At 64.3% G+C, this 110,623-nt stretch carries 95 protein-coding genes and 20 pseudogenes; 71 read left to right on the top strand and 44 right to left on the bottom strand.

Features of this window, described 5'->3' with window-relative positions; genetic code table 11:
* Positions 1–56 precede the first annotated feature (56 nt).
* A complete protein-coding gene (locus ACFJGX_RS00575) occupies positions 57–410 on the bottom strand; it encodes a TfoX/Sxy family protein (RefSeq protein WP_382323067.1) in 354 nt (117 codons plus the stop codon).
* Between the two features lie 37 nt (positions 411–447).
* Between ACFJGX_RS00575 and ACFJGX_RS00570 the strand changes: the two genes are divergently transcribed.
* Both ACFJGX_RS00570 and ACFJGX_RS00565 read left to right on the top strand, forming a co-directional pair.
* Positions 448–1,065 (top strand): TetR/AcrR family transcriptional regulator, encoded by a 618-nt coding sequence (locus ACFJGX_RS00570; RefSeq protein ID WP_382323068.1) that lies wholly within the window; start codon positions 448–450, stop codon positions 1,063–1,065.
* Between the two features lie 62 nt (positions 1,066–1,127).
* Positions 1,128–2,108 (top strand): MBL fold metallo-hydrolase, encoded by a 981-nt coding sequence (locus ACFJGX_RS00565; RefSeq protein ID WP_382323069.1) that lies wholly within the window; start codon positions 1,128–1,130, stop codon positions 2,106–2,108.
* 60 nt (positions 2,109–2,168) lie between these two features.
* Here ACFJGX_RS00565 and ACFJGX_RS00560 read toward each other — a convergent pair whose 3' ends face one another.
* Complete coding sequence (locus ACFJGX_RS00560) at positions 2,169–3,032, bottom strand: LysR family transcriptional regulator (protein ID WP_382323070.1); 864 nt, start codon at positions 3,030–3,032, stop codon at positions 2,169–2,171.
* A 73-nt stretch (positions 3,033–3,105) separates the two neighbouring features.
* Here ACFJGX_RS00560 and ACFJGX_RS00555 point away from each other — a divergent pair, with 73 nt between their 5' ends.
* The 6 genes and pseudogenes from ACFJGX_RS00555 to ACFJGX_RS00530 all read left to right on the top strand — a co-directional run bounded on the left by ACFJGX_RS00555 (position 3,106) and on the right by ACFJGX_RS00530 (position 6,758).
* On the top strand, positions 3,106–3,765 hold the full coding sequence (locus tag ACFJGX_RS00555; RefSeq protein WP_382323071.1) for an ankyrin repeat domain-containing protein: 660 nt from the start codon (positions 3,106–3,108) through the stop codon (positions 3,763–3,765).
* A gap of 6 nt (positions 3,766–3,771) precedes the next feature.
* Positions 3,772–3,990 (top strand): hypothetical protein, encoded by a 219-nt coding sequence (locus ACFJGX_RS00550; protein WP_382327532.1) that lies wholly within the window; start codon positions 3,772–3,774, stop codon positions 3,988–3,990.
* Positions 3,942–4,253, top strand: coding sequence for a hypothetical protein (locus tag ACFJGX_RS00545; RefSeq protein WP_382323073.1), 312 nt, complete (start codon positions 3,942–3,944; stop codon positions 4,251–4,253). The genes ACFJGX_RS00550 and ACFJGX_RS00545 overlap by 49 nt, the downstream gene beginning before the upstream one ends.
* A 4-nt stretch (positions 4,254–4,257) precedes the next feature.
* Positions 4,258–5,443, top strand: a pseudogene (locus tag ACFJGX_RS00540) (cyanate transporter).
* Positions 5,444–5,476: 33 nt separating this feature from the next.
* Positions 5,477–6,028 (top strand): annotated as a pseudogene (locus ACFJGX_RS00535) (SLC13 family permease); the annotation flags it as partial.
* Positions 6,029–6,212: 184 nt separating this feature from the next.
* Positions 6,213–6,758 (top strand): SLC13 family permease, encoded by a 546-nt coding sequence (locus ACFJGX_RS00530; RefSeq protein ID WP_382328835.1) that lies wholly within the window; start codon positions 6,213–6,215, stop codon positions 6,756–6,758.
* Between the two features lie 6 nt (positions 6,759–6,764).
* Here the strand turns inward: ACFJGX_RS00530 and ACFJGX_RS00525 are convergent, their stop codons facing one another.
* Positions 6,765–7,547, bottom strand: a complete 783-nt coding sequence (locus tag ACFJGX_RS00525; RefSeq protein ID WP_382327530.1) for a DUF6279 family lipoprotein — start codon at positions 7,545–7,547, stop codon at positions 6,765–6,767.
* A 136-nt stretch (positions 7,548–7,683) separates the two neighbouring features.
* Between ACFJGX_RS00525 and glmU the strand changes: the two genes are divergently transcribed.
* A complete protein-coding gene (gene glmU / locus ACFJGX_RS00520; protein WP_382162214.1) occupies positions 7,684–9,105 on the top strand; it encodes a bifunctional UDP-N-acetylglucosamine diphosphorylase/glucosamine-1-phosphate N-acetyltransferase GlmU in 1,422 nt (473 codons plus the stop codon).
* 104 nt (positions 9,106–9,209) lie between these two features.
* Here glmU and ACFJGX_RS00515 read toward each other — a convergent pair whose 3' ends face one another.
* Together ACFJGX_RS00515 and ACFJGX_RS00510 are read right to left on the bottom strand one after the other, a co-directional pair.
* The gene (locus tag ACFJGX_RS00515; RefSeq protein WP_382323076.1) at positions 9,210–9,968 is read right to left on the bottom strand and encodes a DUF2726 domain-containing protein; all 759 of its coding nucleotides are present in this window, start codon (positions 9,966–9,968) and stop codon (positions 9,210–9,212) included.
* A gap of 149 nt (positions 9,969–10,117) precedes the next feature.
* Positions 10,118–10,624: an Lrp/AsnC family transcriptional regulator gene (locus ACFJGX_RS00510; RefSeq protein WP_382323077.1), complete on the bottom strand. Its 507-nt coding sequence runs from the start codon at positions 10,622–10,624 to the stop codon at positions 10,118–10,120.
* 133 nt (positions 10,625–10,757) lie between these two features.
* On the opposite strand from ACFJGX_RS00510, the pseudogene glmS reads away from it, so the two are divergent.
* Positions 10,758–12,615: pseudogene (gene glmS, locus ACFJGX_RS00505) on the top strand (glutamine--fructose-6-phosphate transaminase (isomerizing)).
* A gap of 584 nt (positions 12,616–13,199) precedes the next feature.
* Here glmS and ACFJGX_RS00500 read toward each other — a convergent pair.
* A complete protein-coding gene (locus ACFJGX_RS00500) occupies positions 13,200–14,129 on the bottom strand; it encodes a LysR family transcriptional regulator (protein ID WP_382323078.1) in 930 nt (309 codons plus the stop codon).
* A 96-nt stretch (positions 14,130–14,225) separates the two neighbouring features.
* Here ACFJGX_RS00500 and ACFJGX_RS00495 point away from each other — a divergent pair, with 96 nt between their 5' ends.
* From ACFJGX_RS00495 to ACFJGX_RS00460, 8 genes and pseudogenes are all read left to right on the top strand, one after another.
* On the top strand, positions 14,226–15,392 hold the full coding sequence (locus ACFJGX_RS00495; protein ID WP_382327528.1) for a mandelate racemase/muconate lactonizing enzyme family protein: 1,167 nt from the start codon (positions 14,226–14,228) through the stop codon (positions 15,390–15,392).
* On the top strand, positions 15,389–15,805 hold the full coding sequence (locus tag ACFJGX_RS00490; RefSeq protein ID WP_382323079.1) for an ankyrin repeat domain-containing protein: 417 nt from the start codon (positions 15,389–15,391) through the stop codon (positions 15,803–15,805). Before ACFJGX_RS00495 ends, ACFJGX_RS00490 begins: the two co-directional genes overlap by 4 nt.
* Positions 15,802–16,767, top strand: a complete 966-nt coding sequence (locus ACFJGX_RS00485; protein ID WP_382323080.1) for a Bug family tripartite tricarboxylate transporter substrate binding protein — start codon at positions 15,802–15,804, stop codon at positions 16,765–16,767. Before ACFJGX_RS00490 ends, ACFJGX_RS00485 begins: the two co-directional genes overlap by 4 nt.
* Complete coding sequence (locus tag ACFJGX_RS00480) at positions 16,767–17,546, top strand: MBL fold metallo-hydrolase (protein ID WP_382323081.1); 780 nt, start codon at positions 16,767–16,769, stop codon at positions 17,544–17,546. The genes ACFJGX_RS00485 and ACFJGX_RS00480 overlap by 1 nt, the downstream gene beginning before the upstream one ends.
* 50 nt (positions 17,547–17,596) lie before the next feature.
* Positions 17,597–18,574 (top strand): tripartite tricarboxylate transporter substrate-binding protein, encoded by a 978-nt coding sequence (locus ACFJGX_RS00475; RefSeq protein ID WP_382323082.1) that lies wholly within the window; start codon positions 17,597–17,599, stop codon positions 18,572–18,574.
* A 102-nt stretch (positions 18,575–18,676) separates the two neighbouring features.
* A pseudogene (locus ACFJGX_RS00470) lies at positions 18,677–21,008 on the top strand (NADP-dependent malic enzyme).
* A gap of 185 nt (positions 21,009–21,193) precedes the next feature.
* Entirely contained in the window at positions 21,194–22,087 is an 894-nt protein-coding gene (locus ACFJGX_RS00465; RefSeq protein ID WP_382323084.1) for a LysR substrate-binding domain-containing protein, read from the top strand.
* Positions 22,088–22,416: 329 nt separating this feature from the next.
* Positions 22,417–24,147, top strand: coding sequence for an alpha/beta hydrolase family esterase (locus ACFJGX_RS00460; protein ID WP_382327526.1), 1,731 nt, complete (start codon positions 22,417–22,419; stop codon positions 24,145–24,147).
* A gap of 632 nt (positions 24,148–24,779) precedes the next feature.
* On the opposite strand, the pseudogene ACFJGX_RS00455 reads toward ACFJGX_RS00460, so the two are convergent.
* Positions 24,780–25,037: pseudogene (locus ACFJGX_RS00455) on the bottom strand (IS21 family transposase); the annotation flags it as partial.
* A gap of 123 nt (positions 25,038–25,160) precedes the next feature.
* Between ACFJGX_RS00455 and ACFJGX_RS00450 the strand changes: the two are divergent.
* From ACFJGX_RS00450 to ACFJGX_RS00435, 4 genes are all read left to right on the top strand, one after another.
* Positions 25,161–26,027 (top strand): FAD-dependent monooxygenase, encoded by an 867-nt coding sequence (locus ACFJGX_RS00450; protein ID WP_382327524.1) that lies wholly within the window; start codon positions 25,161–25,163, stop codon positions 26,025–26,027.
* A gap of 153 nt (positions 26,028–26,180) precedes the next feature.
* The gene (locus tag ACFJGX_RS00445; RefSeq protein WP_382327522.1) at positions 26,181–26,747 is read left to right on the top strand and encodes an isochorismatase family protein; all 567 of its coding nucleotides are present in this window, start codon (positions 26,181–26,183) and stop codon (positions 26,745–26,747) included.
* 466 nt (positions 26,748–27,213) lie between these two features.
* Entirely contained in the window at positions 27,214–28,044 is an 831-nt protein-coding gene (locus ACFJGX_RS00440; RefSeq protein ID WP_382323087.1) for an alpha/beta fold hydrolase, read from the top strand.
* Positions 28,045–28,176: 132 nt separating this feature from the next.
* The gene (locus tag ACFJGX_RS00435) at positions 28,177–29,208 is read left to right on the top strand and encodes an XdhC family protein (protein ID WP_382323088.1); all 1,032 of its coding nucleotides are present in this window, start codon (positions 28,177–28,179) and stop codon (positions 29,206–29,208) included.
* 72 nt (positions 29,209–29,280) lie between these two features.
* On the opposite strand, the gene ACFJGX_RS00430 is transcribed toward ACFJGX_RS00435, so the two are convergent.
* From ACFJGX_RS00430 to ACFJGX_RS00420, 3 genes are read right to left on the bottom strand one after another with little or no spacing between them, the layout of a single operon-like run.
* Positions 29,281–30,264 (bottom strand): efflux RND transporter periplasmic adaptor subunit, encoded by a 984-nt coding sequence (locus tag ACFJGX_RS00430; RefSeq protein WP_382323089.1) that lies wholly within the window; start codon positions 30,262–30,264, stop codon positions 29,281–29,283.
* Between the two features lie 28 nt (positions 30,265–30,292).
* On the bottom strand, positions 30,293–30,496 hold the full coding sequence (locus tag ACFJGX_RS00425; RefSeq protein ID WP_382323090.1) for a DUF1656 domain-containing protein: 204 nt from the start codon (positions 30,494–30,496) through the stop codon (positions 30,293–30,295).
* Positions 30,493–32,571 carry an FUSC family protein gene (locus tag ACFJGX_RS00420; protein ID WP_382327520.1) on the bottom strand — a complete coding sequence of 693 codons (2,079 nt, stop codon included), beginning with the start codon at positions 32,569–32,571 and terminating at the stop codon, positions 30,493–30,495. The genes ACFJGX_RS00425 and ACFJGX_RS00420 overlap by 4 nt, the downstream gene beginning before the upstream one ends.
* A gap of 138 nt (positions 32,572–32,709) precedes the next feature.
* Here ACFJGX_RS00420 and ACFJGX_RS00415 point away from each other — a divergent pair, with 138 nt between their 5' ends.
* Entirely contained in the window at positions 32,710–33,456 is a 747-nt protein-coding gene (locus tag ACFJGX_RS00415) for an AraC family transcriptional regulator (protein ID WP_382323092.1), read from the top strand.
* Between the two features lie 64 nt (positions 33,457–33,520).
* Here ACFJGX_RS00415 and ACFJGX_RS00410 read toward each other — a convergent pair whose 3' ends face one another.
* From ACFJGX_RS00410 to ACFJGX_RS00400, 3 genes are all read right to left on the bottom strand, one after another.
* Positions 33,521–34,300, bottom strand: a complete 780-nt coding sequence (locus ACFJGX_RS00410) for an SDR family oxidoreductase (protein WP_382323093.1) — start codon at positions 34,298–34,300, stop codon at positions 33,521–33,523.
* 70 nt (positions 34,301–34,370) lie between these two features.
* Positions 34,371–35,534 (bottom strand): PrpF domain-containing protein, encoded by a 1,164-nt coding sequence (locus ACFJGX_RS00405; protein ID WP_382327518.1) that lies wholly within the window; start codon positions 35,532–35,534, stop codon positions 34,371–34,373.
* Between the two features lie 35 nt (positions 35,535–35,569).
* Positions 35,570–35,923, bottom strand: a complete 354-nt coding sequence (locus tag ACFJGX_RS00400; RefSeq protein WP_382327516.1) for a hypothetical protein — start codon at positions 35,921–35,923, stop codon at positions 35,570–35,572.
* Between ACFJGX_RS00400 and ACFJGX_RS00395 the strand changes: the two genes are divergently transcribed.
* From ACFJGX_RS00395 to ACFJGX_RS00350, 10 genes are all read left to right on the top strand, one after another.
* On the top strand, positions 35,922–36,059 hold the full coding sequence (locus ACFJGX_RS00395) for a hypothetical protein (protein ID WP_382327514.1): 138 nt from the start codon (positions 35,922–35,924) through the stop codon (positions 36,057–36,059). The two genes, ACFJGX_RS00400 and ACFJGX_RS00395, sit on opposite strands and share 2 nt — an antisense overlap.
* A gap of 4 nt (positions 36,060–36,063) precedes the next feature.
* Positions 36,064–37,200, top strand: coding sequence for a thiolase family protein (locus ACFJGX_RS00390; RefSeq protein ID WP_382323096.1), 1,137 nt, complete (start codon positions 36,064–36,066; stop codon positions 37,198–37,200).
* An 11-nt stretch (positions 37,201–37,211) separates the two neighbouring features.
* A complete protein-coding gene (locus tag ACFJGX_RS00385) occupies positions 37,212–37,991 on the top strand; it encodes an SDR family NAD(P)-dependent oxidoreductase (RefSeq protein WP_382323097.1) in 780 nt (259 codons plus the stop codon).
* Between the two features lie 45 nt (positions 37,992–38,036).
* Entirely contained in the window at positions 38,037–39,227 is a 1,191-nt protein-coding gene (locus ACFJGX_RS00380) for a CaiB/BaiF CoA transferase family protein (protein ID WP_382323098.1), read from the top strand.
* 9 nt (positions 39,228–39,236) lie between these two features.
* A complete protein-coding gene (locus ACFJGX_RS00375; protein WP_382323099.1) occupies positions 39,237–40,013 on the top strand; it encodes an enoyl-CoA hydratase/isomerase family protein in 777 nt (258 codons plus the stop codon).
* A 271-nt stretch (positions 40,014–40,284) separates the two neighbouring features.
* Complete coding sequence (locus ACFJGX_RS00370) at positions 40,285–40,800, top strand: tripartite tricarboxylate transporter substrate-binding protein (protein WP_382327512.1); 516 nt, start codon at positions 40,285–40,287, stop codon at positions 40,798–40,800.
* A gap of 49 nt (positions 40,801–40,849) precedes the next feature.
* Positions 40,850–41,089 carry a tripartite tricarboxylate transporter substrate-binding protein gene (locus ACFJGX_RS00365; RefSeq protein ID WP_382327510.1) on the top strand — a complete coding sequence of 80 codons (240 nt, stop codon included), beginning with the start codon at positions 40,850–40,852 and terminating at the stop codon, positions 41,087–41,089.
* Between the two features lie 9 nt (positions 41,090–41,098).
* Positions 41,099–42,115, top strand: coding sequence for a Bug family tripartite tricarboxylate transporter substrate binding protein (locus ACFJGX_RS00360; RefSeq protein WP_382327508.1), 1,017 nt, complete (start codon positions 41,099–41,101; stop codon positions 42,113–42,115).
* Positions 42,116–42,149: 34 nt separating this feature from the next.
* Entirely contained in the window at positions 42,150–42,677 is a 528-nt protein-coding gene (locus ACFJGX_RS00355) for a carboxymuconolactone decarboxylase family protein (protein WP_382323102.1), read from the top strand.
* Between the two features lie 104 nt (positions 42,678–42,781).
* Positions 42,782–43,588 carry an MBL fold metallo-hydrolase gene (locus tag ACFJGX_RS00350; RefSeq protein ID WP_382327504.1) on the top strand — a complete coding sequence of 269 codons (807 nt, stop codon included), beginning with the start codon at positions 42,782–42,784 and terminating at the stop codon, positions 43,586–43,588.
* A 105-nt stretch (positions 43,589–43,693) separates the two neighbouring features.
* Here the strand turns inward: ACFJGX_RS00350 and ACFJGX_RS00345 are convergent, their stop codons facing one another.
* Complete coding sequence (locus ACFJGX_RS00345; RefSeq protein ID WP_382323104.1) at positions 43,694–44,416, bottom strand: sulfite exporter TauE/SafE family protein; 723 nt, start codon at positions 44,414–44,416, stop codon at positions 43,694–43,696.
* A gap of 11 nt (positions 44,417–44,427) precedes the next feature.
* Positions 44,428–45,324, bottom strand: a complete 897-nt coding sequence (locus ACFJGX_RS00340; RefSeq protein WP_382323105.1) for an oxidoreductase — start codon at positions 45,322–45,324, stop codon at positions 44,428–44,430.
* A 76-nt stretch (positions 45,325–45,400) separates the two neighbouring features.
* On the opposite strand from ACFJGX_RS00340, the gene ACFJGX_RS00335 reads away from it, so the two are divergent.
* Both ACFJGX_RS00335 and ACFJGX_RS00330 read left to right on the top strand, forming a co-directional pair.
* A complete protein-coding gene (locus tag ACFJGX_RS00335) occupies positions 45,401–46,285 on the top strand; it encodes a MurR/RpiR family transcriptional regulator (RefSeq protein ID WP_382327502.1) in 885 nt (294 codons plus the stop codon).
* Positions 46,285–47,145 (top strand): EamA family transporter, encoded by an 861-nt coding sequence (locus ACFJGX_RS00330; RefSeq protein WP_382323107.1) that lies wholly within the window; start codon positions 46,285–46,287, stop codon positions 47,143–47,145. Before ACFJGX_RS00335 ends, ACFJGX_RS00330 begins: the two co-directional genes overlap by 1 nt.
* 185 nt (positions 47,146–47,330) lie before the next feature.
* Here the strand turns inward: ACFJGX_RS00330 and ACFJGX_RS00325 are convergent, their stop codons facing one another.
* The 15 genes and pseudogenes from ACFJGX_RS00325 to ACFJGX_RS00255 form a co-directional block, all read right to left on the bottom strand.
* Positions 47,331–47,717, bottom strand: coding sequence for a LysR substrate-binding domain-containing protein (locus tag ACFJGX_RS00325; protein ID WP_382327500.1), 387 nt, complete (start codon positions 47,715–47,717; stop codon positions 47,331–47,333).
* A pseudogene (locus tag ACFJGX_RS00320) lies at positions 47,695–48,204 on the bottom strand (LysR family transcriptional regulator); the annotation flags it as partial. The pseudogene ACFJGX_RS00320 and the gene ACFJGX_RS00325, both read right to left, overlap by 23 nt.
* A gap of 101 nt (positions 48,205–48,305) precedes the next feature.
* On the bottom strand, positions 48,306–49,601 hold the full coding sequence (locus tag ACFJGX_RS00315; RefSeq protein WP_382327498.1) for an iron-containing alcohol dehydrogenase: 1,296 nt from the start codon (positions 49,599–49,601) through the stop codon (positions 48,306–48,308).
* Positions 49,602–49,688: 87 nt separating this feature from the next.
* On the bottom strand, positions 49,689–50,411 hold the full coding sequence (locus ACFJGX_RS00310) for an ABC transporter ATP-binding protein (RefSeq protein ID WP_382323110.1): 723 nt from the start codon (positions 50,409–50,411) through the stop codon (positions 49,689–49,691).
* Entirely contained in the window at positions 50,404–51,156 is a 753-nt protein-coding gene (locus ACFJGX_RS00305) for an ABC transporter ATP-binding protein (protein WP_382323111.1), read from the bottom strand. Before ACFJGX_RS00305 ends, ACFJGX_RS00310 begins: the two co-directional genes overlap by 8 nt.
* Entirely contained in the window at positions 51,153–52,169 is a 1,017-nt protein-coding gene (locus ACFJGX_RS00300) for a branched-chain amino acid ABC transporter permease (RefSeq protein ID WP_382327496.1), read from the bottom strand. The genes ACFJGX_RS00305 and ACFJGX_RS00300 overlap by 4 nt, the downstream gene beginning before the upstream one ends.
* Positions 52,166–53,035 (bottom strand): branched-chain amino acid ABC transporter permease, encoded by an 870-nt coding sequence (locus tag ACFJGX_RS00295; RefSeq protein ID WP_382323113.1) that lies wholly within the window; start codon positions 53,033–53,035, stop codon positions 52,166–52,168. Before ACFJGX_RS00295 ends, ACFJGX_RS00300 begins: the two co-directional genes overlap by 4 nt.
* Before the next feature lie 15 nt (positions 53,036–53,050).
* Positions 53,051–54,229, bottom strand: coding sequence for an ABC transporter substrate-binding protein (locus tag ACFJGX_RS00290; RefSeq protein ID WP_382323114.1), 1,179 nt, complete (start codon positions 54,227–54,229; stop codon positions 53,051–53,053).
* 102 nt (positions 54,230–54,331) lie between these two features.
* A complete protein-coding gene (locus tag ACFJGX_RS00285) occupies positions 54,332–54,952 on the bottom strand; it encodes an isochorismatase family protein (protein WP_382323115.1) in 621 nt (206 codons plus the stop codon).
* Positions 54,949–55,992 carry a 2,5-dihydroxypyridine 5,6-dioxygenase gene (locus ACFJGX_RS00280; RefSeq protein ID WP_382323116.1) on the bottom strand — a complete coding sequence of 348 codons (1,044 nt, stop codon included), beginning with the start codon at positions 55,990–55,992 and terminating at the stop codon, positions 54,949–54,951. Before ACFJGX_RS00280 ends, ACFJGX_RS00285 begins: the two co-directional genes overlap by 4 nt.
* Before the next feature lie 23 nt (positions 55,993–56,015).
* The gene (locus tag ACFJGX_RS00275; protein WP_382323117.1) at positions 56,016–57,011 is read right to left on the bottom strand and encodes an amidohydrolase family protein; all 996 of its coding nucleotides are present in this window, start codon (positions 57,009–57,011) and stop codon (positions 56,016–56,018) included.
* Positions 57,012–57,028: 17 nt separating this feature from the next.
* Complete coding sequence (locus ACFJGX_RS00270; protein ID WP_382327494.1) at positions 57,029–57,544, bottom strand: aromatic-ring-hydroxylating dioxygenase subunit beta; 516 nt, start codon at positions 57,542–57,544, stop codon at positions 57,029–57,031.
* Entirely contained in the window at positions 57,541–58,851 is a 1,311-nt protein-coding gene (locus ACFJGX_RS00265) for a Rieske 2Fe-2S domain-containing protein (protein WP_382327492.1), read from the bottom strand. The genes ACFJGX_RS00270 and ACFJGX_RS00265 overlap by 4 nt, the downstream gene beginning before the upstream one ends.
* 27 nt (positions 58,852–58,878) lie before the next feature.
* Positions 58,879–60,132, bottom strand: a complete 1,254-nt coding sequence (locus ACFJGX_RS00260) for an NAD(P)/FAD-dependent oxidoreductase (protein WP_382323119.1) — start codon at positions 60,130–60,132, stop codon at positions 58,879–58,881.
* On the bottom strand, positions 60,129–60,446 hold the full coding sequence (locus ACFJGX_RS00255; RefSeq protein WP_382323120.1) for a non-heme iron oxygenase ferredoxin subunit: 318 nt from the start codon (positions 60,444–60,446) through the stop codon (positions 60,129–60,131). The genes ACFJGX_RS00260 and ACFJGX_RS00255 overlap by 4 nt, the downstream gene beginning before the upstream one ends.
* A 464-nt stretch (positions 60,447–60,910) precedes the next feature.
* Between ACFJGX_RS00255 and ACFJGX_RS00250 the strand changes: the two genes are divergently transcribed.
* The 8 genes and pseudogenes from ACFJGX_RS00250 to ACFJGX_RS00215 all read left to right on the top strand — a co-directional run.
* The gene (locus tag ACFJGX_RS00250) at positions 60,911–63,292 is read left to right on the top strand and encodes a xanthine dehydrogenase family protein molybdopterin-binding subunit (RefSeq protein WP_382323121.1); all 2,382 of its coding nucleotides are present in this window, start codon (positions 60,911–60,913) and stop codon (positions 63,290–63,292) included.
* Positions 63,289–64,140 carry an FAD binding domain-containing protein gene (locus ACFJGX_RS00245; RefSeq protein WP_382323122.1) on the top strand — a complete coding sequence of 284 codons (852 nt, stop codon included), beginning with the start codon at positions 63,289–63,291 and terminating at the stop codon, positions 64,138–64,140. Before ACFJGX_RS00250 ends, ACFJGX_RS00245 begins: the two co-directional genes overlap by 4 nt.
* 65 nt (positions 64,141–64,205) lie before the next feature.
* Positions 64,206–65,363, top strand: coding sequence for a 2Fe-2S iron-sulfur cluster-binding protein (locus ACFJGX_RS00240; protein WP_382325861.1), 1,158 nt, complete (start codon positions 64,206–64,208; stop codon positions 65,361–65,363).
* Between the two features lie 99 nt (positions 65,364–65,462).
* Positions 65,463–66,272, top strand: a complete 810-nt coding sequence (locus ACFJGX_RS00235) for an alpha/beta fold hydrolase (protein ID WP_382327491.1) — start codon at positions 65,463–65,465, stop codon at positions 66,270–66,272.
* Between the two features lie 83 nt (positions 66,273–66,355).
* Complete coding sequence (locus tag ACFJGX_RS00230) at positions 66,356–66,883, top strand: MarR family winged helix-turn-helix transcriptional regulator (RefSeq protein ID WP_382323124.1); 528 nt, start codon at positions 66,356–66,358, stop codon at positions 66,881–66,883.
* 91 nt (positions 66,884–66,974) lie between these two features.
* The gene (locus tag ACFJGX_RS00225; protein ID WP_382327489.1) at positions 66,975–68,765 is read left to right on the top strand and encodes an acyl-CoA dehydrogenase; all 1,791 of its coding nucleotides are present in this window, start codon (positions 66,975–66,977) and stop codon (positions 68,763–68,765) included.
* Between the two features lie 398 nt (positions 68,766–69,163).
* A pseudogene (locus ACFJGX_RS00220) lies at positions 69,164–69,268 on the top strand (Asp/Glu racemase); the annotation flags it as partial.
* A gap of 71 nt (positions 69,269–69,339) precedes the next feature.
* Positions 69,340–69,549, top strand: a pseudogene (locus tag ACFJGX_RS00215) (N-carbamoylsarcosine amidase); the annotation flags it as partial.
* A 289-nt stretch (positions 69,550–69,838) separates the two neighbouring features.
* Here the strand turns inward: ACFJGX_RS00215 and ACFJGX_RS00210 are convergent.
* Positions 69,839–70,888, bottom strand: a complete 1,050-nt coding sequence (locus ACFJGX_RS00210) for a LysR family transcriptional regulator (RefSeq protein WP_382323126.1) — start codon at positions 70,886–70,888, stop codon at positions 69,839–69,841.
* 2 nt (positions 70,889–70,890) lie between these two features.
* Here ACFJGX_RS00210 and ACFJGX_RS00205 point away from each other — a divergent pair, with 2 nt between their 5' ends.
* The 5 genes and pseudogenes from ACFJGX_RS00205 (at position 70,891) to ACFJGX_RS00185 (ending at position 76,199) form a co-directional block, all read left to right on the top strand.
* Positions 70,891–72,105, top strand: coding sequence for a CaiB/BaiF CoA transferase family protein (locus ACFJGX_RS00205; RefSeq protein ID WP_382327487.1), 1,215 nt, complete (start codon positions 70,891–70,893; stop codon positions 72,103–72,105).
* A pseudogene (locus ACFJGX_RS00200) lies at positions 72,102–73,091 on the top strand (DUF1254 domain-containing protein); the annotation flags it as partial. The gene ACFJGX_RS00205 and the pseudogene ACFJGX_RS00200, both read left to right, overlap by 4 nt.
* Entirely contained in the window at positions 73,069–73,389 is a 321-nt protein-coding gene (locus tag ACFJGX_RS00195) for a DUF1214 domain-containing protein (protein WP_382328833.1), read from the top strand. The pseudogene ACFJGX_RS00200 and the gene ACFJGX_RS00195, both read left to right, overlap by 23 nt.
* A 40-nt stretch (positions 73,390–73,429) precedes the next feature.
* Entirely contained in the window at positions 73,430–74,449 is a 1,020-nt protein-coding gene (locus ACFJGX_RS00190) for a Bug family tripartite tricarboxylate transporter substrate binding protein (RefSeq protein WP_382323129.1), read from the top strand.
* Positions 74,450–74,456: 7 nt separating this feature from the next.
* Positions 74,457–76,199 (top strand): carboxylesterase/lipase family protein, encoded by a 1,743-nt coding sequence (locus tag ACFJGX_RS00185; RefSeq protein ID WP_382323130.1) that lies wholly within the window; start codon positions 74,457–74,459, stop codon positions 76,197–76,199.
* 22 nt (positions 76,200–76,221) lie between these two features.
* Here the strand turns inward: ACFJGX_RS00185 and ACFJGX_RS00180 are convergent, their stop codons facing one another.
* A complete protein-coding gene (locus ACFJGX_RS00180) occupies positions 76,222–78,159 on the bottom strand; it encodes a helix-turn-helix domain-containing protein (RefSeq protein ID WP_382327485.1) in 1,938 nt (645 codons plus the stop codon).
* 173 nt (positions 78,160–78,332) lie between these two features.
* Here ACFJGX_RS00180 and ACFJGX_RS00175 point away from each other — a divergent pair, with 173 nt between their 5' ends.
* Genes ACFJGX_RS00175 through ACFJGX_RS00130 form a run of 10 tightly spaced genes read left to right on the top strand, consistent with a single transcriptional unit; the run spans position 78,333 to position 86,640 of the window.
* Positions 78,333–79,124, top strand: a complete 792-nt coding sequence (locus ACFJGX_RS00175) for an SDR family oxidoreductase (protein ID WP_382323132.1) — start codon at positions 78,333–78,335, stop codon at positions 79,122–79,124.
* 26 nt (positions 79,125–79,150) lie between these two features.
* On the top strand, positions 79,151–80,386 hold the full coding sequence (locus ACFJGX_RS00170; RefSeq protein ID WP_382323133.1) for a branched-chain amino acid ABC transporter substrate-binding protein: 1,236 nt from the start codon (positions 79,151–79,153) through the stop codon (positions 80,384–80,386).
* A gap of 3 nt (positions 80,387–80,389) precedes the next feature.
* Positions 80,390–81,331 (top strand): branched-chain amino acid ABC transporter permease, encoded by a 942-nt coding sequence (locus ACFJGX_RS00165; protein ID WP_382323134.1) that lies wholly within the window; start codon positions 80,390–80,392, stop codon positions 81,329–81,331.
* Between the two features lie 8 nt (positions 81,332–81,339).
* The gene (locus ACFJGX_RS00160; RefSeq protein ID WP_382327483.1) at positions 81,340–82,566 is read left to right on the top strand and encodes a branched-chain amino acid ABC transporter permease; all 1,227 of its coding nucleotides are present in this window, start codon (positions 81,340–81,342) and stop codon (positions 82,564–82,566) included.
* Entirely contained in the window at positions 82,563–83,318 is a 756-nt protein-coding gene (locus tag ACFJGX_RS00155; RefSeq protein WP_382325863.1) for an ABC transporter ATP-binding protein, read from the top strand. Before ACFJGX_RS00160 ends, ACFJGX_RS00155 begins: the two co-directional genes overlap by 4 nt.
* On the top strand, positions 83,315–84,025 hold the full coding sequence (locus ACFJGX_RS00150) for an ABC transporter ATP-binding protein (RefSeq protein ID WP_382323135.1): 711 nt from the start codon (positions 83,315–83,317) through the stop codon (positions 84,023–84,025). Before ACFJGX_RS00155 ends, ACFJGX_RS00150 begins: the two co-directional genes overlap by 4 nt.
* Before the next feature lie 11 nt (positions 84,026–84,036).
* Positions 84,037–84,969 carry a 3-keto-5-aminohexanoate cleavage protein gene (locus ACFJGX_RS00145; RefSeq protein WP_382327481.1) on the top strand — a complete coding sequence of 311 codons (933 nt, stop codon included), beginning with the start codon at positions 84,037–84,039 and terminating at the stop codon, positions 84,967–84,969.
* A gap of 15 nt (positions 84,970–84,984) precedes the next feature.
* Positions 84,985–85,887, top strand: a complete 903-nt coding sequence (locus ACFJGX_RS00140) for an SDR family NAD(P)-dependent oxidoreductase (RefSeq protein ID WP_382323137.1) — start codon at positions 84,985–84,987, stop codon at positions 85,885–85,887.
* On the top strand, positions 85,884–86,531 hold the full coding sequence (locus ACFJGX_RS00135) for an SDR family oxidoreductase (protein WP_382323138.1): 648 nt from the start codon (positions 85,884–85,886) through the stop codon (positions 86,529–86,531). Before ACFJGX_RS00140 ends, ACFJGX_RS00135 begins: the two co-directional genes overlap by 4 nt.
* Positions 86,518–86,640 (top strand): hypothetical protein, encoded by a 123-nt coding sequence (locus ACFJGX_RS00130; protein ID WP_382323139.1) that lies wholly within the window; start codon positions 86,518–86,520, stop codon positions 86,638–86,640. The genes ACFJGX_RS00135 and ACFJGX_RS00130 overlap by 14 nt, the downstream gene beginning before the upstream one ends.
* A gap of 116 nt (positions 86,641–86,756) precedes the next feature.
* On the opposite strand, the pseudogene ACFJGX_RS00125 reads toward ACFJGX_RS00130, so the two are convergent.
* A pseudogene (locus ACFJGX_RS00125) lies at positions 86,757–87,536 on the bottom strand (transposase); the annotation flags it as partial.
* Between ACFJGX_RS00125 and ACFJGX_RS00120 the strand changes: the two are divergent.
* Positions 87,525–88,295 (top strand): annotated as a pseudogene (locus ACFJGX_RS00120) (phenylacetate--CoA ligase family protein); the annotation flags it as partial. The pseudogenes ACFJGX_RS00125 and ACFJGX_RS00120 sit on opposite strands and share 12 nt — an antisense overlap.
* A gap of 29 nt (positions 88,296–88,324) precedes the next feature.
* Here ACFJGX_RS00120 and ACFJGX_RS00115 read toward each other — a convergent pair.
* Positions 88,325–89,406, bottom strand: a pseudogene (locus ACFJGX_RS00115) (AraC family transcriptional regulator).
* Between the two features lie 77 nt (positions 89,407–89,483).
* Between ACFJGX_RS00115 and ACFJGX_RS00110 the strand changes: the two are divergent.
* A pseudogene (locus tag ACFJGX_RS00110) lies at positions 89,484–90,741 on the top strand (MFS transporter).
* A gap of 9 nt (positions 90,742–90,750) precedes the next feature.
* Here the strand turns inward: ACFJGX_RS00110 and ACFJGX_RS00105 are convergent.
* Complete coding sequence (locus ACFJGX_RS00105; protein WP_382323141.1) at positions 90,751–91,710, bottom strand: LysR family transcriptional regulator; 960 nt, start codon at positions 91,708–91,710, stop codon at positions 90,751–90,753.
* Positions 91,711–91,811: 101 nt separating this feature from the next.
* On the opposite strand from ACFJGX_RS00105, the pseudogene wrbA reads away from it, so the two are divergent.
* The 3 genes and pseudogenes from wrbA (at position 91,812) to ACFJGX_RS00090 (ending at position 94,108) form a co-directional block, all read left to right on the top strand.
* Positions 91,812–92,439, top strand: a pseudogene (gene wrbA, locus ACFJGX_RS00100) (NAD(P)H:quinone oxidoreductase).
* On the top strand, positions 92,436–93,608 hold the full coding sequence (locus tag ACFJGX_RS00095) for a CynX/NimT family MFS transporter (protein WP_382323143.1): 1,173 nt from the start codon (positions 92,436–92,438) through the stop codon (positions 93,606–93,608). Before wrbA ends, ACFJGX_RS00095 begins: the two are co-directional and overlap by 4 nt.
* Before the next feature lie 38 nt (positions 93,609–93,646).
* Positions 93,647–94,108 (top strand): carboxymuconolactone decarboxylase family protein, encoded by a 462-nt coding sequence (locus ACFJGX_RS00090; RefSeq protein WP_382162147.1) that lies wholly within the window; start codon positions 93,647–93,649, stop codon positions 94,106–94,108.
* 12 nt (positions 94,109–94,120) lie between these two features.
* Here ACFJGX_RS00090 and fdhD read toward each other — a convergent pair whose 3' ends face one another.
* Complete coding sequence (fdhD, locus tag ACFJGX_RS00085; RefSeq protein WP_382328831.1) at positions 94,121–95,038, bottom strand: formate dehydrogenase accessory sulfurtransferase FdhD; 918 nt, start codon at positions 95,036–95,038, stop codon at positions 94,121–94,123.
* A gap of 143 nt (positions 95,039–95,181) precedes the next feature.
* Positions 95,182–97,486: pseudogene (locus ACFJGX_RS00080) on the bottom strand (FdhF/YdeP family oxidoreductase).
* A gap of 132 nt (positions 97,487–97,618) precedes the next feature.
* Between ACFJGX_RS00080 and ACFJGX_RS00075 the strand changes: the two are divergent.
* The 4 genes from ACFJGX_RS00075 to ACFJGX_RS00060 all read left to right on the top strand — a co-directional run bounded on the left by ACFJGX_RS00075 (position 97,619) and on the right by ACFJGX_RS00060 (position 100,473).
* The gene (locus ACFJGX_RS00075; protein ID WP_382323144.1) at positions 97,619–98,701 is read left to right on the top strand and encodes a substrate-binding domain-containing protein; all 1,083 of its coding nucleotides are present in this window, start codon (positions 97,619–97,621) and stop codon (positions 98,699–98,701) included.
* A gap of 86 nt (positions 98,702–98,787) precedes the next feature.
* Positions 98,788–99,339, top strand: a complete 552-nt coding sequence (locus ACFJGX_RS00070) for a cytochrome b (protein ID WP_382323145.1) — start codon at positions 98,788–98,790, stop codon at positions 99,337–99,339.
* The gene (locus tag ACFJGX_RS00065) at positions 99,336–99,899 is read left to right on the top strand and encodes a YceI family protein (protein WP_382327479.1); all 564 of its coding nucleotides are present in this window, start codon (positions 99,336–99,338) and stop codon (positions 99,897–99,899) included. Before ACFJGX_RS00070 ends, ACFJGX_RS00065 begins: the two co-directional genes overlap by 4 nt.
* A gap of 16 nt (positions 99,900–99,915) precedes the next feature.
* Positions 99,916–100,473 (top strand): YceI family protein, encoded by a 558-nt coding sequence (locus tag ACFJGX_RS00060; protein ID WP_382323147.1) that lies wholly within the window; start codon positions 99,916–99,918, stop codon positions 100,471–100,473.
* Between the two features lie 95 nt (positions 100,474–100,568).
* Here the strand turns inward: ACFJGX_RS00060 and ACFJGX_RS00055 are convergent, their stop codons facing one another.
* From ACFJGX_RS00055 to ACFJGX_RS00045, 3 genes and pseudogenes are all read right to left on the bottom strand, one after another.
* Positions 100,569–101,153: a fumarylacetoacetate hydrolase family protein gene (locus ACFJGX_RS00055; protein ID WP_382323148.1), complete on the bottom strand. Its 585-nt coding sequence runs from the start codon at positions 101,151–101,153 to the stop codon at positions 100,569–100,571.
* Positions 101,154–101,388: 235 nt separating this feature from the next.
* A pseudogene (locus tag ACFJGX_RS00050) lies at positions 101,389–101,517 on the bottom strand (FAA hydrolase family protein); the annotation flags it as partial.
* An 85-nt stretch (positions 101,518–101,602) separates the two neighbouring features.
* On the bottom strand, positions 101,603–102,253 hold the full coding sequence (locus ACFJGX_RS00045) for an NUDIX domain-containing protein (RefSeq protein WP_382323150.1): 651 nt from the start codon (positions 102,251–102,253) through the stop codon (positions 101,603–101,605).
* Between the two features lie 1,005 nt (positions 102,254–103,258).
* Between ACFJGX_RS00045 and pncB the strand changes: the two are divergent.
* The 4 genes and pseudogenes from pncB to ACFJGX_RS00025 all read left to right on the top strand — a co-directional run bounded on the left by pncB (position 103,259) and on the right by ACFJGX_RS00025 (position 106,549).
* A pseudogene (gene pncB / locus ACFJGX_RS00040) lies at positions 103,259–104,454 on the top strand (nicotinate phosphoribosyltransferase).
* Between the two features lie 116 nt (positions 104,455–104,570).
* Positions 104,571–104,966, top strand: a pseudogene (locus ACFJGX_RS00035) (Bug family tripartite tricarboxylate transporter substrate binding protein); the annotation flags it as partial.
* Between the two features lie 25 nt (positions 104,967–104,991).
* On the top strand, positions 104,992–105,567 hold the full coding sequence (locus ACFJGX_RS00030; RefSeq protein WP_382328829.1) for a Bug family tripartite tricarboxylate transporter substrate binding protein: 576 nt from the start codon (positions 104,992–104,994) through the stop codon (positions 105,565–105,567).
* A gap of 4 nt (positions 105,568–105,571) precedes the next feature.
* On the top strand, positions 105,572–106,549 hold the full coding sequence (locus ACFJGX_RS00025) for a D-2-hydroxyacid dehydrogenase family protein (RefSeq protein WP_382323153.1): 978 nt from the start codon (positions 105,572–105,574) through the stop codon (positions 106,547–106,549).
* On the opposite strand, the gene ACFJGX_RS00020 is transcribed toward ACFJGX_RS00025, so the two are convergent.
* From ACFJGX_RS00020 to ACFJGX_RS00005, 4 genes and pseudogenes are all read right to left on the bottom strand, one after another.
* Positions 106,515–107,351, bottom strand: coding sequence for an alpha/beta fold hydrolase (locus ACFJGX_RS00020; RefSeq protein WP_382323154.1), 837 nt, complete (start codon positions 107,349–107,351; stop codon positions 106,515–106,517). The two genes, ACFJGX_RS00025 and ACFJGX_RS00020, sit on opposite strands and share 35 nt — an antisense overlap.
* Positions 107,341–109,441 (bottom strand): annotated as a pseudogene (locus ACFJGX_RS00015) (acetate--CoA ligase family protein). The gene ACFJGX_RS00020 and the pseudogene ACFJGX_RS00015 overlap by 11 nt, the downstream one beginning before the upstream one ends.
* Positions 109,438–110,232 carry an enoyl-CoA hydratase/isomerase family protein gene (locus ACFJGX_RS00010; RefSeq protein ID WP_382323155.1) on the bottom strand — a complete coding sequence of 265 codons (795 nt, stop codon included), beginning with the start codon at positions 110,230–110,232 and terminating at the stop codon, positions 109,438–109,440. Before ACFJGX_RS00010 ends, ACFJGX_RS00015 begins: the two are co-directional and overlap by 4 nt.
* Before the next feature lie 24 nt (positions 110,233–110,256).
* Positions 110,257–110,623, bottom strand: a pseudogene (locus tag ACFJGX_RS00005) (Bug family tripartite tricarboxylate transporter substrate binding protein); the annotation flags it as partial.

Genomic DNA, 110,623 nt, shown 5'->3' with positions numbered 1-110,623 from the left:
GGTCGCTGCCCTCCGAGGGGGCTGGCCTTGCTTGGGGCGGCCCTGCGCTGCGGCCGTCAGCGGGGCTTGCGTTTCGGCTTGCGCGCGGCCACCGCCGCCTCCAGCGCGAGCCGTGCCCAGGGCAGCATGAGCGCGGGTGACTCCAGCGCCTCGTCCGGGGGCGTGTGGTAGTGCAGCCGCCCGGACTTGCCCTTGAATTCGTACACGAAGGGGCGGCCGCCGGCGGCCAGCCAGCGCGGCTCGGTCTCGGCGTTGGTCTTGAGGAACAGCGTGTCCCACGCAATGATCGCGATGTTCATGCCGTCGGTGGAAATGCCCCAGCCGCCGAACATGCGCTTGGGCACGCACGGCCCCACGCCCGAGAGCAGTTCGCAGGCGTGTCGGGCGAAGGGATCGACGGGTTTGACCATGGCCGGATCTTAGGGCGCCATCCGGCAGAATGCGCCGATGGCCCGACCAAAATCCGCATCCCACGAGCTCAAGCGCGACGAAATCCAGAACGTCGCGGCGCGCTGCTTCGCCGCGCAGAGTTTTCCCGCCACAAGCATGAACGAGGTCGCCGCCGCCTGCGGCACCAGCAAGGCGCGGCTCTACCACTACTACGAGAGCAAGGAAGCGATCCTGTTCGACCTGCTCGACCGCTACACCCAGCGCCTGCTCGCCCTCATCGGCGAGGCCGAGGCGCGCGCGCAACGCAAGAACCTGAGCGAGCGCGACGCCCTGAGCGAGCTGGTGCGGGCCTTCCTGGCCGAGTACGAGACTTCGGCCACGCGCCACATCGCCCTGGTGTCCGACACCAAGTTCCTCGGCCCCGTGCAACGCATGCTGATCGTCAACCGCCAGCGCGATGTGGTGGCGGCGTTCACCCGTTTCATCATCCGCGCCTACCCCGAGCGCGTGACACCGGCCAACCAGACCGCGTTGACCATGATGCTGTTCGGCATGATCAACTGGACCTTCACCTGGCTGCGCCCGGGCGGCCCCATGAGCTACAGCGCCTTCGCCGAGGAGGTGGTGCAGATGCTGGAACGCGGTTTGTCCGGTGGCCCCACGGGGGCATCATGATTTACGTATGCGTAATTGATTTCGTTTAGGTAAAATTTGTGCTTCCCCACAGGAGACCCCCCATGAGCAAAGCCTTCGCCTCCCAGGCCGACCTGGACGACAAGAAAACCACTTTCGAACAGCTCAGCAAACATTGCTGGGCCTACACCGCCGAAGGCGACCCGAACTCGGGCGTGATCATTGGCGAGAAGTTCATCATGGTGAGCGACGCCACGGCCACGCCGGCCATGGCGCAGGACCTGATCAGGCAGATCCGAACCGTCTCCGACAAGCCCATCAAGTACGTGCTGCTGACCCACTACCACGCGGTGCGCGTGCTGGGTGCGAGCGCCTACGTGGCCGAGGGCGCGACCGAAGTGATCGCCAGCCGCGGCACCTACGAACTCATCGTGGAGCGCGGCGCCGAGGACATGCAGAGCGAGATGGAGCGCTTCCCGCGCCTGTTCCGGGGCTCCGAGAGCGTGCCCGGCCTGACCTGGCCGACGCTGGTGGTGGGCGATGGCCAGCCCGGCCGCCAGGGCTCGTTGACCGTGGACCTGGGTGGCGTGAAGGTCGAGATCTGGCACCCGGGCCAGGGCCACACGCGCGGTGACACCATCGCCTGGGTGGAAGAAGAGAAGGTGCTGTTCAGCGGCGACCTGGTGGAATACGAAGCCGGCGTGTACACCGGCGACGCGCAGCTGGAAGAATGGCCCGCCACGCTCGAAGCCCTGCGCGCACTCCAGGCCGAGGCCATCGTGCCCGGCCGTGGCGAAGCCATGAAGGGCCGCGCCGATGTGGACAAGGCGCTGGACTACACCAAGCGCTGGGTGACCACGCTGTTCCAGGCCGGCAAGGAAGCCGCCGCCGCCGGCATGGACCTCAAGGCCGCCATGGCCCACACCCGCAAGAGCATGGACCCGGTGTTCGGCCACGTGTTCATCTACGAACACTGCCTGCCGTTCGACGTGAGCCGCGCCTACGACGAAGCCAAGGGCATCAAGAACCCCCGCATCTGGACGGCCGAGCGCGACAAGGACATGTGGGCGGCCTTGCAGGGCTGACCGCGAAGCGGGCGGACCTACAAGCGCACAGCGCGCCGCAGGGCTGACCGCAGGCCTGGCTCAGGCGGGCTGCTGCCCGCTTCGGGCGGCCAGCACGGCCGCCATCTGCGCCACCAGTTCGGCCAGGGGGCCCGTGCCTTCCCCGGCATAGATGGAGACCGCGATCGGCGGTTCGCCCTGGAACGGCGCGTGGCGCCGCACGCGGTAGCCGGCCACCGCATTCCGGGGCAGGAGCGACAGGCCCAGCCCGGCCTCCACCGCCACCAGCACGTTGTGCAGGCTGTTGCCCGTGAAGGCGATGTACCAGCCCAGCCGCTCCTGTTCCACGCGCTCGAACATGGCCTCGCGGTAGAGGCCGCCGGGCGGAAAAGCCACCAGCGGCAGGGGGTTGGGCCAGGCCGGCGGGGCCTCGGCGCTTTCGAACCAGGCCATGGCCTCGGGAAAGCTCGCGCGGTGATCGGGGCTGGCGCTCTGTTCCTTGGCGATGGCGATGTCCAGTTCACCGGCCCGGTAGCGCCGGATCAGATCGCGGCTCAGGCCGGCCGTCACGTCCAGGTGGATCTCGCGGTGGCGCCGCGCAAAGTCCGCAAAGGCCTGGGCCATCGGCGCGCTGACCAGGTCTTCGGGCACCCCGATGCGCAAGGACACCGTGCCCGCGGGGTCGCGCAGCGCCGATGCCGCCTCTTCCTGCAGCGCCAGGATGCGGCGCGTGTAGCCGAGCAGGCGCTCGCCGGCCGCCGTGGGCTGGATCGGCCGCGCCGCGCGATCGATCAGCACCTGCCCGACGGCTTCTTCCAGGCGGGCGAGCTGCTGGCTGATGGTGGACTGCGTCATGCTCAGGCGGTCCGCCGCCAGGGTGAAGCTGCCGGCATCGGCGATGGCCGCAAAAGCGCGCAGCAGGCGGGGGTCGAGCAGAGGAATCATTTGAAAAATGGATGAAATTCATCCTAACATTTAATTTCCAAATGTTGGCCGCCTTGCCTACAGTGGAGCCACCATGCTTCGCCGTTCCATCCTTGCCTCACTCGCCGTGCTTCCATTTGCCTCTTCGGGGAGTGAGGCCGGGAAGGCCTTCCCGCTGCATGTCGCCGCCGGCCGGAACGATGTCGCCGGCATCCGTCGGCTGTTGGCCGAGGGCGCGCCGATCGACGCGCGCGACGGCAGTGGCGCGACCGCGCTGCTGGTCGCCACCCATGCCAACCAGGTCGAGGCGGCCCGCGCCTTGATCGAGGCCGGCGCCGACGTCAATGCCAAGGACGGCATCAACGACAGCCCTTATCTCTACGCGGGAGCCCGGGGCCACCTGGCCATCCTGAAGATGACGCTGTCGCACGGCGCCGATCTCAAGAGCACCAACCGCTACGGCGGCACCGCGCTCATCCCGGCGGCCGAGCGCGGCCATGTGGAGACGGTGCGCGCGCTGATCGAGGCGGGTGTCGCGGTCGACCACGTCAACCGGCTCGGCTGGACCGCGCTGCTGGAGGCCATCATCCTGGGCGACGGCGGCGAGCGCCACCAGCAGATCGTGGGCCTGCTCGTGAAGGCCGGCGCCAATGTCAACCTGGCGGACAAGGACGGCGTCACGCCGCTGCGCCATGCCCGCACCAAGGGCCAGAAGCCGATCGAAGCGATGCTGCTGGCCGCCCACGCGCGCTGAAGCCCCATGAGCGACACAGACACCCACTTCCTGCACCAGGCCATCGAACTGGCGCGCGACAACATGGCCCAGGGCGGCCGCCCGTTCGGCGCGGTGGTGGTGCGCGGTGGCGAGGTGCTGGCGCACCGGCGTCAACGAGATCCTGCGCGACCCACGACCCGACGGCCCACGCGGAGATGTCGGCCCTGCGCGCCGCCAGCCGCCGGCTCGGATCGCCCGACCTGAGCGGCTGCGCTGTCTACGCCAGCGGCCACCCCTGCCCCATGTGCCTGGCGGCGATGCGGCTGGCCGGCGTGGTGCGGGTCGCCTACGCCTATTCCAACGAGGAGGGCGCGCCGTTCGGGCTGTCCACGGCGGCGATCTACGAAGACCTCGCCAAGCCCTTGGCCGAGCAGTCCATGCACATTCGCCACCTGCCGGTGCCGCGCCCAGATCTGTACGCGCAATGGGCGCAGGCGCAGGCGCAGGCACGGAACCGGAAGGCCTAGGCCCGTGAAGGTGAACGTCCGCTGGCTGCTGGTCGCGGTGGCCCTGATCGCGCTCAACCTGCGGCCCTTCATCGCGGGCATCGGGCCGCTGGCGGCCGACATCGGCCGGCACACCGGGCTCGGTCTGAAGGGGATGTCGCTGCTGACCCTGGTGCCGATGCTGCTGATGGGCGTGTTCGCCTTCGCGGGCCCCTGGCTGCAGACCCGCATCGGAGCACGCCGCGCCGTGGTGGCCGCGCTGATCCTGCTGGTGCTGGGCTCCGTGCTTCGCCTGTTCACGCAGAACGGCTGGCAGCTGGTGGGCACCGCCGCCCTGCTGGGCTTGGGTGCGGCGGTGGTGCAGGCGCTGCTGCCCGGCATCGTCAAGCGGCAGTTTCCGCGCCATGTCGGTGTGGTGATGGGCCTGTACTCGGCGATGCTGATGGGCGGCGGCGCGCTCGGTGCGCAGGTCGCGCCGCTGGTGGCGGCGGCCAGCGGCAACTGGCACCTGGGCCTGGCCTGGATGGCCGTGCCCGCGCTGCTCGCCGTGGCGCTGGCGGCGCGCAGCCTGCCGCCCGACGCCCCGGGCCGCCAGGACAGCCTGGCCGTGACGGCCTACCTGCGGCGGCCGCGCGTCTGGCTGCTGATGCTGTGTTTCGGCCTGGTCAACGGCGGTTATTCGACCGTCGTGGCCTGGCTGGCACCGTTCTTTCAGGAGCATGGCTGGAGCGCGGCCGGCAGCGGCACGCTGCTGGCCGTGCTGGCGCTGAGCCAGGCGCTGGCGGCCCTGGGCCTGCCGATGCTGGCCGGCCGGCGCAAAGACCGCCGGCCCTGGCTGTGGTTCACGCTGGCCCTGCAGGCCATCGGCTTCGCTGCGCTGGCGCTGTGGCCCGATGCGGCGCCTCTGGCCTGGGTGGTGCTGCTGGGCGCGGGGCTGGGGGGCTGCTTCGCGCTGTCCTTGATCGTGGCGCTGGAGCACCTGTCCGATCCCGGGCAGGCGGGGGCGCTGTCGGCGCTGATGCAGGGCGGCGGCTTCCTGATCGCCGCGATACCACCCTGGATCATCGCCTTGCTGCGCGACGCGACGGGAGGCTTTCGCGCCGGCTGGCTGATGCACCTGGCCTGCGTGGCGCATCGTCGCGCTGCTGTACGGGCGCGTGGCCCCGGCCAGTTACCCGGGCGCGATCCGCCTGGTGCCGCGCGCCACCTGAGCGCCGGCCCGCTCGCGCTACGATCCGCAGCGCATGCCCACCACTTCCGCCCTACACCACACCGCCACCGACTGGGGCATCGTCGCGGTCTTCGCCGTCGTCTACCTGGGCATGTTCCTGGGCGGCCTGCCGCGCCTGAAGCTGGACCGCTCGGGCGTGGCCCTGCTCGGCGCCATCGCGGTGATCGGCCTGAGCGGCCTGCCGGTGGAGGACGCGGCGCGCTCGGTGGACCTGCCCACCATCGTGCTGCTGTTCGCGTTCATGGTGGTCTCGGCGCAGATGCGCCTGGGCGGTTTCTATGGTGCGGTGACGCGGCGGGTGGGCGCGCTGCCGCTGTCGCGCAACGGCCTGCTGGCCGCGCTGATCGTGGTCTCGGGCGCGCTCTCGGCGGTGTTCTCCAACGACATCATCTGCCTGGCCATGACGCCGGTGGTGGCGCGGCTGTGCCTGCAGCGTGGCATCAACCCGCTGCCCTTCCTCATCGGCCTGGCCTGCGCGGCCAACATCGGCTCGGCCGCCACGCTGATCGGCAACCCGCAGAACATGCTGATCGGCTCGGTGCTGCAGCTGCCCTTTGGCGGTTATGTGCGGCAGGCGCTGGCGCCGGTGCTGATCAGCCTGCTGCTGTTATGGCTCTGGCTCGCGTTCGGGCCCGGTGCGCGCACCGCGTCCGCCCCCGAGGCCGCCGGCCTGCCTTTCGCGGCCGTGGCCGAAGCGCCGCCCCGAAGAGCCCGCCTTCGATGCCTGGCAGACCACCAAGGGCCTGCTGGTGGCGGGCGCGCTGATGCTGATCTTCCTGTTCACCGACTCGCCACGCGACGTGGCGGCCCTGGTGGGCGCGGGCCTGTTGCTGCTCAGCCGGCGGCTGCATTCCTCGCACGTGCTGCGCCTGATCGACTGGCCGCTGCTGCTGCTGTTCATGGGCCTGTTCGTGGTCAACCACGCGTTCGAGACCACCGGCCTGGCCGCGCAGGCGGTGGCCTGGCTGGGCACGCTGGGCGTGCACCTGGCCGAGCCGGGGCCCTTGCTGGTGGTGAGCGCCGTGCTGTCCAACCTGGTGTCCAACGTGCCGGCGGTGATGCTGCTGCTGCCGCACCTGGGCGGCAGCGGCGCGCAGGCCGGCGCGATGCTCGCGCTGGTGACCACCTTCGCGGGCAACCTGCTGCTGGTGGGCTCGATCGCCAACCTGATCGTGGCCGACCTGGCGCGCCAGCAAGGCATCGTGATCGACTGGAAACGCCACGCGGTCACCGGCATTCCGGTGACGCTGCTCACGCTGGCCGTGGTGTGGGGCTGGATGCGCTTTGTCGCCTAGCGCGCCTCAGCGTTGCGCGCTCAGCGTGCGCAGGTCGTCTTCGTAGCCCTTGAGCACGCGCACGGCGTTGGCGCGCTGCTCGGCCGTGGTGGCGTTGTGCAGCGTGGCGAACTGGGCGCAGCCCTGGCGCACGAGGGCCTGGTTGTAGGCGTGGTAGCTGGGCTCGGGCGATTGGCGGATGCGCGCGATGTGCTCGCGCACCAGCTGCTCGGCCTTGGCGGGCGTGGCCTGCGCGTCGCGGATCGTCTGCAGCAGGTCGGCCTGGCGGCGCAGGCGCTCGGCCTGGGTGCGTTGTGGGTCGAAGGGCGACTGCTGCAGCCAGTCCCGCAGGAGATCGCGCTGTGCCGGACTGAGCTTGCCGTAGAACGATTCGCTGCGCTCGACGGCCTTGTCCAGCCGCTTGTTCAGGCGCTGTTGGGGGCTGCCCCGCAGGAAGTCCTTTTCAAAGTCCTCGTTGCTTTCGGCCTGCTGCTTCTTCAGGTTCTCCAGCTGCTCCGGGGTCAGCTGCAGGGCCAGGCGCGCGAACGGTTCCACCGTCTCGGCCGCGGCCCGCTCCAGCCGCTGGCGGATGTCCTCGAACTGCGCGCAGGCCTGCGCGGGCGAGACCTGGTCCACCGCCATCGTCTGCCACTGGCGCAGCAGGCTGGCGTAGGCTGGCAGCTCCTGGCGGCGGTGCCACTGGAAGAAGGCCTTGAGGTCTTCGCGCGTCTGCGCGGTCTGCGTGTCCGTCAGGTCCACGTGGCGGTCGATCCACCAGTAGCTCAGGGTGGGCGCCTGGTTGTAGGCCAAGCGCGTGGCGGTGCAGGCAACAAGGAGGATTGCCAGCGTCACCAGTGCGCCAAGGCGCAGCGCACGGCGGGCGATAATGCCCGGCTGGTGATGGCCGGCAAGAACGCCGTGCAACCCGTCTCTGCAAGAGGTGTTCATGTCGTTCCCTGTGGATGTGGTGGTGATGGCGGCCGGCAAAGGCACGCGGATGAAAAGCCTTCGGCCCAAAGTGTTGCACCGTTTGGGCGGGCGTGCACTGGCCCAGCATGTGATCGACTGTGCAGCGCGGTTGTCCGCGCGATCGGTGGTGGTGATCACCGGCCACGGCGCCGAGCAGGTCGAGGCCGGCCTCACGACCCCCGTGGCAACCGGCGACAGCGCCGCCCCGAAACTGCGCTTCGTGCGCCAGGAGCCCCAGCTGGGCACCGGCCACGCGGTGCAGCAGGCCGTGCCCGTGCTGGCCGACGACGGCGTGGTGCTGATCCTCAATGGCGATGTGCCCTTGATCGGACAGGCCACGCTGGAGACCTTGCTGCAGGCCTGCGACGGGCAACACCTCGCGCTGCTGAGCGTGGACACGGGTGGCGACGCCACCGGTTACGGCCGGATCGTGCGCGCCCTCGATGCGGACCGCTCGGTGCACGCCATCGTGGAACACAAGGACGCCAACGAGGCGCAGCGGCGCATCACCGAGTGGTACAGCGGCGTCATGGCCGCGCCCGCCGCCCTGCTCAAGCCCCTGCTTCAAGGCCTGACCAACGACAACAGCCAGCGCGAGTACTACCTCACCGACGTGGTCAAACATGCCGTGGCGCAAGGCTTGGTGGTGCGTGCCGTGACCACGGGCGATGAGGTCGAGGTGGCGGGCGTGAACAGCCCGGTGCAGCTGGCCGAGCTGGAGCGCGCCTACCAGCGCCGGCTCGCCGACGCCCTGATGGAGCAGGGCGTGCGCCTGGCGGACCCCGCGCGGCTGGACGTGCGCGGTGAACTGCTCTGCGGCCAGGACGTGGAGATCGACGTCAACTGCGTGTTCGAAGGCCGCGTGAAACTCGGCGACGGCGTGCGCATCGGCGCGAACTGCGTGATCGCCAACGCCGCCATCGACGCAGGCGCGGTGATCCATCCCTTCACCCACATCGACGGCGAGAAGCTGGGCGTGTCGGTCGGGCGCGGCGCGCTGGTGGGGCCGTTCGCGCGGCTGCGCCCGGGCGCGCAGCTGGGCGAAGAGGTGCACATCGGCAACTTCGTGGAAGTGAAGAACAGCACCCTCGCCGCGGGCGCCAAGGCCAACCACCTGGCCTACCTGGGCGACGCCACCGTGGGCGAGCGGGTGAACTACGGCGCGGGCAGCATCACCGCCAACTACGACGGCGCCAACAAGCACCGCACGGTGATCGAGGCCGACGTGCACGTGGGCAGCAACTGCGTGCTGGTGGCGCCGATCACCATCGGCGCGGGGGGCACGGTGGGTGGGGGCTCCACCCTCACCAAGAGCACGCCGCCCGGCGCGCTCGCGGTCGCGCGCGGCAAGCAGATGGTGCTGGACGGCTGGCAGCGCCCGACCAAGAAGAAAAGCTAGGAGCGAAGGGCTTTCGTCCAGAGCACCCGCAGAACCGGCTTTGCGGGGCTGCCAGGTGCGCCCCCTTGAGGGGGGACGCGCGCAGCGCGGCGGGGGGTGTTTCTCTACCTCCCGCGCACGTCTTGTGAACTGCCGTCGAAGCGGCTGTCGCCGCGCTCGTGGCTGTCAAAGCCGCTGTTGCCGTTGAGCCGGGCCTCGTCGAAACCGCGGCGGCCATTGCGGTTGAGGTCCATCAGCCCGCTCATGCCCATGATTTCCGATTCGCGGAAGCCGGTGTTGCCATGCTGCTGGTCGAAACCGGAGAACTGGCTTTCCAGCTGCTGGCGCGCGTTCTCGCGCCGTTCTTCGCGGCTCCTGGGCTTGGGCAGTTCCGCCAGGTTGAGCTGGGCCCGGAAATCGGCCGGCGAAGGCATGCGGTGAATGCCGTTCTTGAGAAACACGAAACGCACGCCCGCTGTCTTGAGGATGCGGTTCTTGATCTTGACCTTGAGGGCCTTGGCCTTGGCGTCGCTCAGGTGGTGTTGCTCCACGTCGAACGCAAAGCTGGGGCGACCGTCCGGGCCGCAGACCACGAAGTCCACCTTCTGCTCGTACAGCCGCTCCTCGGCGCGCCTGCGGTCGGCCGCGCGCCGCACCGTCAGCATGTCCTTGAGCATCATGTTGGGCAGCACGATCTGGCCCGGAAAGGTGTCCTGCAGGTAGTCCAGCATGTGGGCCTGCTCGGCCGTGAGGATGCGCTCCGGTGAGTACCGGTCGTCGCGGCCGGACGACTCGCGGCGCCTGAGGCGGCGGACCGCCCAGACGCACAGCGCCAGCACCACCAGGGCGGCGGCGCCGAGCAGCGCGATCGTCACAACATCCATGCAAGCTCCTTGAACCCGAGCGGATCGGGAGATGGGATTTTAGGAGCGTGTTACAGGTGCCCTGGGCCGTCAACCGCTCAGGACCGATGTGAGGTCCTTTTTTGTGCGGTTTGCATCAATATCCGGCCCGATGTGGTTTACGAAGGTATTCAATTGCCCCCGCCGCTGCGCCCCCGGCCCAGCGGCAGCCGGGGATCGAACTTGGCGCGCTTGAGGCTGAAGAAGGCCTTGATGTTGCGCACGTTGGCGTCGCTGGTGAACAGCTGCTGGGCCAGCGCGAGGTAGGCCGGCATGTCCACACAGTGCACCACCAGCATGAAATCGGGCCCGGGGCTCACGCGGTAACACTGCTGCACCTCGGGCGTGGGCAGCACGCGGGCCTCGAAGGCGTCCAGGTGCTCCGCGCCCTGGCGCTCCAGGGTGATTTCCACCAGCGCGGTGAGGCCATGGCCCAGCAGCGGGGCGAGCCGGTCGGCGCTGAGCAAGGCCACCTCGCGCTCGATCAGCCCGAGCTGGCGCAGCCGTTTGACGCGCCTCAGGCTGGTGGGCGGCGAGAGGTGGGCCAGCTCGGCCAGCGCCTGATTGCTGCGCGAGGCATCCGCCTGCAGCAGCTCCAGCAGCCGCAGATCGGCTTCGTCGATGTCGATTGGTTCCATAAAATCGAGTTTGGTGAAATATTTGACGGTTTTTATGGTGTTCAGAAATTATCAGCCGTCTGTGGTCATTATTTGATCATTAATTTCTTGGTGCCGTGTTTAGCATCACGCATCCCATTTTTCAGGAGCGAGTATGTGCGGCATCGTGGCAGGGGTTTCCGGGCGTGACATCGTGCCCGTGCTGGTTCAGGGCCTGCAGCGGCTGGAGTACCGCGGTTACGACTCCTGCGGTGTGGCCGTGCACAGCGGCGGCCTGCAGCGCGCGCGCAGCACGTCGCGCGTGGCCGAACTCGCGCAGCAGGTGCAGCAGGAGTCCATCGGCAGCGGCACCGGCATCGCCCACACCCGCTGGGCCACTCACGGCGCCCCGGCGGTGCACAACGCCCATCCCCATTTCAGCCACGGTCCTGGCGCCGTCGCGGGCGCGGCCGGCCGCGTGGCCCTGGTGCACAACGGCATCATCGAAAACCACGACGAACTGCGCGCCGCCCTGCAGGCCAAGGGCTACGTGTTCGAGAGCCAGACCGACACCGAAGTCATCGCCCACCTGATCGACTCGCTCTACGAAGGTGACGTGTTCGCCGCGCTGCAGGGCGCGGTGTCGCAATTGCACGGCGCCTACGCGCTGGCCGTGTTCCACAAGGACGAGCCGCACCGCGTGGTCGGCGCGCGCGCCGGCTCACCCCTGGTGCTCGGCGTGGGGCAGGGCGGGGCGGAACACTTCCTCGCCAGCGACGCCATGGCCCTGGCGGGCGTGACCGACCAGATCGTGTATCTGGAGGAAGGTGACCTCGTCGACCTGCAGCTGGGCCGCTACTGGGTACTCGACAGCGCAGGCCGCGCCCTGAGCGCCGTGCAGCGCCCGGTGAAGACCGTGCAGGCCCACAGCGGCGCGGCCGAACTCGGCCCGTACCGCCACTACATGCAGAAGGAAATCTTCGAGCAGCCGCGCGCGATCGGCGACACGCTCGAAGGCCTGGAGGGCATCACGCCCGAGCTGTTCGGCGACGGCGCGTACAGCGTGTTCAAAGAGATCGACAACGTGCTCATCCTGGCCTGCGGCACCAGCTACTACAGCGGCTGCACCGCCAAGTACTGGCTGGAGGAGATTGCGAAGATTCCCACGCAGGTGGAAGTGGCGAGCGAGTACCGCTACCGCACCAGCGTGCCCAACCCGCGCACCCTGGTGGTGACCATCACGCAAAGCGGCGAGACGGCGGACACGCTGGCCGCGCTGCGCCACGCGCAAAGCCTGGGCATGAAGCACACGCTGACGGTGTGCAACGTTGCGCACCTCGGCGATGGTGCGCGAATGCGAGCTGGCCTACATCACCCGTGCGGGGGTGGAGATCGGTGTCGCGTCCACCAAGGCCTTCACCACGCAACTGGCCGGGCTGTTCCTGCTCACGCTGGCGTTGGCGCAATCGCGCGGGCACCTGAGCGAAGAAGCCGAAGCCGAGCACCTCAAGGCCATGCGCCACCTGCCGGTGGCCCTGCAGGCCGTGCTCGCGCTCGAGCCGCAGGTGATCAGCTGGGCCGAAGACTTCGCGCGCATGGACAACGCGCTGTTCCTGGGCCGGGGCCTGCATTACCCGATCGCGCTCGAAGGCGCGCTCAAGCTCAAGGAGATCAGCTACATCCACGCCGAGGCCTACCCGGCAGGCGAGCTCAAGCACGGCCCGCTGGCGCTGGTGACGGCGGCGATGCCCGTGGTGACGGTGGCGCCCAACAACGCGCTGCTGGAAAAGCTCAAGAGCAACATGCAGGAAGTGCGCGCGCGCGGCGGGGTGCTGTATGTGCTGGCCGATGCCGACACCCGCATCGCCAGCAGCGAGGGCATCCACGTCATCCGCATGCCCGAGCACTACGGCGCGCTGAGTCCCTTGCTGCACGTGGTGCCGCTGCAGATGCTCGCGTACCACACGGCACTGGCCAAAGGCACGGACGTGGACAAGCCGCGCAACCTGGCGAAGAGTGTGACGGTGGAGTGAGGGGTTTGGACTTGGGTGTGTGGTTGTTCTCAAGAAATGAGGTCTGTCGGAAAAGAATAGGTCTGTCGGAAAACAAGGCCTTAAAGGTAACAAAACGCAACAAGATCGTTACGCTTCAGGTTGCGTCACGTTGAGGTGGTGCGCCAAGTTGGCGACGTTACCCCTAGGGGCCAATCGCATAGTGCCCAGCGCGCAAGTGCATCCGATCCAGCGAAAGCCGAACTCACTGGGCGGCAGCTTTGCAGCGGTTGCCGACGTTCTCCGGCAGCTGAAGTACTGACGTTAACCAACCCTATGCGGTCACTCGGCCCGGCATCCGAAGAAGTCCGGAATGCCGCTTGAGGAGGGGCTGCGGGGGCGACCGAGCCAAAGTCAAGTTGGGGCAGCGACTCGAAAAGGTGAGTGCCGAAGGCATGGCCCCATGGACTAGGTGGCGTGATGCATACTGATGCGCGATGCGGCCGTTTGCCAAAGCTTCAGCTGCTTCTGTCCTCTTACATGAAGAGCCGAGAAGCACGCGCTACGAACTCACTGGGTCGAGCCTGGTGCGCTACTCACGCGCTCATCAAGTCGGGATTCGCGTCTTACTTCAGTGAGCCTTCACCTACGCTAGCCTGCGCTGCTGCCCAGAATGCCTCGCGCGCCACTCCGGCATTGGCGCGATTTCGATAGAGGCGAACTTCTAGATCGACATGCCATTCGCTCGAAGCTGCAACGACGAGTCCTCCGCGTTCCAAGTCGTCGCGAACTAGCAGCTTTGGCAACCAGGCCAATCCGCGGCCGTCAAGCGCCATTGTGCGAAGCACTGAGGCGAGATGCGCGGTCAGAACGTATTGATGGTGAAGCCGCTCGATGGCAGGGCCCCTTAACGTTCTCAAGATGCGTCCCAAACCCGATACTTGGCTGTAGCCTAGGAGATGGACGCTGGCTTTGGCGTTTCCACCGTCTAATTTGTGTAGCGGAGCTCCGCGCTCGTCCGGCGCTGATACTGGAACAAGTTGATCCGTCCCAACCAACAGACTGAGGAAGTTTGCCTCGTCCAGCTCGCCGCGCACGCCGCTATGAGCGTGTGCCAGCATGAAATGCACCTCGCTCTGCGCCAGTAAGCCGACGCATTTCTGCTGCACATCCGACACCAGCTGAATTGGCCCCATGCTGGCGTGCGCCTCCAGCGTCCGAAGCCAGTGCGGCAAAAAGGTGAATGACAAAGCGTGTGTCGAGGCAAACCGAAGTGTCGAAGACGTAGCCTCAGCAACAGCGCGAGCCTCGCCAGGCATGCCGGCGACCTGCGCTTGCAGGCCCTGTGCGGCTACGCGAAACCATTCACCAACCTCGGTGACTCGGGCCGGCTGAGAGCTTCGGTCGAAGAGCTCCGCGCCCAACCATTCTTCCAACGCGCGGATGCGACGGCTAAACGCCGGCTGGGTCATGTGTCGCTCTTCCGCAGCGCGCGAAAAGTTGCCGGTGGCGGCCAGTGCATTGAAGTCGTCGACCCAGGAAAGGTTCATCGTCATGACGGTGCTTTCAAAGCATCAAAAACAAGAAAAGCAGCATTGGTCAAACGCCTCCGCCGCGCGGATCATAGGCCTGTTTTAAAGCAGGAGCCACCAATGAAGATCGTCGAGATTCGAGAAAAAACCCTCCCCATCAGTTCACCGATTCGCAACGCGTACATCGACTTTAGCAAGATGACCCTGAGCCTGGTCGCAGTCATCACCGATGTGATCCGCGACGGAAAGCCAGTGGTGGGCTACGGGTTCAACTCCAATGGCCGCTATGGTCAGGGCAAGCTGATGCGCGAGCGCTTCATCCCGCGTGTGCTGGAAGCTGACCCCGCTTCGCTGGTCGACGACGCAGGCACCAACCTCGACCCGCACAAGATCTGGAACTGCATGTTCACCAACGAGAAGCCCGGCGGTCACGGCGAGCGCTCGGTGGCCATCGGCACCATCGACATGGCGGTGTGGGACGCGGTCGCCAAGATCGAAGGCAAACCGCTCTTCCAGCTGCTGGCCGACCGCTACGGCGACGGCAAACCCAATCGCAAGATATTCGTTTACGCCGCTGGTGGCTACTACTACCCCGGCCAAGACCACAAGAAGCTGCAGGATGAGATGCGCAGCTACATCGACCGCGGTTACACGGTGGTGAAGAAAAAGATTGGCGGCGCATCGCTCGACGAAGACCTGCGCCGTATCGACTCCATCATGGAAGTGCTGCAGGACGGGCAGAAGCTGTGCGTCGATGCCAATGGCCGCTTCGACTTGGAGACCGCGATCGCCTACGCCAAGGCGCTCTCCCAGTACGACCTGTTCTGGTACGAAGAGCCGGGTGACCCACTGGACTTCGAACTGCAGGCCGCCCTGCGCAATTTCTACAAAAACCCGATCGCCACGGGGGAAGACCTGTTCTCCATGCAGGACGCGCGCAACCTGATCCGCTACGGTGGCATGCGTCCCGACCGCGACTGGCTGCAGTTCGACTGCGCGCTGAGCTATGGCCTGGTCGAGTACCTCAAGACCCTGGATATGTTGAAGGAACACGGCTGGTCGGCCAGCCGCTGCATCCCGCACGGCGGCCACCAGATGTCGCTCAACATCGCCGCCGGCCTGGGCCTGGGTGGCAACGAGTCCTATCCCGACCTGTTCCAGCCTTTCGGTGGTTTCCCCGACAACGTCAAGGTTGAGAACAGCCACGTCACGCTGCCCGACTTGCCTGGTATCGGTTTTGAGGGGAAAGCGGACCTCTACAAAGTCATGCGCGAGCTCTCCGCATGAGTGACTCTCCGGCCGCGCACGGCGGTGTTTTGCATCAAGCCGCCGCACATGGTGCGTTGGCTGAGTGCGAGCAACTTCTCGCGGCCGGCGAGGACCCGAATCAACTTTCGGATGACGGCCATACCGCGCTGCACCTTGCAGCCAAGGCGGGACATGGCGCCGTTGTTCGGCTGCTGGTTGCGAGGGGCGCGGATCCCAAAGCTTGCACTTTTCTGGGGAACACGCCTCTCCATGGGGCGGCATACATGGGGCAGCTGGAAGTGGTCTTGGCGCTGCTTGATTCTGGCGCCGACCCTGCAATAAAGAACCAGCAGGGCCAGACGGCTTGCGACCGTGCGCGGGCCTGTGCCAAAGAAGATGTCGTCCGGGCCTTGTCCGGATGGAGCAATGGACTTGATAAGGACCAACAATGAGACAGATCGTTCTTTTGTGCGCCGCTATGGCGTTGGCGACTGGCGCCACAGCACAGGCATGGCCCGGTAACCGCCCGATCAAAGTAATCGTGCCGTTCGCTGCTGGTGGTAACGCGGACCTGACGGCCCGCCTTATAGCCAAACAGCTGGCCGAAGGCCTCAAGACCCCCGTTGTCGTAGAAAACCGCTCTGGAGCCAATGGCACTCTTGGCCTTGAGGCAGTGCGCCAGGCCGCGCCTGACGGCTACACACTGTTGGTGTCGCCTAGCAGTCCGCTTGTCGTCAATCCGGTTTTATACAAGAAGGTGCCCTACGACAGCTTGAAGGACTTTGAGCCGATCAGCCAGATCCTGACGTACCAGTACGTGCTCGTCGTGCCGTCTGCGTCTCCAGTGCGCAGCTTGTCGGACTTGGCTGCGGCCGCACAGGCCAAGCCCGGCGAGCTCACATACGGTTCGTCCGGTATTGGCGGCGGCGGCCACTTGGCCGGCGAACTGCTAGCTCTTCGGTTGGGCGCAAAGCTCAATCACGTTCCTTACAAGGGGACCGCCCCCGCGTTGGCCGACTTACTTGGTGGTCAGCTGTCATTTACCTGGGATACGGTGATGACTGCAGTGCCGCACGTCCAAGGAGACAAGCTTCGTCCGCTGGCCGTTTCAGGCGGAACCCGCGCGGGATCTTTTCCCAAAGTGCCCACCATGAAGGAGCTGGGCTACAAGGACTACGACATCACGCAGTTCATCGGCCTGCTTGCCCCTGCTAAAACGCCCTCGCACATCATCGAGCGTCTGAACGCAGAAGTTGAGAAGGCCGTGAAGGCACCGGAGGTGATCAAGGCGCTGAAGACAGAGGGTGGCAACGAACTGGTTACCAGTACGCCCTCACAGTTCAAGTCGTTAATTTCTAGCGAGCTGGAGTTTTACCGCAAGCTCGTGAACGATGCACAGATCAAGGCCGAGTGATGTACGAAGTGCACGTACTCGTTCAGGGGTACCCTGGTCGTTCCGTTTGTCACGGCGGGCTTGGCTGGAGCACCGTCACGCTCTTACGCGGTGAAGGCCGTTCGATCCTGGTGGATACAGGCGGCTACGCCACTCGCCCCGAAATCGGCAAGCAACTCGCGGCGTTGCGTGTTTCGCCCTCTGACGTCACCGATGTCGTCTTGACGCATACGCACCACGACCACGCCTGCAACTTCACGCTATTTCCGGAGGCTACGGTCTGGATTGGCGAGAAGGAGCTGGAGTGGGCAGTAACGCAGAAACCAGGCTTCAATCCCCTGGCGGAGCTGCATGTGCGCGAGCTCGCTTCGCTTGACCGAGTCCAACGTCTTAAAGGTGGACAGACCTTTTTGGGCCATTTCGAAGCGATAGAGGTACCCGGTCACACGCCGGGCCATCTCGCCTACCACTTCTCTGCTCATCCTCAATATCTGCTGTTCACGGGTGATGCCGCGAAGAACCGCGCCGAGCTGCTATCTCAAGACGTTGCGATGACTCTTGATGCCGAGCAGAGCGCACGCAGCATTGAGACGATCTGGCGCTATTGGCGCGCTCATCCAGACACGGTCCTTATTCCCGGCCACGACTTGAGCATGCGGCTGGATTCCGAGGGGAAACCCGAGTACCAGGGCACGCGCCGAGCCGGCATTGAGGCCTGGTTCTCAGAAACGTTGGAGACCACGACCTTCTTCGACCTCACAGGAGGTAGCAAGGTGGGCGTGGGCTGCCGCGAAGCATGACGCAGCACTCTAAGCACCGCGTCAAAAATTCACTCAAGACGGAGACAAACATGAAGATGATTCTCAAATCCCTGCTGGCGACCACAATGGTGGCTACCGGTACCGCTGCACTCGCAGACTATCCTGACAAGCCCATCACTCTGGTGGTGCCATTCGCCGCAGGCGGCCCGAGCGACAAGATTGCACGAGACTTGGCGGAGGCCCTGCGCGGTCCCCTCGGCGTGACCGTTGTGGTGGAAAACGCAGGAGGAGCGGGAGGAACTATCGGCTCCTCCAAGGTCGCTCGTTCTGCGCCTGACGGCTACACGCTTTTGGTGCACCACATTGGTATGGCTACGGCGCCAGCACTGTACCGCAAGCTGAGCTACAAAGTTCCGGAGGATTTCGAGATGCTCGGCCTTGTGAACGAGGCTCCTTCAGTAGTGATTGCTAAGAGCGCACTGGCGCCCAGCAGTTTCAACGAGTTGCGCGGATGGCTTAAGGACAATGGGAGCAAGGTGAACCTGGCACATGCCGGGCTTGGTTCTGCCTCGCACCTGTGCGGCCTGATGCTGCAAAACGCTCTGAATCAAAAATTGACCACCATCGCTTACAAGGGTACGGGTCCGGCAATGACGGATCTTATGGCTGGTACCGTCGACTTGATGTGTGAACAGGCTACGAACGCAGTGCCGCAGATCGAAAGCAAACGTGTGAAGGTGTACGGAGTGACCAGCAAGCAGCGCTTGTCAATCCCCGCGCTGAAGGACACACCCACGCTAGACGAATCGGGCCTCAAGGGCTTCGACGTGCAGGTTTGGCACGGCATGTATGCGCCTAAGGGAACGCCTCCCGCAGTGGTCACGAAACTTAACTCCGCGCTGCGCGCAGCGCTGAAGGATCCGCAGCTGATTCAGCGACAGGAAGCGCTAGGCCTCACTTTGATCAGCGATGATCGACTGTCGCCTGCAGGGCATCGTAAGTTCGTTGAGAAAGAAATGGCACGCTGGGCAAAGGTCATTCAGGAGGCCGGCGAGTACGCTGACTGAGAAGCCTTTTTTGCTCGCGGCCCATCCATCAATTTTGAGGATGGGCTTCGCAAGCCCGGCGCCTGTGGCACCGGGCTTTTGTATCTTAAGAATGTGCAGTAAATGTCCGATCTCTCGACCTCCGACTTGCAGCGCGCCGAGCTGCGTCGCGCCGCCCTGGAATATCACGAGTTCCCGATCCCCGGCAAGGTGTCGATCGCGGCCACCAAGCAGCTCACCAACCAGCGCGATCTCGCCCTGGCCTACTCGCCCGGCGTGGCCGCCCCCTGCGAAGAAATCGTGGCGCAACCCGGTCAACGCCTACAAGTACACCGCCCGCGGCAACCTGGTGGCGGTCATCACCAACGGCACGGCCGTGCTCGGCCTGGGCGACATTGGCCCTCTGGCGGCCAAGCCGGTGATGGAAGGCAAGGGCGTGCTTTTCAAGAAGTTCGCCGGCGTCGATGTGTTCGACATCGAGATCAACGAGAAGGACCCGGTCAAGCTGGTCGAGGTGATCGCGGCCCTGGAGCCGACCTTCGGTGCGATCAACCTGGAAGACATCAAGGCGCCGGACTGCTTCTATGTCGAGCGCGAACTGCGCAAGCGCATGAACATCCCCGTGTTCCACGACGATCAGCACGGCACCGCCATCACGGTGGCGGCGGCGATGCTCAACGGCCTGAAGGTCGCGGGCAAGGACATCGGTCAGGTCAAGCTGGTGACCTCGGGCGCGGGCGCGGCGGCGCTGGCCTGCCTGAACCTGCTGCTCAAGGTCGGGCTCAAGCGCGAGAACGTGTTCGTCACCGACCTGGCCGGGGTGGTCTATGAGGGCCGAGAGGAACTCATGGACGACGACAAGCGCCAGTACATGCAGAAGACCGACAAGCGCAAGCTCGCCGAAGTGATCGTCGGCGCCGATGTGTTCCTCGGCCTCTCGGCCGGCGGCGTGCTCAAGCCCGAGATGGTGGCGTCGATGGCGGCCAAGCCGGTGATCTTCGCGCTGGCAGACCCGAACCCCGAGATCGCACCCGAGGACGCGCACGCGGTGCGCAACGACGTCATCATGGCCACGGGCCGCACCGACTACCCGAACCAGGTCAACAACGTCCTGTGCTTCCCCTACATCTTCCGCGGCGCGCTCGACGCGGGCGCCTCCACCATCACCGATGAGATGGAGATCGCCGCGGTGCACGCCATTGCCGAGCTGGCGCAGGCCGAGCAGAGCGAGGTGGTCGCGGCGGCCTATGCCGGCGAGAAGCTGGCCTTCGGTCCCGAGTACCTGATCCCCAAGCCGTTCGACCCGCGCCTGATGATGAAGATCGCGCCGGCCGTGGCGCAGGCCGCGGTCGACAGCGGCGTGGCCCAGCGGCCGGTGCCCGACATGGCGGCCTACCGCGAGAAGCTGCAGAGCTTCGTGTTCGCCTCGGGCACCATCATGAAGCCGATCTTCTCGGCGGCGAAGGCCGCGGCCCGCAAGCGCGTGGCCTACGCCGAAGGCGAAGAAGAACGGGTGCTGCGCGCCTGCCAGATCGTGGTGGACGAAGGCCTGGCCCGTCCCACGCTGATCGGCCGCCCGGCCATCATCGCCCAGCGCATCGAGAAGTTCGGCCTGCGCCTGCGCGAGGAACTGGACTACGACGTCGTCAACGTCGAGCAGGACGACCGCTACCGCGACTTCTGGCAGACCTACCACCGCATGACCGAGCGCAAGGGCGTGACCCAGCAGCTCGCCAAGATCGAGATGCGCCGGCGCCTCACGCTGATCGGCGCCATGCTGCTGCACAAGGGCGAGGTGGACGGCCTGATCTGCGGCACCTGGGGCTCCACCCAGCACCACCTGAAGTACATCGACCAGGTGATCGGCAAGCGCGAGGGCGGCAGCCCCAGCACCGCCCAGGACGTGCGCATCTACGCCTGCATGAACGGCCTCATGCTGCCCGGCCGCCAGGTGTTCCTGGTCGACACACACGTCAACTACGACCCCACGCCCGAAGAGCTGTGCGAGATCACGGTGATGGCGGCCGAGGAAATGCTGCGCTTCGGCCTGCAACCCAAGGCGGCCCTGCTGTCTCACTCCAACTTCGGCTCCAGCGACGAACCCAGCGCCATCAAGATGCGCCGCACGCTGGCGCTGCTGCGCGAGCAGGCGCCCTGGCTGGAGGCCGACGGCGAAATGCACGGAGATGTGGCACTGGACCCCAACGCGCGCCACACCTTGATGCCCAACTCCACGCTGAAGGGCCCCGCCAACCTGCTGGTGCTGCCCAACATCGATGCCGCCAACATCGCCTACAACCTGCTCAAGACCGCGGCGGGCGGCAACATCGCGGTCGGGCCGGTGCTGCTGGGCGCCGACAAGCCGGTGCACATCCTCACCGCCAGCGCCACCGTGCGACGCATCGTCAACATGACCGCGTTGACCGTGGCGGACGCCAACGTTTCACGCCAATAGCCGACAGAATGCAGGTTGCTGTTATCAAGCGCAGCATTGCATTGAAAGTTGTAGCGTCTTGCAAGAGGGGCTGCGGAGCTTGAAGCTGTCGATGCGGTGACGCCGCCAACCATTGGTTGCAAATCGCGCGGGGCCTGTAGTGGGTGATCCAGGACCGCGCCTTTTGCGTAGATTGAAGGACGACCATGAACTTCATCTGGCTTGACGATTTTCTAGCCTTGGCATCTACGGGCGATCTCTCGCTTGCAGCCAAAGAACGGAGTGTCTCTGCTGCATTGTTCACTCGAAGAATTCGCAAGCTTGAGGAATGGGTTGGCGCGGATCTGGTAGAGCGCAGTGAACATCCGCCGAAACTTACGCCCGCAGGGCAAAGATTCGTCGGTGCGGCACGAGATCTTGTCTATCGCGCAGCTCGGATGTCCGAGGAAGCGAGAAGCAATCTTAGCGAGGGCGACACCGTCTTGCGCATAGCTTGCACGCACGCACTTTTCCTAAACTTTTTACCTAACTGGCTGCACGGCCTTGGAACTGCATCGCTGTCTCCTATGCTCAGGATTGCGGATGTCCTATCGCATTGCGAGTCAATGTTGGAGCACGGCGTAGCGCAGTTTGTCATTAGCCACTCTCATCCAAAAGTGCGTGGCACTCTTCATGGCGAAGCATTCAAGTCCGCTCTCGTGGGCCACGATGAGCTGCTCCCAGTGAGCACTCCCACGGGCGATGGTCTACCTGTATTCGCGCTAGTTGGCGCGAGGCAACCTGTGGAAGTTCTCGCCTACGCAGTCGACTCGGGATTCGGTCGAATACAAGCGGCTGTTCTTGGAAGTCAGATGGAGACAGCAAGCTGCTCAGTCGTAGGGACAGTAAGTGTCGCCTCCGAGCTTCGAAAGATGGCGATGGCCGGAGCAGGGTTGGCGTGGCTTCCACGAAGCACCATAGAGGACGATCTCCGTGATGGTGCGCTTGTGCTCGCGGGAACCCAAGAATGGACGATACCTTTAGAGGTTCGAATCTATCGAACCCGCCAAGATTTGCCTGGCAATGCTGAGGCATTCTGGGACGCACTGAAGCTGAACTGAGAGTAGATATTTGGCCGCTTTCACGAGACTTCGCCAAAGTGCTCGTAAGCGCTGTTGAGCGGCTGTTTAGCGAAGTACCGGTGCGAAGCTAGTCCCAGCTTTCAAAGCATCAAATTCAACAAAAACAGCATTGTTCAAACGGGAACTGATTCGCGACCATAGCGTTCCTTTGATCGAAAAAGGAGTCGCAAAGACATCGCAACTTGAAGGTTCCATACCACCCTGAACTGCCCATCGGCGTGCCGATGCACGCAAAGCCGTCGCGTCCACCTACGGGCCTCGCCGACTAGCGCGTGCAGCGCCGCTAGTAAAACAAATTGGAGACAACGATGAAGAAGATGAACTCGAAACGCTTGCAACGAATGGCCGGCCCCGCCACGCTAGCTTTTGCAGCAGCACTCACAGCTTGCGGAGGAGGTGGTGACTCAGCGCCCCCCGCTAGCGACCCTCCCCCTGTTGTGGTTCAACCTGAAATTCCAGCCAGTCCCGTGACACTCGAACGAGCGACCGTGACAGTGAATGGCGTGGAACGCAGCTTCTTCATGTATGCGCCAGCAAACATTGCGGAGCTGCGAGAGTACGACGCGCGAGGCGTACGCATCGTGATATCTCTGCACGACAACGGACAAGACGGCCAGATGAACGCCGATCGCACGCGCTGGAGTGAGGTTGCCGATACGCACGGATTCATTGTTCTCTTTCCCAACGCTGTCGACAGAACCTGGAACGTCGGGTCAGCTGACGAGTTGGCTTTCATCAATGCTGCTTCCTCCGCCATGAAGACGAGGTTCTCACTGGCGTCGAACGCACAGATGTACTTGACCGGCATCGGCTCCGGCGCGGCCTACGCTCATCAACTTGCTATCGTCGCACCAGAACTTGCTGGCGCGGTTGCCGGCGTTGGAGACGTCGCGCCTGCACCGACCTTTGAACTTCCCGCAGATCAACGCCCTGTGTCAGCTATGGCCGCATGGATAGTCCGTACAAACAGTGCCCCGCTTAGTTTGAACGAGATCAAGCAAGTTGCTTACTGGAGCAACGCAAATGGCGCATCGGGTGTCACTGGTACGGACTCCACTCCGGCGCTGGACACAGTTACGTACGCTCACCCGAGCAACGAAGTACAAGCCGTAAAGGTTTCTACCCTCCGCGCCGGCGTAAGAGGTGAGTCCAAGGCGGTGAGCGAGCAGATATGGACAGAGATGTTCGACCGAACGATCCGTTTCCCGGATCACACGGGGACCAACGGGACACTCCACCGCAACGAGTCAATTGCTTCCATGAAGCTGCTCGAAACCACAAGAGATTTCACCAATGGCCCCCGGCGCTTCTTGACATACGTGCCTGCTAATTACGACGCGCTGGTTGCGGGCGGGCGGCGGGTCCCTGTCCTGTTTTCCTTCCATGGCCGAAACGGGTCTGCGCGGTATCAATCCCTCATTACGGATTGGAACAAGGTGGCTGACGACAATGGTTTCATTGTGGTTTATCCACAGGGCATTGGAGCAACCTGGAGTACGTCGATGGACCCGGATACGCGTGACGTGCGCTTCTTCTTGGACCTTCTAGCTCATATCAGGGCGACATATGCAGTGGACGATACTCGCTTGTATCTCAACGGCTCGTCGATGGGCACTGCACTGACAAACCGCATCGCCGTCCAGTTCCCTGAGCTCTTCGCTGCGATAGCACCTTGCTACTCGGGCCACTTGAGCGCAGCCAACTATCAAAATGCCATCGTTAAGACCAACGTGCCCTTGCCGGTATGGCAATGTCGCGGTGGGGATGAACCTCCTACCAGCTTCCCTGGCGGAACGGCTGGCGAGACAGCTGCGCGCAACTTCTGGCGGGAGACGGTCAACCGAAACATGGGTCCTTTCACCCTTCAGGTTGACGGTCGCAACCGTACAGAAATCTGGAGCGACGGCCTTGCTGAGTACCGTTGGCAGGTCACCGACTACGTTCCGCACTTCTGGCACCCTGGCCAAGCGCGAAAGATGTGGGACGAGATGTTGTCTCGATATAGCCGTGCACCAGATGGAACCTTAGTGCGTCGCTAAGAACTCATTGCGGGGCGGCGCTGGTCGCCCCGCAATGTGTCGGGAGTGATAGATGTGGCGACAGCAAGTGTCAAAAGGCGCTCAAAGTCGCTGTGTCCGTTGTCGAGAATCTCAAGAACATCTGCCGCAGCGTCGTTGGGGATCGAAGCAGCCATCTTCGATGGTCTCAAGAACCAGATGGCCTTCGCGCCCCCATACGTAGGTCGACTCCCGATCAGCCATCGCTCGTTCCTGCCAAAAATCGGGTTGACCGGATGTGCGCACATAGTGATCGGCAGACGCGGTTTCGATGTGGTCTGCCAGTTCATCACCCGGAATACACGGCAGCGTCTGCCCTCAGTACGAGCACGCGCTCGGCTGCCCGTCCTTCTCGATCTTCTGAGCAAGGTAAACCTCTCAGGCGCACGTGAAGCACATGCGCTTCCGATCGTCCTCATCTACGGTCATGTCTTCTCCTGCCTCCCGTTTCTGCGGTAATCGTTCCCATCGAGCGATGAACCGAACTTAACCGGACCGGCGCACCCTGTTGGACAACAGTGTGAGAAGCCAAGGACGTCCGTCGTTGGCCGTAGCAGCCATTCGAGCGCGAACGGTGAATGTCGGACTTCAGTCTGAACCAGATCTTTGAGTGTGTGGAGCTGCAGCAAAGTGCGCCGCTGTTTGCGCGACTTTGTGGCCTCGATCGATAGCCAGGTTGAAAGTTTGTCTGCGTAGGGATCGAGCTTGCTGGAGCTCGCACGCTTGGCGTAACGGGGCTCTTCATCGCCCGCCCGCAGGTACTTCTTAACGGTGTTGCGAGCCAGGCCTGTACGCCTGGAGATCTCGCGGATGGACATCTGCTCGCGCAGTGCCCAGCGTCTTATGACACTCAAAGTCGCCACGTCTATCACTCCTGAAATCTCCTGCTGCCAAAAGCAGCAGGATAGGGTTCTTACGTGGGTCAGCTTTCAATGGAAATTGCAGCTCTAAGTGGGTCAGTTTTCAGTGGAAGACAACAAGCAGAACTTCAGCGTGTGCTGTATGAGAACGTGATTCGGCTCAAATCCGATGCAGTGCACTTCGGTGTCCGCTCTATCGGCGCGGAAACCGTCAACGGCCGTGCGCGTCTGCTGCTCGACGGAGGCGGAGCCGTCGAAGGCGACGTGGTTGTGGGCTGCGACGGTGCACATTCCCGTGTGCGCCAGTCACTCTTTGGCCCCGCACCGGCCCGCTACACGGGCGCGAATGCATGGCGCGGTCTCGCTCCCATGAGCAAGCTCAAGCCACAGCACCGTCAACCGCTGGCGTCCACGTGGATCGGCCCGACGGCGCACGTGACGACCTATCCTGTTCAGCGCAACGGCGAGCAGTTCGTCAGCTTTTCCGCGCAAGTGGACAGCCCGGACTGGCAGACCGAGTCTTGGTCTGAGCGCGGTGAGCTTTCCGACGCGCTGAAGGACTTCGACGGCTGGCACCAGGACATCCTGGACCTCTTCATCGAATCGGAAAACCTCTTCCGATGGGGTCTGTTCGTGCGCGACCCGCTCGACACCTGGTCCAAGGACCGGGTCACTCTGGTGGGCGACGCCTGCCATTCGATGACGCCCTACCTGGGCATGGGCGTCAACATGACCATTGAGGATGCATACGTCCTTGCGCGCTGTCTGGAGGCGTCGCCTGACGATATCGAAGCGGCACTGAAGCGCTACGACGCCGCTCGCGTTGAGCGCACGAACAAGACGAAGGCGAGTTCGCTTGCGATGCTCGGCATCTTCCATAGCCCGGAACTCGAAAAGATCGACACAGCGCGCCAATACATTCAAAAGGAATGGTCGCCGGATGCTGTACGTGAGCGCTATGAATGGCTCATCACGTACGACGCGACCACGGTGGAGATCTAACCCTATGACGGATAGCACCAATAGTTCGCCCGTCCATGGGACGGCATCATTCCTGAAGAAGAGCAAGCCATCTATCGTCAAGCCGGCTGGGGCACGCCCAGCGGTATTGGCCTGCGACCGGCGCTGCTCGTCATCGACGTCCAGTACCGTTCCATGGGCGACGCTCCGATGCCGATCCAGCAAGCCATCGATCACATGTCCACAAGCTGCGGTGAGTACGGCTGGCGCGCCGTACCTCACATCGCCCAACTGCTTAAGGTGTTCAGGGATCTGCGTGCGCCAGTGCTCTATCCCTATGTGGCGCCCAAAGGGGAGCACAACCGTGGTCAGTTCGAAGCGAAGGTGCCAGGGGTGATGGACGTGCCTGAGCGAGGATACGATTTCGTCGCTGAAGTTCAGCCCCTGCCCGGGGACATCAAGATTCCAAAGTTCCAGGCCAGCGCCTTCCATGGAACGGCGCTTACAAGCTACCTTATTGCTCAAGACATCGATACGCTCGTGGTCACAGGTTGCACCACTAGCGGTTGCGTGCGTGCGACCGTAGTGGATGCTTGTGCACTCAACTTCAAGGTCGTGGTCCCGCAGGACGCCGTTTACGACCGCTCGCAGACATCGCATGCCGTGAACTTGTTCGACATGGCAAGCAAGTATGCCGACGTCATGCCCACGGAAGAGCTCGTGCAGCGACTGCGCGCCCAGCTCGGGTCGCGTCAATCCTGAAGGCATCCGGGTCGCCACGCGCCGAAACATCCGCAGCTCCCAGCGATTGGCTCGCCCGAGTCAGGGAGCTTGATCGGAGTGAGCCTCCACCTTCGCTTCTACTTGCGACGGCTATTGCGAACTGAGATCGGGCCGTGCGACATCTCGGGCGTCAGCGCACAAATTTTTCTAAACGATCCGGAGAAAAGATGGATGGACGCGCATTGCGATGACGGACAGACTTTGATCTGTGCGAAGTGGCAGTTCGTGCTACTCATGCACTTACTCTGGGTAAAACGGAATGATGACAAAAGGAATGAACGACATCGGTCATTCAGGCGAAGCTCAGCTGCATGAGGACAATGAACCCGGTGAGGGTTGGAGAGCTGTCTTCAGTAAGTCGGCCTGCTTCTTGGCTCGCCAATAGGCGAGGTCCGAAATGCTGTCAGCAGCTTCTCTTCCTCTACGCGTTGACTCAATCGATGCCATGGACGAGCTGGACAAGGCTGCTCGTCGCCACTACACAGAATGTGGTGGGGGGCGCATTGTTTGGCGGAGTTGGGGTGAAGGACGACCAGTGCTACTTCTTCATGGAGGGTCAGGCAGCTGGACGCATTGGGTACGAAATATTGCTGCGCTGTCGTCTCAAGGTCGCTGCGTATGGGCACCAGATCTCCCGGGTTTCGGTGAGTCAGCTACGCCGTTGAATGGCAATGACGCCGACGCTGTTGCTGACTGTTTGTCGCTCAGCCTTCCCCATGTGTTCGGGGATAACCCAATCGATGTCGTCGGCTTCTCCTTTGGAGCATTGGTAGCAGGATTTCTAGCCGCTCGCGACCCCGCTCGCCTGGCGCAGCTGGTACTCGTTGGAGCTCCGGCATTGAGTAGGGCGCCGCATCCCCATATCGACCTGAGGCCTTGGCATACGGCGGAACCTGGAGAGGCGAGGCGCAACGTGCATAGGCACAACCTTGGCGCTTTGATGCTTTCTCAAGCTCGTGCGATTGACGAACTCGCCGTAACACTGCACGCAGACAACGTTGTGAGAGATCGCATGACTGCACGGCGTCTGATATTTGGAGACGCGCTGCTGCGGCTTCTCCCTGAGATTCAATGTCCGGTCGCTGGTATCTGGGGAGCTGAAGACGTCGTATACCGTGGTCGCCTCGAGCTCATTGGCAACGCGCTAGCGCATGCGCCACGAATGCAGCAGTTGGCGCTTGTCGCACAGGCAGGACATTGGGTGCAGTACGAGCGTCCTGCGGCGTTCAATGAAATTCTTAAAAACATCCTGCACCATCAGCCCGCCACGACCTGACCACTTGGTAGCAAGTGCGGGATGGTCATACGGTGCTCGAACGCAGAGTTTCCGCATAGTCGCCCCCCACCAAGTTTGGAGGGTGGCAGTGGACTTCACCCTGCATTTCTACTACTTGGAAGAAGAGCAACGATGGACAACCTTGACCTGTTGGTTTTACGTTCATTGAGAGACTGGCGCCGCGACAACAAGTCCGCTTGGCTCGTCACGGTTGTGGGAACCTGGGGGTCATCGCCTCGACCCGTAGGTTCGGTGCTCGCGTTGCGTGATGATGGCAACGTGGTTGGTTCTGTCAGCGGTGGATGTATCGAGGATGACCTGATCGTGAAAGCCACGGCCCCTAACCACGGCGCAAGCCTCTGTTCAGAGTCAGGAGGACCTTTGATTCTGACCTACGGTGTGTCCAGCGATGAGGCTCACAGGTTTGGCCTGCCTTGCGGCGGAACCATAAAACTGATGATTGAGCCCAATCCCCAGCTTGAACCTCTTGAACGATTGGTGGATGAGCTGGGGCGGGGAGGACTCATGCATCGCCGTGTGAGCGTCCTTGACGGTGACGTGCTTCTCACACAAGCGGAGAATCCGGACGAGCTAGTCTGCACGAATGATTTCGTGACCAGCACCTTTGGCCCGGAATATCGAATGTTGCTGATAGGAGCTGGGCAACTGACGGAGTACTTGGCGACTATGGCGGCCTTCTGTGGGTTCTCTGTGACGGTTTGTGACCCAAGGGTTGAGTACACCGAGTCTTGGTCCGTACCGGGGGTGACCTTGGTGAAAGGCATGCCTGATGACGAGGTAGTGTCTTTCAGACCAGATCGTCGTAGCGTCGTCATCGCACTCACTCACGACCCCAAACTGGACGACCTCGCTCTGCTTGAGGCCATCAACTCGGAGGCGCTTTATGTCGGTGCGATCGGGAGTCGCCGAAACACAGAAATCCGTCGGCAACGGATGCACGAGCATTTTGATGTTGCGCTGAGCAACCTGGGGAGGTTGCGGGCGCCCGTTGGTATCTTCGTTGGAAGTAAGACGCCCTCTGAGATCGCAGTGAGCATCATGGCAGAAGTCATAGCTGTGAAGAATGGGGTCGAGGTGCCACGCGAGATGATGGTCGCCTCGGCCAAAGACATGTTGAAGGTTCCAGAGCAGAGCGAGCTTTGACGACTTCTTAGTCAGCTAGTACTTGCAAGGCTGGAGCTCTCGTGTCTGTGGCCCGGAGCTGGTGTAAGGCTTTCAAATCGGGTCTTCGTTTGACTGGTGTGCCGTACGCTGAACTCTGTAAGGCTCAAGAACCTCCACGGTGGCCGTTTGTCCTGAAACCAGGCGCCTGTTAGAGGGGATCTCATCGAGCCTCACTCTAACGGGAACGCGTTGTGCAAGGCGGACCCAGCTAAAGGTGGGATTGACGCTTGTTAGCAGGTTGCTGCTGGTGCTGCGGTCCCGGTCACCGATGCCGGCGGCGATGCTCTCAACGGCTCCCGAAAGCGCAGGTGCCCCCATGGGGGTGACGCGTACCCTGTCTCCTGGTTGGATTCGGGCCAGCTTGTGCTCTTCGAAATAGCCTTCGACGTAGATTGATTCGGTATCAACTAAAGCCAGCGCTGGGTGGGCAGCACTTGCGTAGGCTCCTTGATGCAGGTCCAGGTTTGTCACTAGACCGGCAGTGGGCGCGCGAACCTCTGTGCGTTGCAGGTTCAGCCTGGCCCTGTCCACGGCAATTTCGGCCTGCCGGAGGGCGGCTTCGGCCAACTGGAGTGCGCCTTGCGCGTTAACGACCTTTAGGCTTAGCTGTTCTCGGTGGTCCGGCGCACTCCCATCGCTTAGTTTGGACAGGCGACTGCACTCACGTTGTGCTTGGGCAAGAGCAAGGCGCTGATTCTTGATCGCGATACGCCGTACGACAGCATCGGCTTCGGCTTGGTGGAGTGCCAGTTCGAAACGGGCGCTGTCTACAGAAAACAGCAAAGTGCCGGCAGCGACAGGCTGGTTGTCGTGCACTGCAACTACTTTGACGATGCCAGAAACATCGGGTGCAACTTGCACCACGTCGGCGCGCACACGGCCATTGCGAGTCCACGGGGCGCGCTCATAGTGGTCCCATAGCTTATAGCCTGCCCAGACGGAGGCCATCACTGTGAGAAGCGTGACAAGCACACGGATGACGGGAAGGGGAGGAAGGGAGCTGCGCAAAGAGAGGGTAGGGGTGTCAGGTTTCATAGGCGGTGGCGCAAGCGCGGGTTTGAAGCTAAGTGCTGGCGCCGGGGAACCACGCCAAGATATAAAGAACGAGGATGTAGAGTGCAAGGTCAAACAGCGCGGGATGCCATATCCATCGGTAAGCGCCAAGGCTTGCCAGAGGGCGGCGAATTAGCCATGTGCACACCAGCGCACATCCCGCCAGCAGCAAAAGAGACGGCAGCTGCAGGCCGAAAAAATTTACTTCGGTCATGGTGGAAGAGTGGCGGGCGCCGACGGAAAGAGGTTGCGTCTAAGGCCTACGAGTGCCGCGATCACGGGCCGGTCAGCTTTTTCGGTTACGGCGTTCAGGAGCAGCCGGTCAACTTGCGGCAGCAACGACTCAACCCGAGATGGCGCGCCAGCAGCCTGTGTTTGCAGCATGAGAGCTAACTCCCTTAAAAGGCGGCTGGTCGGCTCTACTGGAAGTCGCTCACGATGAAGTTGAAGCGCGACGATGTCCGCTCCCATGCGCAGCTCGCGCAACGCGTGGACTGCGGCAACCTCGATTGCCTCAGGGCCATGGGGGGCCAAGCGCGGTGCGAGTAGGGAAATTCTGTCCAACATTCGACCGGCGTATGCATCACGGGAGGATGTGTCATGGGGATGAGAAGCCAGCTTGGCAAGATCCTTCCAAGTCGATCGTCTTATGCGCTCGGCAGTCCAATCGGGGCCGACGCTACGCATAAGCGCGGTGACGCGTGCCGCGATCGCTGCACCTACAAACAAGGCCAGGTTGGTACTGATGAAGCTCACCAAATCGGCGGTGGCTGTATCTTGGAGGGCGAGGGTCCCAGCAACGCCGAAAAACATGCCTAGGGCGTTCAAGGAACTAGCCGGGCGCGCCATGTAGCACCCGATCACCAGGAAAAGAGGTGCGATGCACAGCACCAGCATGCCGAAGTCACGGGCCAGCGGCATGACCCCCAATACACAGAAGGCGGAAACGGGCAATGACCAAAGAAGTGCGACGATGAACTTGTGCATCGCTGGCACAGGGTCGTCCATGGTGGCAAAGAAGCTGCAGAAGACCGCAGCGCTCATGGCCATGGCCGATCCTGAGGGCCAGCCAGTAGCGATCCAGAGAGCACACGACATAACGGTGGACAGAACTGCAGCAATCGCCGAGCGCATGGCGAGTCCTCTATCCAGATGCAACACACGGCGACGCATTGCTTTTGTCCGATGTTTTGGTGCAACGTTGCCGGCAATGCCTTCGTCGATGCTACGTCGCAGTTCGGTGCAAGCATGCCAATCGGTTACTAAATCGCCCATGCGGGTTGCCAGGTCGATGCGCAGCGCGCGAATCCAGGGAGTGGGCGCTGGACCGTCTGCTACTGCTGCAAAGGCGGCGCGTGCCTCGTCTATTGACGCTCGGGGCGCATCAGGGTCTAGCCACTCAGTGTGCAGGGCGAAGGCCGAGGTGATGTCGTCCGGAAGGCCTCCTGCGGCGTCCATAGCCTCCAAGCGATCTTCTACGGCTGACAGTGTTGGCATAAGCGCAGCTATGCGGTCCTGCAAGGCGTCGATAGAACTCCCCGTCCACCGTAGGTTCGTGGAGTCAAAAGGCACATGCGTGGACAACAGACGCAACTGTGTGATGTCCAGTGCCAGTTGCTGACGATCTGCCAAAGTACGCTTTTGAGTTGCCTTGACGGGCTTTGTAAGAAATAGATCGTGCAGCCATTGACGAGCATCACTCAACGCTCGGTCCATCACGCCAAGGATTGATGGTGCTAGGCTGACCGGAAGCGCACTTCCGTGGATCAGGCAGGCGCAAGAGATTCCCAATGCGATCTCGGTGACTCGCGTGATGGCAGTGTCGAACATCGCGGCGGGGGCCTCTACAAGGGGAAAACCAATCAGAGCAGCCGAGTAGCCAGCTAGCATGAGCAAGTAGGAGCGTGCACTTCTGTCCAGCAAAGAGAGGTATAGGCACAGCCCCACCCACAAGGACATGGCCAACGACAAGATCTCTGGTGATCCAGACAGTGAGGGAATGAGCATCACAGTGGCGGCGCACCCTAGAAAAGTCCCCAGGAGCCGGTAAAGCGCTTTAGAGCGCACGTTGCCTGCGATTGGATGGGCAACTATGTACGCAGTCATCACGGCCCAGAATGGTCGTGGAAGACCGAAGCGGCTTGATAGGTACAGCGCAAGCATGGCGGCCGCAAAACTCTTGAGAGAAAACTGCCACTCCTGTCTGGAAAATCGAACCGGCGCTATCAGCCGTTCGAGTGACCACGATGGCGTCGGTGTGGCGCCATCCTTGTTGCGAATCATTTGCATGTAGTGATGCTAGTCGTGGGCCATGAAAGGCTAAAATTGCATACTCAGTCAAATAGTTTCTCTTTTCAGCCATCCTGTGTGACCGCCAGAGATCGAACGCCGTCAGGCTCAAGCTTTGAGCTCGACTACGAGCCAGCCGTGCCCGTCCTGGCCCTTCGTGTCGATGTGGAGGCGCGTGAGCGCGAAGTCCCGATACATGAACACCGCTCTGGCCAACTTGTCATGGCGCTGCGCGGGGCTGTTTCTTGCGATGTGCCTGGTGCTTTGTGGATGGTTCCACCGCAGGCGGGTGTGTGGATTCCAGGCGGGATGTCGCACAGCAATCACAGCACGGCGAACGCAGTGATCTTCTATCTGTTTGTAGCTCCCGGTGCCGCACCACTGCCCACCCGTTGTTGCACACTGAGCATCAGCCCAATGTTGAGCGAGATGATCCAGTACATGGCAGTGCAACCGACTATGTACGAGCCTGGTGGGCCGACTGATCGACTCGCCAGCGTCCTGCTGGACCAACTCTGTGCGATGCCCGCAGAAGAGCTCTTCCTACCCATGCCTAAAGACGCGAGGCTCCGAAAGGTGTCTCGCGCCATGATGCGAGACCCTTCTGACCGACGTACCCAGAAAGACTGGGCTTGCGAGCTGGGGATGAGCGAGCGCACGCTGAACCGACTTTGTACATCTCTAACCGGCCTGAGCTTTGGCAGATGGCGCCGCCAACTGCACATGATTGTGGCGCTGCGTGAGCTGTCTGGTGGCGCGACCGTACAGCAAGTGGCCTATAGCCTTGGCTACGAATCAACATCTGCCTTCATTACGATGTTCAAGAAGGCGTTCGGAAAGCCCCCTGCAACCTACATCAACGATCGACTGCAGGCGGTGGCTTGAAGACTGCATTCCGATTGCGTTTGCGCTTTCTGCAGTTGGCGTGGGTGAAGCCGTGTCGGCGTGCTCACCTGTAGGCGCGTGCTTGCGTTACGCCGCCATCCACCACCACGGTGGCCCCCATTACGTAGTCGCCAGCGCGCGAAGCCAAAAATATCGCTGCACCTGCGATGTCTTCTATCGTGCCGATGCGCTTGGCCGGAATGTGCTCGGACAGCTCTTCCCCATGGTCGCGCGCATTGCGGTTCATCTCGGATGGAAACGCACCGGGCGCGATCGCGCTAACCGCGATGTTGTCCTTGGCTAGACGCAGCGCCATCCGCCGCGTGAGGTGAATCAAGCCTGCCTTACTCGCGACGTATGAGTAGTTTTCCTGCGGATTGAGTCCGATGCCGTCGGTCGAAGCGATGTTGATGACTTTGCCCACGCGAGTTTTGGCAGCGGTGCGCAGTGGCTCCGAAAGCGCCTTGGTCAAGAAGAAGGGGGTTTTCAGATTCAAATTCATCACCTTGTCCCAACCCCCTTCGGGGAAGGCATCGAAGTCTTCTCCCCAGGAAGCACCAGCGTTGTTGACCAGGATGTCCATCGTGGGCTCGTGCTGAGCGTAGGCCGCTGCCAATTCTTGGCAACCTGCGAGCGTGGACACGTCGTATGGAAGCGAGACGCAGTGACCACTCTTGGACAACTCCCGTGCTGCCAGGTCGCATGCTTCGGCCTTGCGTGCGCTGATGTAAACCCGCGCACCTTGAGCCAGAAACCCTTCTGCGATCATGCGGCCAATTCCTCGTGAACCACCCGTTACCAACGCCGTTCGGCCCTTCAACGAGAAAAGGTCTTGTGTATTCATAGCATGGCTTTCGTCGCGGTGTCGCTCCGCATCAAGGTGTTTCTCTTATCAGTTCCGGCGGCTAGGCGAATCAGGTGGCTTCGAGCAGTTTCTGTCGCACATAGGCAGTTCCGTCAAACAACCTTCTGGCCGTGCGAGTGAAGTGCACTTCGCGCACCTTCCATGTGCCATCAGCCGCGTGTTCCACGTTCGAAAAAATCTTGATCACTCCACTGGGATCGCCAATGCGAATGGACGCAGGTCCCGCATGGTTGCCCCGCGCCTCAGCCGGGATAGTCCCCGCGATCTGCGCCGCAACAGAAAGGCATACGGAGCCACCACCCGGGAAGGCCTTGTGCATGGCCCCACCATTGAGAACCATGCGCGCGACGAAGTCGATCTCAGACGACCCCACGACGCGGTTTGCGATGGTTCGGTAGTCTTGCGCTTCGCCAATCAGGACCTGGTAAGGCGTGAGAATGCCTTCCGGGGGCAGGCCGCAACGGTCAGCGGCCCATCGCCTCACCTCCTCGGCCATCTCGTAGATGTCAGGGCTGAGTTCCCCAGGCAGTTCTTTGCCCGTGATGCCAAGATCTGCAGCACGGACGAACACACACGCAGTGCCAACGTCAACGATTGAGACGGGGATGTCGCGGCCGAGCTTGGACACGTGCACCCAATCGCGTGCCTGGCCGGTGGGCAACAGCTTGCCTGAGGTGGCTCCGCTGGTGTCTGAGTAGTCCAGCGCTACCTCTGCACCTGTTCCTGGGACTCCGTCCACTTCGCTTTCGCCTTCCACGCGCGGCTCGCCGTCCGCACACTGCACCACCATCCGGAGAATCTTCCCGGTGTTGGTGTTGTGCACGCGAACGGTGGTGAAAGGCTCTTGCACAGGAACCAACCGCTCCTGCAACGCGTACACCCCGGTAGCCGATGAAATGTTGCCGCAGACTATCTCGAAGCTCACGGTCGGCTGATCGATTCCGATCTGCACGAAGGTGTAGTCGATGTCAGCGTCCGAGCGCGAAGGGGGTCCAATGATGGCGCATTTGCTCGTCAGGATGTCGGCGCCGCCGAGCCCATCGATCTGTCGCACATCTGGGCTGCCAAACAAAGCCAGAAGGAATCGCTGGCGCGCCTGGGGATCGGTGGGCACGTCCCGCTGTGCGAGAAAAACGGCCTTGCTGGTGCCACCGCGCATCATGGTGACGGGAACGCGAATTTGTTCTTTCATCGCTTCAGTATGCATTTCCATCCACCTGTCGTCATTTCAGTTTGGCTGGGAATTCTTTAGCAGCGCTGCGAGGGTTTTCGCGTTTTAGCCTGGCTAAAGTTTTCCAAACAGAACTGCAATGACCGTAAGGACTTGAATCCCCATACTGCCTGTCGTCGTAGCAAGCGCTGCGTGAACAGGAGATACTTTTGAACATCATCAAGCGAACGGAATCCCACTTCCGTGAAACCGCTGACGGCATGGTGCTGATAGCCACACGTGTTGCCGGGCAGCCGCCCCAATTCCCACCGATCGAGTTCGTTCACAACGGTCAGCAGGCTGAGGAAATCGACCTCGGGCCGACTGGCTCCCTCTACAGCTTCACCATCGTTCATGCAGGCAAGGACAAGCCACCCTACGGCTTGGCGCATGGTCGACTTCGAACCTGGTGTACGCGCGTTCGGACGGCTGCTGTTTGACGCCGAGCCACCCGCCATCGGCAGCCGCGTGCGTGTGGTGCCCTTCTCGTTGCCTGACGGCACGCCCGATTACGCCTTCCAGGAGTGATGCTATGAACCAACCCCTGATCACCGGCGTGGGCATCACCGATTTCGGTCGTTTCCCGGAGTTGACCGAAGAGGCCATGGCGCAGTCTGCCATCCTCGATGCCTTGGCGGATGCCGGCACGCCTCTGTCCGAGGTGCAGGCGTTCTATTGCGGAAACGCGCTCGGGGCGTCGTTGCCGGGACAGCGCGCATTGCGTGAAATGCATGTCAACGGCGGCGCGGTCTACAACGTGGACAACGCCTGCTCCAGCGGAGCGACCGCGCTCAATCTCGCCTTGCAGGCACTCAAGGTTCGCCAGTACGAGACCGTAGTGGTGTTTGGCATGGACCATCTGAGTAGCCTGGGCGGTGGGCCTTTGCAACTCAGCCAGAAGGACTGGAACAACCGGCGCGGCATGATCATGCCGGCCTTGTATGCCATGCGCGCCAAGCGCTACATGCATGACCATGGCCTTAAGTTGGAGACACTGGCGGACATTTCGGTCAAGAATCGAAAACATGGTGCCCTGAACCCGATTGCCAAGTTCGCGAAACAGGCCACGCGCGAAGAGGTGCTTGCTTCTCGCCCAGTGGCCGAACCGCTCACGCTGCTGCAGTGCTGTCCTGCCGTGGTTGACGGCGCAGCGGCGATCGTGCTCAGCACCCGACCCCCGAAGGGTGTGGCAAAGCCGGTGAGGGTGCTGGCGTCCGTGGTGCAGTCCGGCTTGTTCGAGACCGAACCGGTGGATATGACCGAGGCCGAGATTACGGCACGCGCCGCCCGACTCGCCTATGAGCAGGCTGGCATCGGTCCGCAAGACCTGAGCCTTCTCGAGGTGCATGACGCTTTCACCATTTCCGAGTTGCTCTATTACGAGGCGCTCGGGCTTTGCGCCCGTGGCGACGCCGCAGGTTTTCTGCAAAGTGGCGCGCCCGCGTTGGGCGGTCGGGTACCCGTCAACCCGAGTGGTGGCCTCATCGCCAAGGGTCATCCCCCGGGTGCGACGGGTGTCGCACAAATCGTCGAGGTGTGCGAGCAACTGCAAGGCCGTGCTGGAGCTCGACAGGTACATGGCGCTCGGATCGGCCTCACGCAGGTGACCGGTGGTGGCATCTGGGGCGTAGACCACGCTGCCTGCTCAATCAACATTCTTTCGCTCTGAAGGCAAGCACCATGAACCCTACACAAAACACCGCTCCCGCGTCGCTGCAAGGCCTTGTCGCTGTCGTCACTGGCGGCGCGAAGGGAATCGGTTTAGGTATCGCCCGAGAGCTGGCGACCGCCGGCTGCCGTATCGCGCTTTGGGACTTCGACGAAGGAGCATTGAAAGAAGCCGAGCGCAACCTCTCCGGTGAAGGTTTTGACGTGAAGACCTTCAAGGTCGATGTCAGCTCTGTGGAGCAGGTGGAATCGACCGTGGCCCAGCTCCTAACGTCCCATGCGCGCATAGACATCCTGGTCAACAACGCGGGCATTGGTGGCGACAAGCTCGTCTCCAAGATGGATCTCGCGTTCTGGAGCCGGGTAATCGAGATCAACCTCCATTCGCAGTTCATCTGCTCCAAGGCGGTGCTGGCGCAGATGGCGGAGAACCGGTTCGGACGCATCATCAATATCGGCTCCCGTGCTTGGTTGGGCAATCGCGGCCAGGCAGCGTACTCTGCGTCTAAAGGCGCCGTTGTCAGCCTGACTCGCTCGCTGGCGCTGGAGTACGCGCGCAAGGGCATTACGGTGAATGCAATCGCGCCCGGCATCGTTGAGACCCCTCTGTTTGAAACGCTGACGGAGGAGGTCCGCCAGAGTCTGCACAAAACGGTGCCGATGGAGCGAATTGGCGAGCCGGAGGACATTGCCCGCGCCGTCCGCTTTTTTGCAGAACCCGGTTCGAGCTACGTCACCGGCCAGCTCCTGTACGTTTGCGGTGGGCGCAGTCTCAGCAGTCCCTCGGTGTAACCGCCCGGTTCGACAGCAAGAGCAACCAACCGAGTTGTAAATCGCATGCTGGCAAATGCACTGAACGGGCTGAAGGTGATTGACTTCACCCAGGTGATGGCTGGGCCGACTTGCACTCTGTGCATGGCTGATCTCGGCGCCGATGTCGTGAAGGTGGAGGCTCCCACAGGTGACCTCTCGCGGGCTCTTTCACCCTGGGTCAACGGCGAAGGCGTTGCTTTTCTTGCGCTCAATCGCAACAAGCGCAGCATCGTTTTGGATCTCAAACAGCCAGAGCACCGGCAGGTTGCCTTGCATCTGATCGCCGGAGCGGATGTCGTCGTGGAAAGCTTTCGCCCCGGCGTGATGGAGCGGTTCGGGTTGGACTACGCTACGGTGTCCGCTGAAAACCGGCGTCTGATCTACTGCTCGGTGTCGGCGTATGGGCAACAGGGAGCGGGAAGAGACCTGCCGGGGGTGGATGGCGTGCTGCAGGCGGTAAGCGGCCTCATGAGCGTCACCGGCGCACGCGATGGAGACCCGTGCAAGGTTCCGGTGCCGGTAGTCGACCTAATGACGGGATCACTGGCCACCATCTCGGTTCTGGCTGCTCTTGCTGAGCGGCAACGCACGGGCCTGGGGCAGCACGTGGAGGCCAGCATGTTTGCGAGTGCCATCGCACTGCAGCACGTGAGTTTTGCGTCCTACCTTGCCGATCGCCAAGTGCCCGGTCCACAAGGTAACGCCGCGCCCTATTCAACGCCAAATGAGGCGCTGCGTTGCGCTGACGGATGGATCATGGTGGCGGCGTATCACCCTGCGCGTTGGCAGGCCTTCTGCGATGCCATCGACGCACCCGAACTGGCGTCCGATCCCCGCTTCTCCGAGAACAAGAGCCGGCTTGAAAACCGCGATTCGATGTTGCGCTTGATTGAAGCGCGCATGGTCGAGCAGTCGCGCGCCTTCTGGCTCGAGAGGTTCACTGCTGTAGACATCATTTGCGGGCCCATCAACAACTATGCCGAGGTGACGCAGTCTTCGGCCTTTGTCGAAGCAGCTCTCACGGAGAAACTGCAGCATCCGGTCGCAGGTGTTTTGACGATGCCGCGCAGTGTATTGGGTGCGGTTGGAGAGCGTCCTCTTGCACGACGAACTGCGCCCACGCTCGGTCAACACACTCGTGAGGTGCTTGTCGAACTCGGCATGTCGGCTGAAGACATTGAGGTGGTGACAGCCGCCTGCCCTAAACGCAACTGAAGAAATCCCATGCCTATTACCAAGACAGTCCAAGATGGCGTCGCCGTCGTTACCCTAAATCGCCCAGAAGCCATGAACTCGATCGATCCAGAATCGAATGAGCAGTTGCTTGAAATATGGGACGAGGTATCGAACGACGAAGACATTCGCGTGCTCGTCCTCACCGGCGCAGGCGAGCGTGCGTTCTGCACAGGTGCAGACCTCAAGAAAACGATGCCCCCCGCCGACAGTGCTGCTCGGCAAGTGTTTCGTGGCGGTACCAAGCATTTCAACTTCGGCACGCTGCAGACAGATAAGCCGGTAATTGCTGCGATCAATGGCTACGCCCTCGGCGGTGGACTGGAACTCGCGTTGCTTGCGGACATCCGTATCTGCTCTGAAAATGCCCAATTTGGCTTACCAGAAGTGCGTGTCGGCAGCATCCCGGGTGCTGGCGGTACTCAACGACTTATCCGAGCCGTTGGCCAATCGGATGCGATGTGGATGTTGCTGACAGGTGAGCGCATCGATGCCAGTGAGGCGTTGAGGATCGGATTGGTCAGCAAAGTGGTGCCTCTGTCCGAGTTGCAGGCCACAGCCGTTCGCCTGGCGCGCACTATGGCAGGCAACGCCCCGCTGGCTATGACTGCCGCCAAGCGCTTAGCGATGACCGGGCGGGAGTTGCCGCTTGTTGGTGGGCTTGAGCTCGAGCGCCAGGCCTTTGGGGTGCTGAGGGATAGCGAGGATCGTCTTGAAGGGCGTCGAGCCTTCGGCGAAAAGAGAGCTCCCGTTTTCCGGGGCCGCTGACTGGCCCGCTTCCCTCGCATCCTTCCGTTCCCCACGAGCGCGTTAAAAGCGCCTCTGCGGATTAACCGTAAACAGAAATGAGCACAGTCAGTCTATGAAACGCAGAAACGTTGTCTCCGCCCTGATTCTTGGGGCTGCCAGCTGCGCGCAAGTGGTGCGCGCTCAGGCTTCTCGTGGTGCGGGACGCACCGTCCGAATCGTTGTTGGATTTCCACCGGGTGGCTCGACAGACGCGATAGCAAGAATCATCGCGCCGTACTTGGCAAAGTCAATGGACGCCACCTTCATTGTGGAGAACAGGCCGGGTGCCGGCGCGCGGATCGCAAACACCATCGTAAAGGGTGCGAAGCCAGATGGAAACACTCTGCTGCTCACGTCCTCATCGTTGATGGCGGTCTATCCCTATGTGTTCAAGAACCTGGGTTACGACCCACTGCGCGACTTTGTGCCGGTGACTTCTGTTGTTGACATGGACTTTGGATTCGTTGCCAGCACTGCTGCTGCTCCAGGAGTCACCACACTGCGCGAATATGTTCAATGGGTGAAGTCGAAGCCGGGCAATGACAACTACGGGGCAGTGGGCCCAGGCTCAATACCGCACTTCCTGGGGGATGTTCTTGCACGAGCTGGTCAAGTTCAACTGAACTACATCCCGTTCAACGGTGCGTCACCTCACCTTCAAGCGCTCAACGGCGGTCAGATCCCTTTCGGTGTCGATGTGGTTGCAGGGATCGTGCCGCACCTCGAAAGCGGGCGTGTGAAGTTGCTGCGCCACAAGCGGCACTGAACGCAGCGTTCAGGGTGTTCCAACAGCGGCCGAAGCTGGGTTCGGCGAGTTGACGACTGAGGATTACACCGGCTTCTTCTATCCCGTCGGGACACCCGCTGCATTCGTGCAACAGGTTCAGGCGGCGGTGCAGGCTGCGTTGCAGCAGCCTAGCGCGCAGGAGAGCTTTCGCAAGCTGGGTTTCAAACCAAGCGGGGCAGATTCGGCTCAGTTCACCCAGCGTGTGCAATCGGACTACCAAAGGTGGGGCAAGATTGTCGCGACCTCAGGATTCAAGCCGCTGGATTGAGGTTACGTGATGTCACTACACAGCTATCTGGGTAAGAAGCTTCATACAGTGCCGAAGGTGTGGCAAAGCGCTCTGATTCTTTTGGTCATTGTGATTTCTACTTCGTCACCACCGGCTCTCGCTCAGGCGAGTGCTAGCGGTCCGGCCAGAGTGCTTGTAGGGTTCTCGCCCGGCGGCACGCTGGATGTGGTTACGCGGGCTTTGGCAGAACAACTTCGAGACCCGCTTCATCGATCTGTCATCGTTGAGAACAAACCGGGAGCGGGTGGGAGAATTGCCACTGACACGCTGCTCTCCGCGCCTGCAGACGGCAGCGTGGCTATGCTATGTCCAGACTTCCTCAAGTCGATCTATCCATTCGTATTCAGAAAGCTGAACTACGAGCCGGAAAGAGACATCCTCCCGGTGTCAACGGTGGTTGAGTTCCCCATGGCGCTGGCTGTGCCAGCTTCTTCACCAATCAAGACCTTTGCTGAGTTTTCTCAGTGGATGCGCGCGCATCCCGAGAAGGCTCATTTTGGGCATGCTGCCTCAGGTGGGCCGACCCACTTCCTCGGACTACAAATTGGCAAGATGATTGGCGTGCCTCTGGAAGACATTCCATTCCCAGGCGCAGCCCCGATGATCACGAACTTGATGGGTGGCAATATTGCTGCGGGTACTTCCACAGTAGGCGATTTCGCGCAGCACCACAGCGCGGGTAAGTTGCGGGTGCTGGCCGTTACATCGCCGCATCGCTCACCTCTCTTGCCGGATGTACCTACCTTCAGCGAGTTGGGTCGCAAGGAGCTCACGGCCGTGGGTGTACTGGCGGTATGTCTTCCACCAAGTGCATCCCCGGCCGCTGCGTCTGAGTGGAGCACGGCTGTTCGTAAGGCTATTGCAACTGAGAGTTTTGCAAGCAAAATCCGCACGCTTGGCTTCGTGAACACGGGGAGCTCGCCAGCTGAGGCCAGCACCAAGTTCAACGAAATGCGCGATTTCTGGGAGCCGATTATTAAAGCTTCCGGCTTTAAGGCGGACTAGAGTCGATTGTTCAGGCGAATCGAGGGTATGCATCATGGCTTACATCGACTATCCGTCTCTTGAGACTCTCCCGCCAGACCTTCAGGAGATGCTCCGGGTGAAGGGGTCAAGTGTCTTGCAGATGTTGATGCATTCACCAGGGATAGCGCCTGATCTTATGGCCTTTGCAGAGGCTGTGAAGCAGAAGAACTCCCTGCCCGCTGACTTGATGGAGTTGGCTATCCTCCGTGTGGGGTACGCCTGCGATGCGATGTATGAAACCGACAGGCATGAGCGTTACGGCCGACTGGCTGGGTTGAGCAAGGCGGCGATAGAGGCAGCAAGATCTAACAAGGGCCTCGCTTCGATTCGCCCAATCGAGCGGGAAGTGATCTTCTTGGTGGATGACATTCTGAAGAACGATGGACTTTCTTCTGAAGGGCGCAAGCATGCGTTGCGAGTCTTCAAAACTGGGCAGGTCTCCGACCTAGTCTTGACTGTAGGTCTATACAAGTGCGTGTGCTACTTTCTACGGAGCTTTGGGGTTGACATTGAGACCTCGTTTGAGCCGCCTTCAATGTAGACCATGCGACGGGTTCGGACGCAACTCGCGGCGGGCGATTGAGAAGCCGTTACGTACTGTTGTAGAGGGAGACCCCAGGCTTCATGACTTTTTCCAGGAAAACAATGCCGAACTACATCTGTGAAACCTGCGGAACGCAATACGCAGAATCCGCGCAGCCGCCAGTGCAGTGTCCCGTCTGCGTGGATGACCGCCAGTACGTCGGGTGGGCGGGTCAGAAGTGGACCACGCACCATGCTTTGCTCGAGAAGCACAAGCTTCGCATCGAAGACGACTGTGGTCTGCTGGGTATTGGCATGCCGAATGGGTTTGCCATTCCGCAGCGGGCGCTTCTTCTGCCGACAGACGCCGGCAATATTCTTTGGGAATGCGTGAGCATGGTAACGGACGAGGCCGTTGCCGAAGTCAAGGCGCGTGGGGGAGTCGCGAAAATCATCATCTCCCATCCTCATTTCTACGCATCCATGATTGAATGGAGCGAGGCTTTGGGCGGTGTACCCATCCTTTTGAACGCGGCAGACAAAGCGTGGATTCAGCGTCAGGCGCCACAAATCGAGTTCTGGGCTGGGGACGTACACAAGGTCTCCGATCAAGTGACCCTCCTTCGTGTCGGTGGGCATTTTCCAGGGAGCTCGGTGCTTCATTGGAAGCAAGGACCACGAGTGGGTGGTGCGCTCTTTCCGGGCGATGCATTGCAAGTGGTGTACGACCGCCGGCACGTCTCGTTCATGTATAGCTATCCGAACTTCGTCCCAATGAAGACCAGTGACATCCGTGCAATACGTGATCGTTTGAGTGGCTATGATTTTGCGGACGTGTTCGGATTTACCTGGGGCCTAAACATCATCGGCGACGGGAGGGCAGCGGTGGACGCTTCATTCGATCGATTTTTAGCTGCGGTCGAGGGTTGAGGGCGGTCTGTTCAGACTACATTGCTGAAGCGTGATCCGCGCGCGAGGGAGCTTGACAAGCTTTCGGCAGGCGCCGTTGAGCATATAGACATTAGCCGTGCCAATTCATTCGGCGGCCAGTAGCATTCCTACGGCACCCGCGACGAGTACAGCGTCAATGAGGATCTCGAAGGTCTGCGCTCGGAGCCGCTGGACTAAATGTTTGGCGACCATAGAGCCGGCAAGCAATGCGATGCCAATCGTGAGTCCGCGTGCAACGACGGGTGGCGTTAGCACGCCAGAGACGCCAAAAGTCCCGAGCTTGCCTGCGTAGAGCAGTACTGCGCTTGCCGCCTCCGATCCGAGGAACGCTCCACCGCTCATTCCGTAGCCAGAAAACACAGGAACGCTAAGTGGCCCAGTGGAGAGCACCAATCCGGTGAGAAATCCAACGAGCGCTCCTGCGAAACCCATATGCCATGCGCTCAGTTGGAGGTGCGACCGCCTGATGAGGCGGCGCAGCGGGATCATCGCAAGAAAGAAGATGGCCAGGAACACGTCCACCACGGCGGGTGGAATTGTGAGCAGCGTGTGGGCGCCAAGCACGGCTGCGGGAACTCCAGTCACTGAATAGGCGAGCAGCGGCCTCCAACGGATCACATGCCACCAGACAATCACACGTCCGATGTTGCCGAACAAAGAGGCGATCGCCATGATGGGAACCGCGCTTCGAGGCCCGTACATGGTCACGAGGACGGGCAGCATGATCAACGACGAGCCTGTACCGACAACGCCGCTGAGAACTCCGGCACCGATCGCGAGGAGGAAAAGAAGGGAGAGCGTGATCATCGGCTGCAGGGTTAGCCAGGACCATCGCTTGCGGCAGCGAGGAGCGGTACAAGGACGTCGCTAATCGGAGTTTGAATGCTGTGATTCCTACCGCGACGCGCGAAGATGCCGTTGCGTATATCCCATTCAAGTGGCCGGCCGGCCTCTCGATCGGCGAGGATGGAAGTGCCCATGTCAGCGGGAGCCGCCTGGAACTTGTCGAGGAGTTCCAGCGGTACTTCATCGCCGAGTTCAGCGCCCTCTGCGCGGGCTACGGCCAGGCATTCCCGCAAATAGGCGAGGGCTAGCTCAGCGACGTCGGAGCGGCTAAACATCCCCGAGCGGCGGTGCGTGAGCGCCATGAGTCCGGCCACGGCGTTCTGCAGCAGCTTGCGCCAAGCCAGAGAACTGAAATTTGCGGCCAGGTCTACAGAACACCGCGTGCCTTGCAGCGCATCAGCCACCATATGGGAAGCCGAGATGTTTGGCAGACTGAGCCGCGCATCGCCGCGCAAGCACACAGAGCCATCTGATTGCGCCTGCGCTGGAAACCACACGACAGCGGGAACGATCTGTCCGCGTGGACAGTGCGGAGCGACTTGATTCAACTGTTCGACCCCGTTTTGTAGAACGCATACGACTGTCGCCGGCCCGGTCAGTGCCTTGAGCCATTCTGCTGCCGCATCAGTTTGTGTCGCCTTGACCGCGAGAAAGACGAGATCGACGGCGTTAGCGATCTGTGAGGGAGCTGTCTTGACTGGGCCAGGCACGGTGATGAGGCGATCACCATGCTGCAGCGTCAAGTGATCGCGGGGGGTACGGCCGCACAGTAACGGCGTGCGTTCTACCTCGTGCAGCATCGCCGCGACGGTGGTGCCGATGGCTCCGGGCCCGACCACGGCGACATTGGGTTTGACTTGGGTGTACATGAGAGCGGACTCCGTTGACGTGCATCTGCTCGAATGCTGGTTGTGCCTTCCGCAGACTTGATGTAATGTATTACACATGATTAATGATTTGTGTAACGGTGTTTCGGATGGCGAACGGCGGTTGCAGCAGTGGATGGGAAGCATCCAGGCCCGTTGCGGGGACCTTGCCGCGAGTGAGGCGAAGGTTGTCGAGCTCCTCCTGGCAGATCCCTTGTTTGTGGGTGCGAGCACGACCGCCCAGGTCGCCGCTCGCGCAGGCGTTTCACCACCGACCGTAGTCCGAGCCACGCGAGCGCTGGGATTCACAGGGTTTACCGAACTCAAGATCGAGATCGCCCGCGCTCGCGGCACAACTCAGTTTTTCGCGCCGCCTGAAGTACTCGCTGTGGATGCACCGTTGCGCACCGTGCTCGAAACATCCATCCGCGCAGGCACCGATGCGCTGACCGCGCTCGGGGGCGCCGTCGAGCTTTCCGCGCTCGATGATGCGGTTGGCGCTATCCAACATGCGCGCCAGGTGATTGCATTCGGAGCTGGCCCTTCTGCGACGATTGCCGCCGATGCAGTCTTCCGGCTGCGTGCGGTTGGCGTGACGACCATCGGTATTCAGGACCATCTTTCGGCCATGATTGCCACGCGTCTCCTTGGCCCAGGCGATGTCGTGATTGCCATCAGTTCGACGGGGCGTACCTCAACGACGCTCGCCGTTGCAGATGCGGCAGCCTCTGCAGGAGCGTCGCTCATTGCCGTGACCAACCAGTACGGCACGCCGCTGGCGGCGCTCGCTGACATTGCGCTTGTAGTTGGCGGTGCCCCATTGCCATCTCAAATGGCAGCAGCGGGGAGTCGGCTGGCTCAGCTCGTCATCGTCGATGCGCTGGTTGCCGCTCTTGCGCTGCGCGATCCGGAGCGCGGCCGTAGGGCAGAGCGGGCAGGCATCGATTTGCCCGACATAACCTGATGCAGCCCTCCGCAGTTGCGATGGTTCTGTTTGCAGCAGTAGCGCATGCAGCGTGGAACCTGGCCTCCAAGTACAAGCGCGGAGATACCCTACTGTTCGTGTGGGCCTATTGCTGTGCGTCGGCGCTGTGGTGCGTACCGATCGGTGCGGCCTTTATTGTCAACGGAGCGCAGAAGCTCGATTGGTGGCTCGCTGTGGGCGCAGCCGTCTCCGCCATTTTGCACATCGCTTACTCCCTGACCTTGCAGGCCGGATACGACCGCGCTGAACTTGGCTTGGTTTATCCGGTAGCGCGCGGCACAGGGCCGATGCTCACGATGCTGCTAGCAGTCCTCCTGCTGGGGGAAAGCCTCACAACGGTCACCGTGCTTGGCGCGTTGCTCATCGTCACGGGCATCTTTGTGGTCGCCGGCAACCCATTCAGAAGTGGGAGTCATCGACCCATGCAGGGAGTGTTGTGGGGTTCCGCGACCGGCGCAGCCATTGCCAGCTACACACTCTGGGATAGCTATTCGGTCACATCGCTCCACTTGACGCCCGTGAGCTACTACGCGGGCACTCTGCTGCTGCAAAGCCTGGCCCTGACTCCAATCGCGCTGCGCCGACGGCATCGGATCAAAGCTACCTTGCGTACTGACGCAGTACCGATCCTAGTCGTGGCTGTTCTCTCACCGCTCGCTTACATCCTCGTTCTCACAGCTATGCAGAGCGCGCCAGTGGCACTCGTAGCTCCCCTGCGTGAGTCTTCCATTGTTATCGGCGCACTCCTTGCGTGCTGGCTCTTTGGCGAGAGCCATCTCCCGCGCCGAATTGCCGGGGCCGTGGTCGTGCTAGCTGGCATCGCGGTGGTCAGTCTGTGACGTTTTCACGAGAACAGCGCCCTGCAAGCTAAGGCAGCCCTGACTTAGTCTGCAACTGGTGCGGCACCTGAAATCCTTGACACGCGAGACGATTCAACCCGAATCGTCCTGGCCAAAAGTCCTGTTGGAAAAGTCATGCAGTACCGCAACCCTGCTACCAAATCGGGGGCTTGTTCAGCGTCGCGTTAACGCACTGATCGAATCCAGTCACGAAAAAGTCGGACGGGTGTCGTGGTCGCTTTCATGGGGTCGCAGACAAGGTAGTAACCGAGTTCTGTTCTGGCGACGTGGTTTGCGGCAACCACGAGGCGCCCGATGCGCAGATCCTCTTCCACGTACGCTCGTTGAGCCATCGCGAAGCCAAGGCCATCTGCCGCTGCTTGGTAGCACAAGGCAGCATTGGCCAGCGTGATACCTCGCTGGCGCGGGGGGATCCGCCAAACCAGCGGAGCTGAACCATAGTGGCGATGCTTGTGGACGCAGCATGGAATGAAGCAGATTGACCTGCAGGAGGTCTTCAGCAGATCGCACCTGCGCAGCCAGACTGGGCGCACACACAGGAAGAAACTCATCGTCAAACAGGTGGTCCAGGTCGACATCGGTCCACTCGCCCATGCCGTGCCGGATAGCACAATCAGCTCCCTCAAGCCGGATGTCGTCAGCTATTGCGGTCGTTGCGATCTCCAGATCTATGTCGGGATGTTGTACGTAGAATCCTTGGAGGCGAGGGACGAGCCAGCGGATGGCCAGAGTGGGTGCCACCTTCAGGCGAAGCCTCTTTTCCGCTTGGTCGTCGGCCACCTCATTCAATGCATCGTTGAGGCGATCAAATGCATCTGAGACGCGGTGAGAAAGTCGTTCGCCCACCGCCGTCAGCTGGATTTCGCGCCCAGACTTTTGAAACAGCTGGGCGCCAAGTCCCTCTTCCAGATGCTTGATCTGCTGACTAACGGCGCCCGGTGTCACATGAAGCACCTGAGCGGCGCGCGAAACGCCCTTGGCACGACATACGGCATCGAACACCCTTAGCGGGCCCAGGAGTGTACGGAGGCCTTGCATTGTTTGACCTGAAGACTAGGCAGGCTCCGCTCTCGCTTGAGTCCGCTGTGTAGAGATTGCTCCAATTGGAGAGCGACCAGCCATCATGGTGGGGCAGCCTTTCATGATTGGACGAGACGCAGGACTGCACGCACGTCCGCCGCCGTCGTGATGGGACGAAGGTTGTTTCGTGTGACTTGAGGGTGGTCAAGTGCAGGTTGGATGAATGATTCCACCTGTTCGACGCTCAGTCCCAGATCTCGCAAACTGCGAGGCATGTCGAGTTCAGTGAGAAGGGTGAAAAGCACTTCGGAGAAAGGACCTTTTCGTCCCAATAGACTCCGAACATTTTTGTGCTGAGAAACAGCGTGGTTTTCCAACCATCGCGCCTGGGCCAGCATCAGGACGCAAGCCGCTTCGCTGTGAGGCACAGAGGCGAGGGGCCCCACGATGTGCACCATCCAGTGGCTGAAGCCGTGCGGCACCGACATCTGTCCCATGCCGGTGTACCAAGTCGCCAGTTGGCAGTTCGAGAATGCTTCAGAGTCTTCGCTGTTTCTCATGCGCGGTAAGTTCTCGACATAGAGCTGGATTGCCTTTTCCGCCAGCAGACTTGCAAAGGGATGCGGTTGGGTGGAGCACACCGTGTTGATGGCATGGTCCAGCCCGCGAATACCGGTAGCTAACAGCAGCGAAAGAGGCGTGCGAGCCAAAAGCTCCGGGTCATAGACAATCCCGCGCGGCGCTCCATCGGTCACTAGGAAGCGTGCCTTCAGTTGGGTCTGGTCATCAATAGGCGTTCCAGCCGGGGTCCATTCCGAGGTGGAGAGGGTCGTCGGTACGGCTATCTGCCTAATGCTGGGCGTGTGGAACGATGCGGCGAGCATTTCCGTTCCATCCGCAGACATCCTCATTTGCAATTTCAGCAGGGCATCGCGGTCGAAAACCCGCTCGGTGATGCATAACTGGATGACCTTGCACATGTCCATGACCGAACCGCCGCCCACCGAGACGATTACGTCGGCCTTGTATGCATCCACCTCGCGAGCGCCGGAAAGCACGTTGGACAGCGGGGAGTGTTCGCCAACCGCATCAGTGATACCGACACAACGCTCACCTAACGATGCAGCAAGTCCACGAATCGTGTCGGTACGCTCGTTGAGTGTTCGAGAGCAGACGATGAACGCGCGCTTGTAGCCAAACCAGTCCAACAGCTCTAGCACGCCCACGTCCAGAGACGTTCGATGCAGGATTCGGTCGTCGCCAGAAAATCGATAGCGCGTGCCGTCCGTTTGCACCTTTGTCGTTTCTGACGGTTTTTCGTCATCTTTCACGCAGAGTCTCCGTGCCAATTTTGGCTGCGTGGGTGCGAGGTCGGTTCGAGCACTTGGCAGCAGCAGATCGGTGAGACCGTTCATGGAGCCAATCAAGCATACCGCGCAGGTACGCAGATTCCGCTCTTCGCTTGGAGTGTGGAGCGCCTTCCATGTAGACAGGAAACGGTCTTAGCACTTCTGAATGCCGATGGTTCGGTTGAGTAGGTCCTCTTCATCGCGAAGCGCTGACGCCGAGCCCGAGTAAGCGGCGATGCCACGCTCCAGAACGATGACGTTCTTGGAAAACTCCAGAACGACGTCCACGTGCTGCTCCACGAGGACGCAGCCGACCCCCAGCTTCTCGCTCATCTGAACGATGGCATCCATCAACTCCTCACGCACCATCGGGGCCAAACCTTCCAGCGGCTCGTCGAGCAGCAGAATGCGAGGCTGCCCGACAAGGGACCGTGCCACGGATAGCATTTGCTGCTCGCCTCCCGAGAGTTGCGAGCCGCCATTTCGTCGCCTTTCCTTGAGGCGTGGAAATAGGGCATAGATTGGTGGCAGGGCAACGCTCGCCGAGCGACCCTGCAGACCCGACAGCAGGTTCTCTTCCACCGTCAGCGAAGGAAAGATGTCGCGGCTTTGCGGTACGTAACCTAGACCGGCACGGGCGCGCGCATACGTACTCGCGCTGCTTATGTCTTTTCCACCGAATTCAATACGTCCCTTCATCAGATCGGCCAGACCCATCGCCGTCGCTAGCGTCGTTGTCTTGCCCGCGCCGTTGCGCCCGATTAGCCCAAGCCGCTCACCTTCGCGAACGCTGAAGCTGAGATGCTCGACGACCGGAACGCGGCCATAGCCAGTTGTCACGTTGTCGAACCGAAGTTCAATGTTGGCTTTAGGCATGACCGTCTCGTCCGAAGTAGATTTGTTTGACTTGTTCGTTTGCGGCAACTTCTTGCGGTGAACCCTCGACCAGCACGGCACCTGCAACGAGGACGATGATGTGCGAGGCGAACCGGAACACCAAGTCCATGTCATGCTCAATAAGAAGAACCGACAGATCTTTTGGCAGACTCTCGACAGCGTCCATGATGCGACCGCCTTCGCCTTGTGGAACTCCTGCACCAGGCTCGTCAAGAAGCAGCACTTCAGGCCTCATCGCGAGAGCCAGGGCGATTTCCGCCAGGCGCTGCTCGCCGAGGGCCAATTGCCCCACTACCCGGTTCGCAAAAGGCTGTAGACCCAACAGTCCGAGCGTTTCGTAGACCTCCTCGCGAACCTGCGCGGACCGCTTTGGGGAGGGCCACCACTGCATGGATGTGCGGTGCCGCTGCAGTACGGCGACCTTGACGTTTTCCTCTACCGTGAGTTCTTTGAACAGACGGCTAATCTGGAAAGTGCGGACGATGCCTTTGCGCACGCGCGCGTACTGTGGCAACTGGACGATAGAGCTGCCATCAAGGAGGATGTCACCGGACAGCGGGCGCTGCGTCCCACTTAACAAATTCACCAAGGTCGTCTTGCCGGCTCCATTCGGCCCGATCAATGCTGTGCGGGCGCCCTTGGCGAGATTGAGCGAGACGTTCTGAGTAACTGCCAGGCCACCGAAGGCGTGGCACAGGTTCTTGGTTTGAAGTCGGTAGGTCATTTCTTGGCCCCTCCGCTCGTGCCCAGCTGCTTTGCGTACGCCGTGGCGCGGTCCAGAAGACCAATAAGACCTTCAGGCAGGACGATGAGTACGACGATCAGCATCGATCCAATGATGAACAGCCAGTGATAGGGGTTCATGGTTGATGCAATGTGATGGATCGTCATGTACGCGACGGTGCCGAGAACTGCACCAGAGAGACGACGGGTGCCGCCCAATACGATCATGACCACGACACCAGCCGATGTCGTGAAGTCCAGCATGAAGAGATTTGCCACCTTGCTCGTTTGAGCCGTCAAAGCTCCTGCAAGCCCTGCCACGATGCCGCCGACGGTGTACACCGCCAGCAAGTGCAGGTAGACGCGTCCCCCCAACGCCTGGACTCGGCCCGGGTCCTGCCGGATCGCCTTGGCCGTCAGACCGAAAGGCGACTCCACCAGATTGCGCACCAGGAAGTACACGAGGACCAATGCACCCAGCGCATAGAAGTAGCCAGTGTGACCACGGAAATTGAATTCCCAGATGCCGAACAGAGGGCCGATGTTGAACCCCGCCAGACCATCGTCTCCACCAGTCAGCCACCTGGCCCAGTCCGCCAATTCGAGCAGCAGTTGAGCCACCGCAATAGTTAGCATGACGAGCGTGAGCTTGGTCGACCGCAGCATCACGGCACCGCTCAGCAGCGCGATCAATCCTCCACCCAGTGCACCCAGTAGCAGTCCAACGATAGGATCGTTTGTCAGGTACAGCGCTGTCCAACCCGCCACGTATGCGCCGCTGCCGTATAGCGCGGCTTGACCAAGGGTCGTGATGCCTGCCTGGCCGAGAACGAGGCTCAACGACAGAGCAAAGATGGACATCGTTGCCATGTTGGTCAGCAACCCTAGGTCTTGGGGAAATAGGACGAATGCCAACAACCCCACCAGGATCAACACCATCTCGACACGAAACTGCATCCACGGGCGGGTTGGCGGTTGAGTGACCGCCGCCAAGGGCGGACTCACCGCGCTCATGCCTGCCTCCCGAATAGACCGTGCGGCCGCACGAGCAAGACGATGATCATTGTCATAAAAAACGCAGCGGATGCGAGCTGCGGAACCATGTACTTCATGGAGGTCTCCACAATGCCAAGCAGCAACGCTGCAAAAAATGAGCCAAACAGATTCCCGTTACCCCCGACGGCCACGACAGCCAAGAGGATCACGAGGTACTTGGAGGCGTAGGTAGGCTCCATCGGCAACAACTCCGCGCCAGCTATTCCCCCCAACGCCGCAAGTGCTGCGCCGATTGCAAAGGTGGCCGCGTAGATCTTTGTCGTGTCGATACCGATGGCCCGTGCGATGGGTGCGTTGTCGACTGAGGCGCGCACCCTAATGCCAAACGATGATCGATCTACTGTTAGCCAGAGAACGGTCACGACCACGAGCCCACAGGCGACAACAATGAGCCGATGTCGAGGTATTGAGCGAAAACCCAGGTCTACCGAACCGGTGAATGCTTCGGGAAGCGCGACGGACGTCACGGTGGACCCGAACATTAGGTTGACTGCAGCCGTCGCAACAAACATCAGCCCGATAGTCACCAACATCTGGTCGAGATCGTCGCGCCGGTAGAACCGGCGCAACAGGATGCGCTCGAACAACACTGCCACGACGCTAACCACGGCGATTGCTAGAACGAAGCCCAGCCCGATAGGAACGCCTAGGCGTGCCGGGATGCTGGCCGCAAGAAACCCGCCGAGCATCGCAAAGGCTCCGTGAGCCAGGTTTACGACCCGCATCAGACCCATGGTCATTGACAGGCCCACGGAGATCATGAACAGGATCATGGCGTACGTGATCCCGTCAATCAAAATGCTGCTAAGAAGCGCAACAGACATGCTGGAGTCTCTGCGTTACTTGGAGACGTTCTGAATGCGACCGTAGTCGGGCTGCATCTCGAAAGTCCGGAATTCCCGGTTGACGAATCGACCGGAAGCATCCTTCTCGACCACGCGCATGTAGACGTTCTGCACAAACTCGCGGGATGCGGGGTCGATCTTCACCGGGCCACGTGGGCTTTCCCACGAAAAGCCTTTGGCTGCCGCCAGTGCCTTGGCCCCATCGGGCTTGCCATTCGTTGCTTTGACCATGTGATAGATGACGTGCAGCCCATCAAAAGCGTTCGCCAACTGGACCGTCGGAATAGCCCTGGGTGCCACTTCGCCCAGAGTCTTGATGACGGCGTTGTTCAGCGGCGAGTTGTGTGAAGCGGAATAGAACATCCCGGTCTCAATGCCCAGCAACTCCGGTCCGATCGCACGAAGTTGATCTTCATCGGTTTCCCCGGTGCCAAGGAAGCGAACACCCGCAGCCCTCAATCCTGCTTCGTTGTAGGCTTTGATCATTGCGTAGGTGGCGGGGCCGCCCGGACCGAAGACATAGAGGGCATCGGGTTTGAGCGCCTTCACGCGCTGCATCAAAGGACCGAAGTCAGTCGTCTTCAGCGGAGCGCGGATGGCTTCGAGCAATTTGCCACCGCCGCTCACGAACTCGGTGTTAAAGGCCTTTTCCGCATCCAGGCCCGGGCCGAAGTCACTGACCAGAGATACGACGCTCTTCACGTTTTTCTCAAGTGCGTACTTCGCGACGGGCACAGCCATCTGTGGCAGCGTGTACGAGGTTCGCAGCAAGTAGTCCGACTTCTCGAGAAGCGAAGAAGTTGACGCGTTGAAGATCACCACGGGCACCTTGGCTTCTTGTGCCAGCGCAGCGACGGCCAAGGTGTCAGGCGTGAAATAGAGGCCGGCGATGTACTGAGCGCCTTCCTTGATGATGAGCTCCTGCGCCAGTGCCTTTGCTTGCGCAGGGTTGATTTCCGGAAGGTCGCGGAAGATGAGTTGAATCGTATGCCCCCCGGCCGTCGTGCCATTGAGCTTCTGATACGTCTTGGTGGCACCTTCCCAGGTTTGACCTACTGCAGAAAAAGGGCCAGACATGGGCGCGATGACACCGACCTTGATGACGTCGGCATGGCTTGGGAGAGCGATAGCCGCGAGGGATACCGCAAGTGCGGCAACGAGCTTGATGGTCATTTCTTTCTCCTGGTAGTGGGGATTGCTGGCACGGAATGCGCCGATTTGCTGACGGACGGGACTTTTGAATGAGGGGAGGGGGCAGGGTGAGAGGCTTTGTTCTTATGCGGCAGTTGCTTCGAGGGCAACATCACGGGGCATCAAGGTCGCGTACTTCTGATTCATGTCGAAAAGATTGGCGTCGTGCGCCTGTAGCGACCTGTCGCCGACGCAGTCAGTGACAACGAGCGGGCGGAATCCATGGCACATTGCGTCAACCACACTCGCGCGGACACAGCCGCTGGTTGTGCAGCCCGCGATCAACAGGGTCTGGACTCCGCGTTGAGCAAACCAGGCTGCCAGCGGAGTACCGAAAAATGCCGAAGGATTGGTCTTGCGAAGCACCAGCTCGCCGCTGACAGGTTGAAGCTGCGAGACGATCTGGCTTTCTGGTGCGTGCTCGCGCAGGCTTAGCAAGGACGGAACCTTGAGCGCCATGACAGTTGCGTCTGCTCCATCGTCCTGGTACACGACGCGCGTGTGCACGACAGGCCAGCTGCGATTTCGTGCCGCTGCCAAAAGGCCGCGTGTGCATTCAATGGCCTTGTCTATGTTGCCGCCGCCGAACGTGAGCGGATCGGCAAATCCATTGACGAAGTCGACTATCAGCAGACCAAACGGCGCCTTGGGCGCAAGGGCGTTGCCGAAGCCCTGCTTCTGATAGATGTCGTGATCGTGGCTCATTGAAAGGCCTCTTCAATGACTTTGCCATCCTGAACCACGACGATGTCATCGAGCTTCACCGTGCAGTTGCGCAAAGGAATATCGAGGTGACACGGCGTTGTGCGAGGGCCGCCGGCCTCGTTGTTGGGACCCAACGAGAATAGGAAGTTGCCCTCGAACGCGCGCGCATCCTGACCTGTTGTCGCCTCGCGGTCCATCAGCGAAAGCGTGTGCCAGTAGCAACGTGGCTGCATTCCCCAGCCGATGTGCGCAATAGCGTAGGCTTCGGGGTCTTTGTAGGCCTCCATGAATTCGCGCAACATGGCGGCATCGAGATCACCTTCAATGCTGCGCACGAAACCGTCGCGCAAATTCATCGTGATCTTGTCGGAGACGTAGTTCCTCTGTGGCAGAAGGATGTCGCCGCGATCGACCACGATGGTGCCGTTGCTGCCGCCTTCGTTGGCGAAGGTAAAAAGGAAGCCACTGGGCCAGTGATCCCAGCGCCCAGGTTCCTCGCAGAATCCATACTCGCAGATGGTCGGGAAATCTCCGAGCTGGAACGTCACATCCGTGCCAGCAGGCGACGTGACGTGCATCTTTTTCGCCTTTTTGAGGAGCTTCGATGCAGCCAACACGCGTTTGCGATCGTCCTCAGTCGGAATTGCTCGCACCAGTACTTCGGGTGGCTCCGCGACCAAGAGGATTTTTGTTCCTGACTCGAGGATTTCCATCTGTTCGGGAGAGAACAACAGAACCATCAAGTCAAGGACGAGATCACTGTTTTTCATTGCCGCGAGCGCAACTGGATTGTTCGATAGGGGTGTCTCGCCCAAGTAGTTCATCCGGTCACGGCTGGTTGCCTTCTCCGCGTTGATGGGCTGAAGCTCGATCTTGGTGACGATCGCACCGGCTGCCTGCGCTGCAATCGTCGCCGTCTGCAGCGTTTGCGGATGCGTATGAGGCCCACACAGGATCGAGACTTTTTGTCCGCGCTCCACCTTGCTGAGCTTCAGAACTTCGTCCCAAGCCTTGACCAATTGATAATCACTGACTGGCATTTTTCGTCCTTTGGTTTGAGGTGTTAGATCTGCAGGAGCGCAAGCTCTTCCGTGCTGCCCATCCTGAAGAGTCGGCGTGCATTGCCATGGCACACCAGAGCACGGGTTCTCTCGTTAAGCGGCGCTTCCTCGATGAAGCGGCAGGCTTCGGCGGTCGACTCGTAGGGGTAGTCGACTGAGAAGAGCACTGCATGGGCCCCGAGCTCGCCGATCGCCCCTGCCAATGCCGGCGCAGAGCACACGCCAGAGGTGGTAATGAGGATGTTGGTTCCGATGTACTCGCTAGGCTTGCGAGCCAGCTTGATGCCAAACGGATACGCGGCAAACCGGCTGTCTATGCGCCAGCGCTGGTATGGCAGGGCCTCCCCCATGTGACCCAGAAGAAGATTCAGACGTGGGAAACGGTCGAACACTCCTCCGAACAACAGTCGCAGCGCATGACCTGCTGTTTCCACACCCCAACCCCAGGCAGCTCCTTGAAGAATTGGCATGCCCTCCAGCAGCGCCGGCGGTTGGCTAAACGCATTGGGATGCAGATAGATGGGGACGCCGAGCGCTTGCGCGCGCTCCCAAAACACATCGAATTCCGCACCTTCGTAGTAGCGTCCCAGGGTGTGGCCGTTGATCATTGCGCCCTTGAAGCCGTACTCGACGACGGTGCGTTCCAGCTCATTGGCTGCGGCCTTGGGGTCTTGCAGAGCCACATGGGCGAAGGCTCCGTAGCGTTTCGGATGGCGCGCCACGCGCTCGACGAGGAACTCGTTGTTCTCGCGTGCCCGGCGGATGGCAGTGTCGCTATCTGCCTCGGCCTGTACACCGGGCATCGTTTGCGACAGCACCACGTATTCAATGTTTCCCGCGTCCATCTCTTCGAGACGCTGGTCATCAAAATCGGTCAGCCTGGCGTCGAGCTTGGCGACGAAGTCAGCCGGCAGCGCTCGCGTGTATTTGGCGTAGTAGTCGTCGAAGCCGGGAGCGGAGAAATGCTCTTCGAGCGCAATTTTTGGGGTCTTGTTCATGCTGATCCTAGGTAGCCTCAGACCGGGTAGGCCAAGGCGGTATCAAGAATTTCCGTGTCGTGCACCACTTCTCGGCTGGCAATGAGCAGCCGGTCACCTTCGCGTACGAAACGGTCGTGGTAAATGCCTGCCAGGTGCACCGTGGAGGGGCCCTCGACAAGGGTCTGCATCAGGATGAACGGCGTCTGGGAACTCACCGTGTTGCCCGCTTCATGCAGTACACGCGTGATTCCCAGCACATGCAGAATGTGCCGTGGCGCAAACATCTGGGAGTGCGCGACGGCCTGGGCGCGGTCAATGATCATGTCGAGCCCTTCGCAATAGATGAGCCCCACAGGCATGTTCAGAAGTGCGTTGTGGCGCGAGGTGACACGGTACGTGGCTTCCTTGCTGAAGAAGTCTGGCGAACGTTCGACATCGTTGGCGTCGAGCGCGGCGCAGTAGTCCACGTGGAAGGACTCGATCTCGGCGCGCAGCTCGGCAGCGCGTTGAGGCGGCACATCGGATTTGGTGTAGGTGAGCCGCTCTTTCATGCTGCTTTCTCCGCGACACGGATATCCATGACTTCCCGGTAGTACTGATAGAGGGAGCGGATGCAGGACTCTGAAATCAGGTTTCGTGCCGAGCCTTGGTGGCCGGCATCGAGCTTGACGACGTTGTTGTCGGTTGACGAGTTGCGAAGACCTTCCTGAACGAACTTCAATGCCTCGTTGTCTTCGAGCCCGAGAAAGCCGGCCGGGCCCATCAAGTTGCCCTGGCGAAGACGGTGGCGCGTCATTTCAGGTGTGTCGTCTTCGTAGCCGAACATGGTCCACTGCATCACCATGCTGTTCGGGCCATTCGGAATAATCTGGCGCACGCCCATCGTGTTCATCTGGCGCTGAACAATCAGGTTTGGCGACATGGTCATCATGTTGGCGGACCAGGGCGACTTGAATTCGCGCACGTAGTCCAGGAAACGTTCGTCGCGCAGCCTGAGGTTGTCGCTAAACGAACGCATCTCCGCCTTGTCGTCTGCAGCGACCGTGGCATAGACCTCGTCTGGCTTGGCCGATGCCATGAATCCGTGGCGACCATGCTCCTTGTCTGCGACCACGGTTGATTTGATGCCTGGAACCAGCAGGCCGAATACCACTAGAAACGAATGCAGTAGCGTTGCGTGGTAAGGATCCTTGAGGTTCTCGTGGTACATCTTCCAGTTGCATGGAAGTTCGTTGCGGCAGTAGCCCAGGATCTTGAGCTTCTTGCCTGAGAAAGGAACGTCGAACTCCTCGACGATTTCCTTGGTCATGTACTCCTCGAGCGGAGGGGTCTTGTCCGAATAGGTGGCGAACACCACGCCGTTTCGTGTTGCCACGCGCAACTGGCGAGTGCCGTGGTCGGCGTTTTTGAAGTCGGCAGGCATGCCGCCTACCTTGTTGATGCCACGCTTGAAAGGCACACCCTGCAGGTTCCCCTTGAGGTCGTAAGACCATTGGTGATAGGGGCAGACGAATTCCTTTGTATTTCCCTGGCTGGAGCGGCAGAACTCCGCACCTCGATGGGCGCATCGGTTCTCGAAGACAGAGATCGTGTTGTCCTCTGCGCGCACTATCACCACGGAGGTGGCGCCGACATAGCCACGCTTGTAGTCGCCAGGATTGGGAATCTCCGCTTCTAGGGCGACAAAGTTCCAAGTGTCTCCTCGGAAGATGCGTTCGATCTCCTGGTCATAGATGGCCTGGCTCGTGTAGACCCAGTCTGGAATGTTGTTCAGGGCGTCGGCGGGCCAGACACACTGCTCCAAGGGCGGGTTCTTTTTGGCATTCGTTATGCCGATGACCGCCTGCGATTGATACATGGAAGCTCCTTAGCTCTTTTGAGTGGGTTAAACGGTCGCGCTGGCGCTGGATTGCATCTGCTTGGCCCATGCGCGCAGGTTGGTCTTTTGCTGTGAGAATTCTTCCCACTGCACGGGCCTTCCAAGTTCAAGAAGTGGGCGTATGGCCCTCAGATCTGTGCCGGCATTGATCGCCACTGCGTGTAGCGGTATCGAGCTTCGGTGACCGACCCACAGCACCTTGTCGTTTGCTGGATCGCCACGGCGCACATATTCGATACCGGGGAATGGTTGGCCGAGCACCTGGATGTTGTGCTGTCCTTGGTCGGTCCAGAACCACTGCACTGGGGGCGTGGGAATCGGGTTGCCCAGCATGGCGGCGGCCGCGGTGCGCGCTTGCTCGTTTGCGTTTTGCCAAGATTCCAGACGCGTTGGCACCGTTTGACCTGGGCGTTTTTGGCTGGTGCAGTCGCCGCACGCGAACACATGTTCGTTGCTGGTGCGGCAGGAGGCATCTACCAGAATCCCCCCGCCTGGCACTACCTCTAGGCCTGCTTCACGGGCCAGCGAGTCGTTGGGCGACAGGCCTACAGCCACGACAACCTCATCCACCTCAGGATCGCCGGCACCCGTGATCAAGCGAATGCGACCGCTAGGAAGCGCAGTGACGCCGCTGAGAGAGGTCCCAAGCAGGAGCCTTATCCCAGCATCCTCCATTCGGGCTTCCAGCCAAGTGGACGCATCGAGTGGCAGAAAGCGATCGAGGAGGGCGTTTGCGCGTTCGAGAAGCGTCACCGACGCGCCTGCCGCGTGCGCTGAGTGGGCAATCTCGAGGCCAAGGAAGCCGCCTCCCAAAATGGCAACTTGAGGTTTGGCTTGAAGAGAGGCACGCAGCCTGCGTGCGTCTTCCAAGGTTCGGATGTAATGCACGCGGGGATGTGAGGGCGGTACGAACGGGAGTGTTTGAGCCTCCCCTCCCGTTGCGAGTAGGCACCTCTCGTATTCGATCAACCGACCATCGGTTAGGCGAACATGCTGCTGTTTTAAGTCTACGGAGACAGCCTCGCAGCTGCTTAAAAACTCGATATCGCTGCGCGTCCACGCTTCTTCCGTGAGTACGTCCAGCCTAGGCTCCTCGACGGCGACCAGCACGGCCTTGGACAAGGGTGGTCGCTCATAAGGTTTGTGGCGTTCACGACCGAGCATCGTGAGGCGACCACCGTAGCCCTGCTCGCGAAGAGCGTGCGCTGCGACTGCCGCAGATTGACCTGCGCCCACGATAACAATGCCGGACGAAGTCATTTGCCTGCAGGCGACAACACGTAGATGTCGTCGCCTTCTCGCTTAACAGAGTGGATGCGCAGATCAACGGTGACCGGTGCGCACATAGCCTTGCCGGTGCGAATGTCGAAGCGGCCTTGATGCAAAGGGCATTCCACACAGCCGTCTTCCACGTAGCCCTCGGACAGCAACGCAGTGGCATGCGTACACATGCTGTCCGTCGCGAAGAACTCGTTGTCGATTCGGTACAGCGCGATGCCGTGGCCCGCAACATTGACGGTCTTCGCCTCATCGTTGCCCAGCTCTTGCGCTGAGGCGACCTTGATCCAATCCATGACTACATCCTGTGTTTTCAGTGCAAGTAAAAATACTCAGTGAACTGTCATATTAATGTGAATTTTTGATGTTTTCAAGTGCGGGTTTGTACTGTGATGCACTGCACCAAATTGAACTTCCAGGTTCTTCTTTGTGGTGCAAGATTTCCTGATTTTCATAGGTAAATCGCACCAAAATGGAGGTGGTTCATGCGACGGCGTGTGTATCAGCGTTTACCCGCTTCTCATGTCGATTCATCGGGCATATACTTATGCAAGTGAACTGTCATAAATGACGATTTTGCCTGTGAAGATCGTGCTGGAAGAGAAGCGATGTACGTGGCGCTCAGACCGCCTTTGTGTGGTGGTTCACTTCAAGAGGGTTCTCTCGATGCAACGTCGCGGAGATCCCGCAAAATGGTTCTGCAGGTGATCCATTCCGTGCAGGACAACACAAGGACCTTGGTCAAGGAAGAAGGAAGCGCATGGATCAAAAAGACATCCCGGCGAGGCTGTTGAAGCGGGAGGGCATTGGTGCCCGGGTGCCTCGCAAGGAAGATGCACGTCATCTGATGGGCAAGGGCAACTTCGTGGGTGACTTCGTGTTGCCTGGCATGCAGGAGGTGGCCTTCCTGCGTAGCCCTTTGGCGCATGCCACCATCACTGGTGTCGAGATTCCTGAAGAGCTTGCGGGCAAGGTGTTTTTGCGCGAGATGCTGTCGGACGCAGCAGACATCGGTTCCCCCTCTTCGATCCCCACATACCAATACTCGGCGTTGCCGCCCCTGGCATCGGGGCGTGTTCGACACGTCGGCGAAGCCATCGCAATGGCTGTGGCCCCCACCCGCGCTGTGGCGGAGGACTTACTGGAAGAAGTGCAGGTCTCGTACGAGGAGCTGCCCGTCTACCATGATGTGGATTCGGCCCTTGCCGCCACAGGGGAGTTCATGCACCCTGACTGGAAGGACAACCGGTTTCTCACGCTGCGTGCCAACCGCGACTTTGATGAGTTGGCAGCGAAGGCCGAGGTGAAGGTCAGCCGCACGGTGGAACTTTCGCGCCAGTGCATCGTGCCGCTGGAGGGTAAGTCGGTTCTGGCCTACTGGGATTTCCAGACCGATCAGCTCGTTGTGGTCAGCGCGACCCAGGTGCCGCACTTGCTGCGTGTGGGCATTGCCCAGCATCTCGCGATGAATGAAGAGGCGGTGCGCGTTGTGTCTCCCGATGTAGGGGGTGCTTTTGGCTATAAGGGGCAGCTCTATCCTGAGGATCTTTGCATCGCTTGGTTAGCCAAGACGTATCGCACACCATTCCGCTATCTCGAGGATCGTCGCGAGCATTTGATTGTTGGAGCCAATACGCGACAGCATCACTACCAGCTCACGGCCTATGCGGACAGGACCGGGAAGCTCCTTGCATTGGACGCCATCATCACCATTGATGGTGGGGCGTATTCCTACTATCCCTTCTTCGTCGGTCTGGAGCCGGGGCAGGCCATCGGCAACCTTCCTGGCCCGTATACCTTTCGGGGCTACCGGTGCGAGACCTTGTGTGTCGCGACCAACAAGCCGGGATTCATGGCTTATCGCGGCGTGGCGCGTACTGGAGTCTGTTTCGCGATTGAGCTGCTTATGGACGCGGTGGCGCGTGAAGTCGGTCGTGAGCCCTGGGAAGTCCGGATGGAGAACCTGGTCCCAGCGGCGGAGATGCCTTACGTCAACGTTGCAAATAAGCACTTTGACAGCGGCGACTTTCCTGCGAGCCTGCGACGTGCGTTGGAGATGATCGGGCTGGATGCCGTCCGCGAGCGCCAGGCGCGCGGTGAGCCCGACGGACGCCGCATCGGTTTCGGCACCGCCACCTACACAGAGCAGTCGGCACATGGCACCACGGTGTTCGCCAACTGGGGTTTGCCTGTGGTGCCCGGTTTTGATCAGGCGATGGTGAGGATGACGGCTGACGGCGGCCTTGAAGTGCGCGTCGGCGTGCACTCGCACGGGCAGGGCATGGAGACCAGTTTCGCGCAGATCGCCAACGACGTTCTCGGCATTCCGGTGGCCAGAATCCGTGTCGTGCATGGCGATACGGCGCTGACGCCGTTCTCCTCAGGAACTTACGCTTCCCGTGCAACGGTGATGTCGGGTGGGGCCATCTCGACCGCGTGCAAGGAGCTGCTGCCCCGCATTCAATCGATTGCCGCCTACCTCATGGGTGTTGACCCGGCAGCGGTGGCATTGATTGAAGGTCATGCCGTCGCTGGCGACAAGTCGATTCCCCTGTCCGAGGTAGGGCGGGTGTGGTATCTCACGCCCCAGGACCTGCCAGCGAACGTTCATCTTGGTGGGTTGGAAGTGTCCCGTGCGTACAAACCCAACGTCGACACTGGCACCTTCACGTACGCGACGCACGCCGTGGTGGTCGCCGTCGACACAGAGACGGGCGAGGTCGAAATTCTCGACTACGTCGTGGTCGAAGACTGCGGCACCATGGTCAACCCGATGATTGTGGAGGGGCAGACCATCGGAGGCATCGCGCAGGGCATCGGGACAGCGATGTACGAGGAGAGTCCGTACGACGACCAAGGCCAGCCTTTGGCCTCAACTCTTGCCGACTACATCTTGCCTGGCGCCACAGAGGTCCCACGCATCCGCATCGAACACTTCGAGACCCCTTCACCTCACACAGACTTCGGTGCCAAAGGGGTGGGCGAGGGCGGTGCGATCGCTCCTCCAGCGGTGATCTTCAATGCCGTGAACGACGCCTTGCGTGGTACAGGCGCCGATGAGGTGCTGATGACGCCGTTGACGCCCCGCCGCTTGCTCAAGGCCCTTGAAAACTCGACGCTAGGACAGGAGCGAGCACGATGAAAGCTCCCCAATTTGCATACACACGCGTGCTCGAAGTGAGCGACGCAGTTGCCGCGCTGGCAACGGGCGGAGGCACCGCGAAGGTCATGGGCGGAAGTCAATCCTTGGGCCCCATGCTCAACCTGAGATTGGCACGGCCCGCACAGGTGGTTGATGTCTCCAGTATTCCCGGTTTGCGCTCGGTACGTCGAAAGGCCGATTGGGTGGAGATCGGCGCTGCCGTCACGCACGCCGAGATAGAGGATGGAGTTCATGAGCCACTGGCGAAGCATCCCATGCGCGATATCGCAGGCGGGATAGCGTACCGGGCGATCCGCACTCGCGGTACTGTCGGCGGCAGTCTGGCGCACGCCGACCCGGCCGCCGACTGGGTGGTGACGCTCGCTGCACTCGGTGCGCGCATCTTGGCGAAGTCCCCGCGCGGTGAGCGCACGCTCGAGGCCGACGCGTTCATGCTCGGCGCGTACACGACGGTGCTTGCCTCCGATGAATTGATCGTCTCTGTCGCCGTGCCGTCAGAGACGACAACTTCGCATTGGGGCTACCACAAGGTGTGCCGCAAGCCGGGGGAGTTTGCAGAAGCCAGCTCAGCTGTCTATTTCGACGCATCGCAAGGGCGCGCGCGCATCGTTCTAGGCGCTGCTGATGGCCCTCCCATCCTGCTTGACGGGCTTGCTGAAGAAATCGCGGCCAAGGGTGCCAGCGCTGCGGGACGTGAGCAATTGCGAGCGGCAGTGCGCACCGCCCTGCCTGAGCGAGATGCCATCGATCTGAAGCTTTTTACGGCCTGCGTCGAGCGCGCCCTCGCGCAATCCGGCGTTTTTGCCGATTCCAAATCAGCGGAGTAAGAGTCTTGCACCCGATTTCTATTCAAGTAAATGGCCGCAACTACCGCCGGGAGGCCGAGCCCAGGATGCATCTTGGCGACTTCCTGCGCGACGACCTGCGACTGACCGGAACCCATCTCGGTTGTGAGCACGGCGTCTGCGGCGCGTGCACGGTGCTCGTTGACGGCCAGCCCACGCGTTCGTGCATCACGTTCGCCGTAGCGTGTGAAGGCCGGGAGGTCACGACCATCGAAGGTTACGACGACGACGCCGTCATGCAGCTTCTTCGACCGGCATTCACGCGTCATCACGCGCTGCAGTGCGGCTTCTGCACACCTGGGATGCTGACCACGGCGCGCGATATCGTGCTGCGTCTACCCGAGGCTGACGAAGCGCAGGTACGTTTGGAGCTCGCCGGAAACTTGTGCCGTTGCACTGGATATCAAGGAATTGTGGATGCGATTCTGGACGTTCTTCAACAGCAGCGCGACGCACCCGATGCGAGAGTTGAGACGTTGAGACAGGCATTGCGCGCGCCGCGAACGGTTGCAGTGAAGGCTCTCACGGCCACGGTACCCACCGGCGCGGCTCCTCGTCCAACTGGCAAAGCGCCTGTCGTTGAGGCTGCCGCTCTCGCGGAAATGGCGGAAGTCGATCCGGTTGCAATGGCCAAGGCGAAGGCCAAAGGCAACGCAATCGAGGTCTATTTTGATGTGCCCTATCCCTTGGACCGCGTGTGGGAGTTCATGGGTGATCTCCCCGCAGTGGCTTCTTGCTTGCCTGGCGCAACCATCGATTCGCACGAAGGCGAGAAGGTCAAGGGCAACATCTCGGTCAAGTTCGGTCCGATGTCGGCCGCTTTCGTCGGTGCTGCAAGGCTGGAGCGTGATGACGCCGCCAAGCGTGCTGTCCTTCGTGGTGCGGGCCAGGACAGCCTCAGCAAGTCTCGAACTCAGGGGGACATCACCTATCGACTTGAGGCTCTGTCGGCTGACAACACCCGGGTCCACGTGGACATGATTTATGCGCTGCAAGGGCCGTTGGCTCAATTTTCTCGCTCGGGACTTGTCAAGGACTTCGTGCGGCGCATGGTGGCGGACTTTGGCAAGCAGATCACCCGCAGGTTGGGTGGCGAAACCGTGCTTGCCAACGAGCCACAGCCAACGGTCTCGGTCGTGGAAATGATGTGGAGCGTGCTCTGGAATCGAATCCGTGGGTGGTTTGGAAAGCCGCCCAAAGTCTAGTTCGGCGCACCTTGGGTGCGATAAGTCGTCCTTGTTCAATGTGACCCAACGTGGCCTGGAAGCCAGGCGTCGGTATGGGTGGAGCACCCCGGAGTCTCGATGAGTTCTTTTCTGTATGGCTATCACGTGCGCGCCAATGGAGTGCGTCTGCACCTCCTGCGGTTTGGAGGGCACGGCCCTCGTCTGCTTCTCTTGCCCGGCATCACGAGCCCAGCGATTACCTGGGGATTTGTCGCCGAGCGGCTGGCTCGACACTATGACGTGCACGTCCTTGACTTCAGGGGACGAGGCTTGTCTTTCAGCGCGCCTGGCATGGACGCAAGCCTCGATGCGATGGCGGCTGACGTACTCGATTTGATGGAAGTTTTGGACTGGTCATCCGTATCGGTGCTGGGGCACTCCATGGGTGCGCGCGTTGCGATTCGCGCTGCGGCGCGCGACCCAAGGCGCATGGGTGAGCTGTTACTCATCGATCCTCCGATGTCGGGTCCAGGCCGTCGGCCTTACCCGGTGCCGCTGTCTTGGTATGTGGAATCTATCCAGTTGGCCATCAAGGGGGTCACAGCGGAGGATCTTCGACCCTACGCTCCGAGCTGGACAGAGGAGCAACTGCAACTGCGGGCCGAATGGCTTCACACGTGTAGCGAGGAAGCGATCGTCCAGGCACACGCGGGGTTTCACGAAGATGACATACACGCCGATCTGCCCAAGCTGAAGACGCCCGGACTTTTCATGTCGGCAGGAAAAGGGGGTGTCGTGCTCCCGGCAGATTTGACTGAGATTGAACTACTTGCGCCAGGCCTGAGGCAGTGCACAGCCTTCAGCGCTGGCGACATGATCCCTTGGGACGACGAAGCGGACTTCTATCGTCTGCTGGGCGAGTACTTGAAGGTCGACTTGCTGCAATAGATCTTCAAATGCTGCTTGAGCTCTAGCCTCCATGGATGGAGTCGATAAACTCGCGAGCACACTCTATCTGCAATCTTGAAATAATGACAAAGCGCTCTCCTGCTCAGAAAAAGACTGTCGTTTCCACAGTGGCGTCAAAACCGCAGGCGCCAGAGATTTTTAGCCCGCTGCGCCAAGAGATGTGGCGCCGCCCGGGCTTCTTGATTCGTCGGTTGACTCAGATTGGGCAGTCCATTTTCTTTGAACTGTGCAAATCTGAGAGCATCACGCCGCTTCAGGTCGGCATGCTGACGGCGCTTTCGATGAATCCTTGGCTTGATCAGAAGGCGATTGGCCGAGAGCTTTCGTTGGACCGGACGACGACAGCTGAAGTGCTTAAGCGGCTGTGCGACAAAGGGCTGGTGGAAACCAGGGTAAATCCAGACGATCGTCGATCAAGACTCTCTGTCATTACGAAAGAGGGGCTAAAGCTGATAAACGACTTGCAAGAAAGCATTTACCGCTCTCAAGAACTACTGGTCGAACCGCTATCTCCAGAGGATCGCGTCGTTTTTATGAAGCTGCTAGCTCAGCTAGTGGATGCACATGAAAAGATGGGCAAACTTAGTTAAGCCCCAATCTTTTGGCAGATGGGACATCTGCTGATGTGTCGGATCTGCTTCCTCACACTGTTGTATGGAGCTGCTCTAAGAGCAGATTTTGATGAGCTACACCGCCCCCCTCAAGGACATGCTGTTCGACATCGAGCACCTGGCCCGCATCGATCAGGTGGCGCAGATGCCCGGCTTTGAAGAAGCCGGACTGGAAACCGCGCAGGCTGTGCTGGAGGAGTGCGCCAAGCTCAACGAAGGCGTGATCGCGCCGCTGAACTTCGAGGGCGACAAGGACCCCTCGTCGTTCAAGGATGGTGTGGTGACCACCACGCCCGGTTTCAAGGACGCCTTCAAGCAGTACGCCGAAGGCGGCTGGCAGGGCCTTCAGCACCCGGTGGACTTTGGCGGCCAGGGCCTGCCCAAGACCATCGGTGCGGCCTGCGGTGAAATCCTCAACAGCGCCAACATGAGCTTCGCGCTGTGCCCGCTGTTGACCGACGGTGCGATCGAGGCCCTGCTCACGGCGGGCTCCGACGACCTCAAGGCGACCTACCTTGAAAAACTGGTGAGCGGGCAATGGACCGGCACCATGAACCTGACCGAGCCGCAGGCCGGCTCCGACCTGGCCGCCGTGCGCAGCCGCGCCGAGCCGCAACCCGACGGCACCTACAAGGTGTTCGGCACCAAGATCTTCATCACCTACGGTGAGCACGACATGGCCGAGAACATCGTGCATCTCGTGCTCGCGCGGGTGACCGGTGCACCTGAAGGCGTGAAGGGCATCAGCCTGTTCGTGGTGCCCAAGTTCATGGTCAACAAGGACGGCTCGCTCGGCGCGCGCAACGACGTGCACTGCGTGAGCATCGAGCACAAGATGGGCATCAAGGCCAGCCCCACTGCCGTGCTGCAGTACGGCGACCACGGTGGGGCCGTGGGCTACCTCGTGGGCCAGGAGAACCGGGGCCTGGAGTACATGTTCATCATGATGAACGCCGCGCGCTACGCCGTGGGCGTGCAGGGCATCGCGATTGCCGAGCGTGCCTACCAGAAGGCCGTGGGCTACGCGAAGGACCGCGTGCAGAGCCGCCCGGTCGATGGTTCGATGAGTGCGGCCGCGCCCATCATCCACCACCCGGACGTCAAGCGCATGCTCATGACCATGCGCGCGTCCACCGAAGGCTGCCGCGCCATCGCCAGTGTGGCCGCTGCGGCGTACGACGCCGCCCATCACCACCCCGATGCCGAGGTGCGCAAGCAGAACGCGGCTTTCTACGAATTCCTCGTGCCGCTGGTCAAGGGCTACAGCACCGAGATGAGCCTGGAAGTCACCAGCCTGGGCGTGCAGGTGCACGGGGGCATGGGCTTCATCGAGGAGACCGGCGCGGCGCAGTACTACCGAGATGCCAAGATTCTCACCATCTACGAAGGCACGACGGCGATCCAGGCCAACGACCTCGTGGGCCGCAAGACCGCGCGCGACGGCGGCACCGGAGCCAAGGCCATCGCGGCCCAGATCGAGAAGACCGAAGCCGATCTGGCCCAACGCAGCAGCCCCAACGCCAAGGCCGTGCACCAGCGCCTGAAGGCTGCGCGCGAGGCCTTCGTGGACGTGGTCGAGTTCATCGCCGCCAACACGCGCGCCAACCCCAATGCGGCTTTTGCCGGCAGCGTGCCCTACCTCATGCTCGCGGGCAACCTCGTGGCGGGCTGGCAGATGGCTCGCGCGCTGATGGTGGCCGAGGACCTGTTGGCCCAAGGCACGGACGCGGCCTTCATGCAGGCCAAGATCACCACCGCGCGCTTCTACGCCGACCACCTTCTCAGCCGCGCCCCGGGCGTGCGCATCAGTGTTATTGAAGGCGCAGAGAGCGTGAATGCACTGTCATTCGATATGTACTGATAGAAAGGTCATGCATTGCATCTCGGGCGCGCGATGCGGCGTATGTGTTGTGGGGGTGCGGACGAAAACTTGGACTATCAGGGGGCAGTTCATGTATTTGTACGAAGGGCGCATGCGCGCAGCCCGGCTCTCGAAGCGAAGCGGCCTTCGTCGAGGCGATTGAGACGGTGGCTGGTGACGCAGTCTCGAACACCTGGCGCTTCACCGATAAGCAAGGGACGCTAGCCAAACTAGGCTCAGCTACTTGAGGGCCGTGGCATCGGCAGCCACTGATGCTGCGGCCCTTCTGTGAAGTTTTCGACAATATTTTCCGGGTTGCACTGTTGGCTTGAGTGCTGTGCGCCAGGTGTTTTCGACTATGGTCGATGCCACCCGTCAAGTGTCGCTTCTGCTGTTGTCTTGGCGAAGCAACAGTCAGCAACCAGGGTGCCGCACCAGTTGTCACCAGTGCTGGCGCCTTGGTGGACGCGCTCAAGGTCATGCGTAACTGCAGCGTGGCGCTCGACGATGTTCATGTCGTTCGGGAAGGCAAAGTGGTTGAAGAACTGCACTCAGCATCGAGAAAGGTTGCAGCATGAGTTCCGCGTCCAACGTGCAGCCTCACGACGCGGATGACGTCGCCGTGTATGCCCGGCAGGGGCTGGGCGCGAGCCTGGGCCTGCAGGCTCCCTTCGGGTTGCTCATCGTCGATTTTGTGAATGGCTTCGCCGACCCTGCGCAGCTCGGCGGCGGCAACATTGCACCTGCGGTCGAGGCTATCCACACCGTGAGCGTCCTTGCTCACACAACGGGTGGGTCAGTATTCGATGGAAATCTCGGGTCAGAGATCAGTGGAATTCAACAGCGCGCCGGCTGTATGCCTACGTGGAAGACACGAACACCGCCTCCCAGCGGCTTTGCGAGAAGCTCGGGATGCGACAGGAGGGACTTTTCAGGGAGTTCATCTCTTTCAGGAACGATGACAGCGGGGCTCCGATTTATGAGAACACCCTGCAGTACGCCCTTCTTCGCAGCGAGTGGTTGCAGGGTCATGGCCCGACTTCACCGCTGGGCACCGCTGGTGGGGGGGCAGCTCACGCGCGCGCGCTGACCTGGCGGATGGCGTCGGCGAAGGTCTGCACGAGCGGGGATGGGCCTTCAGCGGCCCGTCGCGTGTACAGGCCCAGCGACGGCAGCGGCACTGGCGGTTTGACGGGCAGGCGAACGATTCCGCCGCGTGAGAGCTCGTCTCGTGCCTGCTCAAAGCGCACGGCGCCGAGCAATGAACCATCCAGGCGCAGAACGCTGCCGAGGGTGACGGACGAGAGCACCTCGATGGAGGGCTCCGGTGGCTTCAAGCCCGCGTTGAGGAACGCGGTCATCAAGGCCTGGCGCACCAGCGTGTCTCTCGGTGGGGCGATCCACGCCTGCCCGTGAACATCGATCCAGTTCAAACGCCGGGCGCGCGAGAGTTGGTGCCCTTCTGCGCACAGCACGCAAAGTTCGTCCTTCAGCAGCAGTTCTGGCTGCAACAGCGAGAGCTGGTCGCTGGTGAGCAGTTCGGGGGTGATGGCACCGAACACGCCATCGAGCTCGCCGTTCAGCAGGCGCTGAATCATGTCGCGCACCCGCCCTTCCTGCACCTGCACCCTGGCCAGGGGCAGGCGCCGGCGCAGCTCGGCGACCGCCTGAGGCACGGTGGCCGTGACCGAGAGGGTGCCCAGTCGCAGCAAGCCATCGGCCCCGGTTCGCAGGGCATCCACTTCGTCCTTGCTGCGCGCGAGTTCACCCAGCATGACCCGGGCCCGGTAAACCGCTGCGCTGCCCGCCGCGTTGACCACCAGCCCTTGCGCCGTGCGCTCGAACAGGCGGGCATCGAAGCCGGCTTCGATCTCGCCCAGCATCTTGCTCAGCGCCGGCTGGCTCAGGTTCAGTCGCGTGGCGGCAGCCCGCATCGTTCCGGCATCGGCCAGGGCAACCAGCAGTTCCAGGTGCCGCATGCGCAGACGCCTGACCAAGTAGTCGGAGGGGAAGGGCAAGGGGCGCTCCAGGAAAAAGCCGCGAATGAACGTGATCACCGATGGTGATCGCGTCATCAGGATTATGGATTTTTCAGGAATGGCGAGGCCGACTATCGTTGCCACCCATGTCCTATCCCCGAGAAAACGCTTCCCCAGCATCCGCCTCACCCCTGGCCGGGATCACGGTCATTGACCTGGGCCAGTACATCGCCGGCCCCGGCGCCACGATGGCGCTGGCCGAACTGGGCGCCACGGTGATCAAGATCGAGCCGCTGACGGGCGATCAGGCCCGCCATGTGGGTCGCTATGGCGAGGCCATGGTCCGGGCCTACAACCGGGGCAAGCGCTCCATCGCGCTGGATCTCAAGAGCGAATCCGGCCGCGAGATCGCGTGGCGGCTCATCGCGCAATGCGACGTCGTCGTGCAAAACCTGCGACCGGGCGCGGTCGACAAGCTGGGCCTGGGGCCCGCCCAGGTGCGGGCCCGACACCCTCGCGTGATCTACCTGTCCATCTCCGGCTTTGGCGGTGGTGGGCCTTCGAGCGAACGCTCCGGTTACGACATCGCGGCCCAGGCAGAAAGCGGACTCATGTTCGTCACCGGTGAGGCCGATCGCCCACCGCAGAAGGTGGGTGTGCCGATCGTCGATGCCGCCGCCGCGGACCTGGGGGCGCAGGCCATCCTGGCCGCCCTGTACGGGCGCGAATGCAGTGGCGTGGGCGAGACGCTGGAGGTGTCCCTGCTGGAGACGGCACTGCACTTGCAGGCCGCCACCTGGTGCGACTACCTGGGGGGCGGCCCCGAGCCCACGCGCATCGGGCATGGGCAACCCCACAACGCGCCAGCGGCCGAGGTCGTGGCGCAGCGCTGGATGGCCAGCATCGTGCTGTCGGCTTACGCCGAAGACCACTGGAAGCGCTTCTGCCGCGCCGTCGGCCGGGAAGCGCTGGTGCACGACCCGCGCTTCTGCAGCAACGCCCAGCGGGTCGCCCACCGGGCCGAACTGCGCCAGGTTCTGGACGAGTGCCTCTCGGCCTACACGAGCGAGGCCGCTGTCGCGTTGCTCAGCCAGCACCAGATCGTGGCCGGCGCGGTGCGCCGCTACCGCGATGTGCTGACCAACGCGGACGTGATCGCCAGCGGGATCCTGGTGGAAGCCGCGTCGGACGACGGCGGCGGCTACCGGGCGCTGGGTTTGCCCTACCGCCTGGGCGATGGGCGCCGGCCCGCGCCAGCCGCTGCGCCCGCGTGCGGCGCGGACGGCGCCGAACTGCTCGCCGGCCTGGGCTACTCGCCCGATGAGGTTGCGGCGCTGCGCGAAGCCGGTGTGGTGGCATGAACATGAGCCACGCCATGCCCAAGCCCTCGACGTCGACCCCACCGCAAGCCGCTCGCGACGCGGTGCTGCAGACCTTGCCGCTGTTCGAGATGATGCGCATGCGCGCCGCCACCACGGCCCGGCGCCATCCCGTGCTGGGCTTCGCGAGCGAGGACCGCGCGTCCCGCGTGCGCTGGGTCAACCAGTTCACCCACACCCATCGCCGCATCGGCCCCGAAGACCGTGAGGTCGTCAGCCCCAACAACGACACCGTGTTCAGCAACGCATGGCTGGATCTTTCCCAAGGGCCGGTGCTCATCGACACGCCCGACATGGGGGAGCGGTACTGGACGCTGGGCCTGCTGGACGCATGGACCAACCCGTTTGCGTACGTGGGCCGCCGCACCACCGGCAACCGCCGCCAGCGCACGCTCGTGCATGGGCCCGCCTGGCACGGCCGGGTGCCCGATGGCGTGGACAACGTGATCGCCTCGCCGGGCGACGACGTCTGGGTGATCGGACGCATCCTGGTCGACGACAGTCCGGGCAACCTGGCCCAGGCCGGCGAGTTGCAGCGCGGCATCTCCATCCACCGCGTGGACGGCGGCACGGCCGCCCTGCGGGTGGACACGCGGCTGGACGGCAGCGCGGTGGACACGCCCTCGGCGGCCCTCTACCGCGCCACCGTCGACGACGCCTTGGCGCGCAACCCCGTGCCGACGGGCGAACACCTGCGTTGGCCGGTGGACGACGGCGCGCTGGCGGATGCGCTGCCGTGGGTGTTTGGGGCGCTGCGCCAGAAAGTCCAGCCGCACGCGCTGGGAGGTGGTTGGGCCTTGCCGGTCGCGGTGCGCACGCACTGGGGCCAGGACGTGGCGATGCGCGCGCGCGTCGCGCGCAATTTCATCGGTGCGCTGGGCATCGAGGAGGCGATGTACCCGACGGCCGAGGTAGACGCCGACGGCGAGCCGCTGAACGGATCGAATGCTTACGAGTTGCACTTTCCACCCGGCGCCACGCCGGAGGTGGACGCCTTCTGGTCGCTCACGCTGTACCGGCGAAGCGACTGCCTGCTGGTGCGCCAATGCCGCCCAGCGCTATTCGGTGGGCGACCGCCTGCCGGGCCTGGTGACCGGGGCGGGCGGGCGCCTGACGATCCGCATTCAAGCCGACGATCCGGGCCCCGGGCACAACTGGTTGCCCGCGCCATCGGGCGAAGGGTTCTACGTCGTGCTTCGGCTCTACCAGCCACGGCGCAGACACCTCGAGTTCCAGTTTCCCTACCCCCCCCTGCGCCGCCTGTAGCACGGCAGCGCCTTCGACACAACCACAACAGGAGACAGACATGAACATGCGCCACCGACCTTCGAACAGCCTCCCGCCAACGGGCCCCGGGCGCCGCAGCGTGCTCGTCACGCTGGCCGCCGGCCTGGCCGCCGTCGCCGGCCTGCCTGCCCACGCGCAGGCGGACTGGCCCACGCGGCCGGTCAAGCTGATCTCGCCTTACGGTGCCGGAGGGGCCAGCGACCTCTCTGCCCGCGTGCTGGGCGAGTACCTCGCCAAGGTCCTGGGCCAGCAGATCGTGGTCGAGAACAAGGCCGGGGCGGGCACGCGGGTGGCAACCGAGTTCGTGGCGCGCGCGCCCGCCGATGGCTACACCGTGCTCTACGTGGCCGCGCCCTACGCCACGGCCGAAGCGCTGTACGGACACGGCCTGAGCTACCAGCGCGAACAGCTGCGCCCCCTCGCCATGGCGATGCATGCGCCTTTGTTCCTGATCGTCAACGCGCAGACGCCGATCAAGTCGGTGCGCGATCTCGTGGAGTTCTCCAAGACGCGCCCGGGGGGCATCAACATCGGTTCACCCGGGGCCGGGTCGCAGCCCCACCTGGCCGCCGAACTCCTGCTGCGCGAGGCCGGCATGGAAGGCATCAACGTGCACATGCGGGGTGACGCGCCGGCGTACTCGGAACTGCTCGGCGGGCGCGTGGATGCCACCCTGACGGCCATCAGCTCGGCGCTGCCGCACATCGAGGCGGGCAAGCTGCGCGTGATCGGCGTGGCGTCCGAAGCCCGCAGCGCTCTGTACCCGTCGGCGCCCACCATCCGCGAACAAGGTTTTCCCAGCGTGGTCGCCTCCGGGTGGTACGGGTTCATGGTGCCCGCGGCGACACCCAGGGAGGTGGTGACACGGCTGCAATCCGCTGTGCTGCGCGCGCTCGACGACGCGGCGATCAAGCAGAAGCTGCTCGACATCGGCCTGGAGGCCAGCGGCGCCCCAGGGCCCGAGTTCGCCCGGTTCATCGACGACCAGACGCGCAAGTGGACCGACGTGATCCGCAAGGCCCACATCAAGGTCGAGTGAGCCTGCGATGAAAACCATCACGACCTGCTGCGCACTGGCGATCGGTGCGCTGATGATGCTCAACGCCTGCACCCACGCGCCCACCGGGCCCACGGGCCTGCAGCGAACCACCACCTTCGGCCCGGTGGTCGGTGCCAACGACAGCGCGGTCAGCGGCGTCCACAGCTGGAAAGGCGTGCCCTTTGCAGCCCCGCCTGTGGGGGTGCGCCGCTGGCAGGCCCCCGCCGACCCGACCGCGTGGACCGAGCCGCGCGCAGCGACCGCCTTCGCTCCGGCGTGCGCGCAGACAGGGCGGCTGTACGGGCCGGGCCTGAACAACCGGTACGACGCCACCATTGGCAGCACGCTGGGCCAGACGCTGGGTTCGGAAGATTGCCTCTACCTCAACATCTGGGCCCCGGCCGCGCCGCCGAACGCGCCCCGGCCCGTCATCGTCTGGGTGCATGGCGGCAGCAACATCACGGGCTACACCGCCGACCCGGTGTACGACGGCGCCACGCTGGCGAAGACCACCGGCTCGGTCGTGGTGTCGGTGGCCTACCGGCTCGGCATCTTCGGCTTTCTCGAACTCGCGGCGCTGAAGACCGGCGCCGCTGCACCCGACTCGGGCAACTTCGCCTTGCTCGATATCGTGAAGTCACTCGAGTTCGTGCAGGGCAACATCGGCGCCTTCGGCGGTGACCCGGGCCGGGTCACGCTGATGGGCGAGTCCGCCGGGGCCGTCAACGTGTATGCGCTGCTCACCTCGCCCATGGTGGTGGCCCGGCCCGCGCCCCTGTTCCACCGGCTGGTGGCCCTCAGTGGCGGCATTTCATCGGCCGCCACGCTGCCACCGGGCTCGCTCTCGACCATTCAGCCCCGCAGCGTCTGGGCCACGCGGGGCAACGCCTTGCTGACCCACGCCCTGGTCGCCGACGGCACCGCCGCCGACCCGGCCGCTGCCCAGGCGCACATCGCTTCGCGCACCCCGCAGCAGCTGGCCGCCCACCTGCGCGGGATGTCGGCGGACGCGCTGTTGACCACGGTGCGCACGCGCCTGGCGCCGCTGGGGCTGGCCGCGGCCAACCCGATTCCCGACGGGCACGTGGTGCCGGACAACCCCATCGCCGCCATCCGCGCGGGCCGGTACGTCCAGGTGCCGGTGCTGGCGGGCAACACGCGCGATGAAAGCAAGCTCTTTCCCAGCCTGCTGGCGATGCGACCCGCGCTGGGTGGCACCAGCGGCCGCCTGCTCGACGACGCGGCGGTGTTCAAGCTGGCCCATGGCTACCAGCCGGACGCCCCGCCCGCCAGCCGCATCGAGGACTGGGTACCGCCGCAGTACCTGCCGGTCGATGCGCCGAACACGGGCCTGAATGCGCGCATCTCCGAACTCGACCGAATCTGGTTCTTCGCTTTCCGCGACGACGTGCTCAACGCGCTCAAGTCCCGCCAGCCCGAGGTGTGGCACTACCGGTTCGATTGGGACGAATTGCCGCCACCCTTCGACAAGGTCTACGGCGCGGCCCACAGCTTTGACTTGCCCTTCATCTTCGGCAACTTCGGGCCTTCGCTCTACTCGAATATCTCGTTCAGTGAAGCGAACAAGGCCGACAGGCTGGCCCTGTCGGACCGGATGATGCAAAGCCTGGGCCGCTTCGCGCACGACGCAGACCCTCACGCCCCCGGCCTGGGCTCCGCCTGGCCAGCCTGGCCGCATTCGCTGGTCTTCGACTCACGCATAAGCACGGCAAGGTCGGCCGCCGAGTGACGTCGCCGGTGCGGCCTGCGGTTCAGGACCGCAGGCTCCAGAGGCGCAGGGCCACGTGGATCTCAAGCGCCCGGGACGCCTGGCCCAGGTGGCCCAGCAGCCCTTCGATGGTGGTGAGTCGCTGGCGCACCGTGTTGACGTGGATGTTGAGCCGCTGCGCCGCGGTCCTGGCGTTCTGGTTGCAGTCGAAGAAACACAGCAGGGTGGTGGTGAGTGCCGTGTTGCGCTTGCGGTCGTGCTGGATCAGCGGGCCGATGCTCGCTTCCAGGAACTGCTCCAGGCTGCTGGCGTCGTGCGTTTCGAACAGCGTGGAATACAGGGCCAACTCGTTCTGGCTGATGAGTTGCTCCTGCAGACCCAGGCGGCGCAGCACGCCCATCGACCGCCTGATCGTCGCGAACACCGAAGGCAGTTCGGCCGAGGACGCCATGGGCCGCGAGATCACGCCGAGGTAGGCCTTTCCCACTTCCCGGTGGATCCACTGCGACAGCGCCTGCCGCAGCTCCAGCGCGCGCGTGGTGCTGCACAGCACGACCACGATGCCATCGATGTCGTCGATCAGGCAGGGCTTGCTCTCCGGGGTCTGAAGCAGGCGCCGGGCGACGAAACCGGCGCTCGGCCCGTTGAGCTCGATCATCATGAGCGAGAGCGGCTGCGTGAGATCCAGGCCGAACCGCTCGGCCCGGTTTCGCAGCACGGCCAGCTCGTCTTGCCTCGGCGAGACCAGGGCGCGCATCAAGGCCGACATGTCGCGGTGGTTGCTGGCCTCCTGGCGTTCCTGCGACAGCAGCACGATGCCGATCACGCTCGAACTGCGCTCGAACGTGCGCTCGGCCACCTCCTCCAGTGGATTCTGGTGAAACAGCACGAGGGCGCCCAGCGCATCGTCGCCCCCGATCACCGGCATGGCGCGGCAGATTTCCCCGTCGGCTTCGTAGGCCTGGGCGGAACGCCCGGACTGGCGCGCCTGACGCAGGGCGCGTGCCAGGTCGGCGCTGTGTTTGCCGTGGGGCTGGTAGCGCTGCGCGGCGGTGCCGGCATAACCCTCGGCCACGCCCTGGCTGATGACCTGGTTGAGCTCGTCCAGCACCAGCAGGCTGCCGCCCAGCAGGCCGGCCACCGCCTGGCACAAGGTCGCCAGCGAGGCGCCGCGCGCCAGCAGCAGGGTGATTTCCTCGTGCGCGTCGGCGGCCGCCTGGACACCCCGCACATGGCGCTCCAGCTCCGAGCGGGCCTCGTCCGCTTTGCCCAACGCCATGTTGATGCGCTCGAAATCGCGCGCGTTCTTCAGGGCCAGCGCGCCGTGGGTGCGCAGGGTGCGCAGGATGGCGATGTTCTGCGTGGTGTGCACCCGGGGGTAGCGGTCCGCCGCGAACAGCAGACCGATCACGCCGTCCTGCCAGATCACCGGCACGCCCACCAGCGCGCAGACGCCCTCGGCACGAAAGATGTCGTCGAAGCGCGGGTCGTGGCTGAAGCGCGTGTCGTGCAGGTAGTCCGGCGTGGTGAAGGGGGTGCGGGTGGCCATCACCACGCTCGCCACGCCTTTGTCGCTGCGGATGTTCATCGCCACGGAGTTGCGGGTGAGTCCGCCGTCGGAGGCCAGCGCCTGGAACACACCCCGGGCTTCGTCCAGCTCGGAAATCCAGGCCATGTCCGAGCCCAGCAGGTGGCGTGTCCGCGCCACGATGGCGGCCAGCAGGTTGCTCAGTTCGAGCCGCTCGGACAGGTCCTGGGCCGACTCCATCAACGCCACCATGCCCTGCTCGCGCTGCTGCAGCACCTCCATCCGGTTGCGCACGGCCATGGCGATGCGCACGGTTTCGACCAGGCTGGCCTTGTCGGGGCGGCCCGCCGGCAAGGCTTCGACCCGGGCCAGCTGCTGCGCGAAGTCTTCGGCGGGCGCGGCCCGGTGCAGCAATTCAATGAGCGTGTTCGCGATCAGGGGTGTGGGTTCCAAGGCGCCTCCTGCGTCGAAGGCCGAGGGTATCAGAGCCCGATGGGGCTTGAGCGCGCGATGTATGTCCTCTCACCACATAAACAGGGCGTTGTTTGTGTGCGGTTCGCACATGGTTGGTCGCGGGTCGATTGCGGACACTGCCCCCAGTTCTTTGTTTGTCCACCGACGCTCCCATGGCCCTCCACGACGCCCTTCGCCCCGTTCCAGACCTTCGCGTGCTGGTCACCGCCGGTGCCAGTGGCATCGGTGCCGCCGTTGCGCTGGCCTTTCACGCCGCAGGGGCGCAGGTGCACGTCTGCGACATCGATCGCGCCGCGCTGGACCGCCTGCTGACCCAGGCGCCCGGTCTCACCGGGACGCCGGCCGATGCGTCGGTCGCGGGCGACGTGGACACCGTGTTCGAGGGCGTTCGCAGCCACCTGGGCGGGCTGGACGTGCTGGTCAACAACGCGGGCATCGCCGGCCCCACTGCGGCCATCGAGGACATCGATGCCGGGGCCTGGCAGCGGACCTTGGCGGTCAACCTGGACAGCCAGTTCCATTTCGCGCGCCGCGCGGTGCCCATGCTCAAGGCCTCGGGTGCGAACCCGGGGCTGATCGCCATGGGCTCGGTGGCGGGCCGCCTGGGCTACGCCTACCGCACGCCTTACGCAGCCAGCAAGTGGGCCATCGTGGGCCTGACCCGGTCGCTGGCGATCGAACTCGGGCCGCAGGGTGTGCGGGTCAACGCGATCCTCCCTGGCGTGGTCGAAGGCGCGCGCATGGACGGCGTGATCGCCGCGCGCGCCACGGCGCTCGGCATCAGCCCCGAAGCGATGCGCCAGCAGTACCTGGACAAGATTTCCCTGCGCCGCATGGTCACCGCCGACGACGTCGCGGCGACGGCGCTGTTCCTGAGTTCGCCGGGCGCGCGCAACCTGACGGGTCAGGTCATCAGCGTGGACGGCAACGTCGAGTACCTCTAACCCCCCACCACAACAGGAGACAAGCCATGACCCCATTTCGCCTCGCCGCCCTCTCGGCCGCTCTGCTGACGGCCTCGGCCGCGCACGCCGACCCGGTCAAGATCGGACTGCTGGAAACGCTCTCGGGTCCACAGGCATCGACCGGACAAACCTTCCGGGCCGGTGTCCGCTATTCCATCGACAAGATGAACGCCGCCGGTGGTTGGAACGGCCAGCCCGTGCAACTGATCGAGTACGACAACCAGGGTGGGCCCACGGGCGCGTCGGACAAGCTCAAGGCCGCCATTGCCGAGGGCGTCCAGATCGTCGTGCAAGGCGCCTCGTCCGCGATCGGCGGGCAGATCACCGAGGACGTGCGCAAGCACAACCTGCGCAACCCGGGCAAGGAAATCGTCTACATCAACGTCGGCGCCGAAGCCCTGGAGCTGACCGGTGAAAAGTGCAATTTCCACCATTTCCGCGTGGCCCCCAACGCGCAGGTGCGCACCAAGGTGCTGGTCAAGGGCATGAAAGAGGCCAATGCGCTGGGCAAGAAGGTCTACGCCATCAACCAGAACTACTCCTGGGGCCAGGACATGGAGGCCGCCATCGTCGAGAACGCGGGCGCGGGTGGCTACCAGGTGGTGGAGAAGACCCTGCACGACACCAACAAGATCCAGGACTTCGCGCCCTACATCGCCAAGATCGGCAGCTCGGGCGCCGAGACGGTGCTCACCGGCAACTGGTCCAACGATCTGCTGCTGATGATGAAGGCGGCCAAGGGCGCCGGCCTCAAGGCCGCGTTCGGCACGGTGTTCCTCGATCAGCCGGGCAACATCAGCAACGCGGGCGACACGGCGCTGGGGCACTTCATCGTGCATGCCTTCAACGGCGAGGCGGGCGGCGCCGACGGAGCGAACTTCGTGGCCGACTACACGGCCAAGATGGGCCGCTCGCCCGTGTTCGTCGAACCCCAGACCGTGTTCGGCATGGACATGGTGGCCGATGCACTGAAGCGCACCAGGCCGGACGGCGGCAAGCTCAACGTGAACGCCTTCGCCCGCGCGATGGAAACGGCGCGCATGAAGACCCCGATGGGCGAGGCCAGCATGCGCGCCGCCGACCACCAGATCCTGCTGCCGCTGGTGGTGTCGACCGTGACCAGGGACGCGCGCTTCAAGGTGGACGGAACGGACATGGGGTTCAAGCCCGTCAAGCTGTTCACCGCCGAAGAAGCCGCCATGCCGGTCCAGCCCAGCTGCAAGATGCAGCGCCCCTCCTGAGCCATGGACACCCTGCTGTTCTCGCTGCTCAACGGCGTCATCTACGGACTGCTGCTGTTCATGGTGTCGGCAGGGCTGACGCTGGTGTTCGGCATGATGGGGGTGCTGAACTTCGCCCACGCATCGTTCTACATGCTCGGCGCCTACTTCGCCTACACCCTGCAGGGGCTGCTGGGCTTCGGCCCTGCGGTGGTGGCGGCGACGTTGCTGGCCGGTGGCGTCGGCGCGGTGGTGGAGCGCTTTTTCCTGCGGCGCGTCCACCACCATCGCCACGCCCATGAGCTGCTGCTCACCTTCGGGCTGTCCTTCATCGTGGCCGAGACGATCAAGCTGCTGTTCGGCAACTTCCCGGTCAACTACCAGGTACCCGCGTTGCTCGATGGCCCGGCCTTCTCGCTGGGCGGGCAGCAGTACCCCATGTACCGGCTGCTGATGGGCGGCGTGGCCCTGGTGATGTTCGCGCTGCTCTTCCTGCTGCTCACGCGCACCCGCGTCGGCATCATCGTGCGCTCGGCGATCTACCGGCCGCGCATGGTCGAGGCCCTGGGTCACAACGTGCAGTTCGTGTTCATGGGTGTCTTCGGCGTGGGCGCGGCGCTGGCGGGGCTGGCCGGCGCCATTGCCGGCGCGTTCTACACCACCAGCCCGAACATGGCGCTGGAGATCGGCGTGATGGTGTTCGTGGTGGTGGTGGTCGGCGGCCTGGGGTCGCTGGGAGGCGCGATGCTGGCCTCGCTGTTGATCGGCCTGCTCACGTCGCTGGCGGTGGGCATCGACCGCAGCCTGGCCGACCTGCTTGCCGTCGTGGGCGCACGGGCATGGGCCGAAGGGGTGGGCGGCCTGCTCACGCTCAAGCTGTCCAGCCTGGCCTCCACCCTGCCCTTTGCCCTGATGTTGCTCGTCCTGCTGCTGCGGCCGCAGGGCTTGATGGGCGACAAGACCTGATCCTTCCCATGCGCACCTCAACCTCCCTCCTCCTGGGCGGCGTGGCCCTGCTCGCGGCGTTGCCGGCCCTGCTGTCGGCAGGGCTGCTCAATGCCGCCGTGCAGATGCTGATCGCCGCCTTGTTCGCCAGCGCCTACAGCCTGCTGGCGGGTCGCGCCGGCATGCTCTCTTTCGGGCACGCGGCCTACTTCGGCGTGGGTGCCTTTGCCACCGTCCACGCGATGAACGCGCTGGGTGGCGCGGGCCTGCTGCCCACGCCGCTGATGCCGCTCGTGGGCGCCGGCGCGGGCCTCGCGTTCGGTGTTGCGGCGGGGTGGTTCGCCACCCAGCGCAGCGGCACCGCCTTTGCGATGATCACCCTGGCCATCGCGGAGTTGCTGCACTCGCTGGCCCCGCAGCTCAAGGGCCTGTTCGGCGGTGAGTCGGGCATCTCCGCGATGCGGATGCCGGCCTGGGGTTTCTCCTTCGGCTCGACCACCCAGGTGTACTACCTCACGCTGGCCTGGGTGCTGATCTCGCTGCTGCTCCTGCACTTTCACACGCTCACACCGGCCGGCCGCCTGACACTGGGCCTGCGCGAGAACAGCCACCGCCTGCGCTTCCTGGGCTATGACGTGCACCGCCTCAGCGTGTCGGCCTTCGCCATCTCCGGCCTGTTCTCCGGGGTGGCGGGCGCACTGCAGGTGCTGGCGAACGAAGCGGCCAACTACGTCGTCTTCGACCCCAGCGTGTCGGCCAGCGTGGTGCTCAACAGCTACATCGGTGGTGTCGGCGTGTTCCTGGGTCCGGCGCTGGGTGCGGCGCTCATGAGCTTCTTCGGCTATGCCGTGTCGGACAACACCCAGGCGTGGCTGCTCTACCAGGGCGTGCTCTTCGTGCTGGTGATGATGTTCATGCCGCAAGGTCTCGTCGGCCTGGGCGACGCGGCAGCGTCGCGCGTGCGGCGGCTGGGCGGGGCGCGCGCGCTGCCGCTGCTGTTCACGTGGCTGGTCGCGGCCCTGTTGCTGGCCGCCGGTGCGGTGTTCCTGATCGAGCTGCTGCAGCGCCTGTGCTCGCAGGAGTACCGCGCGCTCGCCGCGCAGGCGGGCGCTTGGCCCCCTGTGACGATGTTCAAGAGCACCTGGGACGTGACCAGCGTCGCCACCTGGGCCTGGCCACTGGCCCTGCTGCCCGTGGGCGGCGGCTTGCTGGCCTTCGCGCACCAGCGGCTGCAAACCAAGGAGGACCCGGCATGAGCGCACCCATCCTGCAACTCAAAGGCCTGTGCAAGTCGTTCGGCGACACGGCGATCATCCGCGGCGTCGACCTCGACGTGGCGCCCGGCGAGCGCCGCGCCTTGATCGGGCCCAATGGCGCGGGGAAATCCACGCTGTTTCATCTGATCTCGGGCAACCTCGGCGCCACGGCGGGCACGGTCGCCTTCCAGGGACGCGACATCACCGGCTGGACGCCGCAGCGCGTGAACCGCCTCGGGCTCGCGCGGTCTTTCCAGATCACCAACATCTTTCCCAAACTGACGGTGTTCGAGAACGTGCGCCTGGCGGTGATGCGCCAGCAGCCGCAGCCCACGGCCTTCTGGCGGCGCGTCGACCGGCTGCGTGGCCTGCGCGAGGCCACGCAGCGGCTGCTCGAGCAGGTGCGCCTGCACACCCGCGCAGGCACGCTGGCGGGCGGGCTCAGCTACTCCGAACAGCGCTCGCTGGAGATCGCCATGACGGTGGCCTCCGATCCCCAGCTCATCCTGCTCGACGAGCCCATGGCCGGCATGTCGAGCGAAGAAACGGACTACACCTTGAACCTGATCCGGGAAGTCACCGCCGGCCGCGCGCTGCTGATCGTGGAGCACGACATGGACGTCGTCTTCAAGCTGGCCGACCACATCAGCGTGCTGGTGTACGGCCAGGTGATCGCCACCGGCACCCCGGACGAGATCCGCCGGCACCGGGGCGTGCGCGAGGCCTACCTGGGCGAGGAGGTCGCGGCATGAACAGCTTGCTCGAAGTGGAAGACCTGCACGCCTACTACGGCAAGAGCCACATCCTCCAGGGCGTGGGTTTCCGGGTGGGCGCGGGCGAGGTGCTGAGCCTGCTGGGACGCAATGGCTCGGGCCGCTCCACCACGCTCAAGGCGCTGATGGGCCTGGTGCCGCCCAGCCGGGGCCGCGTGCGCCTGGCGGGCCAGGAGCTGGCCGGCTCACCGGCCAACCGCATCTGCCGCGCTGGCCTGGCCTATGTGCCCGAGGAGCGCGAGGTGTTCGCCAACCTCACGGTGGACGAGAACCTGCGCATGGGCGAACAACCCGCAGCACCCGGCGCGCCGCGCTGGACGGTGCAGCAGATGTTCGACTATTTCCCCCGGCTCAAGGAGCGGCGCCACACAAAGGCCGGCAGCCTGTCGGGCGGCGAGCAGCAGATGCTCACCATCTGCCGGTCCCTGCTGGGCAACCCCCGGGTCATCCTGATCGATGAACCCACCGAAGGGCTGGCGCCCATGATCGTGGCGCAGGTCGGCGAGTGCATCCGCGACATGCGGACCCAGGGTGTCTCTGTGGTCCTGGTCGAGCAAAAGCTCGCCATCGCGCTCAAGGTGTCCGACCGCGTCTGCGTGATGGGCCATGGCCGCATCGTGTTCGAAGGCACACCCGCCCAACTGCAATCCGATCCCGGCCTGCTCGCGCAGTGGCTGGCCGTCTGAAGGCTTTCCGCATGTCCGACAAAGTCATCATCTCCTGCGCCGTCACCGGCTCGGTGCACACGCCCAGCATGTCGCCCTACCTGGCCATCACGCCCGAACAGATCGCCGCACAGGCCATCGAGGCCGCCGAGGCCGGCGCGGCCATCCTGCACCTGCATGCGCGCGATCCCGCCGACGGGCGGCCCACGCCGGACCCGAAGGTGTTCGACCAGTTCGTGCCGCACATCCAAGCCGCGACCGATGCCGTGATCAACATCACCACCGGCGGCAGCACCCGCATGACGCTGGCCGAGCGGCTCGCCTACCCCTTGCAGGCGGCGCCCGAGATGTGCTCGCTCAACATGGGGTCCATGAATTTCTCCATCCACCCTGCGGCGCGCAAGATTTCGCAGTGGCAGCACGGCTGGGAGAAGCCCTATGTGGAAGGCATGGAAGACCTGATCTTTCGCAACACCTTCGCCGACATCAAGCACATCCTCCAGGTGCTGGGCCGCGAGCGCGGCACGCGCTTCGAGTTCGAGTGCTACGACGTGGGGCACCTCTACAACCTGGCCCACTTCCGCGACGAAGGGCTGCTCGACGGGCCCATCTTCCTGCAGTGCATCTTCGGCATCCTGGGCGGCCTCGGTGCCGATCCGGAAAACCTCGTCACGATGCGCACCACGGCCGATCGCCTGTTCGGCCGGGACGGCTACCGCTTCTCGGTGCTGGGCGCCGGGCGCCATCAGATGCCGCTGCTGACCATGGCCGCGGTGATGGGTGCGCACGTGCGCGTGGGGCTGGAAGACAGCCTGTATCTGGGCAAAGGCCAGCTGGCCCGCAGCTGCGCCGAGCAGGTGCGCAAGATCCGCCGGATCCTGGATGAGCTGTCCCTCGAGGTGGCATCGCCTGCCGAAGCGCGGGCCATGCTCGCGCTCAAAGGCAGCGATGCCGTCCATTTCTGACCACCGACACACACCATGAAAAAACTTCTTGAAAACCGCGTCGCCATCGTCACCGGTGCCGGGCAGGGGCTGGGCCGTGCCCATGCCCTGGAACTCGCGCGCCACGGCGCGCGCGTGATCGTCAACGACCTGGAGGGCGCCGACGGCGGCGCCCGCGCGCAGGCCGTGGTGGCCGACATCCGCGCCCACGGCGGTGACGCCCGGATGCACCTGGGCGACGTCACGCGGGCCGGCCACATGCAAGACATGGCCGAGCTGGCCATGAACGCCTGGGGCCGCATCGACATCATCATCAACAACGCGGGCATCCTGCGCGACAGGACCTTCGCGAAGATGCCGCTGGAGGATTTCCGCCTAGTGCTGGAGGTGCACGTCATGGGGGCCGTGAATGCCACCAAGGCGGTGTGGGCGCAGATGCAGGAACAACAGTACGGCCGCATCGTGATGACGACATCGTCGTCGGGCCTCTACGGCAGTTTCGGTCAGGCCAACTACGGTGCCGCCAAGATGGCGCTGGTCGGCCTCATGCAGACGCTGGCGCTGGAAGGCGACAAACGCAACATCCGCGTCAACTGCCTCGCCCCCTCCGCCGCGACCGGCATGACGCATGGCATCTTGCCTCCCGAAGCGCTGGCCCGGCTCACGCCGGAAAGCGTCAGCCCGGCGCTGATCCCCCTGGTCTGCGAAGACGCACCTACCCGAACGATCCTGCTGGCCGGCGCGGGCAGTTTCGAGGCCGCGCACATCACGATGACGGAGGGCATCCACCTCGGTGACCAGCCCGGGGTGGCAGAACAGCTGCGCTCACGCCTCGCCGACGTCTGTGGCCGCGACGGCGAGCGGGTGCCAGCTTCGGGCTGGGAGCAGTACGTGCACGAACTCAGCAAGGGCGGCTCCACCGTGGAGGGCGCGGCATGAGCGGCGCGCTGCAAGGGCAAGTGGCCTGGGTCACCGGTGCGGGCTCGGGCATCGGGCTGGCGGCGGCCCGGGCGCTGGCCGCTGCCGGTGCCAAGGTGGTGCTGTCCGGTCGGCGCCCCGATCCCCTGGAGGCAGCGGCTGCGCAGATCCGCGCGGCGGGCGGTGCGACCGACATCGCGGTGCTGGACGTGACCGATGCCGATGCCGTGGCAGACACGGCCGCGCAGCTGCTGCAGCGGCACGGTGAGCGCCTGGACGTGCTGGTGAACTGCGCGGGCACCAACACCCCCGAGCGGTTCTGGCGCGACCAGTCTGCCCAGGGCTGGCGCCAGGTCGTCGCGACCAACATGGACAGCATCTTCTACACCACGCGCGCCGTGCTGCCCGCGATGCGCGCGCGCCGCAGTGGGTGGGTCATCAACGTCTCATCGTGGGCCGGCGTCCACCATCCCAAGCTCACCGGGCCGGCCTACAACGGGAGCAAGCACGCCGTGGTCGCGATGACCGAGACCATCAACATGGAAGACGGGGTGCACGGCATCCGCGCCTGCAGCCTGTGCCCTGCCGAGGTTGCGCACGCCCATTCTGGACACGCGGCCGACGCCGCCCACCGCGGACGAACGGGCGCGCATGCTGCAACCTGACGACGTGGGGCACACCGTCCGGTTCCTGGCCGAGCTTCCTGCCGGGGTGTGCATCAACCAGATCGTCATCAGCCCGACCTGGAACCGGATGTACATCAACGATCTGTGAGGGGTGGGCTGCCGGGTGGTCCAGCTCGCATAGGCGCTGCCGCGTCTCGGGCAACGGCTCACCCAGGGCGAAACGGGTACCATCGTCGGATTCAATAGTAACGATGCGTCGAAGCACACCTGCGCACGGGCTCGGTGGTAGAAGTACGAGCTTCGCGCAAGATCCAACTGTGTCAGGAGCTCTGGCAGGGCATAGAGCACCTTGAGGGCGTCAACCAGCAATGTCTTCTCCCGGTTGGTCAGGAGATGCAGATCGACGCCCAGGCCTTTTTTTAGCAGTTCATTGGCCTTCTGCACGAGATCGCGTTCGAGCTGCAGTTGGCGGATGTCGCGTTGCAGGGATTCGAGCTGTTGCTCCAGCTCCGCTCGCTCAGGTGATGGTGGTGGGTGGTTCTGGCGTTTCATGGATGCGGGCGCCTCGCGGCCGAGTAGCTGGTTCTTCCAGTTGTACAGCGTCGGCCTGCATACGCCCAGTTTTTCTGCCACGGCTTGCGCACCTTCCTGCCGCGTGCAGAGCTCCATGACGCCCGCCTGTTTCAATGTCTCGGAATATCTTCGCCGGCCGGCGGTGCCAACGGCGACTCTCCAGCTCTCAGGAAGTGCGTCGCGAATCCAGGCGGTCAACGTACCCCGGCCTGGGTATCCCAATGCCCTCATCGTTGCAGCTATGCAGCGGTCATGCGCAAGGTAGTGCGCAATAGCCGCCTGCTTCTGATCCTGCGAGTACTTGGGAGGCCGGCCCGCATAGCCCTCAGGCAGAGCCGAACGTCGTTCGTACTCACGGTGCCAGCTCTTCAGGGCATTCTTGGTTGGGTAACCGAGTTGACGGATGGTTGCCCTGATGCGCTTGTCCAGCTTGATGTAGAGCTGGACCGCTCGACCGCCGGCACCGGCCAGACCGAACAGCAGCTGCAGGCCATCACCGAACTGCAGCCCGAGGCCTACACCGGCACGCCCAGCTTCCTGCGCATCCTGGTGGAGAAGGCCCAGGCCGAGGGCATCGACATCGGCAGCATGCGCAAGGCCGTGGTGGGCGGCGAGGCATTGCCGCCCAGCCTGCGCGACTGGTTCGCCGAGCGCGGCGTGGCGGTCTACCAGAGCTACGCCACCGCCGACCTGGGCCTGGTGGCCTACGAGACGAGCGCGCGCGAGGGCCTGGTGGTGGACGAGGGCGTGATCGTCGAGATCGTGCGCCCGGGCACCGGAGAACCCGTGCCCGAGGGCGAGGTGGGCGAGCTGGTGGTCACCACCCTCAACCCGGCCTACCCGCTGATCCGCTTCGGCACCGGCGACCTCTCGGCCATCCTGCCCGGCGCCTGCCCCACCGGGCGCACCGCGCCGCGCATCAAGGGCTGGATGGGCCGCGCCGACCAGACCACCAAGGTGCGCGGCATGTTCGTGCACCCGGCCCAGGTGGCCGACATCGCGCGGCGCTTCCCGCAGGTGAAGAAGGCCCGCCTGGTGGTCAGCGGCGAGATGGCCAACGACCAGATGTGCCTGCGCGTGGAGGCCAGCGAGACCGACAGCGGCCTGCGGCAGCAGATCGAGGCCGCCGTGCGCGAGGTCACCAAGCTGCGCGCCCAGGTCGAGCTCGTCCAGCCGGGCTCCCTGCCCAACGACGGCAAGACCATCGAGGACAGCCGCTGCTGCGCCTGAGGCGCAAGAGGGCGCACGCGATCCCCCTTTCAGGGCTGGCGCGCCTCCCGCCGATCCGCGGCGGCCCGCTTGTGCCGCAAGGCACCGGGTGGATGCCCGATGACCCTTTTGAACGCGCGGCTGAACGAGGCCTCCGAGTCGTAACCCAGGCGGGTGGCGGCCACGGCCACGCGCATGCCTTCTCGCTCGATCCAGCGGCGCGCCTGGAACATCCGCACGCGGGTCACGTACCGCGCCGGGCTCTCGCCCAAGGTGCGCGTGAACAACTCGGCGAAGCTGGAGCGCGAGGCGCCCATCAGGTCCGCCAGCGCCGGCACCGTCCAATCGCGTTCGGGCTCGGTGTGGATCGCGGCGATCACCTTGCCGATGCGGGGGCACTGCACCGCCGCGATCCAGCCACTGGCGTCGCTGCAGGCGCACTCGACCCCAGGCGCGGATGATGCAGGCGGCCAGCACATCGGCCAGGCGCGCGAGCATGCCGCAGGCGCCGATGCGATCCAGCGCGACCTCGCGCTCCATCGCTTCGAGCAACGCGGGCACGGAGGGGTCTCGCGTTGGCCAGTTCGTTGGCGCGCATCGCGTCCGGCATCATCGCCAGCAGGGGGTGCAGGGGATCGAGGTTGAAGCGCATGGCGCCGCAGAAGACGATGTCGTTCGGCGCGCCTGGAGGCCCTTCGTCCGGCGTTGGGGGCGATGAGGCCATGGACGCGGGCTGCGGCGCGCCGCCGATGAGGTAGATGTTGTCCGCCACCGGGGTGCGCGAGAGGGATTCGATGTCCACGCACGGCACGTCGGGCGCGCTGGCCAGGATGTGAAAGCTGCCCCGCGGCAGCAGCACCGCGTCGCCGGCGTCCAGCCGCACCCAGTCGTGACCGGGCAGCCAGAGCCAGCAGCCGCCGCGCGCCACGAAATGGAAACGGGCCTCCGGCCGCGCGGGGTAGGCCACGGCCCAGGGCGGCTGCATCACGCAACGGCCGTATTCGACGCCGTCGAGCCGCAAGCCCAGCAGGATGCGGCTCAGCAGGTCGGCCGGGCGGGGTGGCGCGTCCGCCGCGCCACGGGCGGCGCTCCCCTCGAGCAGGGCGGGAGATTCGGAGGAATAGTCAAGCATTTCGGCTTTTCCCACATGGAAACGCCGGCATCTTATCCCTAAGCTGGCGGTCTTGCTGGCTTCCCCCTGTTCCATTCATGTCCTCCTCCTGCTCCACCTGCATCGATCCCTCCCAAGCCGTGGCCGCACCGCCGCCGCCAGCGAACGCGGATTCGCCCCACTGGGCCGCCGTCGGCTCGCTGGCGCTGGGCGTTTTTGGCCTGGTGACCGCCGAATTCCTGCCGGCCAGCCTGTTGACGGCCATGGCCACGGACCTGGGCATCAGCAACGGCGCCGCGGGCCAGACGGTCACGGCGACGGCGCTGGTGGGCGCGGTCGCCGCCCCCGCCTTTCCGCTGCTGACGCGGCGGCTGGACCGCAAGTGGGTGATGCTGGCGCTGAGCCTGCTGCTGGTCGTCTCCAACCTGATGGCCGCGACGGCCACCTCGCTGCCCGTGCTGCTGGTGGCCCGCGTGTTGCTGGGCGTGGCGCTGGGCGGCTTCTGGGCCCTGGCGGGCGCGCTGGCCCTGCGGCTGGTGCCCGCGGACCGGTTCGCCCGCGCCATGTCGCTGATCCTCACGGGGGTGTCGGTGCGCAGCGGTGTGCGCCGCCCCCATCGGCGCCTGGATGGGTGATCTGTGGGGATGGCGCAGCGCCTTCGTCGCCGCGGGCGTGGTCAGCGTGGTGACGCTGGTCGCGCAGGCCATCACGCTGCCCGCGCTGCCGCCGCGCGACCACGCCAGTCTGCGCGTGCTGGGCCAGTTGCTGCTGCGGCCGCAGGTGCGCATGGCCCTGCTGGCGGTGCTGCTGGTGATCTCGGGCCATTTCGCGGGCTTCACCTACATCCGGCCGCTGATGGAAAACGTCACCCACCTGTCCGTCCAGGCGATCTCGGTGGTGCTGCTGGGCTACGGCATCGGGGGTTTCTTCGGCAACCTGGCGGGCGGCTACCTGGCCGAGCGCAGCGAGCGCCGCGCCATCGTGGCGGGTGGCACGCTGGTCGTCCTCATGGCGGGCAGCCTGTTGCTGGCGGGTTCGTCGGCGCTGGTGACCGCCGTGGCGGTGGCGCTCTGGGGTTTTGCGTTCGGCGCGTTCCCGGTCGGTTTCCAGACCTGGGTGGTGCGGGCCGCGCCCGACCACGCCGAAGGCGCGGGCGGCCTGATGGTGGCGGCGTTCCAGATCGCCATCGCCAGCGGCGCGGTGGGTGGCGGGCTGCTGGTCGATCACGTGGGCGCGCTCGGCGCGCCGGCCTTCGCGCTGGTCGCCATCGTGCTGGGCACCTTGCTGACCTTGCGCCACGGTCCCCGGCCGCAGGGCCAACGGGCCGGTGCCCAGCCGGTGCCGGTTCATCACTGAACCAGGGTGTCAGGGCGTCGTCGGGCCTGAACCCGCGGCACTGCGCACGCGCCGCTGGCGCGCCTGCGGCGGCGACGCGTGCTGGTGCAAGGCGAGGCGCAGGGCCGTCGCGGCCACACCGAGGGCGCGGTCGGTGCGGCGGGCCAGGTAGGTCTGCGTGTGCGCCACGCCCAGCGGACCGAGCGCCGTGGCGGCCAAGGGCACCAGCTGCTTCTCGGCCAGTTCGCGCTCGATCACCCACCGCGGCAGGCGGCCCCAGCCCACCCCGCCCAGGATCAGGGCCCGCTTGGCGTCCTGCGTGCCCACGCGCAGCGTCTGGGGCGACAGCACACCGAAGTCGCGTCCCTCGGACAGCGGCGTGGGATCCTCCAGCACGATCTGCACGTGGTCGGCCAGCTCGACGCTGGTGAGCGCCTTGCGGCGCCGCGCCAGCGCATGGCTGGCGGCGGCCACCGCCACGATGGGCACGCGTTGCAGCGCCTCGGTCTCGATGCGCGGATCGAGAAAGTCTTCGCCGGCCATGATGGCCAGGTCGCACTGCCGCTCGCGCAGCGCTTGCAGCGGACCGCCCAGTGGCGCGACCGCCAGGCGCAGCCGAACCGACGGCCAGGTCTCGCGCACCGCCTTGAGCGCGGCGGCCACCACGGGCAGCGGGTAGAGCGTGTCCACCATCAGCGAGAGCTCGATCTCCACGCCCTCGCCCAGGCCGCGCGCGCGCGCCCGCATGAAATCCACCTTGAGCAGCACGGCGTGCGCGTCTTCCAGCAAGGCCAGGCCGGCCGGCGTGAGTGCGGGCCGGTGGCCGCTGCGATCGAACAGGCTCACGTCGAGCTGGTGTTCGAGGTTGGCGATCGCGTGGCTCACGGCCGACTGCGCGCGCCGCAGGCGCGTGGCCCCGGCCCGAAAGCTGCCGGCCTCGGCCACGGTCACGAACATGCGAATCTGATCGAGGGTGAGGGCGTCCAGCATTGATCGATTCCGTAGATCAGGAAGCTCAAAATTTTAGGCCTTCCGCAGATCAATGTGGCTGCCGATACTTCTCCCATTCCCACATGAGAGGTGTTCACGTCATGACCCAGGTGCTGGTGCTCTATTACTCTTCCTACGGCCACATCGCGACCATGGCCAGCGCCGTGGCCGAGGGCGCGCGCACGGCGGGCGCGCAGGCCGTGGTCAAGCGCGTGCCCGAACTGGTGCCGGACGCCGTGGCCCGCAAAGCCGGTTACCAGCTGGCGCCAGACGTGCCGGTGGCGCACCGTGGAGGAGCTCGCGGCGTACGACGCCATCGTGTTGGGCACGCCCACCCGCTTTGGCAACATGGCCGCGCAGATGAAGAACTTTCTCGATCAGGCCGGTGGCCTGTGGGCCCGGGATGCGCTGGTGGGCAAGGTGGGCAGCGTCTTCACCTCCACGGGCAGCCAGCACGGCGGGCAGGAGTCGACCATCCTCTCGACGCACATCGTGCTGATGCACCTGGGCATGGTGGTGGTGGGCCTGCCCTACAGCTTCAAGGGCCAGATGCGCATGGACGAGATCACCGGCGGCTCGCCATACGGCTCGGCCACCTTGGCCGATGACGGGTCGGGCGGCGACCGCCAGCCCAGCCTGAATGAAATCGAAGCGGCCCGCTACCAGGGGGCCCATGTGGCGCGGGTGGCGCGGGCGCTCGCGCTGTCGCAGCCGATGGCGGTGGCGTGAGCGGCTCCTCTGCGAACCCGGCCCGCACCGACTGGCGGGCCGTGGGGGTGGTGGTGGCCGCCGGGGTGGTCTCGGCCTTTCACCTGGGCAAGGTCGCCATCGCGGCCCCCCAGCTTCAGGCCGATCTGGGCCTCAGCCTGGGCCTGCTGGGCGCCCTCGGTGCCACCTTCGCCGTGTTGGGCGCGCTGGGTGGCGTGGTGGCGGGCTCCGTGGTGGCCCGTGCCGGCGACCACCGCATGCTGGTCCTCGGGCTGTTGGCCACGGCACTGGGGGCGGCGATGGCGGTGCCGAGCGACCGCTTCGGTGTGCTGCTGGCGTCGCGCGTGGTGGAGGGGCTGGGGTTTCTGCTGATCACGGTGGCCGGGCCCACGGTGCTGGCGCGCCGGGTGCGCGCGGCCGATCAGGCCACCGCCTTGGTCTTGTGGAGTTGCTTCATGCCAGCCGGCATGGCGCTGGCGATGCTCACCGGGCCGTGGTTCGGCGACTGGCGCAGCCTGTGGGTGACCGCCGCGCTGGCGGCCGGTCTGCTCGCGGTTCTGGTGGTGGGCATGGTGCCGCGTGGTCCACGGCCTGCCCGCGCGGACGACCCGGCCCGCCTGGCCGAGGTCTGGCGCTCCGAACCCCTGGCGATGGCCGCCACGTTCCTGCTCTACAGCCTGATGTTCTTCGCGCTCTTCAGCTTTCTGCCCGTGCTGCTGCAGCAGCGCCTGCAGGTGGGCGCCGGTGCCGTCGGGCTGCTCGCCGCGGTGGCCTGTGCGGCCAACATCGTGGGCAACCTGTGCGCGGGGGTCCTGCTGGGCAAGGTGGGCCGTGAGGTGCTGGGCGCCTGCGCGGCGATCACGATGGGTCTCTGTGGCCTGGGCATCTTTCTGCCTGTGCTGGGTCCGGGCATGGCCTTGGCCCTGTGCCTGGTGTTCTCCGCGGTGGGCGGCCTGGTCCCGGCCAGCCTGCTGTCCGCGGTACCGCGGGTCACGTCCACACCCGCGCAGGCGGCCCTGGTGGTGGGGCTGCTCATGCAGGGCAGCAACCTCGGCCAGGCGCTCGGGCCGGTGCTGGTCGGCAGCGCGGTGGACCGCCACGGCTGGCCGGCCGCCGCGGCCTGGGTGGGGGCCGCGGCACTGGCGATGGCCTGGACCGTCTGTCACAAAACGGCGCCGAGGCCCGTCTAGCAAGACAAGGATCCCCTTTTTCAACCCAGGAGCTCACGATGTCCTCTCCCCGACTTGACTACTTCACGCTGGCGCCCAAAGCCGCCAAGGCGCTGGCCCAGCTTTCACACGTGGCCGGCGCCACGCTGGACAAACGGCTGAAGGAGCTGGTGAACCTGCGCATCAGCCAGATCAATGGCTGCGCGTTCTGCATCGACATGCACTGGGCCGACCTGGTGAAGCAGGGCATGGAGCCACGGCACATCAACGCCGTGGCGGGTTGGCGCGAGGCGCCGCGCTTCTTCAGCGACGCCGAGCGCGCCGCGCTCCAGTGGGCCGAGGCGGTGAACGCCTTGCCACAACGGGCGCCGAGCGATGCCGACTTCGAAGACCTGCGGCGGCACTTCAGCGACGGCGCGATCGCGGAGCTGACGTTCGCCGTCGGCGCCATCCGGGCGTGGAACGTGCTCAACGCCAGCTTCCACACCCCCGTGCCCGACACCCCGTTTGCGGCCGCTTGAGGCCGGGCGGGCTCAGCCCAGTCGGTCCGCGAAGGTGTACGCCACCATGCCGTCGCCCCGGGCAAAGCCGATCAACAGCAGACCGGCCTCGTTCGCCACGTCGATCGCCATGGCCGTGGGCGCGGAGACGGCGGCCAGCACCGAGATGCCCGCGCGCGCGGTCTTCTGCACCATCTCGAAACTGGCCCGGCTGGTGAGCGCGACGAAGTGCCGCGAAGGGTCGAAGCCTGCCCGCCGCGCCGCGCCGATCAGCTTGTCCAGCGCGTTGTGCCGCCCCACGTCCTCGCGCACCAGCACCACGCCGCCATCGTCGATCCGGCAGAGCGCCGCCGCGTGCGTGGCGCCGGTGAGCTGCTGCCGGGGCTGGTGGGCGGGCAGGGCCTGGAGGGCCGAGGCCACGGCGGCGGGCGCGATGCCCAAGGCGGGCACGGCCGGCGGCCGCTGCCGCACGGCGGCGAGGGAGTCCGTGCCGCACAGGCCACAACCCGTGCGCCCGGCCATGCTGCGCCGGCGTTCGCGCAGCCGCCACTCGCAGGCGCTGCGCACCTCCAACTGCACCTCGATGCCATCGGGCGTGTCCACCACGTCCACCCCGCGCAGCTCGCCGGGGTCGAGCAACAGGCCTTCGGTGAGGGCGAAGCCCAGCGCGAAGTCTTCCAGGTCGGCCGGCGTGGCCATCATCACGGCATGCGAGATGCCGTTGAACACCAGCGCCACGGCCACTTCGTCGGCCACCCAGTCGGTGGCCAGGCTGGCCAGTCCGTCGCGGCGCACCTGCACCTCGCTGGCCCGCACGCCGGCCGGCGGGCGTTGGGGCGTCGCGGCCAGCGAGCGCCCGGCCGCCGTGAGGTGCGCCACCCAGCGGTCGTCGACCTGTTCCACGCGCACCCAGCCGGGCCCGTGCACGCCGCCGATGACCGCGTGGCCCATCAGCGTGAGCTGGCGCATGAGCACGCTGACGCCCTGACCCAGGCGCTTGCCCAGGCGCGGCAGCGACATGCCGTTGGCCTCGGGTGTGCTGGCCAGCTCGCGCAGGATGGCTTCGGCCAGCGGGGTGAGCGTGGTGGTGCCGTTCATGGCTCGAGGTGGGGCGTCAGGCGCACCGGAATCGCCTTCGAGGTGGGCGTGCCCGCCGCGATCGCGGTGGCCGACAGCGGCACCAGCGGGTTGGTCTCGGGGTAGTAGGCGGCCAGGCAGCCGCGCGGAATGTCGTAGGCCACCAGGCGGAAGCGGTCGGCGCGGCGGTGCTGGTCGTCGTCCCACACGGTGTGGAGGTCCACCCAGTCGCCATCGGCCAGGCCCAGGGCGCGCAGGTCCTCGGCGTGGATGAAGACCACGCGGCGCTGGCCGAACACGCCGCGGTAGCGGTCGTCCATGCCGTAGATGGTGGTGTTGTACTGGTCGTGCGAGCGCGTGGTGAGCAGCGAGAACACGAGGGTGTCGCGCTGGCGGGCCTGCATGGACCGGCGCGCGCGGTGCACCGGCGTGTCGCGCGGCACCGGGTGCGGGAAGAACGTGGCCTTCCGCGCCGGGGTGTCCCACACGCGCTCGCTGGCGGTGTTGCGCAGGCGAAAGCCGCCGGGCACGGCGACGCGGGCGTTGAAGTCCTTGAAGTCGTCGAACACGGCTTCGATCTGGTCGCGGATGCGGGCGTAGTCCTCGATCAGCCACAGCCAGGCGGTGCGGCTGCGCCGGCCCAGCGTGGCCGCGGCCAGGCGCGCGACGATGGCCGGCTCGGACAGCAGGTGTTCCGAGGCCGGCGGGTTGATGCCCAGCGAGAGGTGCACCATGCTCATGGAGTCCTCCACCGTCACGCCCTGCGGGCCCGTGGCCTGCACGTCGATCTCGGTGCGCCCCAGGCAGGGCAGGATCAGCGCCTCGCGGCCGTGCACCACGTGGCTGCGGTTGAGCTTGGTGCGCAGCGTGCACCGTGAGGTCGCACTGGCGCAGCGCCTTCCAGGTCTCGTGGGTGTCGGGCGTGGCGGCGGCGAAGTTGCCGCCCAGCGCGAAGAACACCTTGCCCTTGCCCTCGCGCATCAGCTGGATGGCCTCCACCGTGTCCACGCCGTTCTGTCGAGGCGGCTCGAAGCCGAACACCTGCCGCAGCCGGTCCAGCAGCGCGGCCGGCGGCTTCTCCCAGATGCCCATGGTGCGGTCGCCCTGCACGTTGCTGTGGCCGCGCACCGGGCAGGCACCGGCACCGGGCCGGCCGATGTTGCCGCGCATCAGGAGCAGGTTCACCAGCATCTGGATGGTCGCCACCGCGTGCTGGTGCTGCGTGATGCCCATGCCCCAGCAGACGACGGTGTTCTTCGCCCCGGCGTAGAGGTCGGCGGCGGTGTGGATCTGTTCGCGCGTGAGGCCACACTCCTCGGTGATCAGGTCCCAGGACTCGGCGCGCAGGTCGTCGGCCAGGGCCTGGAAACCCACGGTGTGTTCGGCGATGAAGGCGTGGTCGAGCAAGGCCTGCTCGCCCGCGTCGTGCCGCTCCAGCAGGCGCTTCATCATGCCTTTCACGGCCGCCAGGTCACCACCGCCGCGCAGCTGGAAGTAGTGCGAGCTGATCGGCGTGGAGCCCAGCGTCGCCATCTCCATCTTGCTCTGCGGGTCCTGGAAGCGCTCCAGGCCGCGTTCGCGCAAGGGGTTGAAGCTGACGATGCGCGCGCCGCGCTTCGAGGCGGCGCGCAGTTCGCCCAGCATGCGCGGGTGGTTGGTGCCGGGGTTCTGGCCGAAGATGAAGATCGCGTCGGCGAGTTCGAAGTCGTCCAGCGTCACCGTGCCCTTGCCCACGCCGATCTGCGGGCGCATGCCGTTGCCGCTGGGCTCGTGGCACATGTTCGAGCAGTCGGGAAAATTGTTGGTGCCGTACTCGCGCACGAACAGCTGGTACAGGAAGGCCGCCTCGTTGCTGGCGCGGCCCGAGGTGTAGAACATGGCCTGGTTGGGGTCGGGCAGGGCATTGAGGTGGCTCGCGATGAGGGCGAAGGCGGCGTCCCAGCCAATGGGGCGGTACCGGTCGAGCACGCCGTCGTAGACCATCGGGTGCGTCAACCGGCCCTGGTCTTCCAGCCAGAAGTCGCTCTGCCGCGCGAGCTCGCTCACGGTGTGGCGCTCGAACAGCTCGGGCCCGGCGCGGCGCGCGGTGGCCTCGGCCGCCACGGCCTTCACGCCGTTCTCGCAGAACTCGAAGGTGGATGCGTGGTGGCGGTCCGGCCAGGCGCAGCCCGGGCAGTCGAAACCGTCGGGCTGGTTGGCCGACAGCAGGGTCTTGGCGCCCTTGAGGGGAATGTCCTGCCGCAGCAGCGCGTTCTTCACGCTGTTCAAGGCGCCCCAGCCGCCGGCGGGGCCGGTGTAGAACTCGATCTTCTGTGGATTCATCAGGGTCTCGGTGAGAATGCAGGCGTCCTGGCCTGTCCGGCATCGTCCCGTGATTTCCGTTCGCCATCAATATGAAGCTTTCGGTCCGATGCACCGGCAGCCCGCTGCATAAGCACCGCCTCACATAAGCGCATGAAACAGGTCTCCATCCGCCCCGTCTGGACCATCCAGGAGCCCGATGGCCCGCCCCTGCCGGCGCGCCTGATCGAGTTGCTGGTGCTCGTGGCCGAGCAGGGCAGCCTGCTGAACGCCGCGCGCGGGCTGGGCATGTCCTACCGCCGCGCGTGGGACGTGGTGCGCGAAGGCGAACAGCAGTTCGGGACCCCCTTGCTCGTGATGGAGCGCGGCAAGGGCTCGACGCTGACCGAGCTGGGCGCGCGCATCGTCTGGGCCGACAAGCGCATCCACGCCCGGCTGCGGCCCGCGCTGGAGACGCTGTCTTCCGAACTCGCCGAGGAACTGCGCGGCGCCCTGAGCGAAGCGCCCGCGGCCTTGCGCATCCAGGCCAGCCACGGCTTTGCCATCGAGCGGCTGATCGACCGGCTGGCGCAGGACGGCCTGAAGCTCAGCTTCTCGTATGCGAGCAGTGCCGCGGCGGCCGCCGCGCTGCGCGAAGGCGCGTGCGACGTGGCCGGTTTTCACCTGCCCATCGGGCCGATGGAGGCCATGGCGCTGGCGCACTACCAGCCCTGGCTGCAAGGCCTGGACCTCACGCTGGTGGACATCGCCACGCGCCGCCAGGGCCTGATGGTGCGGCCCGGCAACCCGCGCGAGCTCTACGCGCTGGCCGACCTCACGCGCGCCCCCGTGCGCTTCATCAACCGCCAGCCCGGATCGGGCACGCGCCTGCTGCTGGAGGGTTTGCTCAAGGCGCAGGGCATCGCCCCCACACGCATTGCCGGTTTCGAGCAGGGCGAGTACACGCACGCCGCCGTCGCCGCCTATGTGGCCAGCGGCATGGCCGATGTGGGCTTCGGGCTCGAACCCCCGGCGCGGCACTTCAAGCTCGACTTCGTGCCCATCGCCACCGAGCGCTATTTCCTGCTGTGCCGCGACGACGTGATGACCGCGCCCGCGATGCAGGCGGTGCTGTCCGCCCTGCGCGACCCCGGCTTTCGGGCCACGCTCGCGCAGTTGCCGGGTTACGACCCGGCCGACCTGGGCCGGGCGATGCCGTTCCAGGATGCGTACCGGTTCGTACTGCCCTCTGGTTGATACGCGAAAGGTATTGCTGGGAATACAAAACGAGTATTTGAACGTATCGACACCCCGACCTAGGATCGGCCCATGGGATGCACCCGATGACGCCGAACCTCAAATACTCTTCGACCGCGATCGCGATTCACTGGCTGGCTGCGCTGCTGATCCTGGCGGCCATCGCCCTGGGCGTTTACATGACCGGCCTGCCGATGTCGCCGGCCCGGCTCAAGCTCTACAACTGGCACAAGTGGCTGGGCATCACCATCCTGGTGCTCTCCGTCGTCCGCCTGGCGTGGCGCGCCACGCACCGCCCGCCGGCGGACCTGCCCATGCCACCCTGGCAGCGCCGTGCCGCCCATTGCTCGCACGGCCTGATGTACGCGCTGTTCTTCGCCGAGCCGCTGGCGGGCTGGGTCTACAGCTCCGCGTCCGGGTTTCCCGTGGTCGTGTTCGGCGTCCTGCCCCTGCCCGATCTGGTGGCGCCCGACAAGGCGCTGGCGGAGGACTTGAAGTCCGTTCACGCCGGCCTGGCGCTGGCGCTCGGGGCGGCCATCGCGCTGCACCTGGCGGCCGTGGTGCAACACCAATTCATTCACAAGGACGGCCTGCTGTCGCGCATGCTTCCGCGAACGGCTGGAAAGAACCAGGCATGAACAACCGCCTTCGCATCGGCATCGCCGCCTTCGTCCTGTCGGGCGCCAGTGTGGCGATGGCCCAGACCCTGGAGCCGGCGCAGAGCGAGATCGCCTTCACCTTCCGCCAGATGGGCGTGCCCGTGGCGGGGCGCTTCACGAAGTTCAGCGGCCAAGTCCACTTCGACCCCAAGAAACCCGAGGCCGGCAAGGTCGCGCTGCGCATCGACACCGGCAGCGCGCGCTTCGGTTCGGCGGAGACCGACGCCGAGGCGGTCAAGAGCGACTGGCTGCACGCCGCGAAGTTTCCGCAGGCCAGCCTGGATTCCGTGGCAGTCCAGGCCGTGGGCCCGGGCCGGTACGAACTGGCCGGCCAGCTGAGCATCAAGGGAACGGCCAGGGCCGTGCGCATCCCGGTGGCGCTGGCGCGAAGCGGCGCCATGACCATCGCCACCGGCGCCTTCACGGTCAAGCGGCTCGAATTCAAAGTCGGCGATGGGGACTGGTCGGACACCTCCCTGGTCGCCAACGAAGTGCAGGTGAATTTCAAACTCGCGCTGTCCGGCATGGCGGCGCTTTAACCCTCCGGTAACCACCATGAAGAAACTGTTGTCTCTGCTGCTCGCCGCATCGGCCTGCGCGTCGGCCCAATCGGCCACCTACCAGCTCGATCCGCTGCACACCCACGTCATGTTCGAGATCGACCACATCATCTCGACCAACCGCGGCCGCTTCGACAAGAAGGAGGGGGTCGTCGAGTTCGATCCGCAGGGCAAGACGGGCAGCGTCAGCCTGACGCTGGACATGAGCTCGATCAACACCGGCGTGGCCCCGTTCAACAAGCAGCTGCAGTCCAAGGACTTCTTCGATGTGGAGCAGCACCCGACGGCCCGCTTCGTGGCGGACCAGTTCGTCTTCAACGGCGACAAGGTGGTGGAAGTCAACGGCCAGCTCACCCTGGTGGGCAAGACCCATCCCGTCAAGCTCAAGGCCTTGCGCTTCACCTGCTACATGAACGGCATGCTCAAGCGCGAGGTCTGCGGCGGCGATTTCGAGGCCACCATCAACCGCAGCGCCTGGGGCATCGAGTTCGGCATCCCGCGCTTTCCCGACAGTGTGAGGCTGGTGCTGCAGGTCGAAGGGATCAAGCAGTGACGGACCGGGGTCGGCCCTCACGACGGTGCGGGAAATGAAGGACCGTTACCTGGCCCACATGCGGGACACCGCGAAGCGCCTCGAAGCGCTGTGAGTCAGCGCGAACGGATCTCCACCACCTGGTCGATGGCCCCGAACAAGGCCTCGCCCTGCGGGCCGCCGGCCAGGATGCGCACGCGGTCGCCGTGCTGAAGGTAGGGCGGCAGCCGGTCCTCGGGCTCGCCTTGCAGCTGCGCGCGCACGCGGGCTTCGGTGATGCAGGCGCTGCCCGAATCGGGGTCGGCGTTGCTGACCGTGCCCGCGCCCACGATGCTGCCCGCCACCAGGCTGCGGGTGCGCGCCAGGTGGGCGATGATCTGCGCGAAGTTGAACACCACCTCGCTGTTGGCATGGGGCTCGCCAAAGCGCTCGCCATTGAGCTCGATGCGCACGCGCCCGTCGAACATGTGGTCCTTCCAGGCCTCGCCCAGCGCGGCGGGGGTGACCGCGATGGGGGCGAAGCTGGTGGCCGGCTTGCTCTGGTAGAAGCCGAAGCCCTTCGCGAGTTCGCCCGGGATCAGGCCGCGCAGCGACACGTCGTTGAGCAGCACCACCAGCGCGATGCGATCGGCGGCCTGTTCGGCGGTGGTGCCCATGGGCACATCCTTCGTGATCACCGCGACCTCGGCCTCCAGGTCCACCAGGTGGGCGGCATCGGTGGCGCACGATGGGCTCCACGGGGCCGAGCATCACGTCCGAACCGCCCTGGTACACCAGGGGTTCGATGTCGTAACGCGGCGGGATGGGCTCCTTGCGCCATTGGTAGATCAGGCGCGCGTGGTTGCGGTAGACGGAGGCGTCGGCCCACTGGTAGGCCCGGGGCAATGGCGCCATGCAATGGGTCGGGTCGATGCGCTCGGCACCGCGCCAGCCCTCGGCTTCCAGGGCGAGGCGGCGCTGCTCCAGGCCCGGGGCCTGGGCATCCCAGACGTCCAGCAGGGCCTGCAGCGTGGGCAGGTCGCGGCCGGCGGGCACCCACTGTTGGCCGGACGGGCTGACCAGCATGAGTTCACCGTCTCGGGTGCCGTTGTGGCGGGTGGCGAGTCGCAGGTGCAGGGGACTTGGGGTCATGGGGTGGTGGTGGTCGGTGTCAGAGGCCGCGCTCGCGCACGCTCAGCGCGGAACGGAATTGTTTCTTGAGCCGGTACAGCTGGGCCGGGCGGTTGCGGCCGCCGAGCTTGGTCGCGCCGGGCACTTCTTCCAGGATGCCCAGGTCATCGAGCTTGCGCCGGAAGTTGGGCAGGTTCAAGGGCTGCGCCAGCACCGCCTCGTACACCGCGTGGAGTTCGGGCACGGTGAATTGATCGCCGCAGAGGAACGCCGGCAGCGACGAGTAGGCCGCCTTGTTGCGCACGCGCGCCACCACGCCGGCGATGATCTGCGCATGGTCGAAGGGCAGGGCGGGCAGCCTGCCCACCGGGAACCGCTGGACCGTGTCGCCCAGCACGCTGGGCGGCACCAGGGCGTAGTAGACGACGGTGAGCGACCAGCCCCGTGGATCGCGGCCGGGGCCGGAGAAGGTGCCGTACTCTTCGAGGTAGGGGCTCACGACACCCGCCTTGCGCTTGAGCACGCGCGCCGCCGCCGCGCCGGCGTGGTCGTCCTTGTCCTCGTGCACGTAGCCCCCGGGCAGGGCCCAGAGCCCCTTGAAGGGCTCGGCGTCGCGCTTGAACAGGGCGACTTCCAGCTCGCCCTGGACCAGGGTCAGGAGCACGGCGTCGACGGTGAGGATGATGGCCATGGTGGGGAATTTTTTCCGGATTCTACTGCTTAGATTCAGAACGCACCGAATAGGTGTATGGATCCATTCATCGGCAAATGTCCTGAATCAGAAAGACTAAGATGCAAAAAAAATCAAAGTAGGTATACTGGGGCCATCGACACCCACCAAGGACGGATGGACATGCGAACCAAGCTCCTGATCATTGATCCCCAGAACGACTTCTGCGACATCGAGGGCGCGGCGCTCCCGGTGGCCGGCGCCCGTGACGACCTGCGCCGCCTGGCCCGCTTCATCGACGCTCAGTCGGCTCGCCTCAGCGACATCACGGTGACGCTGGATTCGCACGCCAGCGTCGCGGTCGAGCGCACCAGCTTCTGGCTGACGCGCGAGGGTGAGGCCGTGGCGCCGTTCACCTTCATCACGGCCGCGAGCGTGGCGGCCGGCGAGCACCGGCCGCGCGATGCCCGCCTCACCGGCCAGGTGATGGCCATGCTGAATCAACTGGCCGCCGCGGGCAAGGCCGGCATGGTGGTGTGGCCGGTGCACTGCGTCACGGCCACCTGGGGCCACAACATCCAGAGCGACCTCGCCGACAGCCTCGCCGCCTGGGAGATGGCCCACCAGCGCGCGGTGGCCAAGGTGCTCAAGGGCGAGTACCCGCTGACCGAGCATTTCGGCGTCTTCGAGGCCGACGCCCCGGTGGCCTCGGTGCCGGGCACCCAGTTCAACCGCGCGCTGGCCGCCTCGGTGCGCAGGTGGGGCCGACTTCGTCGCGTTCGCGGGGCAGGCGTCGAGCCACTGCGTGGCCGCCAGCTACGACCAGTTCATGCGCTTCCTCGCCAGCGCGCCGGCTTTCGCGCCCCAGGTGGTGTTGCTGCGCGACTGCATGAGCCCGGTGCCCGGCTTCGAGACACTGGCGGACGGCCTTTTCGAGCGCGCGCGGGCCGCCGGCAGCCTGGTGCTGGGCGTGGACGAGTTCGCCGCGCGGATTTGCTGACTTCAGACCAAGACAAGGAAAGCACCATGAACTTCTCGCCCGTCGTGACCTCGCTGCTGGGCACCGACCTTTACAAGTTCACGATGCTGCAGCCCATGCTGCACTCGATGCCGGCCAACCAGGCGGAGTACCGCTTCGTGTGCCGCAACGAACCCGGCTACCCCTTGAGTGAGATCCGGGAGGAGGTCGAGCGCCAGCTGGCGCACCTGTGCACCCTGCGCTTCACCGAAGAGGAGCTGCAGTACCTGGGCGGCCTGCGCTACATGAAGTCCGACTTCATCGACTTCCTGCGCATCTTCCAGCTCCAGCACCGCTACGTGACCGTGGCCGCCGAGAGCGATCACCTGGTCATCGTGGCCCAGGGGCCTCAGATCCACGTGATGTTCTTCGAGATCTTCGTGCTGGCCATCGTCAACGAGATCTACTTCCGGCGCCTGCGCAGCGCCCGAGGTGCTGAGCGAAGGCCGCCGGCGCCTGCGCGAGAAGATCGCCCTGCTGCGCACCGTCGGCGCCCGGCGCCAGAACCCGTTCGAGTTCTTCGACTTCGGCGTGCGCCGCCGCTTCTCGGCCGCCTGGCAGGAAGAGGTGGTGGCGCACGTTCGCGAAAGAGGTGCCCGAGTTCTTCAAGGGCACCTCCAACGTGTACCTGGCGAAGAAGTACGGCCTGGTGCCGATCGGCACCATGGCGCACGAGTACCTGCAGACCTTCCAGGCCGTGGGCGTGCAGCTCAAGGGCTTTCAGAAGGCGGCGCTGGAGGCCTGGGTGCAGGAGTACCGCGGCGACCTTGGCGTGGCCCTGACCGATGTGGTGGGCATGGACGCCTTCCTCGCCGACTTCGACCTCTACTTCGCCAAGCTCTTCGACGGCCTGCGCCACGACTCGGGCGATCCGGTGGCCTGGGGCGAGAAGGCGCTGGCGCATTACGAGCGCCTGAAGATCAATGCGCACACCAAGCGGCTGGTGTTCTCCGACGGCCTGGACCTGCCGACCGCGATCGGCCTCTACGAGCACTTCGCCGACCGCATCCAGACCGGCTTCGGCATCGGCACCAACCTCACCAACGACATGGGCCTGCCGACCCTGAACATCGTGATGAAGCTGGTGAGCTGCAACGGGCAGCCCGTTGCCAAGCTCTCGGACTCGCCGGGCAAGACCCTCTGCGACGACGAGACCTTCCTCGCCTACCTGCGGCAGGTGTTCCGCATCGCGGCATACCCCTGAATTCCACTCCTTGGAATTGGGGTGGTGCGCGGTGCGATCAGGCGACCTAAGCTGCGCGGAGGTGCCACGGCCACGCCGTGCCGCCTTCCCATACCTAGACCTGGAGACACCGACCGATGACCACCCAACCCCCCTTGTCGCGCCGCCGCTTCAACGCCGCGCTCGGCGCCAGCCTGGTCCTGCCGTTCGCGGCACCCGCGCTGGCGCAGTCACAGGCTTTCCCGAACAAGCCGATCCGCATCCTGGTGCCGTTCGCGGCCGGCGGCCCGACCGACCTGATGGCGCGCGCCGTCGGCAAGAACCTCTCGACCTCGCTGGGGCAGCCGGTGATCGTCGAGAACAAGCCCGGTGGCGGTGGCGTGATCGCCATGGGCGAGGTGGCGCGCGGCCCGGCCGACGGCTACACGCTGGTGTTTCCGTCCATCCTCGCGGTGACCAACCCCGCGCTCATGCCCAACTACCCGTTCGACACGCTGCGCGACTTCGCGCCGCTGACGGTGGTGGGCTACATCCCGCACGCGCTGGTGGTGCGGCCCGATTTCCCGGCCAAGGACCTGCAGGCCCTGGTGGGCCATCGCCAAGGCCGCGCCGGGCAGCGTCAACTACGGCTCCTCGGGCAACGGCACCTCGGCCCACCTCGGCGCCGCGCTGTTCGCGCAGCGCGCCGACATCAAGGTCACGCACGTGCCCTACCGCGGCGCGGCCCCGGCGGTGCAGGACCTGCTGGGCGGCCAGATCCAGTTCATGTTCCTCGACATGAGTTCGGCGCTGGCGCAGATCAAGACCGGCAAGCTGCGCGCGCTGGCCGTGGCCCCGGCCAACCGCTTCGCCGGCCTGCCCGACGTGCCCACCGTGGCCGAGCAGGGCTACCCCGGCTTCAACGTGCACGGCTGGTACGGCCTGTTCGCGCGCAGCGGCACGCCCGCGCCCATCGTGCAGGCGCTCTACACCGAGGTGAAGAAGGCGCTGGCATCGACCGAGATCCGCGAGCTGTTCCAGAACTACGGCATCGAGGCCGGCGGCATGCCGCCCGAGGACTACACCGAGATCGTGCGCAAGGACCTTGCCATGTGGAAGCGCACCGTCGACCAGCTTCAGATCACCCTGCAGTAAGTCCATGATCATTGCGATTCCCGACGACTACCAGGACTGCGTGCGGCACCTGGACTGTTTCGCCAAGCTCGCCGGCCACGAGGTGCGCATCTTCAACGACTCGGTGAAGGGCACGGACGCCCTGGCGGCGCGCTTCGCCGACGCCGAGGCCATCGTGCTCACGCGCGAGCGCACGCGCATCGACGCCGCCCTGCTCGACCGCCTGCCCAGGCTGCGCCTGATCAGCCAGACCGGCAAGCTCGCGGGCCATGTGGACCTGGCCGCGTGCACCGCGCGCGGCGTGCGGGTGGCCGAGGGCAGCGGCGCGGGCTCGGCCACGGCCGAGATCGCCTGGACCCTGGCGCTGGCCAGCCGGCGCCACTTGGTGAGCGAAGCCAACCGGTTGCGCGATGGGCAATGGCAAGGGCATCTGGGCCAGCAGCTCAGCGGCCAGCGCCTGGGCGTCTGGAGCTACGGCCGCATCGGCCGGCAGGTGGCGGGCTACGGCCGCGCCTTCGGCATGCAGGTCTGGGTGTGGGGCCGCGAAACCTCGACCGCCGCCGCGCGCGCCGACGGCTTCGAGGTGGCGCCCTCGCGCGAAGCCTTCTTCGCGCAGAGCGATGTGATCAGCCTGCACGTGCGGCTCTACGCCGACACCGTGGGCATCGTGACGGCCGAGGACCTCGCGCGCATGAAGCCCACGGCGCTGCTGGTCAACACCAGCCGCGCCGAGCTGATCGCGCGCGGCGCGCTGGCGCATGCCCTGGCGCAAGGCCGGCCGGGTTTCGCCGCGGTCGACGTCTACGAAGAAGAGCCGGTGCTGGGCGCGAACCACCCCCTGCTGCGCCTGCCGAACGTGCTGTGCACGCCACACATCGGCTACGTGGAGAAGGACAACTACGAGCGCTACTTCGGCATCGCCTTCGACAACATCCTGGCCTATGCGCAAGGCCGCCTGACCGACGGGGTCAGTCCCGCAGCCAGCCCAGCAGCAGCGGGTTGATCGCGTCGGCCCGCTCGTACTGCACCCAGTGCCCGGCCCCGTCCACGATGCGGGTGCGGGCCTCGGGCAACGGGGCGGCCAACAGGGACGCGACGGTGGCCGGCTCGGCCGTCACATCGTGTTCGCCCCAGGCCAGCAGGGTCGGCCCGGCATAGGCCGCCAACACGCCGGCGAGGCCGCCGGCGCGCGATATCTCCTTGCTGCGGAACCGTGTGCGCACGCAGGCCTCGGTGTGCACGCGCAGCGCGAGCGGGTCGATGCCGTCGGCCGGCCCGCTGAGCATGTGCATGGCGAGGTTGTGGCGCATGGCGTGTTCCACCGCCGCCGCGTCGCCCGCGCGCCAGGCCGGTTTCCAGTTGACCAGCTCGCCCTTGGGGCGGCGCGGCCCCTGGTGGCCGCCCGTGCCCAGCAAGGCCAGGCGCCGCACCTGGGGCCGCTGCGCGGCCAGGTGCGCGGCGACCAGGCCGCCGAACGAAAAACCCACCAGCTGCACCGGCGTGCCGGGGCCGATCAGGGCGTCCAGCGTGGACAGCGTGGGGGCCAGCAGCGCGGCCAGGCCTTCGCCCTCGGGCGGATCCGAATCGCCGAAGCCGGGCAGGTTCACCGCCCACACGGTGTGCTCGGCGGCAAGAGCCTCGATGTTGCGCACCCAGTGCAGCCAGCTGCCGTGGCCGCCGTGCACCAGCACCACCGGGCTGCCGCTGCCGAAGCCGCGCCAGCAGACCTGGCCGCCGGCCCAGGCCACGCGCTCAGTGCGGGCCCGCGCCGACAAGCTGTCGATCAGCGCCGGGTCAGTCCGCATGCGCGAGCACCACCACGCCGTCGGCGGCCTTCACGCCCTGGCCTTCGGGCAGCACGAACACCGGGTTGATCTCGGCCTCGATCAGCCGCTCGCCGAGCTGCGCGGTCATCTGCGAGAACGCGACGATGGCCGAGACCAGGGCCTCGACGTCGGCCTTGGGCCGACCCCGGTAACCGTCGAGCAGGGGCCAGGTCTGGAGCTCGCGCAGCATCCCGTGCGCCACCTCGCGGCTCAGGCCGCCTTGTGGGGGCAGCATGCGCAGCGTGGTGTCCTTGAACAGCTCGGCGGTGATGCCGCCCATGCCCAGCAGGATGGCCGTGCCCAGCGCATCGCGGTGCATGCCGAGGATGAGCTCGGTGCCGCCCGACACCATCTCCTGCACCAGGAACCGCGTGGGCGCCACCCCGGCCTTGGCCCGCACCTCGTCGGCCATGCGGGTCAGGCGCGCGCCGATCTGTTCGGGCGTGACGTTGACGGCCACGCCGCCCACGTCGCTCTTGTGCGTGATCTCGCCCGTGAGGATCTTCAGCACCACGCGCTCGCCCAGCGCGCGCGCGGCCCGCTCGGCTTCGGCGGGGCTGCCCACCACGGTCTCGGTGGTGCAGGGAATGCCGAAGCGCGTGAACAGCTGCTTGCACTCGGCCTCGTTCAGCGAGCCGCTGCCGATGTCGTGCACCGCCACCGGCGCGCCCAGCGGCGCGGCGGCGTGTTCGCTCCAGCGGCGGGTCTGCAGCATGCTGTTGAGGGCCACGCTGCAGCTCTCGGCGTCGGCGAAGGCCGGCACGCCGCGCTGCGTCAGCAAGGCGGCCACCTGCGGCGCGTGCGGGCTCACGTAGGCGATCACGGGTTTGTCGCTCAGCGGCAGGCAGTCCTGGATCGCATTGGCCATCAGCTCGGGCATGGCCAGGCTGGACGAGCCCACGATGATGGTCAGCGCGTCGTAGCTCGGGCTCTCCAGCAGGGCGCGGATGGCGCCGCGCAGCAGCTCGGGCTGCAGGCCGGCCAGCGTCACGTCGATCGGGTTGCGGTCCAGCGCGGCCTGCTCGCCGGTCTGCAGCGCGCGCAGTTTCGCGGCGGTGGCCTCGTCGGGCGGTGGGGTCTCGAGACCGGAGACGCCGTAGCTGTCCGACACCAGCGTGCCGGCGCCGCCGGTGGAGGTGAGGATGCGCAGCGCGCGGGCCGCGCAGCACGCGGCCGGTGGACAGCGCCACCGGAATGTCCAGCAGGTCGCTGAAGGTCTGCGCGCGGATCACACCCACTTCCTTGAACAGCGCGTCGTACATGCGGTCGGCGCCGGCGAGCGCGCCGGTGTGCGAGACGGCTGCCTGGGCGCCGGCCTCGGAGCGGCCGATCTTGAACGCCACCACCGGCTTGCCCGCGCGCGCGGCCTTCAGCGCGGCCTGGCGGAAGCGTTCGGGGTGGCGCACGCTTTCCACGTACAGCGCGATGACCCGCGTGGCCTCGTCGTCGGCCAGGTGGTCCACGAAATCGGCGAGGTCCAGGTCCACCTCGTTGCTGGTGGAGATCAGCTTGGACAGGCCGATGCCGCGCGCCGCCGCGCGCGAGAGCAGCGCGCCCAGGATGCCGCCGCTTTGCGAGACCACGCCCACCGGGCCCGCCGGGAAGTGGTCCATCTCCAGCGCGCCGCTGGCCGAGAGCACGATGTTGTCGGTGAGGTTGACCAGGCCGATGGTGTTCGGGCCGAGCAGGCGCATGCTGCCCGCGGCCTCGCGCAGCTGCGCCTGGCGGCGCGCGCCTTCTTCGCCGGTCTCGGTGTAGCCGCTGGCCAGCACGATGGCGGCGGCCGTGCCGCGCGCGGACAGGTCCGACACGGCCTTGTGCGCGCGCTCGGCGCCGAGCAGCACGATGCCCACGTCGGGCACGGCCGGCAGCGAGGCCACGTCGGGGTAGCAGCGCAGGCCGTCGATGTGCTCGGCGCGCGGGTTGATCGGGTAGATGTCGCCGGTGAAGCCGTGCTTGCGCAGGTAGGCCACCGGGCGGCCGGCGGTTTTGCCCGCGTCGGCCGAGGCGCCGATGACGGCGACGCTGCGCGGCTGCAGCAGCCGGGAGATGGGGGTCACGGGGTTCATGCCTGGGGCGCGGCTTTGTTCAGGAAGGCCATCACCGAGTCGCGGTGCTCGGTGCTGGTGTAGCAGATGCCCTGGGCCTGGCTGCCCTGGGCGAAGACCTGCTGCGCCGGCAACTCGAAGGTCTGGTTCAGGATGGTCTTGCTCAGCGCGAGCGCGGTGGCCGAACCCTGGCTGAGTTCGCGCGCCCAGGCCTGGGCGTCGGCCAGCAGCCGCTCCGCCGAGGTCTTGCGGTCCACGATGCCGAGCGAGAGCGCCTCGTCGGCGTCCACCTTGCGGCCGGTGAAGATCAGCTGCTTCGCGGTGGACAGGCCCACGCGGCGCGGCAGGAAGTACATGCCGCCGCCGTCGGGCACGATGCCGCGGTGGATGTACGACCAAGTGAAGCTGGCCCATTCGCTGGCGATGACGAAATCGCAGGCGAGGGCGGTGTCGGCGCCCAGACCGGAGGCCGCGCCGTTCACGGCCGCGATCACCGGCTTGGGCATGGTGTGCAGCAGCATCTGCGTGTGGTGCACGCGCTGCTGCCGGTGCCAGCCGTTGAAACCCACCTCGCCAGCCGGGGCGTTCATGCGCTTTTCCATGCCGGCCACGTCGCCGCCCGCGCAGAAGCCCTTGCCGGCGCCGGTGAGCACCAGCGCGCGGATGGCCTTGTCGGCCGCGACCTGCTCCAGCGCGTGGATGAACTCCGCGCGCATGGCGTCGCTCATGGCGTTGCGTTTGTCGGGCCGGTTCAGCGTGAGCGTGGCGATGCCGGTGTCAACCTGCAGATCGATCAGGGGAGGCGTGGACATGGTGGGTTCCAGAGAGAGGGGAGGTCAGTTCGAGGTGATGTTGTTTTCTTTGACGATCTTGCGCCAGCGCGCTTCTTCGGCGCGCACATAGGTCTCCAGCTCGGCCGGCGCCCCGGCGCTGATCACCAGGCCTTCCTGCTCGACCTTCTTGCGGAACTCGTCGGTGCGCAGCGGCCTTCTTCGCGGCGGCGTTGAGCTTGGCGATCACGTCGGGCGGCGTGCCGGCGGGCGCGTACAGGCCGTACCAGCTCTCCATCACGTAGCCGGGAATGGTCTCCGCGATGGCCGGCACGTTCTTGAGCACCGCCGAGCGCTCGGCGCCGGTCACGCCCAGCGCGCGCAGCTTGCCGCTCTCCAGGCCCGAGGACACGGCGGTGGCGGTGCCGAAGAT

The sequence above is a fragment of the Hydrogenophaga sp. UC242_50 genome (genome assembly GCF_042697355.1).
In the GTDB taxonomy this organism is placed as follows: domain Bacteria; phylum Pseudomonadota; class Gammaproteobacteria; order Burkholderiales; family Burkholderiaceae_C; genus Hydrogenophaga.
This window is presented reverse-complemented; position numbering and strand designations above follow the sequence as displayed.

Excerpts from the sequence above, each read along its gene's own strand:
- ACFJGX_RS00575 (WP_382323067.1), bottom strand. The coding sequence starts at position 410 with ATGGTCAAACCCGTCGATCCCTTCGCCCGACACGCCTGCGAACTGCTC.
- ACFJGX_RS00570 (WP_382323068.1), top strand. The coding sequence starts at position 448 with ATGGCCCGACCAAAATCCGCATCCCACGAGCTCAAGCGCGACGAAATC.
- ACFJGX_RS00565 (WP_382323069.1), top strand. The coding sequence starts at position 1,128 with ATGAGCAAAGCCTTCGCCTCCCAGGCCGACCTGGACGACAAGAAAACC.
- ACFJGX_RS00560 (WP_382323070.1), bottom strand. The coding sequence starts at position 3,032 with ATGATTCCTCTGCTCGACCCCCGCCTGCTGCGCGCTTTTGCGGCCATC.
- ACFJGX_RS00555 (WP_382323071.1), top strand. The coding sequence starts at position 3,106 with ATGCTTCGCCGTTCCATCCTTGCCTCACTCGCCGTGCTTCCATTTGCC.
- ACFJGX_RS00550 (WP_382327532.1), top strand. The coding sequence starts at position 3,772 with ATGAGCGACACAGACACCCACTTCCTGCACCAGGCCATCGAACTGGCG.
- ACFJGX_RS00545 (WP_382323073.1), top strand. The coding sequence starts at position 3,942 with ATGTCGGCCCTGCGCGCCGCCAGCCGCCGGCTCGGATCGCCCGACCTG.
- glmU (WP_382162214.1), top strand. The coding sequence starts at position 7,684 with ATGTCGTTCCCTGTGGATGTGGTGGTGATGGCGGCCGGCAAAGGCACG.
- ACFJGX_RS00515 (WP_382323076.1), bottom strand. The coding sequence starts at position 9,968 with ATGGATGTTGTGACGATCGCGCTGCTCGGCGCCGCCGCCCTGGTGGTG.
- ACFJGX_RS00510 (WP_382323077.1), bottom strand. The coding sequence starts at position 10,624 with ATGGAACCAATCGACATCGACGAAGCCGATCTGCGGCTGCTGGAGCTG.
- ACFJGX_RS00500 (WP_382323078.1), bottom strand. The coding sequence starts at position 14,129 with ATGACGATGAACCTTTCCTGGGTCGACGACTTCAATGCACTGGCCGCC.
- ACFJGX_RS00495 (WP_382327528.1), top strand. The coding sequence starts at position 14,226 with ATGAAGATCGTCGAGATTCGAGAAAAAACCCTCCCCATCAGTTCACCG.
- ACFJGX_RS00490 (WP_382323079.1), top strand. The coding sequence starts at position 15,389 with ATGAGTGACTCTCCGGCCGCGCACGGCGGTGTTTTGCATCAAGCCGCC.
- ACFJGX_RS00485 (WP_382323080.1), top strand. The coding sequence starts at position 15,802 with ATGAGACAGATCGTTCTTTTGTGCGCCGCTATGGCGTTGGCGACTGGC.
- ACFJGX_RS00480 (WP_382323081.1), top strand. The coding sequence starts at position 16,767 with ATGTACGAAGTGCACGTACTCGTTCAGGGGTACCCTGGTCGTTCCGTT.
- ACFJGX_RS00475 (WP_382323082.1), top strand. The coding sequence starts at position 17,597 with ATGAAGATGATTCTCAAATCCCTGCTGGCGACCACAATGGTGGCTACC.
- ACFJGX_RS00465 (WP_382323084.1), top strand. The coding sequence starts at position 21,194 with ATGAACTTCATCTGGCTTGACGATTTTCTAGCCTTGGCATCTACGGGC.
- ACFJGX_RS00460 (WP_382327526.1), top strand. The coding sequence starts at position 22,417 with ATGAAGAAGATGAACTCGAAACGCTTGCAACGAATGGCCGGCCCCGCC.
- ACFJGX_RS00445 (WP_382327522.1), top strand. The coding sequence starts at position 26,181 with ATGGGCGACGCTCCGATGCCGATCCAGCAAGCCATCGATCACATGTCC.
- ACFJGX_RS00440 (WP_382323087.1), top strand. The coding sequence starts at position 27,214 with ATGGACGAGCTGGACAAGGCTGCTCGTCGCCACTACACAGAATGTGGT.
- ACFJGX_RS00435 (WP_382323088.1), top strand. The coding sequence starts at position 28,177 with ATGGACAACCTTGACCTGTTGGTTTTACGTTCATTGAGAGACTGGCGC.
- ACFJGX_RS00430 (WP_382323089.1), bottom strand. The coding sequence starts at position 30,264 with ATGAAACCTGACACCCCTACCCTCTCTTTGCGCAGCTCCCTTCCTCCC.
- ACFJGX_RS00425 (WP_382323090.1), bottom strand. The coding sequence starts at position 30,496 with ATGACCGAAGTAAATTTTTTCGGCCTGCAGCTGCCGTCTCTTTTGCTG.
- ACFJGX_RS00420 (WP_382327520.1), bottom strand. The coding sequence starts at position 32,571 with ATGCAAATGATTCGCAACAAGGATGGCGCCACACCGACGCCATCGTGG.
- ACFJGX_RS00410 (WP_382323093.1), bottom strand. The coding sequence starts at position 34,300 with ATGAATACACAAGACCTTTTCTCGTTGAAGGGCCGAACGGCGTTGGTA.
- ACFJGX_RS00405 (WP_382327518.1), bottom strand. The coding sequence starts at position 35,534 with ATGGAAATGCATACTGAAGCGATGAAAGAACAAATTCGCGTTCCCGTC.
- ACFJGX_RS00395 (WP_382327514.1), top strand. The coding sequence starts at position 35,922 with ATGGTCGACTTCGAACCTGGTGTACGCGCGTTCGGACGGCTGCTGTTT.
- ACFJGX_RS00400 (WP_382327516.1), bottom strand. The coding sequence starts at position 35,923 with ATGCGCCAAGCCGTAGGGTGGCTTGTCCTTGCCTGCATGAACGATGGT.
- ACFJGX_RS00390 (WP_382323096.1), top strand. The coding sequence starts at position 36,064 with ATGAACCAACCCCTGATCACCGGCGTGGGCATCACCGATTTCGGTCGT.
- ACFJGX_RS00385 (WP_382323097.1), top strand. The coding sequence starts at position 37,212 with ATGAACCCTACACAAAACACCGCTCCCGCGTCGCTGCAAGGCCTTGTC.
- ACFJGX_RS00380 (WP_382323098.1), top strand. The coding sequence starts at position 38,037 with ATGCTGGCAAATGCACTGAACGGGCTGAAGGTGATTGACTTCACCCAG.
- ACFJGX_RS00375 (WP_382323099.1), top strand. The coding sequence starts at position 39,237 with ATGCCTATTACCAAGACAGTCCAAGATGGCGTCGCCGTCGTTACCCTA.
- ACFJGX_RS00370 (WP_382327512.1), top strand. The coding sequence starts at position 40,285 with ATGGACGCCACCTTCATTGTGGAGAACAGGCCGGGTGCCGGCGCGCGG.
- ACFJGX_RS00360 (WP_382327508.1), top strand. The coding sequence starts at position 41,099 with ATGTCACTACACAGCTATCTGGGTAAGAAGCTTCATACAGTGCCGAAG.
- ACFJGX_RS00355 (WP_382323102.1), top strand. The coding sequence starts at position 42,150 with ATGGCTTACATCGACTATCCGTCTCTTGAGACTCTCCCGCCAGACCTT.
- ACFJGX_RS00350 (WP_382327504.1), top strand. The coding sequence starts at position 42,782 with ATGCCGAACTACATCTGTGAAACCTGCGGAACGCAATACGCAGAATCC.
- ACFJGX_RS00345 (WP_382323104.1), bottom strand. The coding sequence starts at position 44,416 with ATGATCACGCTCTCCCTTCTTTTCCTCCTCGCGATCGGTGCCGGAGTT.
- ACFJGX_RS00340 (WP_382323105.1), bottom strand. The coding sequence starts at position 45,324 with ATGTACACCCAAGTCAAACCCAATGTCGCCGTGGTCGGGCCCGGAGCC.
- ACFJGX_RS00335 (WP_382327502.1), top strand. The coding sequence starts at position 45,401 with ATGATTAATGATTTGTGTAACGGTGTTTCGGATGGCGAACGGCGGTTG.
- ACFJGX_RS00330 (WP_382323107.1), top strand. The coding sequence starts at position 46,285 with ATGCAGCCCTCCGCAGTTGCGATGGTTCTGTTTGCAGCAGTAGCGCAT.
- ACFJGX_RS00325 (WP_382327500.1), bottom strand. The coding sequence starts at position 47,717 with ATGAGTTTCTTCCTGTGTGTGCGCCCAGTCTGGCTGCGCAGGTGCGAT.
- ACFJGX_RS00315 (WP_382327498.1), bottom strand. The coding sequence starts at position 49,601 with ATGAACGGTCTCACCGATCTGCTGCTGCCAAGTGCTCGAACCGACCTC.
- ACFJGX_RS00310 (WP_382323110.1), bottom strand. The coding sequence starts at position 50,411 with ATGCCTAAAGCCAACATTGAACTTCGGTTCGACAACGTGACAACTGGC.
- ACFJGX_RS00305 (WP_382323111.1), bottom strand. The coding sequence starts at position 51,156 with ATGACCTACCGACTTCAAACCAAGAACCTGTGCCACGCCTTCGGTGGC.
- ACFJGX_RS00300 (WP_382327496.1), bottom strand. The coding sequence starts at position 52,169 with ATGAGCGCGGTGAGTCCGCCCTTGGCGGCGGTCACTCAACCGCCAACC.
- ACFJGX_RS00295 (WP_382323113.1), bottom strand. The coding sequence starts at position 53,035 with ATGTCTGTTGCGCTTCTTAGCAGCATTTTGATTGACGGGATCACGTAC.
- ACFJGX_RS00290 (WP_382323114.1), bottom strand. The coding sequence starts at position 54,229 with ATGACCATCAAGCTCGTTGCCGCACTTGCGGTATCCCTCGCGGCTATC.
- ACFJGX_RS00285 (WP_382323115.1), bottom strand. The coding sequence starts at position 54,952 with ATGAGCCACGATCACGACATCTATCAGAAGCAGGGCTTCGGCAACGCC.
- ACFJGX_RS00280 (WP_382323116.1), bottom strand. The coding sequence starts at position 55,992 with ATGCCAGTCAGTGATTATCAATTGGTCAAGGCTTGGGACGAAGTTCTG.
- ACFJGX_RS00275 (WP_382323117.1), bottom strand. The coding sequence starts at position 57,011 with ATGAACAAGACCCCAAAAATTGCGCTCGAAGAGCATTTCTCCGCTCCC.
- ACFJGX_RS00270 (WP_382327494.1), bottom strand. The coding sequence starts at position 57,544 with ATGAAAGAGCGGCTCACCTACACCAAATCCGATGTGCCGCCTCAACGC.
- ACFJGX_RS00265 (WP_382327492.1), bottom strand. The coding sequence starts at position 58,851 with ATGTATCAATCGCAGGCGGTCATCGGCATAACGAATGCCAAAAAGAAC.
- ACFJGX_RS00260 (WP_382323119.1), bottom strand. The coding sequence starts at position 60,132 with ATGACTTCGTCCGGCATTGTTATCGTGGGCGCAGGTCAATCTGCGGCA.
- ACFJGX_RS00255 (WP_382323120.1), bottom strand. The coding sequence starts at position 60,446 with ATGGATTGGATCAAGGTCGCCTCAGCGCAAGAGCTGGGCAACGATGAG.
- ACFJGX_RS00250 (WP_382323121.1), top strand. The coding sequence starts at position 60,911 with ATGGATCAAAAAGACATCCCGGCGAGGCTGTTGAAGCGGGAGGGCATT.
- ACFJGX_RS00245 (WP_382323122.1), top strand. The coding sequence starts at position 63,289 with ATGAAAGCTCCCCAATTTGCATACACACGCGTGCTCGAAGTGAGCGAC.
- ACFJGX_RS00240 (WP_382325861.1), top strand. The coding sequence starts at position 64,206 with ATGCATCTTGGCGACTTCCTGCGCGACGACCTGCGACTGACCGGAACC.
- ACFJGX_RS00235 (WP_382327491.1), top strand. The coding sequence starts at position 65,463 with ATGAGTTCTTTTCTGTATGGCTATCACGTGCGCGCCAATGGAGTGCGT.
- ACFJGX_RS00230 (WP_382323124.1), top strand. The coding sequence starts at position 66,356 with ATGACAAAGCGCTCTCCTGCTCAGAAAAAGACTGTCGTTTCCACAGTG.
- ACFJGX_RS00225 (WP_382327489.1), top strand. The coding sequence starts at position 66,975 with ATGAGCTACACCGCCCCCCTCAAGGACATGCTGTTCGACATCGAGCAC.
- ACFJGX_RS00205 (WP_382327487.1), top strand. The coding sequence starts at position 70,891 with ATGTCCTATCCCCGAGAAAACGCTTCCCCAGCATCCGCCTCACCCCTG.
- ACFJGX_RS00195 (WP_382328833.1), top strand. The coding sequence starts at position 73,069 with ATGCTTACGAGTTGCACTTTCCACCCGGCGCCACGCCGGAGGTGGACG.
- ACFJGX_RS00190 (WP_382323129.1), top strand. The coding sequence starts at position 73,430 with ATGAACATGCGCCACCGACCTTCGAACAGCCTCCCGCCAACGGGCCCC.
- ACFJGX_RS00185 (WP_382323130.1), top strand. The coding sequence starts at position 74,457 with ATGAAAACCATCACGACCTGCTGCGCACTGGCGATCGGTGCGCTGATG.
- ACFJGX_RS00175 (WP_382323132.1), top strand. The coding sequence starts at position 78,333 with ATGGCCCTCCACGACGCCCTTCGCCCCGTTCCAGACCTTCGCGTGCTG.
- ACFJGX_RS00170 (WP_382323133.1), top strand. The coding sequence starts at position 79,151 with ATGACCCCATTTCGCCTCGCCGCCCTCTCGGCCGCTCTGCTGACGGCC.
- ACFJGX_RS00165 (WP_382323134.1), top strand. The coding sequence starts at position 80,390 with ATGGACACCCTGCTGTTCTCGCTGCTCAACGGCGTCATCTACGGACTG.
- ACFJGX_RS00160 (WP_382327483.1), top strand. The coding sequence starts at position 81,340 with ATGCGCACCTCAACCTCCCTCCTCCTGGGCGGCGTGGCCCTGCTCGCG.
- ACFJGX_RS00155 (WP_382325863.1), top strand. The coding sequence starts at position 82,563 with ATGAGCGCACCCATCCTGCAACTCAAAGGCCTGTGCAAGTCGTTCGGC.
- ACFJGX_RS00150 (WP_382323135.1), top strand. The coding sequence starts at position 83,315 with ATGAACAGCTTGCTCGAAGTGGAAGACCTGCACGCCTACTACGGCAAG.
- ACFJGX_RS00145 (WP_382327481.1), top strand. The coding sequence starts at position 84,037 with ATGTCCGACAAAGTCATCATCTCCTGCGCCGTCACCGGCTCGGTGCAC.
- ACFJGX_RS00140 (WP_382323137.1), top strand. The coding sequence starts at position 84,985 with ATGAAAAAACTTCTTGAAAACCGCGTCGCCATCGTCACCGGTGCCGGG.
- ACFJGX_RS00135 (WP_382323138.1), top strand. The coding sequence starts at position 85,884 with ATGAGCGGCGCGCTGCAAGGGCAAGTGGCCTGGGTCACCGGTGCGGGC.
- ACFJGX_RS00130 (WP_382323139.1), top strand. The coding sequence starts at position 86,518 with ATGCTGCAACCTGACGACGTGGGGCACACCGTCCGGTTCCTGGCCGAG.
- ACFJGX_RS00105 (WP_382323141.1), bottom strand. The coding sequence starts at position 91,710 with ATGCTGGACGCCCTCACCCTCGATCAGATTCGCATGTTCGTGACCGTG.
- ACFJGX_RS00090 (WP_382162147.1), top strand. The coding sequence starts at position 93,647 with ATGTCCTCTCCCCGACTTGACTACTTCACGCTGGCGCCCAAAGCCGCC.
- fdhD (WP_382328831.1), bottom strand. The coding sequence starts at position 95,038 with ATGGGCCACGCGGTCATCGGCGGCGTGCACGGGCCCGGCTGGGTGCGC.
- ACFJGX_RS00075 (WP_382323144.1), top strand. The coding sequence starts at position 97,619 with ATGAAACAGGTCTCCATCCGCCCCGTCTGGACCATCCAGGAGCCCGAT.
- ACFJGX_RS00070 (WP_382323145.1), top strand. The coding sequence starts at position 98,788 with ATGACGCCGAACCTCAAATACTCTTCGACCGCGATCGCGATTCACTGG.
- ACFJGX_RS00065 (WP_382327479.1), top strand. The coding sequence starts at position 99,336 with ATGAACAACCGCCTTCGCATCGGCATCGCCGCCTTCGTCCTGTCGGGC.
- ACFJGX_RS00060 (WP_382323147.1), top strand. The coding sequence starts at position 99,916 with ATGAAGAAACTGTTGTCTCTGCTGCTCGCCGCATCGGCCTGCGCGTCG.
- ACFJGX_RS00045 (WP_382323150.1), bottom strand. The coding sequence starts at position 102,253 with ATGGCCATCATCCTCACCGTCGACGCCGTGCTCCTGACCCTGGTCCAG.
- ACFJGX_RS00025 (WP_382323153.1), top strand. The coding sequence starts at position 105,572 with ATGATCATTGCGATTCCCGACGACTACCAGGACTGCGTGCGGCACCTG.
- ACFJGX_RS00020 (WP_382323154.1), bottom strand. The coding sequence starts at position 107,351 with ATGCGGACTGACCCGGCGCTGATCGACAGCTTGTCGGCGCGGGCCCGC.
- ACFJGX_RS00010 (WP_382323155.1), bottom strand. The coding sequence starts at position 110,232 with ATGTCCACGCCTCCCCTGATCGATCTGCAGGTTGACACCGGCATCGCC.